The sequence below is a fragment of the Nocardia shimofusensis NBRC 100134 genome, from assembly GCF_001613125.1.
Classification (GTDB): domain Bacteria; phylum Actinomycetota; class Actinomycetes; order Mycobacteriales; family Mycobacteriaceae; genus Nocardia; species Nocardia shimofusensis.
This window is the reverse complement of record NZ_BDBT01000012.1, coordinates 1-115,343: the sequence shown is the minus strand read 5'-3', so window position 1 is coordinate 115,343 and position 115,343 is coordinate 1. Positions and strand designations below refer to the sequence as shown.

The window sequence follows — 115,343 nt, the reverse complement described above, 5'->3', positions numbered from 1 at the left end:
CTTCATCTCGAAAGGCGTACCGATGGCTCACAAACCCAGTGTGCTGTTCGTCTGTGTACACAACGCGGCCCGATCGCAGATGGCCGCCGGGTTTCTGGACGCACTCGCCGGTGACCGCCTGGAGGCGCGTTCGGCGGGCGTCGCCCCGGCCGACGCCCTCGACCCGACCGTCGTCGCCGTCATGGCCGAGGTCGGCATCGATCTGTCCGACCACACCCCGCGCAGGCTCACCGATGAGGCCGTCGGCATCTCCGATGTGGTCGTCACCATCGGCTGCGGTGACGCCTGCCCGTACTTCCCCGGCATCAGCTACCGCGACTGGATGCTGCCCGATCCACAGGGAGAGTCCATCGAGGTGGTCCGGGGCATCCGCGACCGCATCCGCATCCTCGGCGAGAACCTGATCGGCGAACTGCTCCCCTCGAACGCGCACTGACCACGCGGGGTCGCCGACCGTGTCCGAGGCTCGGCGTCCGATTCGTTCAAGACCGCGAGGGCGCACGCCTCCTACGGTGAGACCATGACCCCGCAACTGGACTTCCTCGGCATCATCACCTCCGATATGGCGGCCGCCCTGGCCTTCTACCGCAAACTCGGGCTCGCGTTCCCCGTGGGCGCCGAGGAGCAGCCCCACGTCGAAGCCGAACTGCCCGGCGGCTCACGGCTGGCTTTCGACACCGAGGACACCGTGCGCTCGTTCCATCCCGAGTGGCGCCCGCCCACCGGGGGCGGCCGGATCGGCCTGGCGTTCCGGTGCGCCGACGCCGCCGAGGTGGACTCCGTGTACGCGGAACTCGTCGACGCGGGATACACCGGTGAGCTGAAACCCTGGAACGCGGTCTGGGGCCAGCGCTACGCGACCGTCAACGATCCGGACGGCAACGGGGTCGACCTCTACGCGCCCTTGGAATGAGCGCCCGCGCCTCACCGTGCCGATCGAGTTCGGCGGCGGGGCGGCGGGCCGATCGACGGCACCGGATCACTCGGCGGGCGACGGCCCGCCGAGCAGCGCCCCGGGCGGGCTGCCCGCCAGCCGGGTCACCTCGCGGGTGAAGTGCGCCTGGTCGGCGTAGCCGGCGTGCGCGGCGGCGAGGGCGAGCGACATCCCGGCCCGGACCGCGGCCAGCGCGCGGCGCATGCGCAGGATGCGCGCCAGCGTCTTGGGCCCGTAACCGAACGCGGCGAGCGAACGCCGGTGCAGTGCACGGGCTCCTATCCCGGCGGCGTCGGCGGCGACAGCGACCGAAGCCCCCGATTCCAGCGCCGCGACGACCAGCCGTGGCAGGGGGTCGAGGGGGCCGAGATCGGCGGCGCGGCGCAGGGCGATGGCTTCCAGCCCGGCCGCCGGGTCTGATGCGGCGTTCGCCTCCGCGGTGAGAGCGCGCACCGTCGCGACGGGCCACAGGTCGGCCAGCTCGAGACGGCGGTCGCGCAATTCGTGCGCGGGCACGCCGAGCAGAGCCGGCGCGCTACCGGGCGGGAACCGTAAACCCGCGAACCTGGTACCCGGCGCGGCGTCGGGCCGATACGGGCCGGTGTCCGGTCCGGCCACCAGCAGAGTGCCCTCCCGCCACAGCAGGTCGATCGACCCGTCGGGCAGGACGGGCACGCTGTCGCCGGACTCGACAGTGCGGGTCCAGACCACGGCCCCGTCGAGCCCGGACGGCCGCTCCCGATATCCGCCCGTGCGTTCGACCACGACACGACCCTAGACCCGACTTCCGACAGCGCAATCGTTCACGCCGGCCGGGAAACGGTCCACGCAGCGAGCGTTGCGGCGGACAACAACCTGAGCCAGGTCGATCACAGGCCGGCTCGCGCCCGGCGCGGGCGAGGCGCCGGTGCCAGAATCGATGGAGTGACAGACGAATTGAGTTACGCAGACATCGATGCGGCCGCGGAGAGGATCGCCGGTCTCGTCCGCCCGATCACCCTCGCCCCTGCCGAGCCTGCGGGAGAGCTGTGGCTGGCACTCGAATTCCTGCAGCACACCGGCTCGTTCAAGGCCAGGGGGGCGGCGAATTTCGTGGAGGCACACCATGCCTCGGGCGCCCTGCCCGCGGCGGGGGTGACCATCGCCTCGGGTGGGAACGCGGGCTTGGCCTGCGCGTGGGCGGCGGCCCGCCGGAGTGTGCCCGCCACGGTATTCCTGCCCGCCACCGCACCTGCGGTCAAGATCGAGCGCCTGCGCAGTTACGGCGCGCGGGTGCGATTGGAATCGGACTATCCCGCCGCGGCCGCGGCAAGCCGGGCATTCGCCGCCGAGAGCGGCGCACTGATGTCGCACGCCTACGACCATCCACTGATCACCGCGGGCGCGGGCACACTGCTGACCGAGATCCATCAGGCGCTGCCCGACCTCGACACGATAGTGGTCGCGGCCGGTGGCGGCGGGCTCTTCGCCGGGATCGCCACGGCGGCCGCGAAACACGGAATCCGCACGGTCGCGGTCGAACCCGAGCATTGCCGGGCCCTGAACGCCGCGCTCGACGCCGGACACCCGGTGGATGTCGAGATCGATTCGATCGCCGCCGACTCGCTCGGCGGTCCCCGGGCCACCGAGATGGCGATCCGGGCGGCGCAACTCGGCGACACCGTGTCGGTGCTGGTCACCGACGAGCAGATCGTCGCCGCCCGGCGCGCGTTGTGGCAGGAGCGACGGATGGCGGTCGAACACGCCGCCGCCACCGCCCTGGCGGCGCTCCGGACGGGCGCTTACCGTCCGGCGGCCGATGAACGGGTCTGTGTCGTGTTGTGCGGAGCCAATACCGACCCCGCCGATCTCACCCCATGACAGCGTTCATGATGGTGCCCGCACTGGTGGCGACGGTGCCGCCGAGCATCGCGCCCGCCACCATCTTCGGCGACTGCAACGCACCGCCGGTCCACTTCTCCCAGGCGAATCGGCCACCGGCGAAGGTGATCGCGGTGACGCCGGACAGCAGCGTGAACCAGGTGAAATATCGGGTCATTTCGAGGATCTTGTCCGCCATCGGCGGCGCCTCCGGGGTCGGATTGCCGACCTGGGCGAGAACCGTGCCGTAGATGTCGTGCGCCGCAGAGAGAACCGTGCTCACAGCCGTACCCCTCTTCGAAGTCAGCATGCTCGAATACATACGGGATGAATGCCTACCGGATGTAACTGTTTCGCCGAGTACCACAGGCCGCGTTCCCGGCCCGGTCATCGAACGCCGGGCCGGAGATCGGAATCGATCATCGCGCGAACCGCCGTCGAGCATGCTACTAGCAAACTCGCAGGAATCTGAGGCACCACGACGAATCCGTGGCCGAGTAGTGATTTCGTGAGGAGTTCTCAGAGGACTCTCATGGTCACGAAGGCCGCTGTCTCAGGATCGCCGTGTTGACTCTTCGACGGCTGCCACGCTCGGCTCCCTCTTCACCGGGCGGTAGGCAGCGCCACCTTCCCACCTCGCGATCCCGCTCGGTGAGATCACGACGAGACCGGCTGCGGCTCCCGCTCCCGCTCGGTCGCGGGCTGTGCCGCGGCCAGGGCGGGGGTCGATCGCCGGGAGGCGAGCACGAACAGCACGACCAGCAACACGCTCAACCACACGTAGGTGTTGCCGACGAAATGCTGCGACCCCGTCCACTCCGATTCCCGATCCTCGCCGTTGGGCAGCCAGTTCTGCGGCCCGTAGACGAACACCGCGGCCGTCACCGCCGCGATCGCGCACGGCACGATCGCCCGCCGCCACGGCGTCCGCACCGCGTAGGCGACGACCGCGAACAAGGCGGGCGCGATCCACACCCAGTGATGCGACCAGGAGATCGGCGAGACCAGCAGGGTGAACACGGCGTTGATCGCCAGCGCGAGCGCGGGCAGCCCGGCCGCCCGGCGCATCGCCGTGATCACCAGCGCCAGCACCAGCGCACCCACCGCCAGCCAGATCACCGTGAACGCGGGCTCGGGCACCTGCAGGCGGGCCAGCACGGCCTGGATCGACTGGTTGGTGTGGAAGGCCGAACCGCTGAGGCCGTCGACGTTCATGCCGCCGAACCAGTAGGTCATCGAGGCGTCGGGCAGTATCGCGAAGCTCAGCGCGGTCGCCACGGCGCCGGTGATCGCGGCGGTGATCGCCGCTTTGTAGTCCTTGCGGATCAGGAAGTACAGCACGAACGCCGCGGGAGTCAGCTTGACCGCCGCGGCGATGCCGACCAGCATGCCGCGCCGCCATTTCGGCTTCTCGGTCAGGCAGTCGGCGGCCACCAGCGCCATCAGCAGCAGGTTCACCTGACCGAAGTCGAGGGTCGCGTGGGTCGGCTCGAGCAGCATCGCCAACGGCGCCGCGCAGGCCGTCGCGAACAGGGCGGTGCGCCGCTGCTCCTCGCCCGGCCATACCCGGCGCGCCACCAGGTACAGCGTCGACGCCAGCGCCGCCACGGAGGTCAGGAAGAAGGCGAAGGCGGCGATGTCCCAGGGCAGCAGCGCGAAGGGCGCGAGCACCAGCGCCGCGAACGGCGGATAGATGAACGGCAGCCCGATGCCTATGGTGGTCTGCGGTAGCTGGCCGTACATGTCGCCACCGTGCCGCAGGGCGTCGATGCCGAGCCGGTAGACCTGCAGATCGATGAAGCCGCCGGTGATCTCCTCGAACGGCCACAGCGGTCTGGTCAGGCACACGGTGGAGAACACGACGAGCAGCAATGGCGCCAGCCATGCCGAACGCCCCAAGCGGCGGTTCGACGGCCTGGGCGCACTCTCGCGTACAGAACTACTCATCCGCGCCGACTATACGGACCTGTTCGGCTCGCATCGGCAGCAGTCGCCGGATCCGCGCTGCTCCAGGCAATTGCCGCCGGATAACGGGCCGCCCCGGCGTCGGTACCCGCCGCGTGGGGGGCCGCGGCGGCACGGTCACAGCGGCCGCCATCGTGAAACCCGTCCGTGTCATCGGCATTCGTGATCCCCTCGGGCGTCTCCTCGGCCCGCCCGCACACGCGGACCCGCAGGTCACCGCGCACCACACCGAACAACACGCGTCGCCGCGACCGAGTGATTCGCGACGTAGGAGATGCAGGAGCGCTCCGCGCCGGGTAGCTTTTCGTTTCGGTCAGGTGACCTGACCAGGATTCGGAGTGGTGAGCAGTGCGGTCTGACGGAGTGCCGCGGCAGGTTCCGGCACGAGCGCGGACCGCGATGTCGCGGCGTGTTCGCTATGCGAACCTGTCGCGCGTATTGAGCGCCGCCGTGGAAGCCGACCCCGACAACATCCTGGTCACCCTCGGAGTCAACCGCCGCGAACTCGACAAGCGGTCGACACGGTGGGCGCGCATCCTGCTCGCGCGCGGGATCGGGGCGCGCGATCTGGTGATCGTCTCCGTGTCGTCGCCGGTGGACGCGGTGACGGCGATGTGGGCGGTGGCCAAGGCGGGGGCGGCGTTCGGCCCCGGTGTCCCGGAACTGCTCGCCCGCGCCCGCCTCGGCATCACCACCGCACGTGACCTCGCCCACGAATCCGCGGGATCGATCTCCTGGCTGCTCATGGACGATCCGCGCCTGCGCGCCGAAGCCGAGCGTCACCTCGGCGAGCCGATCGTGCAGGCCGAACGGGTCCGTCCGGTGACTTCCGAGGACCCGGCCTGGCTGTGCACCCGCACCGGCGCGAACGGCGTCGAGATCGTCACCGTGTGCCACGACGAGGTCGCGCACACCCTGCCCCCGCACGATGCCGTCCCGCCGGAACTCGACCTGTTCACACCGGCCGAACAGCAGGAGCACCCCGCCACCCGGCTGGTGCGACTGTTGTTGTCCTCCTGGCATTTCCGGCCCGCTCCGGCTGGGGTTCCCGACCCGCCGAAGACTCTGGCCGGGCTGTTCGACGCTGTGGTCGCCCGCCGGCCCGACGCGATCGCGCTCAGTTCCGACACCGGTCGCTGGACCTACGCCGAACTCGACGAACGCGCGAATCGGCTGGCGCGCAGGCTGATCGCCCACGGCGTCGGCCCCGAGACGATCACCGCCGTTCTGCTGCCGCGTGGCATGGACCTGGTGGTGGCCCTGCTGGCGGTCGTCAAAGCGGGTGGGGCGTATCTGCCGATCGATCCCGCCTACCCGGCCGAACGCATTGCGTATCTGCTCGACGACGCTCGTCCGGTGTGCGCGCTCACCGACGTCGCCGCGGATATCCCGGTCGACCTGCCGACCCTCACGATCCCCGGTGTCCACGCCGCATCCGAGGAGACCGCCCTCCCGGCCGACCCGATCACCGACGACGAACGCCGGGCGCCGCTACGTCCCGGCAATCTCGCCTACGTCATCTACACCTCCGGTTCCACCGGCCGGCCCAAGGGCGTGCAGATCCCGCACCGCAATGTGCTCGCCCTGTTCGACAGCACCCGCGCACTGTTCGATGTCGACCACACCGACGTGTGGACGATGTTCCACTCCTACGCCTTCGACTTCTCGGTGTGGGAGATGTGGGGCGCGCTGCTGCACGGTGGCCGCGTCCACGTGGTCGACCTCGACACCGCCCGCTCCCCCGCCCGGTTCCGCGCGCTGCTCGGCGCCGAACAGGTCACCGTGCTCAATCAGACCCCGTCGGCGTTCCACCAGCTCTGCGCCGCCGATCGCGACAGCGACGAGCCGCTGTCGTTGCGTCATGTCATCTTCGGTGGCGAAGCCCTGGACCAGCGCAGCCTCGCCGGATGGTTCGACCGCCACGGCGAGGACTCCCCGCGCCTGGTGAACATGTACGGCACCACCGAGACCACCGTGCACGCCACCTATCACGCACTGACCCGCTCCGGCCCCGGCGGCATCGGCACCGGCCTGCCCGGTCTGCGGGTCCTCGTCCTCGACCAGCGGCTGCACCCGGTTCCCTTCGGCGTCACCGGCGAGATCTACCTGGCGGGCGTTCAGGTCGCCCGCGGCTACCACCATCGCCCCGGCCTGACCGCGACCCGCTTCGTCGCCGACCCGCTGGGCGCGGGCGTCCGCCTCTACCGCACCGGCGACCTCGGCGCGTGGGGCCGCGACGGCACGCTGCGCTACCTCGGCCGCGCCGACGACCAGGTGCAGGTGCGCGGTTTCCGGGTGGAACTCGGCGAGGTCGAAGCCGCCGTGCTGACCGCGCCCGGCGTGCGGAGCGCGGCGGTGCTGGCCCGCGACGATGTCGGCGGCACCCGGCAACTGGTCGCGTATGTCACCGGCACCGACGACCACGCCGCCGTCCGCGAGGCCGTCGCCCGGCTCCTGCCCCACTACATGGTCCCCTCGCTGGTGGTCACTCTCGACGCGCTACCGCTGACCGCCCACGGCAAACTCGACCGCACCGCACTGCCCGCACCCGAGGCCACCACCGCCTACCGCGCCCCGCGCGACGAGGTGGAACAGGCTGTCGCCGCAGCCTTCACCGAGGTCCTCGACCTCCCTCGTGTCGGCCGCGACGACGATTTCTTCGCACTCGGCGGCACCTCGCTGCGCATGTTCGGCCTGCAACGTGCCCTCGCCACCCGCCTCGACGCCGACGTCCCGTTCACCACCCTGCTCGAAGCGAGCACCGTCGCCGAACTCGCCCGTCGTCTGCGCGAGAAGCCGGTGCCCTCCCGCGCCGAAGGCCCGCTCGCCGACACCGCCCTCGACCCCGAGATCACTCCCGCCGGCCTGCCCACACACCGCGGACCCGTCACCGACGTCCTGCTCACCGGCGCAACCGGTTTCCTCGGCGCCTACCTGCTGCGCGAACTCCTCGACCGCACCACCGCCCGCGTCTGGTGCCTGGTGCGCGCGGCAAGCGCCGAACACGGCATGGCCCGCATCCACACCACGCTCGAGAACTACCGACTGTGGGACCCCGGCTTCGCGACCAGGATCGTCGCGGTGCCGGGCGATCTCGCCGCCCCCGACCTCGGCCTGTCCGCCCCCGACCGCGCCCGCCTGGCAGGCCAGATCGATGCGATCTATCACAACGGCGCGCGCGTCAATCACCTCGAGCCGTATGCGCGACTGCGCCGAGCCAACGTCGAGGGCACCAGGGAGATCCTGCGCCTGGCCACCACCACTCGCGCCAAACCTGTCCACTTCGTCTCCACCACCGGCACCGTCGTCGCGGCAGGCGATACGGCCCCCCTCACCGAGGATCTCGCGCGCACCGCCGACGAACTCGTCGACAGCGGCTACATCACCAGCAAGTGGACCGCCGAACACCTGCTGTTCCAGGCCCGCGACCGCGGCCTGCCCGTCCGTGTCTACCGCCCCGGATTGATCTCCGGCGACCTGCAATTCGGCGCGCACAACCCCGACGACAGCTTCTGGAACATGATCCGCGCCGCCGCCCTCCTCGGCGCCGCCCCCGACGTAGCCGACGCCGCCGTCTCCCTCACCCCCGTCACCTACGTGGCCCGCGCCCTCGTCGAGATCTCCCTGCGCGCCCCCCGCGCCACCGCCTTCCACCTCGTCAACCGCACCCCCGTCCGCGTCGCCGCCGTCCTCGACGCCCTCCGCCGCAACGGCTTCGACATCACCACCGCCGACCCCGCCGAGATCAGCGCCCGCCTCCATCACGAAGCCCACCGCCGCGACGCCGCGGGCGACGACGCCCTCGTCCGCGCCGCCCTGCTCAGCACCGGCTACACCGACGGCATCACCGCCCTCGACTTCGATGACACCAACACCCGAACCACCCTCCGCGGCACCGGCATCGCCTGCCCCACCCTCACCCCCGCCGACCTCGACACCTACATCCGCGCCTTCCGCACCACCGGATTCCTCCCCGCCCCCGCCCCCTCCCGGCCGACCTTGTCGGGCTAGCGAACCGTTGAAGCGCCGGTTCCGTGTGATCGGAACGGAGAAGGCGGTGGGCGGCGGCGAAGCTGCGATCGGCAGAAGTCGGCATGGTCTCGGGTCGAGAACGACGTTCGATCGAATTGCGGGCTCACCCGTTCAGCGATATTCCGACGAGTATTGACTATTGCTCCGCCCGAAAATCTTTCCGAAATTAATTTTCCAGAGTTGACATTCAACTACGGATAATTACATTCCGCCCGCCACGGTTAGTGATTTCGGCCACAAAAGCATGCGAACCAGTTATATTTCAAACATCGACTGATGCGGTTCGACATTCCGCCGGATCGTTGCTCGACATTCCCTGGAGATAGCCATGAGTTCCACATCCACTCTTCTTCGCGCCGGCGTTCTCGTCCCGATCGCCGTCGCCACCGTTTTCAGTATGGCCGCACCCGCGAGTGCCGCCACCGTGAACGTGAACTGGAGCTGCCGGGGCACCGTCCTCGGCATCGGCCAGACCTCGAGCATGAGCACATCGGTCACCGGCACCGCGCCGAGTTCGGCGGCGTCGGGTTCCGCGGTGGCCATCACCCTCACCCCGGGCGCCTCGTCGGTTCCCAGTTCCGCGTCCGGCTTCACCGTGAACAACATCAGCAACCTGAAGATGACCTTCCCGACCCCGGCGAATTCCACACTGGTCTCGGCCACCGCCTCCGGCGGAAGCGTGGCAGGCACCGTCTCCACGTCGGGCGGGAATGTCGTCCTGACCGTACCGGGTCCGATCGCCGGCGGCACCAGCTTCACCCCGCCCGCGGTGACCATCAACGTCACCGCGGGCGCCGCCGGAACGCCCATCACCAGCAAGTACGCGGGGACGAGCTACAGCAACCCCGGCATGACCATGACGACCAACGTGTCCTTCGTCGGCAACGTCGCGACCTCGTGCTACCCGAACCCGTCGCCGACCCTCACCACCACGACCGTGAGCTGAGCCCGCGGACGGACGCCGACATCGCGACCGGTATCCGTACCGGAAGCGTGTGGTGAACACGCCTGGACCGGGTTGCGCCGGCAGCCCGGTCCAGGTATCACCCGAGCCGAGCAGGAGACCGCCATTCTCGACAGTGGTTGCCCCGTCTCGGTTTTGGTGTGATGACACCAATTCTCCGATGCGGAGTGTCGCATCGGCAGAGGTGTCGTACAGTGCATGTCCTACACCGCGCACGGCCGCTCCGACGGCCGGACCCTTGCACGCCTTCGTGATGCTCGGCAGCCGCGGTACGGGCTGTCGGCCAATCGATTGACAGGAGCCCACATGCCCGCTTCGATCATCCGGCGGCGAGTCCTGTCGCATACAGGGAAAACGACGGCGCGCACCCCTGATCGCTGACTTCTGCTGAGCACATCCATCTTTCATATGATCGAGGGGAAAGCCTGTGTGCCAGAGAACAAGCGAACCCGCCCGGATCTCGGTCGAGCTCGAGAGGGCCCTGGAGTTCTATCACGAAACCGGCGAGGATCTGATTCGCGAATTGATCAGAGTGCTGGGCCTGAACGAGACCGATCGGCGCGCACTGGAGATCGTCCTGCTCGAGGACGAGAAGTCTACGACGCCGGGAATGCTGGCCGAACGGCTCGGCCTCACCGCCGCCGGCGTCACGATCATGCTCAACCGACTGGAGAAGCAGGGCTACATCGTCCGCTCGCTGCACCCGACCGATCGTCGTCGCGTGATCGTGATGGCCACCGAATTGGCCACCCATCGCGTCCGGGAAATTGTCATCCCCATGATCGTCGAGCGCTACAAAATGTTGCTGAGATGGTACGACTCCGCCGAACGCGAAATAATCGCCGACTTCCTGACCCGCGCCGGTGAACTGCAACGAATGCACCGGCAGCGGCTGCGCGACGTGGCCCCCTACCCACGACCCTGAATAGGTTCTCGGGTTCGCGCTGTCCGCGTACTGCCATTCCGGTCGAACCGATCGGCATATCTCGAGGAGAAAGCAGTAGTCGGATGCGAACCATCGACAACAGCGAAGGACAATTGGCGGCACAGGACAACGATGCCGAGACCGCGCCTGGGATTCTGTGCTGGTGCGACCCACCGGCCGGTCGGTTCCGGCGACAGATGTCGCGGGCAGGTGTGGTGGCTGCGTTGGCGACCACGGCGATCGGGATAACGCTCCTGGTGCGGGCGGAGTGGACACCGCCGGTGCAGGCGCACGACCGGGAGTCGGTCTCGGGCCTGCTCACCATGCGGACTGTCGACTATCGCTCCGTCCGGAACCAGACCGGCGTGCCCGACACGACCACGACATCGGGCACGCCGAGCGAGGATTCCGTGCCGGGCTCCGCCTCGGGCACCGACCCGGCTACCGATGCCGGAGGCGCCCCACCGGCCCCCGATGCCGGCCATCCGGGGACCGGCACGGACACTGCGACGGAATCGCCGACAACCATGACGACGGATGTCTCGACGGATGCGTCGCTGAGCGCGAGTGTGTCCGTGTCGGCGAGCCTGTCGATCGAGTTCACGGCCGGCATCCAGATCCCGAGTACGGACACCTCCACCTCGGTATCCACGGTGACCGTCACCACGACTCCGTCGGTCACGGCGACGGCCGACCCGAGCACGGTGACGGTGACGCCGCGAAGCACCACGCCAACGACCACGGCGCATCCTTCGAGCACCACAACAGCAGCCACGACGACCACGACGACCGAGCCCCCGGAGCCGACGCGTCCGACGACTCCGACGGTCGCGCGCCCGCCGGTCGCATCGACACCGCCGACGACAGCCGAATAGACGTGCCGTCACCGGAGCGGTCCGCCGAACTCGACATCCTCCAGCCACGGCGGTACCGCGCGGGTGAGTAGGCACTGAAGTGCCGGGCAGAGATCGCGCGCGCACCCCGAAACGTGCACGATCGGATCCGGGTACGCAGGACACGAAAAAGCCCCTCACCTGGACTTCAGGTGAGGGGCCTCGAGTGGAGCTGCCGGGAATCGAACCCGGGTCCTCCGCCGCGTCTTCAGGGCTTCTCCGTGTGCAGTTCGCTGTGTCTCTGCTCGGATCTCTCGGTCACGCGAACAAGCCGAGATGACGATCCCAGTCGCTGTTGGTTGTCCCGTCCATCTCCGCGACCGAGGCGGACGGTGAGCCCTCTAGCTGATGCCGGCACCGGGACCGAGGGCTTATCCCGGGCCGACAGAGACGCTATCGCTTAGGCAGCGAGAGCGTACTCGCGCTGATGAGAATCGGCGCTTAATTGGTTGCAGCGACGCTTACGGTGGTCTCTTGCCTGCACCGACACGCTTCCCCTGAATCAACGTACGCAGTCGAAACCGTTCAGCCCCGTACGTGTCCACACCTTGCGGACTGCTTACTTTAACACCGCGCGCGTGCCGAATCATCCCGGTTTTCCGCCCGTGGGGGCGGTGTGCAGCGTCACAAGGGGTGGGCTCGGCGAACAGGTTCGTACGGCTGTGGATCACGAACCTGTCACGCCGCTTCCCCGGTTCGGCAACCGTTGGGTATCTTCTCGATCGGCCATGGGAGACAACCCAGGATCCCGATGGCAAGAGTAGGAAGTCATTGATGCGTATCTCCGGCGGTCGACGCCATCTTCTCCGCACCGCCGTAGCCGGGACGATCATCGGATCACTCCTGGTCAGCGGGTGCTCCGACCCTGCCGAGCAGGCAGGCCCCGGCGTGACGAGCGAACCGTGCCCGCAGGCGATCGACGAGACCAAGGGATGCGTGTATCTGGGGGTGCTCTCCGATCTTGCCGATGGACCGTTCAGTGCCCTCGGCAAATCCATCGACGACGGCCAGCAAGCATTCTGGCGGCAGGTCAACGAGTCCGGCGGGATCGGCGGATACGAGATCGACATCACCACCTATGCCAAGAACACCGGCTACGACCCGCAGCGGCATCGCGCGGAGTACAAGCGGATCGAACCGCACGTGCTGGCGCTGGCGATGAGCTTGGGCACCTCGCAGACGGTGTCGGTGCTGCCGGAGATGGAGGCCGACGGCGTGGTGACCGGCGCGGGCACGCTGTGGTCGGGCTGGCAGTACGGCGCGACCGACCGGAATCTGGTGATGGATTACGGCTACTCCTACTGCGAGGAGGCGATGCTGGGGCTGGACTGGTTCAGCAGCGAGCACTACCTGCCCAGCGGGATCGGCATCGTGGCCTTCCGCGGGCACTACGGCGGCGACTACGCCGCGGGCACGTTGCGGTGGGCCGCCGCCAATGGCATCCCGGTCACCACCCGGTTCGACACCGGGCCGAACAACGAGGTCGGCAACCAGGACGCGCCGGTCGCGGCGATCATGGCCACGCAGCCGGACGTGGTGGTGCTGGCCACCGGACCGAGCGAGACCGCGGAGATCATCGGCAAGCTGGTCGCGGCCGGCTACCAGGGCCGGTTCCTCGGCTCCACGCCGACCTGGAACCGGGCGTTGCTGCAGTCGGCCGTCGCGGAGCCGATCACCACGCTCTACAACTACACCTCGCCCTACGACGGGTGGGACGGCACCAGCCAGGGCGCGGCCAAGGCCCGTGCCGCCTCGCCGCAGGAGCCCTCCAACTGGGGCTACAACCTCGGCTGGGCCAGCTCGTATCCGGTGCAGGCGCTGCTCACGCGGGCCGCCGAGCAGGGCACGCTCAATCGGGCCGCGCTGCGGCGGGCGATGATCGGTCTGACCGCGAGCTCGGAGGGCATGGCGCCGGATCGGGAGTACGGGGTGGACCCGGACCCCAAGAACGAGCGCGCGGTGATCAGCGTGCCCGACCCGTCCGCGCCGCTGGGCTCACGCACGGTCGCCTCCTGGTATCGGGGCGGGACGCTGGAGCGGATCACCTTCGACGGTCCGTGCGCACGGCTGTGACCGCGCCTCGGGTGAGAGGCGTAGCTAGGACTTCATCCCCTTGATCCGGCGGCCGAGTTCACGGGTGACCTCGCGTTCGGCCGTGCGCCTGGCCAGATCCTGGCGCTTGTCGTAGTCCTGCTTACCGCGTGCGAGGGCGAGTTCGACCTTCACCTTGCCGTCGGAGAAGTACATCGACAGCGGCACCAGCGTCTGATTGCCCTCACGCGTCTTGCCGACGAGACGTTCGATCTCGCTCTTGTGCAGCAACAGCTTTCGCACCCGGCGAGGCGAGTGATTGGTCCAGGTGCCGTGACTGAACTCGGGGATGTGCAGGCCACGCAGCCACACCTCGCCGTTGTCGACCGTCGCGAAGGCGTCGACCAGCGAGGCCTTGCCCTCTCGCAGGCTCTTGACCTCGGTGCCGACCAGCGCGATCCCCGCCTCGTAGACATCGAGGATCGTGTAGTTGTGCCGCGCGCGGCGGTTGGTCGCGATGACCTTTCGCCCCTTCTCCTTCATAGCCCGTTCTCCTTCACAACGGTCAACTCTAAGTGACGCGGCAACCGGATTATTCCCGCCTCCTGCGCGGGAGCGAGCGACCGTGTTGGCCGTCAGCGGCCGGGGCCGACGATCAGGTAGAGCACGAGCAGACCGGTGAAGGCGGCGATCATGAGCACCGTGGTCAGCCTGGGCCTGCCGAGCGAGCGCGTCGGGCGCCTGCGACCGAGCCACACCGATTCCACGGCAGGGTCGCGCGAGCCGGGTCGCGTGGGTTCCGGGGGATCTGCGGCGGGTTCCGGGCCCGACCTTTCGTACCCTTGTTCGCCGGAGGACTCGTCACCGGGAGGCATACCTGCACGGTAGTGCCGCGACCGGCGACGCGCGCCCGCAGCGCACCGGGCGTTGCCATTCGGTGATGTCGCGTGGTGCGCAAACGAACTCGTCAGGCCAGCTTCCGGCGGAACTCCTCGGTGCCCGCGCCGGTGGCCGAATCGACGGTCACCACACGCAGATCCACGCCCGCGGCGCCGAATTCCATGACCATGAAACCGAGTTGATGGAAGGTCTGGAACAGCGCGGGGGTGTCGTCGCTCGCGTCGGGGGTCGACAAGCCGCCGGTCTTGCCCGCCGCGCCGGACACGAGCTGGCGGGTGCCCTTGGAAGCCGTCGTCGGTTCGAGCACCTGCAGGCAGTGGTCGTGGCCGGACAGGATGAACTGACACAGGCCGAGCACGTGATCGTCGAAGAAGCGGCGCACATGCACCCCGTTGACCGGCTCGATGTCGAGGTCCTCGTAGCGGCCCGCGTTGCCGTGGGAGCCGTTGCTCAGATACGGGTGGTGGGTGCAGACGACCTTCCAGCGCGCGGGCGACTCGGCGATCGCGCGATCGAGCCAGGCGCGCTGTTCGTTCATGTACTGGCCGTCGACCGCCCAGTACGGGGACAGGATCGGCGGGATGTAGGAGGCCAGCGGATTGAGATCGAGCACGAAGAACTCGACCTGGGGCTCGGGCTCGGGGACCCGCACCGAGTAGTAGCGGCTCGGCATCCACCAGCGCGGCGAGTGCGCGTGGTAGCCGACCTCGTGGTCGCCGCGCAGCAGCCAGCCGCCGTCGCCGGGGAAGATCGCGGTGTTGTCGTGATTGCCCAGGGTCATCAGCCAGGGGAAGTCCAGGCCGGTGTTGGGGTCCTCGAACTTGGCGCCGAACTGGATGTCGTCGTCGCTGCTGGGACCGGCCTCGTAGATGTTGTCGCCGAGGCCGAGGGCGAGATCGAAGGGCTCGCGGGCGTGGAAGGCCCTGGCCGCGTCGGCGACCGCCCACTGGGCGCGGGTTCCGGTGCCCGCGTCGCCGGTGACGAGAACTCGGACCGAGCCGCCTGCCGTGGGCAGCGGGAACTTGGTGACGCCCGCGTCCACCGGCACCGCCTGAGCAGGCGTCAGCCCGAGCAGGCCCGCACCCGCCGCCAGCACGCCCGCACCGGCCAGCAGTTGCCTGCGTCCGATGCCCGGTACGTCACTCATCCACCGACCTCCATCCACTTCCGGCACATTCCGCCACATCATCACCCATCGGCACGACTCGGGCCTGCCGATCCGGCTTTCCGGGAACTTCGGCGAGCACTCCCGACCACGGAGATCCGTGGCCGGTGGTCAGGCCGCCGTCAGCACCTCGAGTACCTGCTCGCCGTACTTGGCGAGCTTCGCCTCGCCCACGCCGCCGACACCGCCCAGCTCGGACAGGTTCGACGGCTTGCGCGCGGCGATCTCGCGCAAGGTGGCGTCGTGGAAGACCACATAGGCGGGAACACCCTGTTCTCTGGCCGCCGCGGCTCGCCAGGCGCGCAGCTTCTCGAAGACCTCGACATCGGCCGCGGGCAGGTCGGCGGCGACGGTGCGGGCCTTGGCGCCGCGCGCCTGCTTGACCGGTCGCTCGGGCTCACGGCGCAGCCGCACCTGACGACCGCCGAAGAGCACGTCCTCGCTGCCGGGCGTCAGGGTGAGCACCCCGTAGTCGCCGCGCACCGCGAGCAGTCCCTGGGCCAGCAACTGCCGCACCACCCCGCGCCACTCGGTGTCGCGCAGATCCGCGCCGACGCCGAAGACCTTCAGCTCGTTGTGCTCGTACTGCAGCACCTTCGGGCTCTGCTTGCCGAGCAGGATGTCGATGACGTGGCCTGCGCCGAAGCTCTGGCCGCGTTCGCGCTCCAGGCGCAGCACCGCCGAGAGCAGCTTCTGGGCAGCGACCGTGCCGTCCCAGGATTCGGGCGGGCTCAGGCAGGTGTCGCAGTTGCCGCAGCCGGTACCGGACTGGCCGAAATAGGCCAGCAGCTGGGTGCGGCGGCAGTCGACGGTCTCGCACAGCGCGAGCATGGCGTCCAGGTGCAACTGCAACTGCCTGCGGTGCGCCGCGTCGCCCTCGGAGCCGTCGATGAGTTTGCGTTGCTGGACCACGTCGTTGAGGCCGTAGACCATCCAGGCGGTCGAGGGCAGGCCGTCACGGCCCGCGCGGCCGGTCTCCTGGTAGTAGCCCTCCACCGATTTCGGCAAGTCGAGATGGGCGACGAAACGCACGTCGGGCTTGTCGATGCCCATGCCGAACGCGATGGTGGCGACCACGATCAGGCCGTCCTCGCGCAGGAAACGGGACTGGTTGGCGGCGCGGGTGCGGTTGTCCAAGCCCGCGTGATAGGGCACCGCGTCGATGCCGTTCTCGTTGAGGAAGGCCGCGGTCTTCTCCACCGAGTTGCGCGACAGGCAGTAGACGATGCCCGCGTCGCCGGCGTGCTCGGTGCGGATGAAGTCGAGCAGCTGACGTTCGGCGCGGTTCTTCGGCTCGATCCGGTACTGGATGTTGGGCCGGTCGAAGCTGGCGACGAAGCGCCTGGCCGAGCCGAGGTCGAGGCGGTGGATGATCTCGTCGCGGGTCTTCTCGGTGGCGGTCGCGGTCAGCGCGATGCGCGGCACGTCCGGCCAGCGCTCGTGCAGCACCGACAGCGCCAGATAGTCGGGGCGGAAGTCGTGACCCCACTGGGCGACGCAGTGCGCCTCGTCGATGGCGAACAGAGCGATCTCGCCGCGTTCGAGCAGCCGCGCGGTGGACTCCAGCCGCAGCCGCTCCGGCGCGAGATACAGCAGGTCGAGCTCACCGGCGAGGAACTGCGCTTCCACGGTCGCGCGCTCGTCGGGGAACTGGGTGGAATTGAGGAATCCGGCGCGCACGCCGAGCGCGCTGAGCGCGTCGACCTGGTCCTGCATGAGCGCGATCAGCGGCGAGACGACCACCCCGACGCCGCGCCGGACCAGCGAGGGCACCTGGTAGCACAGCGATTTGCCGCCGCCGGTGGGCATCAGCACCAGGGCGTCGCCGCCGGCGACGACGTGCTCGACGATGGCGGCCTGGTCGCCGCGGAAGTCGTCGTAGCCGAACACGCGACGCAGAACCTCTTGTGCCGCAGCGATTCCGGTGTGCGACACGCTCTCGGCCGGTGGCTGATCTTCGGGGTGGTCCACGCGGCTCATCCTACGAGCGGCGCCCGACAGCCGCGGCCCGGGCGAGCCCGGATCGCGGTCGACACGGCGCGGCTGTCCACATGTTGATCGACGATGTCGCGGACCTCATTCGCGCACGTAGTACCGCAGTGTCGCGTAGGCGGCGACCGCGGCCACCAGCACGCCGATGGGGCCGATCGTCAGCGCGACCACCGCGATGTCGTCCCCGGTGATACGCGGGAAGACATTGCTGTCGAACAGCGGGCCCAGCGCCCGGTCGATGACCAGCGGGCGGGCGATGAGCAGCCCGGCGATCGCCAGCAGCGAGCCGACCACGGCGGCCACCACTGCCTCGAGCAGGAAGGGCAGCTGGGTATACCAGCGGGTCGCGCCGACCAGGCGCATGATGCCGACTTCCGTGCGCCGGGTGAACGCCGCGATCTGCATCATGTTGGCGATGAGCAGCAGCGCGGCCAGCGCCATCACCACCGCCAGGCCGAAGGCCGCGTTGCGCAGTCCGTCGAACAGGCGCAACAGCCGGTCGACGAACTCGCTGTCGTTGGCCACCGTGCGCATGCCGTCGCGGTCGGCGAAGGTCTCGTAGATGTGCTCGTACTGACCGCCGTCGGTCATCTTCACCCGCATCGACGCGGGTAGCGGCGTCTCGGAGATGTACTGCACCATCTCCGGCTGGTCCTCGAAGAGTTTCTTGGCCTCCTCGAGGGCGGCGGCACGGTTGAGGAACTGCACGCTCTCCACACCCGAGGTGGTCTTCATGTCGGCCAGCAGCGAACTGCAGGGCTCGGCCGCGCAGTCCGGGTCGTTGTTCGAGATGTTCTCGTCGAGGTAGAAGCGCACCTCGAGACGGCCGGTGAAGTAGGCCTCGGTCTTGTCGGCCATCCGCACCGAGAGCAGGCCGCCGCCGAGCATGGCCAGCGAGACGGCGGTGGTCAGGATCATGGCGATGGTCATGGTCAGGTTGCGGCGCAGACCCGCGCCGACCTCGCCGAACAGGAAACTCGCGCGCATTATTTCTCTTCCCCTGTCATCGCCCCACCCCGTAGACGCCGGTCGCGTCGTCGCGCACCAGCCTTCCGTGATCGAGTTCGACGACTCTCTTGCGCATCGCGTCGACGATGTGGTTGTCGTGGGTGGCCATCAGCACCGTGGTGCCGGTGCGGTTGATCCGCTCCAGCAGCATCATGATGTCGCCGCTGGTGTCGGGGTCGAGATTGCCGGTCGGCTCGTCGGCCAGCAGTACCAGCGGACGGTTGACGAACGCGCGGGCGATCGCCACCCGCTGCTGTTCGCCGCCGGAGAGTTCACCGGGCAGCCGGTCGGCCTTGCCGCCGAGATTGACCATGTCGAGCACTTCGGGAACGGTCCGTTCGATGAACTGACGGCGCTTGCCGATCACCTCGAGCGCGAAGGCCACGTTCTCCTGCACCGTCTTCTGCTGCAGCAACCGGAAGTCCTGGAAGACGCAGCCGATGCGCTGACGCAGTTTGGGCACCTTGCGACCGGGCAGTTTGTCGACCCGGAAGTCGGCGACCCGGATCTCGCCGGAGGTCGGCGCCTCTTCCTTGAGCAGCAGGCGCATGAAGGTCGACTTGCCCGAACCGGACGGTCCGATGATGAAGACGAACTCGCCCTTGTCCACATCCACCGTGATGTTGTCCAGCGCGGGTCGCGTCGACGTCTTGTACGACTTGGTGACGTTCCGCATGGTGATCACGGGGAGCCAGTGTAGCCAGCGGGCCCGGCTGTACTGCCCGGGCCGGGCAGGCGCTTGCACTGCCCGGGCCGGGCAGCGCTAATTCGCCGGCTCGGCCTGCGCGGGCTCGCTCTGGGTGATCGAGGCGGGCAGCAGACCGCTCAGCGGCAGGATCGTGGTCCCGGCCTGCTGTTCGGGCTTGACGAACAGGTACAGCACGAAGATCCCGATCCAGACCATCGCCAGCACGGCCGTCGACCTGCGCGGCTTGGCGAAGATGAGGTCTCTCTTACGCAGTTTCACTCATACCCTCCCGGCGCAGCGCCGAGGCCACTCGCACTCGCAGCTCACGACCGACCTCGAACTGCTTGCCCGGCAGCGTGCGCGCGACCATGCGAATGCTCATCTTGTCCATCGCGAGATCCTCGACGCCCATCACGGTGGGCTGGTCGAGCAGCAGCGGTTCCAATCGCGGATCGGCGAAGGCCTCGGCGCCCACCTGATGCAGTATCTCGTTGACGCGGGTGAGGTCGGCGCCCGCGGCCACCGGGACGTCGATCGCGGCGCGCGCCCAATCCTTCGACAGGTTGGTCACTTTCACGATCTGTCCGTTCGGCACGATGATGACCTCGCCGTCGGAGTTGCGCAACGTGGTGATGCGCAGTGTGACGTCTTCGACAGTGCCCTCGGCCATTTCCGCGGACCCGGTCACCGAGATGCGCACCACATCGCCGAAGCCGTACTGGCGCTCGGTGATCAGGAAGAACCCGGCCAGGATGTCCTGCACGATGCGCTGGGCGCCGAAGCCGAGCGCGGCGCCGAGCACCGCGGCGGGGGCGACCAGGCCGGTCACCTGGAACCCGAGTCGCTGCAGCACTTCCACGCCGACGAGCACGTAGGCGATGGTGAGGATCACCCAGGTGAGCACTTGGGCGAGCGCGTGCCGGTGCTTGGCCGCCTCGGTGCGCACCAGCGCGTCGCCGCCGCGGAAGCTCGCGTCGATCTGGCTGGTGATCCGGTCGCGCACGAAGCTGACGAACCGGCCGAACAGCATCGCGCCGAGGATCAGCAGCACGATCTCGAGGCCGCTGGAACGCAACCACGCCGTGGTGCTCTCCCCCAGCGCGAACGATGTCACCGAGCCCATCGCCGAGCCGCTCTGCCTTCCGTAACCAACACGCCAGACAGGCTACCTTCGCCCGCGCACCGCCGATGTGCCTGTCGCGATCCGGCTACCGTCCCCCAGCCGAAAGCCGGGGCGGCACAGATCGATTCCGCTGGGCTCAACTGGCCTGGGTCTCACGCATGCGCCAGCGGATGCCCGACTCGATGAAGCCGTCGATGTCGCCGTCGAGTACCGCGCTGGGGTTGTTGACCTCGTAGTTGGTGCGCAGGTCCTTGACCATCTGGTACGGGTGCAGCACGTAGGAACGCATCTGGTTGCCCCAGGACGCGCCCTCGTTGGTCTTGAGCGCGTCCATCTGGGCGCGCTCCTCCTGGCGCTTGCGCTCGAGCAGCTTGGCCTGCAACACGCGCATGGCCGAGATCTTGTTCTGCAGCTGCGACTTCTCGTTCTGGCAGGTCACCACGATGCCGGTGGGGATGTGGGTGAGGCGCACCGCGGAGTCGGTGGTGTTGACCGACTGGCCGCCGGGGCCGGAGGAGCGGTAGACGTCGACGCGGATCTCGGTGTCGGGGATCTCGATGTGGTCGGTGGTCTCGACCACCGGCAGCACCTCGACCTCGGCGAAGGAGGTCTGGCGGCGGCCCTGGTTGTCGAACGGGCTGATGCGCACCAGCCGGTGCGTGCCCATCTCCACCGAGAGGGTGCCGTAGGCGTAGGGGGTCTTGACGGCGAAGGTGGCGCTCTTGATGCCCGCTTCTTCGGCGTAGGAGGTGTCGTAGATCTCCACCGGGTAGCCGTGCCGGTCGGCCCAGCGCACGTACATGCGCATCAGCTTCTCGGCCCAGTCGGCGGCATCCACGCCACCGGCGCCGGAGCGGATGTTGACCAGCGCCTCGCGCTTGTCGTACTCGCCCGACAGCAGCGTGCGGACTTCCATCGCTTCCACGTCGCCACGCAGCGCGGCGCGTTCGGCGTCGGCGTCGGCGAGCGCGGTGGCCATGGCCTCGCCCTCTTCCCCCTCGGCCAGCTCGTAGAGCACCGGCAGATCCTCGAGCCGCGAACGCAGTTCCTCGACGCGGCGCAGTTCGCCCTGGGCGTGGGAGAGCTCGCTGGTCACCTGCTGGGCATGGTCCTGGTCGTTCCACAGGTCCGGGTCGGCGGCCTGGTGTTCGAGCTCATCGATGCGGCGACGCAGTTCCTCGATGTCGAGGACCGACTCGACCGTCTTGAGAGTGGCGTCGAGTTCGGCGATGTCGGCGGAGACGTCAGGATGCACGATCTGCAAGGCTACCGGTCCCGCTCCGAGCAGGCGAAACCGCTCACCACGGGGAGCTCGTTCGCGGACCACGCGTGTTCATTCGGAGACCGCGCGCAGTCCGCCGGGGCGACGGCCCGCGAGCCGGTCCAGGGCGGTCGCGCTCGCCTCGTCGGCGGGCAGGTGCACGACCAGACGCTGCGCGTCGTCGGCGGACAGGTCCAGCGTCTCGTAGGCCAGTCGCAGCGGGCCGACCACCGGATGATTCATCCGGGCGATGCCGGAGGCGGCGGGCAGGCCGGGCACCGTGGCCACCCGCCGGGTGAATTCCACGCCCGCCACCACCGTCAGCTGCTCGGCCAGCCCGGCGACGGCCGGATCGGCGCGGAACGGGCCTTCCTTCAGAGTCGCCACCCACTGGTCGGCGATCTCGGACCAGTCCGGGTAGAGCTCGCGCGCCCGCGCGTCGGCGAACACATACCAGGCGAGGTGACCGCCGTTGTCCTCGTCGAACAGCCCGCTCGGCGCCATCAGGCGCCGGTAGCCGTCGGTGCAGGCCAGCACCTCGCCGGTCCGGTCGAACAGGGCCGCCGCGGCCGGGTCGAGGTGATCGAGAACGGACCGCACGAAAGGACGGACCGTCCGGACCCTCGGGGCCGAGCCCACGCAGGCGAATCCCGGATCGGCGGTTTTGGTGAGGCGGTAGAGATGGACGCGTTCGCTCGGGGTCAGCCGCAGCGCGTCGGCCAGCGCGGCCAGGATCTCCGGCGAGGGCCTGCGATCGCGGCCCTGTTCGAGGCGGGTGAGGTATTCCACGCTGACCCCGGCCAGCAACGCCAGCTCCGAACGCCGCAGTCCCGGGGCGCGCCTGCGGGCTCCCGCGGGCAGGCCGACGCTCGCCGGGGCGACCGCGTCGCGGCGGGAGCGCAGGAACAGGCCCAACTCGTTGTCGCGCACTTGTCGAACGTACAAGCGCGCGCGGCGGGAAGGGTGGCCCTCTCACTACCACCCTGATCGCGGTCTACTCGCCGGCCGCCGACGCGCCGCAGGCTCGTCATCGGCGGGTCGCTCCGGATCACCGGAGAACGAGCCCGCCTATTCCGAGGAGGAGATCGAGATGAAACTCGCGGTGATCATCGGCAGCGTCCGGGAAGGCCGTTTCGGTCCGACGGTGGCGGCGTGGTTCGCCGAGCGGGCGCTCGCGGACGGCCGCTTCGAGGTCGATGTGATCGACCTGGCCGAGGCCGAACTACCGAACGCGCTGCCCGCCATGCCGCCCGCGCTGGAGCCGGACCCGCCGCGACCGGCGGGCATGCGCGACCTGAGCGATCGACTGGACGCCGCCGACGCGTTCGTGATCGTCACACCGGACTACAACCGCAGCTACCCCGCCGCACTCAAGTCCGCCATCGACTGGCACTTCACGCAGTGGGACGCCAAGGCCGTCGGGTTCGTCGGCTACAGCGGCGCGACCGGCGGGCTGCCCGCCATCGAGCACCTGCGCGCGGTGTTCACCGAGCTGAACGCCCATCCGGTGCGCGACTACGTGACCTTCCCGCGCTACTACCTGCTCTTCGACGACCAGGGCGAGCTGCGCGAGCCCGAGGAACCCGCGGCCGCCGCGACGGCGATGCTCGACCAATTGCACTGGTGGGCCGGCGCGTTGGTGGCCGCCCGCTGCGGCACTCGGTGAGCCATCGGCGACCGGTCGTGATTGCGCGAGTCGAGGAAGGGGCGGGAGTGGTCGGCCGATAGGCTGGGTGACCGTGGCTGCTCACTCCTCCGATCTCGAACTCGCGTTGCGGCTCGCCGACGAGGCCGACGCCATCACCACGGCGCGCTTCGGCGCGCTCGATCTGAAGGTGGACGCGAAGCCGGATCTGACACCTGTCTCGGATGCTGATCTGGCCGTGGAGAAATCGATCCGGCGGCTGCTCGCGCACGCCCGGCCCGACGACGCGGTGCTCGGTGAGGAATTCGGCGGCGACGCGGAGTTCACCGGCAGGCAGTGGGTGATCGATCCGATCGACGGCACCAAGAACTTCGTGCGTGGCGTGCCGGTGTGGGCCAGCTTGATCGCGCTGCTCTCCGACGGTGTTCCGGTGGTCGGGGTGGTGAGCGCGCCCGCGCTGGCCCGGCGTTGGTGGGCGGCGAGCGGGTCGGGGGCGTGGACGAGTTTCCACCCCGGCGCGCCCAAGCCGATCACGGTGTCGCGGGTGGGCGAGCTGGCCTCGGCGAGTCTGGCGTTCTCCAGCCTGTCCGGCTGGCGCGATCGCGGCCTGCGGGAGAAGTTCGTCGACCTCACCGACGAGGTGTGGCGAGTGCGCGGCTACGGCGACTTCTTCAGCTACTGCCTGCTGGCCGAAGGGGCGCTCGACATCGCGACCGAGCCGGAGGTCTCGCTGTGGGATCTGGCGGCGCTGGACATCCTGGTCCGTGAGGCGGGCGGGCGGTTCACCTCGCTGAACGGAGTCGACGGTCCACACGGCGGCGACGCGATCGCCACGAATGGCCTGTTGCACGAGGAGACGCTCGCCCGGTTGCGCACGCCGTAGTCGGATTCGTCGCCGGGTGAGCCGATCGGGACCGGCAATCCCGGCCGAGGCGAGCCGCCCTCATCCGACAGCTCGCCAGGCACCCGGCATTCCACAACCGGGATCCGAACCGATGGTCGGAACCCGGCAGGGAATCAGCCCGCCGACCCGGTGGGCAGACCCGAGCCGGAGGCAGAGCCGGAGCCGCCGGAACCGGAGCCGGAACCCGAGTCGCCGGAGCCCGAGGACGAACCGGACGGCGGGAATTGCGCCTCACCCGATCCGAGGTCGGCGCCGACACCACCCTCACCGGAGCCCAGATCGAAGATCGGGCCGCCCGACCCGAAATCGACCTGCGGACCGCCCGGGTCGATATCGACTTCGATCGGCACCAGGGGCAGGCCGGGCGCCGCCTGCGCGGGCGCGCACACGAGGCCGGCCGCGAGCGCCATCCCCGCCACCGCCGCTATTCGTCTTCCTGCAGATACCACGCCAGTTCTCATGGACAAGACCTCCGTTTCGGGGGGGACGATGCCGCCACCGTAGCGGAATCGGACGATTTCTGAACCGCCTTTGTTTCAGAAACTTCACAACGATCCGCGTGCGGCCGCTCCGGGCGACTCGACGCCGTTCTTACTCTGAAGTAAGGTAGGTATTACTCAGGAGTAAGAACGACCGATCCTGACCTCACCCCACCCCAGCAGAAAACAGGTGATGATGAGCACCCGAGACAGCGCGACGAAGCGACGTCCCGCGAACGGACGCAGCGACGACTCCGCCGTCGGCCTGAACCAGCCCAAGCGGGACTGGATGGGCACGGCGATGCGGGTCATGACGACGATCACCGGCTCCGATCTCGTCGAGAAGTACAACCTGCGCAAGCCGATCGAGCGCGTCACCTACGAGAGCACCAAGAGCGGCTTCCGCACCCTCGGCGCGGCCACCAGGGCGTTCAAGAAGGTCTCGGGCGGCGGCGCGCCGCAGCGGCTGCCCGACAACGAGTCCAAGACCAAAGACTTCTTCGACCTCACCCCCACCGACGACCAGCAGATGATCGTCGAGACGGTGAAGGATTTCGCCGCCGAGATCATCCGCCCGGCCGCCGCCGCGGCCGACGCCGAGACCAAGGCGCCCGCCGACCTGGTCGCTCGCGCCGCCGAGCTCGGCATCACCGTCATCAATGTGCCCGAAGAACTCGACGGTGTGGCCACCGAACGCGGCGCGGTCACCAACGCGCTGGTCGCCGAGGCGCTCGCGCACGGCGACATGGGCCTGGCGCTGCCGATTCTTGCGCCCAGCGGCGTCGCGGTCGCGCTCTCGCAGTGGGGCACCGACGCCCAGCAACGCACCTACCTGCCCGCCTTCGCCGGCGAGAACGTGCCGCAGGCCTCGGTGGTCATCGCCGAGCCGCGCCCGCTGTTCGACCCGTTCGCGCTGCAGACCAAGGCCACCCGCTCCCCCAGCGGCTACCGCCTCAACGGCGTGAAGAGCCTGGTGCCCGCCGCCGCCGACGCCGAGCTGTTCCTGATCGCCGCCGAACTCGACGGCCGTCCGGCGCTGTTCATCGTCGAGTCCGAGGCCAAGGGCCTGGTGGTGGAGGCCGACCCGAGCATGGGCCTGCGCGCCGCGGGTCTCGGACGCCTGATCCTCGAGGACGTCGCGGTCTCCGCCGAGGCCGTGCTGGGCGATGCCGATCCGATCGCCCGCGCCGAGGAATACGCCGACGCGGTGCGACTGGCCCGACTGGGCTGGGCCTCGCTGGCGATCGGCACCGGTCAGGCCGTGCTCGACTACGTGATCCCCTACGTCAACGAGCGTGAGGCGTTCGGCGAGCCGATCTCGCACCGGCAGGCGGTGGCCTTCATGGTCGCCGACATCGCCATCGAACTCGACGGCCTGCGCCTGGTCACCCTGCGCGGCGCCGCCCGCGCCGAACAGGGCCGTTCCTTCGGCCGCGAGGCCGCGCTGGCCCGCAAGCTGGCCACCGACAAGGGCATGAAGATCGGCCTGGACGGCGTGCAGCTGCTGGGTGGGCACGGCTTCACCAAGGAGCACCCGGTCGAGCGCTGGTACCGCGATCTGCGCGCCATCGGCGTCGCCGAGGGCGTCGTCCTCATCTGACCGGCTCGACCAGTTCTTTCAGGAGACCCTCTCATGATCAATCTCGAACTCCCCAAGAAGCTGCGGGCCAGCGCCAACCAGGCGCATCAGGTGGCCGCGCACATCTTCCGCCCCATCTCGCGCAAGTACGACCTGGCCGAGCACGAGTACCCCAAGGAACTCGACACCATGGCCGCCATGGTCGAGGGCCTGTCGGACTCCGGCACCCAGAAGATCAGCGGCGCCACCGGCGGCCGCGCCGACGCCGCGGACAAGGGCGGAAACAGCAACGGCGGCAATATGTCCGCGCTGCTCAACGCCCTGGAGACGTCCTGGGGCGATGTCGGCCTGATGCTCTCGATCCCCTACCAGGGGCTGGGCAACGCGGCGATCGCGGCGGTGTCCACCGACGAGCAGCTGCAGCGCTTCGGCAAGGTGTGGGCCGCGATGGCGATCACCGAGCCGTCCTTCGGCTCCGACTCCGCGGCCGTGAGCACCACCGCCGTGCGCGACGGTGACGAGTGGGTGCTCAACGGCGAGAAGATCTTCGTGACCGCGGGCCAGCGCGCCACCCACATCGTCGTGTGGGCCACGGTCGACAAGAGCAAGGGCCGCGCGGCGATCAAGTCGTTCGTCGTGCCGCGCGACGCCCCCGGCCTGTCGGTCGCCCGCCTCGAGCACAAGCTCGGCATCCGCGCCTCCGACACCGCGGTGCTGCTGCTGCAGGACTGCCGGATCCCGGCCGACAACATCCTCGGCAGCCCGGAAGTCAACGTCGAGAAGGGCTTCGCGGGGGTCATGCAGACCTTCGACAACACCCGTCCGCTGGTGGCCGCGATGGCCATCGGCGTGGCTCGCGCCGCGCTCGAAGAACTGCGCCATCTGCTCGAGGGTGCGGGCGTCGAGGTCTCCTACGACACCCCGGCGATGAACCAGCACGCCGCGGCGGCCGAGTTCCTGCGGATGGAGGCCGATTACGAGGCCGCGTATCTGTTGGCGCTGCGCGCGGCATGGATGGCCGACAACAAGAAGCCGAACTCGCTGGAAGCCTCGATGTCGAAGGCCAAGGCGGGGCGCACCGGCACCGACGTCACCCTCAAGGCCGTCGAGCTGGCGGGCACTTTGGGCTACTCGGAGAACCTGTTGCTGGAGAAGTGGGGCCGCGACTCGAAGATCCTCGACATCTTCGAAGGCACCCAACAGATCCAGCAGCTCATCGTCGCCCGCCGGGTGCTGGGCAAGACGAGCGCCGAGCTCAAGTAGCAGGTCGGACGAACGGAAAACCGGTGCGGGTCGCTTCTTCGACTCGTGCCGGTTTTTCGGTTTTCTACCGGGTACGTTCCCCCCGGCTCGCCTGGACCTTCGTCCGCGATGCTCGACGCCGGAGTTGCCGTATGAGAGGTCAGTTCCCGCCGCCGGGCCGACCGTCCGGGCTCCACGGCACGGAGACGACCGGCGCCTCGATGATCATCATTCCTGGCTCGGTATGCCCCTCCCGCCAGAGAAAGTCGAAAAAGGCCAGCTCACCTGCTATCAGTGCGATTGTCACCGCAAGTCTCACCAGCAGCTTCGACAACCACCGCGGTCGAATCGACAGCTTCTTCACCCCGCGCTCCCATCCCTGCGACATCAGGTCAATCGCGCATGGGACGGCCAGGCATTACACGCGTGGCCCTCGGCCGCGTCGTCGAGGAATCGGCGCAGGGCCGGCAAAGCCCCTTGCCGGATTCCACGTTTTCGAAGCGGAGCAACGGGCTTCGCGCAGCACCCGAAATCTGTTTCGCGAGACCCGGGAAGAAGATCGGCTAATCTCGGAAAGGTCCGCATCGCGGTATCGCATCGGTGGGCTCGATGCACCCGTGAGGTTTGCGCGCCTGTCGGATGAGGTAATTCTGTTCGTAAGTTGTCCTATGCAACGACTTTCCACGACCCGGTTCAACCAACGACTCAGCTCGACCTACGATTCGCGCGAGGAGATCGGTTTATGCGTCGACCGAAGTTCACACGTCATCTCACCGCCGCTGTGGCCACAACAGCGATGTTCGGAGCGGTTCTCGCCGGACCGGTAGCCGCCGAGGAGAACCGAGTTCCCGCACCGGGTGATTCCGGTACCACGTCGTTCGACATGAACGACGCTTTGCGGCAGTTGCGTTCGACGGTCTCAGGCAACCCGGCGGCGGAGGCGGCCGTCGATCGCCTGCTGGCCGAACGACCGCAGGTTCCGGGCGCGGCCGAGGTCGCCCTGCCCGCGCAGGTCTTCCAGATCCCGGCGAACTCCGACATCGGTCGCACCGGCGCGTCACCGGGTGTGCACGGCTCCGGTGTCGCGCTGGGGATCAACGGCTTCCAGTTCGGCTACTTCGGCGGACCGGGCACGATCGCGCCCAACCAGGACGGCGCGAAGCTCGAGGTGGCCTGGCTGAACCTGTCCAACGGGCGCAGCGGCTTCGAAGTGCTGAACCAGCACTTGGACATTCCGGTCGACACCTCCATCCGCTCGCGGTCGTTCGACCCGGGTGGCGGCCTGATCGTGGCGGCGGCGTACGGCACGCTCTGGCACCGTTGGCCCGCACCGGTCGACGAGGCGCATCCGGACGGTTTCCACTACCAGCGCGCCACCATCGATTTTCCTTCGCTGGGCGCGGTATACAACTGAGAAAGCCGATCGAATCCGGCCGCCCGGTCCCGGCTCGGCGGCCGGATTCGATCAATCTTCACGGATCAGCCGCCAGGTGAACCATTTGGTCCATCCGACCTACCGGGAGGCTATTTCACAAGGTGGCCGCGCCCGCTTTGTCGCCTTTGTGTGTGACCGGCCACACCATCTGCTGCTACGGTAGCCGCACATGCCGTTCGATTTCGCTAGGTCAAGGGCCGACGCGACGGTTAGTGGAGGTGTAAGTGGTGAACCTGGCGCACACGCTGGAAACCATCAAGGCTGTGCGATTGCTGAGTTCGCGCGGAATCGCCGATCTCACCAATCCGAAGGAGACGGTGCAGAACCTTCGGGAAGTCCGCCAGATGGGCCCCCAGGCAGCCGCTGTCCGCCATTCCGCCCGGATCGCCCCGGATCGCCCGGCCTTGGTCGACGAGCGCGGTGAGCTGAGCTACCGCGAACTCGACGACCAGTCCACCGCCGTGGCGCGTGGCCTGCAGGCGGCAGGCATCACCGAGGGCACCGTCGTGGCCGTGCTGGCCCGCGACCACCGCGGTCTGCTCATGTCCAAGATCGCCGCGGGCAAGCTGGGCGCGCGCATCGCGCTGATGAACACCGGCTTCGCCAAGCCGCAGTTCGCCGAGGTCTGCGCGCGCGAGAAGGTGCAGGCGGTGCTGCACGACAGCGAGTTCCTCGACCTGCTCGACGCGCTGCCGCCGGAGCTGCCCCGCTACCTGACCTGGGTCGACGAGGGCACCGACATCCCGCAGGGCACCAAGACCTTCGACGATCTGATCGCGGAGAACTCCACCGAGGAACTGCCGCCTCCGAGCACGCCCGGCGGCTTCATCATCCTCACCAGCGGCACCACCGGCCTGCCCAAGGGCGCACCGCGCACCAAGGTCTCGCCGTTCGCCACGGCGCAGTTCCTCGACCGGATGCCGTTCAAGAAGTTCGACACGATGGTGATCGTCTCGCCGATCTTCCACAGCACCGGTCTGGGCACCTGGCTCATCGGCTCGATCCTGGCGAACAAGATCGTCGTGCGCCGCCGCTTCGACGCCGAGGCCACGCTGAAGATGGTCTCCGATCACAAGGCCGACATCCTGGTGGCCGTGCCCACCATGCTGCACCGGATGGTGGAGCTGCCCGAGGAGGTGCGCGCCAAGTACGACACCTCCTCGCTGAAGGCCATCATCCTCGCCGGCTCGGCGCTCTCCCCGGAGTTGTCGGTGCGTGCGGCCGAGGTGTTCGGCCCGGTGGTCCACAACCTGTACGGCTCCACCGAGGTCGCCATCGCCACCATCGCCAAGCCGGACGAGCTGGCGATCGCGCCGGGTACGGTCGGACGTCCGCCCATCACCTGTGACGTGCGGCTCTACGACGAGAACGATCAGCGGATCGAGGGCAACAACGTCACCGGTCGCATCTTCGTCCGCAGCGGCGCGCCCTTCGAGGGCTACACCGACGGCAGGCACAAGCAGATCATCGACGGCTACATGTCCACCGGCGACATGGGCCACTTCCAGGACCAGGGTCTGCTCATGGTCGACGGCCGCGACGACGACATGATCGTCTCCGGCGGCGAGAACGTCTACCCGCAGGAAGTCGAGAACCTGCTGCTCGAGCGTGACGACGTGTTCGACGCGGCGGTCGTCGGCGTCGACGACGTGGAGTTCGGCAAGCGCCTGCGCGCGTTCGTCGTGCCCGAGCCGGGCAAGCCGCAGCCCGACGCCGAGGAGCTCAAGGCCTACATCAAGAGCAACCTGGCCCGCTACAAGGTGCCGCGCGACGTCGTCTTCCTCGACGATCTGCCGCGCAACGCCACCGGCAAGCTGCTGCGCCGCACGCTGGTCGAGTACGACATCAACGCCTGATCACACAACACCTGATCTCGGCTCGCCCGAGTTCTCTGTTCGATTCGAGCGGAGCGGCCCTGAAAGCCGCTCCGCTCGGTCGTTTCCGCCGTAGTGCGCCGGCGAGAACCGGTCTGGTCGCAGCGCTCGAGCGGCTGTGGTGCCGTCCGCTATCATCAGCCGGTGCAGAGCAGCATCCACCGGTCGGCAGCGTGGCGTCGTGACGCCGTCGCTCGCCTGCGCGGTGGGTCGGCGGGCGCGGTCTCGGGCGCGGTGTCCATCGCCGCGCACGGCTGGGCCGCTGCCACCGCGGCGCCCGGAAGCTCCACTCTGGCGCTGCTCGCCGCCGCATCGGCCGTCGTCGGCGCGCTGGTCGCCGGCATCGGCCCGCTGCGCGACACCACCTCCGGTCTGGTCGCCGCGCTGATCGCCGGCCAGCTCCTCGGCCACGTCACCCTCGGCTTCGGCTCCGGACACCCCCAGCACGGCGCCGACCCGATGAGCTGGCAGATGCTGGTCGCGCACCTGCTCGCGGCCCTGTTCGCCGCCATCGTCATCCGCGGCGCGGAAGCGGCCTACCGCATCGGCACCACGGTGCTGGCGCGAGTGCTCCCGCTGCGCCGCGAACTCCCTGTGCACGTCGAACCCGTCCCGCTGCGCACCCGGTATCGAGACCGCGTCATCCTGCGCGTATTCGCTGCCCGGGCGCTGCGCACGCGCGCCCCGCCGCGCCCGGTCTTCGCCTGATTCCACTCCACCCGGTGCGCGTCCATCGGCCGCGCCCGTTCCTCGCACGCCGTCGCGGCGCCGATCCTCGCGGATCAGCGCGAGTCTCGTCCCCCGGTCCCGTGTTCACGACACCGGCACCGTGGACGAGTCGCGACCGCGCGGCCGCACCGCCGATCGCGCGGCCACACCGCTGAGCGCCCCCGCTCGTCTATGCGGCACGGCCGACGAGTCACACCGTGACCGAGCGCCATTCGTGTCCGGCGATGCGCCGTGCGCCCAACGCGCGAGGACACCGGGTAATCCCTCTTCAGAACGAGAAGACTGTGAAAACAACAGAATCTCTGGCGCCTGGCACCGGTCCTACACCGCCGCCAGGCACCAGTCCGCCGCCGCCTGGCGCCGGTCCCACACCGCCGGGCGCGGATCCCACAGCGCCGCAAGGCACCACATCGCCGTCGGACACCACACCCGCGATGTCCGACGAAGCGCACGCGCATCCCGCCACCGCGGCGACACCGGCCCGAGCATCGGTGACATCGTTCGAGGAGCAGACCCGCACCGCGTCGAGGCCCGGCCCGGATTCGACTCCAAAGCGGATTTCCACGACCGAGCCGCGCGCCGCGACGACGGCCGGCGCCGCCGACTCGAACCGGGAGAGCCGAGCCGAGCCGAGCCCGGGGCGACGTGGCGGCGTGCAGGCACTGGCCATGCGGCTGCACTTCTACGCCGGGGTCTTCGTGGCCCCGTTCATCCTGGTCGCCGCGGTCACCGGCGCGCTCTACGCGATCTCGCCGACCCTCGAGCAGTTCGTCTCCCGCGATCTGCTGACCGTGGACCAGAGCGGTGCGCCGCGGCCGCTGGCCCAGCAGATCGACGCCGCCACCGCGCTGCGCCCGGATCTCGCGCTGGTGGCGGTCTCCCCCGCGCCCGGCGCGACCGATACCACGCGGGTGATCTTCGCCGATCCCGCGCTCGGTGAGTCGGAGCGGCACGCGGTGTTCGTCGACCCGTACACCGCCGAACCCGTCGGCGAATCGGTCGTCTACGGCAGTTCCGGCGCGTTGCCCCTGCGCACCTGGATCGACCACCTGCACCGGGATCTGCACCTGGGCGAACCGGGCCGGCTCTACAGCGAACTGGCCGCCTCCTGGCTCTGGATCGTCGCACTGGCCGGTCTCGCCCTGTGGTGGCGGCGGGTCCGTTCCCGCCGGTCCCGGAACTCCGCGGCCTGGTTGTCGGCCCCCGACCGCAGCCGACCCGGCCGGCTGCGGAATATGAACTGGCACGGCGCGATCGGCGTGTGGATCCTGCCGCTGGCGGCGCTGCTGTCGGTGACCGGTATGACGTGGTCGGCCTATGCCGGCGCCAATATCGGCGATCTGCGCACCCAGCTCGACTGGACCACACCTGCGGTGAGCACCGCGCTCGGCGAGGGCGCGCCCGCGGCCGCTCCGGGCGGGAACCACCAGCATCACGGTGGCGTCCATGCGGTCGGCGACCCTGCCGACTCCGGCTCGCGCGCGCAGGAGATCGACCGCGCCTACGCGGCCGCGCAGGCGGCGGGCATCACCCAGGCCGTCGAGATCACCGTGCCCGCGAAAGCCGACCGGGCCTATGCCGTGAAGGAACGGCGGCTTCCCGGGATCTACACCGTCGACTCGGTCGCGGTGGACGGGCGCACCGGAGCGATCACCGATCGGCTCGACTACGCCGATTGGCCGCTGATGGCCAAGCTCACCAACTGGGGCATCCAGTTCCACATGGGCCTGATGTTCGGCCTGGCCAACCAACTGCTGCTGCTCGCCGCCATGATCGGCCTGATCGTGGTGATCGTGCTCGGTTACCGGATGTGGTGGCAGCGCAGGCCGACCAGGGACGCCGCGCGCTTCGCGTTCGGCCGGGCCCCGCGCCGTGGTGTGTTGCGAGCGAGTTCGCCGTGGCTGGTGCTCCCGTTGCTCGCCGCGGCCGTGGTCGTCGGCTGGTTCGTGCCGCTGGTCGGCCTGAGCCTGCTCGGCTTCCTCGTGATCGACACCCTCCTCGGTCTGCGACAGCGTTTCGCCACCGCCGGGTCCTGACACAACAGAGTTCTGACAACCCCCTGAACATCGCCGGGGTTCCGCCCCGGCACCCACCGACGGCAGCCGTTCCCGCACGGCCGTCGCGGCGCGCACTGTCGCGCCCGACGGCGGCCACGGACCGCGCCGTCCCCCAACGAAGGAGTTCGACTTCTCATGCGCTTCAACCGTTTTGCCGTCACCACCGCCGCCCTGCTCACCGCCATGGGGGTGACCGCGGGAACCGCCCTCGCCGCGCCCGCGCAGCAGGATCGTCCCGCCGACCCGCAGGCGGTCGGCTTCTCCGCCCATGCCACCGACACCGCCTCCGTCATCGAGATCGCAGGCGGCGCCCTGCGCGTCCAGGACGACAGCTTGCAGATCACCGCGGGCGACGGCACCGTCGTCGCGGCCACCCCGCTGCACTTCACCCTCGACGAGTTCACCTTCCCCATCGCCGCCGACATCACTGGTAATCGCGCCACGCTCACCCCGCAACTCGACCCGGCGAAGGCGGTCTACACCCCGGTCGCCCTGCCGTACGAGAACTCCGCGCCGTGGAAGACCGAGTACGAACGTGAGCAGGCCGCGTGGTCGCGCATGACCAGCACCCTCAGCATGGGTGCCAGCATCGGCACCCTGCTCGGCGGGCTCGGCGGCGGCGCGATCGGCTGCGTCCTCGGCGGCATCGCCGGGGCCACCGTCGCTTCGGCGACCATCGTGGGCTTGTTCGGGCCGTTCATCCCGGCCGCCGCCGTCGGCTGCGTGGGCGGCATCCTCGCCGTCGGCGCACTGGGCACCCTGGCCGGGCAGATCCTGGTCACCGCACCCGTAGCCATCGGGGCCGCGCTGCAGTACTTCACCACCATCAACCAGCCGTTCACGCCGCCCGCCAAGTGACCCGGCCGCCCGATCACGGGCGGAGCGACACACGAACCCCGGCGTCGGCGACGCCGGGGTTTGTCGTATGCGCGTCCGGGCACCTCGCCGAACACCTCGCACGAAAGGGCACCGTCATGGCAACGTTCGACTCCACTACCAGGACGAACCAGTGGTCACCGGTCCGTATCGCCGCACTCGTGGTCGGCGTGGTGTTCCTGCTGGTCGGCATTCTCGGGTTCATCCCCGGCATCACGACGAACTACGACACCTTGGAGTGGGCAGGTCATCATTCCGAGGCGAAGTTGCTCGGCGTGTTCGAAGTCTCGATCCTGCACAACCTGGTGCATCTGGCCTTCGGCGTCGCGGGCGTACTGGCCGCACGCGCGGCGCGAGCGGCCGCGGGCTACCTGGTCGTCGGCGGCATCATCTATCTGGCCCTGTGGCTGTACGGGCTGGTCATCGACCAGGACAGCTCGGCCAATTTCGTCCCGGTGAACACCGCGGACAACTGGCTGCACTTCGTTCTCGGACTGGGCATGGTCGCGCTGGGTGTGCTGTTGCCGAAGTGGGTCGCCGGTCGCCGACACACCGGATTGCTGAACTGATGGCCGCCGGAGCACCGTTTGCACGGTCGGCTCTCGGGTAGCCGACCTGATGACCCGTAATCGAGGAAAGGGGTTCGCATGAGCACGATGGCCGCCACCGTGGACGTCGAGGTTCCTGTCCGCACCGCCTACAACCAGTGGACGCAGTTCGAGTCCTTCCCGCAGTTCATGGAAGGCGTGGAGACCGTCCGTCAACTCGACGACCGGCACACCCACTGGCGCGTCCACGTCGGGCCGACCACGCGGGAATTCGACGCCACCATCACCGAACAGCATCCCGACGAGCGCGTCGCGTGGAAGTCCGACTCGGGGCCGAACCACGCGGGCGTGATCACCTTCCACCGTCTCGACGACACCCACACCAGGGTGACCGCGCAGATGGACGTCGACCCGGAAGGCTTCGTGGAGAACGCCGCCGACAAGCTCGGTCTGCTGAAGCACCGAGTGAACGGTGACCTGAAGCGCTTCAAGGAGTTCATCGAGAGCCAGGGGTACGAGACCGGTGGCTGGCGCGGCGACATCCCGCGCCCGGGCACACTGTAGGTCGGCGAACACCCCAAGCCGCGGCGCGATGCCGCGGCTTCGGCGCGTGTCCGTCGGGCGGATACGAGCCGAGCAGGCGCGCGGCTGCGAAATCCGCGCGGCTACGAAATCACCGTGACGGTAACGGGATTCGGATGGCCGGCCGCGGCGAGGCGCTGCCCGGCCGCGAGCGCGACAGCCGCCGAGCGGCCGCGGTCGACCAGAGCGATGACGCTGCCGCCGAAACCGCCACCCACCATCCTGGCTCCGTACGCGCCCGCCGCCAGGGCCGCGTCCACCACGTCGTCCGACGCGGGCGTGGAGACCTCGAAGTCGTCGCGCAGCGAGGTGTGTCCCGCGACGAGGATCGGCCCGATCTCCCGGGGATCGGCACCGCCGCACAAGCTCTCGGCGATCGTGAGCACTCTCGCGTTCTCGGTGACCACGTGCCTGGCCCGCCGTCGCAGCACGGGGTCGGCGATACGCCCCAGCTCGCCGAGCGCGGTGACGTCGCGCAGCGCGGGCACACCCAGTTCCCTTGCCGCGGAAACGCATTCCGCGCGCCGACGCGCGTACCCGCCGCCGGCGTTCTCGTGCGGCTCGCCGGTGTCCAGCACGAGCAGTTCCAGTCCGGAGGTCGCGAGGTCGAAAGGGATCTGCTGACAACCGTCGTTGTCGGCAGCGCCCACCGCGGTGAAACGCCGCACATCGAGCAGTAGCGCATGTCCGGGTGTGCACAGCAGCGCCGCCGACTGGTCGAGAATCCCGGTGGGGGCACCCGCGTACTCGTTCTCCGCCGTCGCGGCGATGTCGATCAGTTCACGGACGCCGAGGCCGGGTGCGCAGAGATCGCGCATCGCCTGCGCCACAGCGCATGTCAGGGCCGCCGAACTCGCCAGCCCGGCCCCGATCGGCACCGCGCCGTCGACTTCGATCTCGATGCCGGGCACCGCGTGCCCGCGGGTGCGGAACTCGCCGACCACGCCCAGGACGTAGCGTGCCCATCCCGGGATTCGCTCACGCGCCTCGGCGAGTTCGCCGATCGCGACCGCCACCGGCTCACCCGGGCGTTGCCGGGAAGCGACCCGAGCCGTCGCGTCGGCGGTGAGGCGGGCGGTGCACCGTGTCACCAGCGGCAGCGCGACGGGGAGCACGAATCCGTCGTTGTAGTCGGTGTGCTCGCCGATGATGTTGACCCTGCCGGGCGCGACCCAGGTGCTCACCCGAACCATTGTGCTCCAGGCAACCACCGGGCATCGCCAGCGGTGAACCGCGCCCTGGCATTCCAGGCAAACGATCCCGCCGTGGTCGGGGTCCGTGCGATTATCAGATCAGTTGTCCAGGTCCGTTCGACCTGTCCGCAGCGCTCGGCCGGGACGGCTTTTCACAGCACCACTTCCAGCTCGACAACGTCGTCGGGGCCTCGATGCCGAGCCGGTATCGAGAGATCGATGCCGCCGTGGAGGAGTCGCCGATCAGCCTGCCGCACGGATGACCGCGTCGTCAGGGGCCGAGGGGGGTTGATGACAATGATCGAAACAGCTCCGGGATTCCGCCTGGGCAGTCTCAGAACACCGGGTGTTCTCCGAACACGTTGCTGCGTAGTACTTCTCGGTGCCTGGTGCGTGGTGATCACGGTGCCGCTACTGATCGGCGGGCGCTCGCTGTCGCTGGTGACGACGCTGGTCGTCGTGACAGGCGCGCTGGTCATGATCGGCTGCGGGTTGCGCAGGCACCGGCCCGCGCAGCCGCTGCCCTGGTATCTGCTGTCGGGCTCGGCGGGGCTGTTCGCGGCGGGTTCGACCTTGCAGGACGTCGGCCGGCCCGCCGCGCATGGTGCCGAGATCTGTCTTCTCGCCGCATATTTCGTCATGGCGCTGGCCGTCGCCGCCTGGCTGCGTCCGCGCAGACGGCGTGGCGACTACGACCTGGCGCTGGACTCGACCCTCATCGGCCTCGCGGCCATGCTCGCCTCCTGGACGTTCCTGATCTCGCCCGCGGTGGGCTCCGCGACGCCGATGACCGCCCTGCTCGTCGTCGGCCACCCGCTGCTCGACGCGGTACTGCTGGCCTCCCTGGCGCATTCGGTGGCCACGGTGGGGCGCTCGGAAACCTCGCTTCGGCTGTTGCATCTCGGGTTGTCCGCGGTGCTCGTCGGCGACCTGATGCGCAACCTCGACCGCGCCGGTCTGGCGCGGGTCGACCTGGCCGACCAGCGCGCAGCCACGCTGGTGGCCTATGCGGCGATCGGGATCGCGGCCCTGCACCCGACCATGGCGGTGCTGGGCGGCCCGGGTCGTGTCCATCCGCACCGGTCCCGGCAGCGGGCGAGCCTGATCGCGGGGGCGCTGATCGTGGCGGCCCTGGTGCCGGTGCTCGGTTCCACCCTGGAGACTGCCGACCGCGTGGTGGTGTCGTCGCTGTTCGCGCTGCTGCTGATCGGGGTGCTGCTGCGCAGCGAACGGGCCATCCAGCGCAGCCTGCGCAGCGAGCGCCGCGCCCAGTACCAGGCCGATCACGACATGCTGACCGGTCTGCTGAATCGTTCGGCGCTGTTGCGCGCGCTCTCGCGCGAGCACACGCCTTCGCGGCCGGGACCACTCGGCCTGCTCTTCATCGATCTGGATGGGTTCAAGCGGGTCAACGACAGCTACGGCCACGCCGTCGGCGACGAGTTGATCGCCGACGCCGCTGCCCGCATCCGCCGGGTGGCGGGCCGCGATCCCGTGGTCGCCCGCTACGGCGGCGACGAATTCGTGGTGCTCACCCCGTGCCTCGTGCAGCAGGCGGCGGCCCTGGCCGAGCGCCTGCTCGACGCGTTCACCACGCCGTTCGCGCTCAGCGTCGGAGCAGTGCGGGTGACTGCGAGCATCGGCATCGCGAGCACGCAGAGCGGCAGGCACGGCGTGCCCGTCGACGATCTGATCCGTCACGCGGACGCGGCCATGTACCACGCGAAGGAACGCGCCCTCGGCTACGCGTTGCACCCGAGCACCGTCGTCGACGATCTCGACACCGATCGAGCGGGCACCGAGGCGCCCGCGGCCGGTCAGACCCACACCGGCCGTGCCGGAGTGCCCGTCGTCAGCCGCCCCCACCGCGCGGGGAGCACCCAGCCGGGACAGGCGAAGGCCGGAAACCGTTGCACGGACACGGGTTCGGCCACCGAAGCCACCTCCGCCGGCGCCACGCTCACCGCCTGGCTCCGGCGCACCGGAAGGCAGACCGCCGGGCGCGTGGGCTGAACACGCCGGGGCGCGGGATCAGGAGTCGAGGTCCTCGAGCGCGCGCTTGGCGGCTTCCAGCTCGGCCTGGAGCTGGGCGACCTTCGCCAGCTGCGCTTCCCTGGCGGCGTCGAGCACGCCGGCGACGACCTCGGCGACCTCCGGGTGCAGCAGCTTGGCGGCCTGGGCGACGGCGGCGCTGCTCACCGGCAGACCTCGCACCGAGCGCTTCTTGCCGGTGACGACCTCCACGGTCCATTCGCCGTCGGCGGTGCCCGCCAGGGTTACCGACACCTCCGGCGTCTTCACCTTGCGCGCGGGGGCCTTCGCGGCTTTGGCGGGTGCGGGCCTGCTCGACCCGGCCGGGTCCGGCGCGGGCGCAGCGGTTTTCGCGGGCTGGGGCTTCGCGGCGTCCTGGGCGGGACGCGTCGCGCTCTCCTTGGCCACGGGTGCGCTCGTCGGGCTCGGCGACTGGGTCACAGGGGTTTCCTTTCTCGGAGCGGGCTCGGCCCGCCCGGGGGCAGCGGCCGCCTTCTCGCGAGGCGGCTTGGTCACGGTCACTTCGACCGGGGAGAACGACAGCACGTCCCTGGAACCGGTAGGGCGCACCTGCAGGAAGTCGCCCTCGGCCGGATCACCGAGTGCCACAACCTTTCCCGACCGTCCCTCGGGTACGCCGACGGCGGCGGCGGTGAACCACACCATCGGTGGGCGGCCCGCCGCGATCTCCGCGGCGATGTGCTCTATCTCGCTGTCCGACAACGGTGTGGGCTTGTTTCGCGGTGAGGGCATGGGGACTCCGGACGATCATGGGACGGCTGCGTGCCCCAGATGATGCCGCACGGCACCGACAGCACGTACAGGCGGCGGGTGCGAGCGCCTCTTCCGGTCCCTGGCGCCACCCCGGCGAACACTGTTAACTTATTGCCCACGTCACAATCGGACGAGGACGATCATATTGATGCACGCACTTCAGGTGACCGGACCGGGCACCCTCGAGCTCCGCACGGTGCCGGTACCCGACATCGGCCCCGCGGAGGTGCTGTTGCGCGTGGGCGCGGCGGGCATCTGTCACTCCGATCTGCGCATCGTCGCGCTGACCGAGCCGCGGTGCGCCGAGCCGTTCACCCTCGGCCACGAGATCTCGGGCACCGTCGAGGCGGTCGGCGCCGAAGTCGCGACACCGGCGGTCGGCGCCCGCGGTGTGGTGTACCCGTGCTGGTCGTGCGGGGTGTGCCGGGAGTGCCTGCGCGGCAACGAGAACGTCTGTCTCGCGGCGGGTCGCGCCGCGATCCCGCCGTGCCCCGGACTGGACCGGGACGGCGGGATGGCGGAGTACGTGCGTATCCCGGCTCGCGCCTTCGTGTCGATCGGCGACCTCGATTTCCTGCAGGCCGCGCCGCTGGCCGATGCCGCGCTGACCAGCTATCACGCCGTCGCCGGAGCCAGGGAGCAGTTGCTGCCCGGGGCGACGGCCGTGGTGATCGGCGTCGGCGGTCTCGGGCACATGGCGGTGCAGATCCTTGCCGCCACCACGGCGGCGCGCGTCGTCGCGGTGGATCTCAGCGAGGACAAACTGGCCCTGGCGACGGCCAACGGCGCGGACGAGGGGCTGGTGATCGATGACGACACCGCCGCCAGGATCCTCGATCGCACCGGCGGACGCGGCGCGGAGGCGGTGTTCGATTTCGTCGGCGTCGACCAGACGGCCAGGCTGGCGGTGGAATCGGTGGCGCCCAACGGTGCGTACCGGATGATCGGACTCGGTGGCGGAGCCCCGGAGATCACCTCGGGGCCCGCGGGCAAGGCGGGCTGGCCGTGGGGCGCGTCGGTGCGCAAATCCTACGGCGGCACCCGCTCGGACCTGGTCGAATCCATCGCCTTGGCACAGTCGGGCAAATTGCGCGTGGAGGTCGAACCTTACGAGCTCACCGACGGCCGCGAAGCCCTGGACCGGCTCGAGCACGGCCTGGTACGCGGGCGGGCGGTGTTGGTGCCGTGACCACCATCGGAAGACGGAGCGAGCGCGAAGGGTGGCGCAATGCCGAACCCCACTGACCCGAACCCCGAACGCACGTCGCCGCACTCCCGCGCGGCCGATCCCGTGGTGACGGCATCCGCCGACCGGCAGGCGATGCGTGCCGCATCGGTGGCCCGGTTGACCAGCCGGGGAGAGCCGTTCGAGATCGCGACCGAGGAGGTCCTCGGCGTGCCGCTGCGGGTATTCCGGCACCGGCACCGCTCGCTCCGCGCGGTTCTCACCGAGTCGGCGAGGCTGGGTGAGCGCGACTATCTGGTGGACGGCGAGCGGCGTATCTCCTATGCCGGCCATCTCGCCGACGTCGCGGCGCTGGCTGTCGCGCTGCGGGACCGCTACGGCGTCGGCAAGGGCGACCGGGTCGCGATCCTGGCCGCCAACTGCCCCGAATGGGTCGAGGTGTTCTGGGCCTGCCAGTGCCTCGGCGCCGTCGCCGTCGGCTACAACGCCTGGTGGACGCCCAGGGAGATCGCCTTCGCCCTCGGCCACACCCGCCCCGCCCTGCTGGTCGCCGACGCGAAACGCGCCGAGCGTCTCGCCGAGATCGACCACGACGTACCGGTCCTGCGCGTCGAGCACGACGTGCCCGCGCTGTCGGCTGCCTTCGCCGGGGCCGGGCTTCCGGAAACCTCTGTGGCCGAGGATGATCCGGCCGTCATCCTCTACACCAGCGGCACCAGCGGCCGCCCGAAGGGCGCCACCCACTCACACCGCAATCTGATCGCGGTCATCGACCATCATCGGTTCAACGACGCGCTGGCGGCCGCGTTCGCCGGTCGCGTGCACGACGGCACACCCGCGGGCAGGCGTTTCCTGCTCACCTCCCCGCTGTTCCACATCGCCAGCCTGCACAACCTGGTGCTGCCCCGGCTGGCGACCGGCGACACCGCCGTCCTCTATCGCGGCGCGTTCGACGGCGAGCGAGTGGCAGACTTGATCGAACGCGAGCGCATCACCAACTGGGGCGCCATGCCGACGATGGTGCACCGGCTGCTCGCCGCGGAGGTCGAGCGCCACGATCTGTCCTCGCTGGCCTCGCTGTCGTTGAACTCCGCCCCCTCCCCTGCCGCCCTGCACCAGCAGTTGCGCGAACGGATCCCGGTCGCGCGCACGGCGCTGTCGACCAGCTACGGCATGACCGAATGCGCGACCGCGGCCACCCTCGCCACCCCGGCCGAGCTGGCCGAGTTCCCCGACACCGTCGGCAGGCCGATCATCGGGGTGGAACTCGACATCCGCGACGAGGCGGGCGAGCCCGCGGGCGAGGGCGTCGAGGGCGAGGTCTGGGTGCGCAGTCCCTACGTCATGCTCGGCTACTGGGAGGATCCGGCCGCCACCGCCACCGCGATCACCGCCGATCGGTGGCTGCGCACCGGTGACCTCGGTATCGTCGAGCACGGCATGCTCCGTTTGTCCGGCAGGCGCTCGGACCTGATCCTGCGCGGCGGGGAGAACGTCTACCCCACCGAGGTGGAGCACTGCCTCGACGAGCATCCCTCGGTCGCGGAGTGCGCGGTGCTCGGCCTGCCCGACGACGATCTCGGTCAGCAGGTCGCCGCGGTCGTCGTGGTGCGTCACGACATCGAGGCCGAGGGCACAACGGGCGAGTGCGCAACGGGCGAGTGCGAAACGGGCGAGGGCACAACGGTCGAAGCCGAAGAGCTGCGCGCGTTCGCCGCCGAGCGGCTGGCCTACTACAAGGTGCCCGCCCGGTGGCGGATCACCACCGTCCCGCTGCCGCGCAACGCGACCGGCAAGGTCGTGCGCGCGGGCCTGACCGACATATTCACCGCCCCCTGAGGATCGGATCACCATGTACGACACCATCATCGAGAACGCCCGCTGGTTCGACGGCACCGGTGCGCCCTCGGCGATCCGCCACCTCGGGCTGCGCGACGGCCGGGTCGCCGCGGTCTCGGCCGCGCCGCTGGACAAAACCGGCTGCCCGCGCATCATCGACGGCACCGGCAAATGGGTCCTGCCCGGCATGCTCGACATCCACACGCACTACGACGTCGAGATTCTCGGCTCGCCCGCACTGACCGAATCGCTGCGGCACGGGATCACGACCGTGTTGATCGGATCCTGTTCGATCTCCACGGTGCACGTGGGCGCCGAGACCGCGGGCGATCTGTTCGGCCGGGTGGAGGCGATTCCGCGCGGCAACGTCATCGACACGATCGACAGATTCAAGTCCTGGACCAGCGCGACCGAGTACGCCGAAGCGCTCGGGCAACTACCGCTCGGCCCGAACGTGGCGGCGTTCATCGGGCACTCCGACATGCGCGCGGCCGCGATGGGCCTGGACCGCGCCACTCGCTCGGACGTGCGCCCCAACGCCGCCGAACTGGACACCATGGCGCGCTGGCTCGAGGAAGCGCTCGACGCGGGCTTCGTCGGCATGTCCTCGCAGCAGTTGCGCTTCGACAAGCTCGACGGCGAGTTCTGCCGCTCGCGCACCCTGCCGTCGACGTTCGCGCCCGCCGGGGAGAAGCGCAAGCTGAACTCGATCCTGCGCAAGCGCGGCCGGGTCCTGCAAGGCGGACCGGACGCCTCGCGGCCGCACACCATCGGCGTGATGGCGGCGAGCAGCCTGGGACTGTGGCGCAGATCGTTGAAGGTCAGCCTGCTCTCGGCCGCCGATCTCAAGGCACTGCCGGTGATCCGGATCTTCGCGGTGATGTCGAAGGTGCTCAACGGACTCGGCGCGAACTTCCGCTGGCAACATCTGCCGGTGCCGTTCGAGGTCTACGCCGACGGCATCGACCTGGTCATCTTCGAGGAGTTCGGTTCCGGCGCGGCCGCCATGCACCTGTCCAACCAGGTCGAGCAGCGCCGCGAGATGCTCGCCGACCCGCAGTACCGGCGGCGCTTCCGCAAGGACTACGACAAGAAGTTCGGCCCCCGAGTCTGGCACCGCGACTTCTTCGACGCCGAGATCGTCGCCTGCCCCGATCCGGCGGTGGTCGGCAAGTCCTTCGGTCAGGTCGGTCTCGATCGCGGCGGGCTGCACCCGGTGGACGCCTTCCTCGACCTCGTCGTCGAGCACGGCGAGAAGCTGCGCTGGCGCACCACCATCTCCGGGCACCGGCCCGAGATGCTCGATCGTCTCGCCGCCGACCCCGGTGTGCAGATGGGCTTCTCCGACGCGGGCGCGCACCTGCGCAATATGGCCTTCTACAACTTCGGGCTGCGGTTCCTGCGGCGGATGCACGATGCCGAGCAGGCGGGCCGCCCGGTGCTGTCGATGGAGCGCGCCGTGCATCGGCTGACCGGCGAACTCGCCGAGTGGTACGGCATCGAGGCGGGCCGGCTGCGCGAAGGCGACCGCGCCGATCTGGTGCTGCTCGATCCGGCCCACCTCGATGCCGAGCTGGACGCCTACGCCGAGGCCCCGGTCGCGCAGTACGGCGGCCTCGAACGCATGGTCAACCGCAACGACGCCGCGGTCGAGGCCGTGTTCGTCGGCGGTGAGTACGTCTTCGGCAACGGCGTCGCGGCCGAGACGCTGGGTGTCCGGCGCACCGGACGGTTCCTGCGCGCGCAATGAGCCCCCGGCGACCTCGGTGTGTTTGACAGGGCCGGACCAGGGAACCCGCCCCGGGATAAACCACCGAGGAAGGGGTGACGTTCCATGTTGCTGCGCCGACTTGCCCGACCGCTGCTGGCGACCGCTTTCGTCTACGACGGGGTCGATACGCTGATGAATCCCGAGCCGCGCGCGAAAGCCGCGGCCGCGCTTCCCGAGAGCGTGGCGAGCAGGCTGCCCGCCGACCCGGATACCGTCATCAAGGTCAACGCCGTGGCGCAGGTCTCCGGCGGTGTGCTGCTGGCGCTCAACAAGGCACCGCGACTGGCCTCGATCGTGCTGGCCGCTTCCGTGCTGCCTTCGACGGTCACCCAGCAGAACTTCTGGGCCGAGCCGGATCCGGACAAGAAGCTCGCCAAACGCAACGCGTTCCTCAAGGACGTGAGCCTGCTCGGGGGCCTGCTCATCGCCGGCGCCGACACCGAGGGCAAGCCTTCCCTCGGCTGGCGCGGCAGGCGGGCCGCCCGCAGCGCCGCCGCCACCGTCTCCGCCGCCCTGCCCTTCGGGGCGAGCGCGAGCGAGGGTACCGGTGAGGCGCTGCAGCATTACGCCCATGACGCCGCCGAGCGGGCGAAGGGGTTCGGCACAGTGGCCGCGACCAAGGGCTCCGAGCTCGCCGGGACCGTCCAGACGCACGGCCCGGAGTGGGCCGCGGCGGCCAGGGAACGCGGCGCGGCGCTGGTCGGCGCGGCGAAGGAACGCGCGGTCCCGTTGGCCGAGACCGCCAAGGAACGCACCGCACCACTGGCGCTCACCGCCAAGGAACGCACCGCACCGCTGGCGCTCACCGCCAGGGAGCGCGGGGCCGAACTCGCCGAGGTCGCCAAGGAACGCGGTGCCGAACTCGCCGACGTCGCCAGGCACCGCGGCGCCGAACTCGCCGACGTCGCGAAACACCGCGGGGCCGAACTCGCCGACGTCGCGAAACACCGCGGCGCCGAACTCGCCGACGTCGCCAAGCACCGCAGCGCCGAACTCGCCGACGTGGCCAAGGAACGCGGTGCCGTACTCGGCGATCGGACCAAACACCGTGGCGCGAAACTCGGTGGCCGCACCAAGCGGCGGGGCAGCCTGTTCGGGCGTGGCTGAAAGCGGAACTCCGCCCCTCGAGGGCGCGGTCGGGGGCTAATCCGAGGCGGCAGGGCGAGCGCGCAGATGCGCGCGCTCGCCCTGTTTGCCGAACAAACTGAGAAATTCCACCGGGTGCTCGTCGGCGGCGCCGAACCAGTGCGGCACCCTGGTGTCGAACTCGGCGGCTTCGCCGGGGTCGAGAACCAGATCGTGCTCGCCGAGGACCATCCGCAGCCGCCCGTTGAGCACGTAGAGCCATTCGTAGCCCTCATGGGTCTTCGGCTCCGGCACGCGCCTGTCGCTGCCCGCGGGGATGATCAGCTTGTAGGCCTGGATGCCGCCGGCCCGCCTGGTCAGCGGCAGCATCGTCATCCCGAAGCGGGTGACCGGACGCAGGTGGATGCGCGGGTCGCCGGTGGGTGGTGCGCCGACCAGTTCGTCCAGGGTCACGCCGTGGGCCCTGGCGAGCGGGAGCAGCAGTTCCAGGGTGGGCCTGCGGGTGCCCGATTCCAGTCGCGACAGGGTGCTCACCGAGATCCCGGTGGCCGCCGACAGGTCGTTCAACGTGGTCTCGCGTTGCTTGCGCAGGGCACGTAGCCGCGGCCCCACCGCATCCAACGCGTGATCCAAATCCTCATCCACGGCATCCAGTTTGCCACATCAGCAAATTGAATTGCCGATTCGGTTCTCGATCCGGCACAGTCGACCACCGAGGAGGTGGTCGAGATGACCGAAAGTGGACGAGGACCGTCGCAGCAGGAGACGGCCGAATACGACGTGGTGGTGATCGGCGGGGCGGCCGCGGGACTGGGTGGCGCGCTGACCCTCGCGCGTGCCCGCCGATCGGTGCTGGTGCTGGACGCGGGCGCGCCGCGCAACCGGTTCGCCGACGGCGTGCACGCCCTGTTGGGGCTCGATGGGATCGCGCCCGCCGAACTGTTCGAGCGGGGGCGCGCGGATGTGCTGCGCTACGGCGGGCACATCGAGACCGGCGAGGTGGTGCGCGCCCGCCGGACCGAGGCGGGCTTCGAAGTGACCACGGCCGAGGGGCGGACTGCGCGCGCCCGCCGCCTGCTCGTGACGACCGGATTGGTCGACGAGTTGCCCGACATCCCGGGCGTGCGGGAGCGGTGGGGCCGCGATGTCGTGCACTGCCCGTACTGCCACGGCTGGGAGGTACGCGACCAACCCATCGGCGTGCTCGCGACCGGCGCGAACGCGATCCATCAGGCGCAACTGTTCCGCCAGTGGAGCGACGACATCGTGTTGTTCACCCACACCACCGAGCCCCCGGCCGGCGACAAGGCCGAAGAACTGGCTGCTCGCGGCGTTCGCCTCGTGCCGGGTGAGATCGCCGGGATCGTGGTGGAAGACGACCGGATCACCGGGGTGCGCCTGACCAGCGGCGAGGTCGTCGCCAGGACGACCGTCGTGGTCGCGCCCCGCATGATCGCCCGGGCAGGATTCCTGGCCGACCTCGGCCTGTACCCGGTCGAGCATCCCTCGGGCGCGGGAACCCACATCCCCGCCGACCCGGTGAGCGGCGCGACCGAGGTCGACGGCGTGTGGGTCGCGGGCAACATCACCGATCCCGCCGCGCAGGTGGGCCCGTCGGCGGCGGCGGGCGCGAACGCGGCGGCACGGATCAACGCCGATCTGGTCGCCGAGGACACCGCGGCGGCAGTCGCGGCGGCGCGGCGAGTCCGGCAGCCCGTCTGACCGTACCGATCCCGGTCGACGGCGGCGCCGAATGCCGGGTGGACACTCGCCCTGAACCCAGCCACGGCGGGGCGGGGGTCCGATTGGGGTGCGACGGCACCGCCGGAGCGAGGTTCCGCTCATGACCTCGCCCGGCGGTGCTCCGACCGGCCTACGGTATCCGGTGGCGCGGTTCTCGCGGGCTGTCGAGGATCGCGGACTCTCAGATCCGGCGGACCGAGGTCGCGAGATCGCACAACCGATGCGCGCGTGCCGCTTCGGCGGGCGTGAACGGCTCGTCGGCCCGGACGAACCGCAGCACCGAATCGCCTTGCGCCAGTTCCAGAGTCGTTTCCGGCAGGCCGGGCGCTCCGGGGTCCGCGCCGGGGGCGAGGTAGCGCGCGCCGAGCAACTCGGCCACCGCCAGCGGCAGTTCGGCGGGATCGGCGGCGACCCGCGCGGCGATCCCGAGCGCCTTGGTCTGCCCGTCGATCAGCGTCAGCGCCGAGGCCCGCCACACTCCCACCGCGCGCCCGCCCGCCTGGGTCAGCAGTGCTTCCAACGCGGGCCTGCCGAGTTCCTCCGGCGCCGACACCACGAGTTCGTCGAGCACATCGAATTCGAGCCGATGCACATGCACCGCCAGGATGTTGACTCGCCGGTGCGCCAGCTGGGCGGTCAACGCCTCCAACTGCCCCGGCCGATCCGCCAGGCGCACCCGGATCCGCCACAGCGCGGGCGCGGCATCGGCCGCCTCCCGAAACCGCAGTTCGCTCTTGTGCAGCCACCGGCCGAGCAACCGCATCGCGGAGGGCTCGACCACCCAGATCACCAGGATGGTGGTGGTGATCGTCAGCAGCAACACGGTCACCAGATACGGCGGATGCCACCGGATCACCGCCGCGTGCAGCAGTAGTTCCACCGGGAACACCGCGGCGAGTTTGGCGAGCGCCAGCCGGGTGCGCGGCGGGTGCGGCAACCGCCCGCACACATCGCAGGCGATCGAATGAAGTCGCAGTCGTGCTGAAGTCGGCCTCATGGGGCGAGACTCGCGACCGGTCGTTTCCTCGGCCGTACTCTCCGGTAACAACGCGATGAAGGACTCCGCACCATGCCCTGAACTGCGCGTTCGTATTCGTGAGTGGCGACACACCTCATGAGTCACAGTCCGCTGCAACACAACTGCGGCCGGGTAGACGAAATCGTGATAAAGGCGTGCGCCGATTCGAGGAGAACAAACCGCTTGCGCTGTTACGGTTGCCCCGCCGATCACGGCTCGGGCGCATTCGCGAAAGCAATGCGCGGCGCATCCCGATTCACCGTTCTTGGAGACATGTTCTTGACCGACCCATCGCCGCTATCCCCGGCAGAGACATCCGCGCAGGCAGCGGGCTGTCCCGTGCACCACGGTTCCCCGTTCGACACCGACGGGCCACGCACCCCGCTGTACACAGCGGAATTCGCCGCCGACCCACACCACTTCTATCGCGAAATGCGTCGCAGGCACGGCGCTCTCGCCCCGGTCGATATCGCGCCCGGGGTACCGGCCACGCTGGTGGTGGATTACGAGACCGCGGTGCGCGTTCTCAACGATCCCGACCATTTCCCGGCCGATCCCCGAATCTGGGAGCGCGGCATCCCGGAGGACTGCCCGGTCCGGCCGATGATGGCCTACCTGCCGAATGCCTTGCGCAGCAGCGGCGTGGCGCATCAGCGCTACCGGGAGGCCTACGTCGCCGCCCTCGAGGGGATCGACCTGCATACGCTGCACGCCACCGTCGAACACGTCGCGGTGCCCCTGATCAACGAGTTCTGCACCACCGGATCGGCCGATCTGGTCATGCAGTACGCCTTCCCGCTCGCTTTCGAAGCGCTCAATCAACTCCTCGGCTGCCCGACCGAACTCGGCAGGCGCCTGCCCGCGGGCATGGCGGCGCTGTTCGACACGGTGAACGCGGCCTGGGGCATGCAGACCCTCACCGAGGGCCTGCTGGAGTTGGTGCACCTGCGCCGCGCCGAACCCGGCGACGACCTCACCACCCGGCTGATCCAGCACCCGGCGAAACTCACCGACGAGGAACTGGTCGCGCAGATCATGGTCCTCTACGGCGCGGGCATCGAACCGATGCAGAACCTGATCACCAACACCCTGCTGCTCATGCTCACCGACGAACGCTTCGGCGGCAACATGCTCGGCGGCGCACTGTCGACCCGAGACGCTCTCGACGAAGTCCTCTTCGACGACCCGCCCCTCTCGAACTTCTGCACCAGCTACCCCCGCCAAGCCGTCCTGCTCGACGGCGCCTGGCTGCCCGCCCACCAACCGGTACTCATCAGTCTCTCCGCGGCCAACACCGACCCGGCCATCCGCGGCGGCGATCGCACCGGCAACCGCTCACACCTCGCCTGGGGCGCGGGTCCACATGCCTGCCCGGCCCGCTCGGTCGCCTACCTGCTGTGCCAGGACGCCATCGACCAACTGCTCGACGCTCTGCCCGAACTGCGCCTCGCCCGGCCGGCCGGAGAGTTGACCTGGCGCCCCGGTCCTTTCCATCGCGCCTTGGCCGCGCTGCCGGTCCAGTTCCCGCCGACTCCACGGCTACCCGGTGGCCACCACGGCGGGTCGGCGCATCCGCTTCGCGCGGACGCGGGTTGATGCCGCGCGAATGTTTCACCGATCAAGCGTTTCTCGCATGACTGCTACCGTGGGACTTCGCCGATTTCCAGGACGACCCCGCACGAGACCGATCCGCGGGTGACGCTCCTGGGCGGCAACGAGTATTGCCGCAAACCGAGCAGTTTGTTCCACCATGGGAGAAGTATTCTTGACCAACCCATCGATGTTCACCCCAGTCGCCGCGTCCTCGCAGCCCACGGGCTGCCCCGTGCAGCACGGTTCCCCGATCGACACCGACGGGCCCCGAGTACCGCTGCACACCCCTGATTTCGCCGCCGACCCGCATCGCTACTACCGCGAAATGCGGGAGCAGTACGGCTCTCTGGCCCCGATCGAGATCTCTCCCGGCATCCCGGCCACTCTCGTGGTCGGCTACGAGACCGCGGTGCGCGTCCTCAACGACCCCGAGCACTTCCCCGCCGACCCGCGAGTCTGGCAGCAGGGCATCCCCGAGGACAGCCCCATCCGGCCGATGATGGAGTGGTATCCGAACGCGTTGCGGAACTCCGGTTCCGCGCACCTGCGCTACCGGCACGCCTACACCGCGGCGATCGACGGAATCGACCTGCACTCGCTGCACAGCACCATCGAGCGGATCGCGATCCCGCTGATCAACGAGTTCTGCACCGTCGGGTCAGCGGATCTCGTGACGCAGTACGCCTTCCCTCTCGTCTTCGAGGTGCTCAACCGGATGGTCGGGTGCTCGGCCGAACTGGGCACCCGGGTCGCCACCGGCATGGCCGCGTTGTTCGACACGGTGAACGCGGCGTGGGGCATGCAAACCCTCAGCGAGGCGCTGATGGAGCTGATCCACATGCGCCGCGCCGAACCCGGCGACGACGTCACCTCCCGATTGGCCCATCACCCGGCCGAGCTCACCGACGAGGAGATGCTCGCGAACCTGATCAGTTTCTACGGGGCCGCCATCGAGCCGCAGCAGAACCTGATCACCAACACCCTGCTGCTCATGCTCACCGACGAACGCTTCGGCGGCAACATGCTCGGCGGCGCACTGTCCACCCGAGACGCACTCGACGAAGTCCTCTTCAACGACCCGCCGATCTCGAACTTCTGCACCAGCTACCCCCGCCAGCCGGTCCTGCTCGACGACGCCTGGCTGCCCGCCAACCAGCCGGTGCTCATCGGCCTGACCGCGGCCAACACCGATCCCGCCATTCGCGGCGGCAATCGCACGGGCAATCGCTCGCATCTGGCGTGGGGCGCGGGACCGCACGCCTGCCCGGCCCGCTCGGTCGCCTATCTGGTGTGCCAGGACGCCATCGATCAGTTGCTCGACGCGATTCCCGAGCTGCGCCTTGCCGTTCCCGCGAGCGAATTGACCTGGCGGCCCGGTCCTTTCCATCGCGCGATGTCCGCTCTTCCGGTTGAATTTCCTTCGTCACCCAGATTGCTTTTGAACGAAGGAGCTTCTCCCCGTGGCTGATACGACAGTCGAGCCGATCCCGCTGGATCTCACCGGCTCCGATATCCAGGGTGAATCCGCGCGTATCCGGGCCCGCGGTCCCGTCGCACTGGTCGCCCTGCCCGGCGGGGTGCCCGCCTGGTCGGCGACCGATGCCACCGTGCTCGAGAGCCTGCTCGCCGATCCGCGCGTGTCCAAGGACCCGCGGCAGCACTGGACCGCCTTCATCGACGGCGAGATCACCCAGGACTGGCCGATGTTCTCGTGGGTGGCGGTGGACAACATGTTCACCGCCTACGGCGCCGACCATCGCAGGCTGCGCAATCTCGTCGCGCCCGCGTTCACCCACCGGCGCACCACCGCGCTGCGCCCGCGCATCGAGGCGCTCACCGCCGGACTGCTCGACGCGCTCGAGGCGACCCCGGCCGGGGCCGTCGCCGACCTGCGGGAGAGTTACGCCTACCCGGTGCCCATCCAGGTCATCACCGAATTGCTCGGCGTCCCCGAGCATCTCGGTCCCGGCCTACGCAAATGCGTCGATACTTATTTCGACACCTCGACCGGCCCCGAAGCAGCCATGGCCAACTACGTCGAGATGTACGGCCTGGTCACCGAACTCGTCACCTACCGCACCGAGAATCCGGGCGACGACATCACCAGCGTGCTGATCACCACCCGCGACGAGGAGGGTTCCCAGCTCACGCAGAAGGAACTCGTCGACACCCTGATGCTGACGATCAATGCCGGTCACGAGACCACCGTGAACCTGCTCGATCAGGCGATCGTCGCGCTGCTCACCCATCCCGAGCAGCTCGCCGACGCGGTCGAAGGCCGGGTGAGCTGGGCGGAGGTGATCGAGGAGACGCTGCGCTACGAGGCTCCGGTCGCCCATCTGCCGCTGCGCTTCGCGGTGGAGGACATCCAGGTAGGTGATGTGACCATCGGCAAGGGCGAGGCGATCCTGGCGTCCTACGCCGGTGCGGGCCGCGACCCGAAGGTGCACGGCGAGACCGCCGACGAGTTCGATGTGCATCGGGAGAAGAAGGATCACGTCTCCTTCGGCCACGGCGCCCACCACTGCATCGGTGCGCCGCTGGCCCGGCTGGAGGCGTCGATCGCGCTGCCCGCGCTCTTCGCGCGGTTCCCGAAGCTGGCGTTCGCCCAGGACCCGGCCACGCTGAAGCCGATCGGCAGCTTCGTCTCCAACGGTCACCAGACCCTGCCGGTCCACCTGCACGGCGCGCCGCAGAGCTGACCGACACCCGCGAGGCGGCGGTGCTCAGGAGTCCTTCCCGCCACCGCCGCCGAACGGAAAATTAGAACCCGTTCTACGATGAGAGCACCCGGGACCGGCCCGGATCGCGATCACGGAGGACCGCCATGCCGCTGGAGCCGACCGCCGCCGACCTGCTGGCGGCCGCGCAGGCCTCCCCGCGCGCCGTCGCCGCCCACGACAAGGCCGCGTGGGTGGGCCTGTTCGCCCCGGACGCCGCCGTCAACGACCCGGTCGGCTCCGCCCCGCACCTCGGCCCGGCCGCCATCGGCCGCTTCTACGACACCTTCATCGCCCCGAACACCATCGCCTTCCACGTCGACCGCGACCTGATCGCCGGCCGCACCGTGGTCCGCGACCTGTCCATCGAGACGACCATGTCCACCGGCGCCACCGTCCTGGTCCCGATGCACCTGCGCTACGACCTCACCGCCACCGACGACGGCCTGCGGATCGCCCGACTGGCCGCCCACTGGGAACTGGCCCCCATGGTGCTGTGCCTGCTGCGCACCGGACTGCCCGGCCTCGGCGCTGTCGCCGTCCTCGGCCCGCGCCTGGTCCGCAATCAGGGCCTGGGCGGCGCACTCGGCATGACCAAGGCCCTCACCGGCGTCGGCCGCGCGGGCAAGTCCGTCGTCAGCCGCCTGTTCGCGGCCGCCGCCGACACCGACCTCGCCGGAGTCCGCGAACTGCTCAGCGATCGCGCCGAGGTCGAACTGCCCGCGGGCCACCGTGTCTCGGTCGAGGAATTCACCAATCGCGCCCGCAACATTCGCTGGGACAAAATGCTCGCGGCCGGGCGCTGGGTGACCGTCTCGATAGAGATCGGCTCCGCCCGCGGCGTCGCCATGGCCGAATTCGCCTCCGGCTCACCGCGCATCACCCGCCTCGAGATCTTCCTCGACCAACCCTGAGCGCCTCTCCTCGCACGCCAGGCGGCCGACAGCCTCGCCGAGCGATCGGGCGCAGAAAAAGACTCAGGTCGGAGAGTCTGAACTCTCCGACCTGAGTCGTTGTAGCGGGGACAGGATTTGAACCTGCGACCTCTGGGTTATGAGCCCAGCGAGCTACCGAGCTGCTCCACCCCGCGTCGGTAAATGCAACATTACACACAGCTGTCCACGGAAGGCAAATCGCTCCCCCGGGCGGGCATCCACGCAGGTCATGACGACACCGCCGAGGCATGCCCACGCGTCGACAGAACACCCCACACTGCCACAGATAGTGAAAATTTCGCATTTCACGCAGCTGCTCCAGCCTCGCACTTCACAAACGTGATCGGCGCCACTATTTCGAAGTGATCTCACACACATAACGTTTGGGTAACTCATGCGACATGCTCTCCGATTTACACCACATAGCCAGGAAAAACGGCAGTATTCGACCTGTTTGTTTCACGAATAACCCTGCGTTATCAAGACGTGATCCTCCGAGATTGATTCGTTACCGTCGCAGTGCGGCCCGGATCAACCGAGACGGGCCAGCCTCGGATCGTCGAACACCGGCAACCCTGCCCCACGACCCGAGGAACCCCGAACCTCCCGGGGGCAGGGACTCGGTGGCGACATGCCGGGCCGGCGGGCGCGGGGAGGGAAACTCACCATGACAAAGAACCGGAAGATCAGCACTCGCGCTCTCGGCTTCGTCGCCGCAACCGGCGCCTTTGCCGCCATCCCGTTCGGACTGTCCACCGCTTCCGCCTCCGCCGCGTCGCACAACTGGGACGGCGTCGCGCAGTGCGAGAGCGGCGGCAACTGGGGAATCAACACCGGTAACGGCTACTACGGTGGCCTGCAGTTCTCGCACAGCACCTGGGTCGCCAACGGCGGCACCGGCTACGCCCACAATGCCAGCAAGCAGGAGCAGATCCGGGTCGCCGAGAACGTCCTGAACACCCAAGGCGTGGGCGCCTGGCCGGTGTGTGGTCAGTACCTGACCAGCGCGCCGGAGCCCGCACCCGCGCCCGCACCGGCACCGGAGATCGCGCCGCTGCCCGACACCTTGCCCGCCGTCCCGGATCAGAGCCGTGCGGTCTTCGAGCAGGTCGAGCGAGCGGCGGGCGAGTTCGCCGCGCAGTACGGCGTGGAGGGCCAGTACCGTCAGTTGCTCGAGCAGCACGGCGGTCTGATCGCCGGCGCGCTGGGTCGCTGACACCTGTAGTCCTACGAACTCACCCGTCACACAACAGCAAGCGGCGCCGTCGTCAACGAAGACGACGGCGCCGCTTGTTGTCTCTGCCGCTTTACCGGCCGGCGTCCTGGTAGGCCTGCACCGCCGCCTCGAGTTCCTCCAGCGCCTTGCCGAAGTCCTCGAAGTTGCCGCTGCGCATGGCATTGCGGACGGCTTCGATCTTGCGATCGAGCTCGGCGGCCGCCGCCTCCTTACCCGTCGAACCGGTGGGCGGCGGGGTCGTCTGCGGCTGCGGCTCGCCACCGTCGGCAGGTGGCGCGACCTCGACCACCGGCGGCGCGGTGCCCGGACGCGGCCTGGTCGCCGGATCACCGCCCGGCGGGGTCGCGAGTGCGCCCGCACCGGGGATCACCTGATTCAGCGCCTCCGCCAGGGTCGAGGCATAGCCGACCTTGACGCTGCCCGCCTGGTCGCGGTAACTCACCAGCACGCGCAGCAACTGCGGGAAGGTAGCCGTGTTCGGGCCGGTGTTGCGCTCGTTGTAGAACGGCTCCACATAGAGGATGCCGCCGTCGGCGATCGGCAAGGTCAGCAGATTGCCGTATCTGATCTTGTTCGAGTTCGACAGCAGGGTCTTCTCCTGGGAGACCTGTGGCGCTGTCGTCATGGTGTTCTGTGTCTGCTGCGGACCCTGGGTCTGGGTGTCGGTCGGCAATCGCAGGATGGTGAACTTGCCGTAGTTCTCGGGATCGGAGCGCACCGAGATGTAGGCCGACAAGAACTGCCGGTTGTAGCCGACCATCGCGCTGGTCAGGTTGAAGACCGGCTCGTTGGTCTCCTTGTCGCCGAGCAGCACGTAGTACGGCGGCTGGTTGAAGCTGCCGCCCTCGATCGTGGGATCGGCGGGCACCGACCAGAACGCGTTGTTGGTGAAGAACTCACGCGGGTTGTCCACGTGGTACTTCGTCAGCATCTCGCGCTGGACCTTGAACAGATCCTCCGGGTAGCGGAAGTGCGCCCGCAGTTCCTCGCTGATCGCGCTCTCCGGCTGCACCGCGTCCGGGAACACCCCGCGCCATGCCTTCAGCACCGGGTCGCTGGAGTCGACCTCGTAGAGGGTCACGGTGCCGTCGTAGGCGTCGACGGTCGCCTTGACCGAGTTGCGGATGTAGCTGACTTCCTTGCGGGGCAGCAGACGACCGGTCTTCTTGTCGATGCTGTCCTCGACCGCGCCGTCCAGCGAGGTCTTCTGCGCGTACGGGTAGTTGTCGAGGGTGGTGTAGGCGTCGACGATCCAGACGATGCGTCCGTCGACCACCGCGGGGTAGGCATTGCCGTCGGCGGTCAGCCACGGCGCGACCTTCTGCACGCGGTCGCGCGGGCTGCGGTTGTAGATGATCTTGGAGTCCTCGCCGATGGCCTCCGAGAACAGGATGTTGCGCTCGGCGTACTTGGCGGCGAAGGCCAGCCGGTTGAACCAGTTGCCGATCGGCACCCCGCCCGCGCCGGTGTAGGTGTACTGGGCGGTGTCGGAGTCGTACTCGCGGGGCGCCTGGCTCTCCGTCGCGCCGACGATGGCGTAGTCCGGGTCGGACTGCGAGATCAGCTCGCCGTAGTAGACGCGCGGCTGATCGACCCCGATGACCTGATTGTCCTTCGGGGTGAACAGGTCGCTCACCATGAAGATCGGGTAGCCGGAGTCCGACGAGCCGCCGGTGACGCCCGCGTCCTCGGACTGCGGCTTGTTGACGCGGTTCGCGGGCGCGGCGACGAAGCCGTTGCCGTGGGTGTAGACGGTGTGCTTGTTGATCCAGTCCGTCTGGTTGCCGGTCAGCGCCGCGGGCGAGAGTTCGCGAGCGGCGACGATGAAGTCCTGGATCTGGCCGTTGATCTCATAGCGGTCGATGTCGAGCGACTCGGGGAAGCCGTAGAAGTTCTTCAGCTGACGCAGCTGGGTGAATGTCGGGGAGAGGATGTTCGGATCGAGCAGGCGGGCGTTGCCGATGGTGGCGGCGTCGACCGGGACCTGCAGCGGGTTCTTGGCGCTTTCCCCCTTGTAGTCCTGATACTCGATCCGGTCGGAGGTGATGTCGAAAGCCTGCCTGGTCGCCGCGATATTGCGCTCGATGTACTCCGATTCCTTGTCGGCGGCGTTCGGACGCACCGAGAACTGCTCGATGACCAGCGGATACACCGCGCCGACCAGGATCGAGGACAGCACCAGCAGCGCCGCGGCCATCGCGGGCACCCGCAGATCGCGCAACACCACGCCGGCGAAGAAGGCCAGCGCGCAGATCACCGCGATCGCCAGCAGGATCAGCTTGGCGGGCAGCACGGCGTTGATATCGGTGAACGAACCGCCGTAGAAGGTCGGTTCCTTGCGCGAGCTCGACAGCAGGTCGTAGCGGTCGAACCAGTAGGCGATGGCCTTGAGCAGGACGAACACGCCGGCGATGACGGCCAGCTGGATGCGCGCGGGGCGGGTGAGCAGGCCCTCGCGGCCGGTCAGGCGCAAGCCGCCGAAGATGTAGTGGGTCACCAGGTTCGCGAAGAACGCGATCACCACGGCGACGAACATCCAGTTCAGCACCATCCGGAAGAACGGCAGGTCGAAGGCGTAGAAGCCGACGTCCAAGCCGAACTGCGGGTCCTTCTGCCCGAAGTCGCCCCCGTTGAGGAACAGCTGCGTGGTCACCCAATTGGACTGCGCGACCAGACCGGACAGCACACCGAGCAGTACCGGGATACCGATACCGAAGGTCTTGAGCCTGCCCGTCACAGTGGCGCGGTAGCGCGCGATCGGGTCGTTGGGACCGGCAGGCGGCAGGAACATCGGCCGGGTGCGGTAGGCCACCAGCAACGCCAGCCACAGCGTCACGCCGACGAACAGCCCGGTCGCGAAGAACAGCGCGATGCGGGTGAACAGCACCGTGACGAACACGTCACGGAAGCCGACCTCACCGAACCACAGCCAGTTCGTATAGGTGTCGGTCAGCCGTGGGCCGAACAGCAACAGCGCAGCCAGGACGACAGCCGCCACCAGCAGCACACGGCTGCGTCGCGTCAGCGAAGGTAAGCCGGTTTGGGGCCGCATGCCCACGATGCCACTCTCCAGGTGTCCGGCGGCTTCCCGCACCTGTCCGGGGCGGGACGCCGCAGTCCGACGTTGCGGTCCGGTCCGCATGGACCGTTCGCGCCCACTCTACGGAAACGGACATTACAGCGCCGGACGGGTCGTGACCGGCGACTCCGGCGAGCCTTTTGCACCGGGTCTGCCGCGCGCGCCGCAGCCGGGTGAAAAGATGGCCGGGTGACCGCAGATCTGCACGCCGAACTCGTCCTGTCCCGCGCCGTCCGAGAGGTGGCGGAGTTCGCCGACGGCGAGGGCTGGGGTAGACCGCCGCAGATGTTCGCGCTGGTGCCGACCGCCGACCTGGTCGCCGCCGAACCCGGCCTGCTCGACGAGATCGACCAGGGCAACGAACTCACCCCGATCGCGCAGGAGCCGCTGCCGGAGGACATCACCGGCGGATCGATCGCCCTCGACGAATTCCTGGCGACCACCACCTGGCCGCCCGCCGTGCGCGGCTGCGTGCTGGTGCAGGAGATCGTGGTGCTGCCGCCGGACGCCGAGAGCACCCTCGACGACGCGCTCGGCCCGCTGCTGGCCGATCACGAGGCCGCCGACGCCGCCGGTCGCGCCGCCGCGCTGGAGCATCCGGAGCGCCGCTCGGCCCGGCTGTTCGCCGCGGTGCTGCGTGAAGGCGTGTCGCTGTCGCTGCTGCAACTTCGCCCCGACGACGACGCCGACGACTTCGGCGATCTGGACCTGCGGACCTACCCGAATCTGGCGTCCAATGTCATCGAGGCGCTGCACCACACGCTGACCGACTGAACCCGGCCAGGGCCGGCGCTCAGCCGCAGCTGGGCGCTTCTTCGCCCGCGTTGATCGCCGACAACGACCGCACCGCGCCGTCGAGGGTCTCCACCTTCACCAGCCGCAGGCCGTCGGGAACCCGCTGCTGTGCCTCGGTGCAGTTGGCGGCGGGTACCAGGAAGGTCTCCGCGCCCGCCTCGCTGGCCGCGATCATCTTGTACTGGATGCCGCCGATCGGGCCGACCTTGCCGTCGGTCTCGATGGTGCCGGTTCCCGCGACGAAGTCGCCGCCGCCGAGTTCACCAGGGCTGAGCTTGTCGATCAGCGCGAGACTGAACATCAGGCCCGCCGACGGACCGCCGATGTCGGCCAGGTTGAAGCTCACTTCGATGGGCGGCCGCGCACCGGTGCCGATGGTGACGCCGAGCGCCGCCTTGGTCGCGTCTTCCGGATTGGTTCCGAGCACGAACTCCGAGGTGCGTTCGACGCCGTCGCGGCGGTAGACCACGGTCAGCGGGGTGCCGGGCGCGCGGGAGGTGGTCTCGCGCACCACGTCGCCGGGCGTGTTCGCCGGGACACCGCCCACGCTGACGATCTCGTCGCCGGGTTCGAGCACGCCTCGCGCGGGGCTGCTCTCGCCGATATCGCGCACCAGCACGGCGGTCGGCAGCTTCAGGTAGTTCATCGCCGCGACCTCCGCGGCGCTCTCGGAGTTGCGGAACTCCTGCTGGTTGGACTGATCGATCTCATCGCGCGGCACCCCGGGTGGATACACTTCGGCGCGCGGGACGAGGCCGTGCTTGCCACTGGCCCAGAACCCGAAGGCCTCGTAGAGATTCAGCCCGTCGCGAACCGAGACGGTGGTCATGTTCAGATGTCCGGTCGTCTCGTCGAGTTCGGCGCCTTCGACCTCGACCACCGGCACACCGTCGTACTCACCGAGGGTGTCGAAGGTGGGTCCGGGCCCGAGCGCGACGAACGGCACGGTGAAAACGGTGCCGAGGACGCCGAGCACCGAAACCGGTACGAGGGCGGCCAGCAGGGTCAGGATCCGACGATTCACCCCGCCCACCCTAAAGGTTTCGCTGTCCGCGTAATGGCGCGGCACGTGCACCTATACCGGCGGTGTCCCATGTCGTGGGACCTGGCCGTCCGCGTAACGTGGTGGGTATGAGTGACTCCCCGTTCGGATTCTCGAACCGCGACGATGACGACGACGCGCGCAGGCGTGGCGAGGAGCCCTTCGGTCCGGGTGCGAACAATCCGTTCGGATTCGGGGTCGGCGGACCGGGTGGCGCGGGCTTCGATCCCGCCCAGCTGGGCCAGATGCTCACCTCGCTCGGCCAGATGCTCAGCGGCATGGGCTCCCCCGGTGGCGGGCAGTCCGGCCCGGTGAACTACGACGTCGCCAAGCGCCTGGCCCGCCAACAGCTGGGCAAGGATGTGGGCCCGGTCTCCCAGGGCGCGGTCGAGGCCGTGGCCGACGCCGCGCACCTGGCCGAACTATGGCTCGACGGCGCCACCACCCTGCCCGCGGGTGCGACCCGGACAGTGGCCTGGACACCGGTCGACTGGATCGAGAAGACCCTGCCGACCTGGCAGCGACTGTGCGATCCCGTGGCACAGCAGGTCTCCGGCATGTGGACCTCGCAACTGCCGCCCGAGGCGCGCGAACTCGCCGGACCGATGGTCGGCATGCTCGGCCAGATGGGCGGCCTGGCGTTCGGCTCGCAGCTCGGTCAGGCGCTCGGCCAGCTCGGCAAGGAGGTACTGACCTCCACCGACATCGGCCTGCCGCTGGGTCCCGCGGGCACGGCCGCGCTGCTGCCCGCAGCGATCGCGGAGTTCAGCGCCGGACTCGAACAGCCCGAGAGCGAGATCCTGGTCTTCCTCGCCGCCCGCGAGGCCGCCCATCAGCGCCTGTTCGCGCACGTGCCGTGGCTGCGCCAGCAGGTGCTCGGCGCCGTCGAGGACTACGCCCGCGGTATCACCATGGACTTCTCGGCGCTCGAGGAGGCCGCGCAGAGCATCGACCCGATGTCGCTGACCGACCCGTCCAAACTCGAAGAACTGCTGTCGCAGGGCACATTCGAGCCGCAGACCACCCCGGAGCAGAAGGCCGCGCTGGAACGGCTGGAAACGCTGCTCGCGCTCATCGAGGGCTGGGTGCAGATCGTGGTCGGCGAGGCGGTCGGCGACCGGCTGCCCGGTGCGGGAGCGCTGGCCGAGACGCTGCGCCGCCGCCGTGCGACCGGCGGTCCCGCGGAACAGACCTTCGCCACCCTGGTCGGCCTGGAACTTCGTCCGCGCAAGCTGCGCGAAGCCGCCGAACTGTGGCGCAGGCTCACCGTCGACGCGGGCATGGAAAAGCGCGACGGTGTCTGGGCGCACCCCGACCTGCTGCCGGATTCCGACGACCTCGACTCCCCCGCCGGCTTCATCGATTCGGTGATCGGCGGCGGCGCGGCCGCTTTCGACGATCCGCTCGCCCAGCTGGCCGAGACCGAGGCGCGCGAGCGAGCCGAGCGGGAAGCCAAGGGAGACAACGGCAAGGGAGACGCCACCGGGGAGTCGGAGGGCCGCGACGAGGGCGCCGCCGGGTCCTGATCGCCCGAGCCGCCCCCGGCGGGCCGCATGGACGCGGAACACCCGGGGCGGCAACGCAGCAACCCAGCAACGCAGCAACGCAGCAACGCAGCAAGATCTATGCCGACGCGGATCGAGCGGACGCCACCCCAGGACACACACGAGTCCTGCCGAATTGTCCTGTGCACAACCCGAAAAGCTGTGGATAACCACGCTTTTCGCGTCACGGGCACCGGCTCGGCCCGCGCATACTGTCGGGCATGACGACTTCGACCGCACGCCCGCGCGGCCCGCTGCTCAATCCACGGGTGACAGTGCTGGTGCGCCCCTCCGGGGTGGTCCAGCTGGGCTGGGATCCCGAGCGCGCCATGCTGCTCGATCCGCCGGGCCTCGACACCGCCGCCGTCCTGGGTTTCCTGCGGCTGCTCGACGGCATGCACAGCCGCTCGCAGATCTGCGCCGAGGCCGGCGGTCACGGCTTGACCGCCGAACGGGCCGGCGACCTGCTCGACGAGATCGAGGCGGCCGGGCTGTTGCAGCCGCCGCGCGAACCCCGCTACGAGATCACCGCCGTCCGGGTGCACGGCCTCGGACCGCTCTCCGATGCGATCACCGCGGGTCTGCGCGGTCTCGGTGTCCGTCCGACCCGCTCGCGTTCCTACCGCCCGGACGCGCCCGAACATCGCGAGCGGGTCGATCTGGTGGTGCTCACCGACACCGTGGTCGTCGATCCACGCCTGGTTGCCGACCTGGTCGTCAACCGCATTCCCCATCTGCAGGTCCGGGTCCGCGACGGTAAGGGCGTGATCGGCCCCTTCGTGCTGCCCGGCGAGACGAGCTGCCTGCGCTGCGCCGATCTCATCAAGGCCGACTACGACGCCGACTGGCCCCACCTGGCCGCCCAACTGCTCGACCGCGTGGGCCACGCCTCCCCCGCCGCGATCGGCGCCACGGCCGCGCTGGCTCTCACCGAGCTCGAGGCGATCATGGAGTGTTCGTCCCATCGCTGCCCGGCGACCCTGAACACCACCCTCGAGTTGGACCTCGATTCGCACCAGCTGCAGCACCGCTACTGGGAACCCCACCCGCGCTGCGGCTGCCGCCGCATCAACGCCGCCTACGCGACCTGAACCACCCGTTCCGCGCGCACAGCACCCCGGCACCACCGCCGCTACGGCGATCCCCACGAGTTGCCGCCGGATTCACAACGGACATGTGATCGATGTCTCGGCCGACCACGCCACCGGGGCCGGACGGGCGGCGCCGGGTGGGCGAGGTGACCAACCGGACAGTTCATTCGACCGGGCAATAGTCCGATACTCGTGGCACGGTCACGGGTCCGTCGGCCATGATGGGGGTGTGTCAGACATCGTGCGCCGTGGCTCGTCCCGCAACGCCAAGTTAGCCAAGATTCCGCTCGGCATCGCCGGGCGTGCCGCCGTGGGATTCGGCAGGAAGCTGGCCGGTGGCGACAAGTCCGAGATCAACGCCCAGCTCAACCAGAAGGCCGCCGAACAGTTGTTCACGGTGCTGGGGGAGCTCAAGGGCGGCGCGATGAAGTTCGGGCAGGCGCTGAGCGTGCTCGAGGCGGCGGTGCCCGAGGAGTTCGGGGAGCACTACCGCGAGGCGCTCACGAAGTTGCAGGCCGCCGCGCCGCCGATGCCCGCGGCCACGGTGCACCGCGTGCTCGATCAGCAACTGGGCACCCAGTGGCGGCAGCGGTTCCAGTCCTTCGACGACACTCCGGCCGCCTCGGCGAGCATCGGTCAGGTGCACAAGGCGGTGTGGTCGGATGGTCGCACCGTCGCGGTCAAGGTGCAGTACCCCGGCGCGGACGAGGCGCTGCGGGCCGATTTGAAGACGCTGACGCGCATGTCGGGGCTGTTCGCCTCGGTGATCCCCGGCGCCGACGTCAAGCCGATGCTGGCCGAGATCACCGAACGCACCGAGGAAGAACTCGACTACCGCACCGAGGCCGCCAATCAGCGCGCCTTCGCCAAGGCCTACGAGGGCCATCCCGAGGTCGTGATCCCGAAGGTGGTGGCCAGCGCGCCGAAGGTGATCGTCAGCGAATGGCTCGACGGCACACCGGTTTCCGCGATCATCAAGGCGGGTGCGAACGATCCGGAAGGCACCAAGGCACTGCGCAATCGGGTGGCGCTGCTGATGGGCCGGTTCCACTTCTCCTCGCCGGAGGCCGTGGGCCTGCTGCACGCCGACCCGCATCCCGGCAATTTCATGATGCTTCCCGACGGCAAGCTGGCCGTCATCGACTTCGGCGCGTGCGCGCCGCTGCCCGGCGGGTTCCCCGAGGTGCTCGGGCGGATGCTGGCGCTGGCGGTCGACGAGCAGTACGACGAGCTGACCGAGCTGATGTACGAGAACGGGTGGGTGTTGCCGGGCCGCAAGGTCACCCATCAGGAGATCGCCGATTACCTGCGGCCGTTCTCCGACCCGATCCGCACCGATTCCTTCCACTTCACCCGCCGCTGGATGCAGCGGGTGGCGGGCAAGGCGACCGATCTATCCAGCGCGGAGATGAAGACCGCGCGGGCGCTGCAACTGCCCGCCCAGTACGTGATGATCTTCCGGGTGCTCGGCGGTTCGGTGGGCATTCTCGCCCAACTCGACGCCGAGGTGCCGTTCATGGGTTTGGCCTACTCCTGGCTGCCCGGGCTGCGGGAGAACCGCTCGGCCAGCTGATCGTGCCCGCACGCTGAGAAAGGCTGCGCGACAACGCAAACCGGCCGCCCATCCGAAACCTCGGATGGGCGGCTGGTCCGCTTTCGCGTAGCTGGACCCGGTCGGCCGGGGACGGGACCGGGCCGCAGTGCACGGAGGGAGGGCGCCCACGGGCCCGGCTCACGCCGGGACCGCCACCTTGCGCGGACGGCCGCGTGGACGCTTGCGCGCGATCACGACTCCCTGGTCGAAGATCTCACCGCCCCACACGCCCCACGGCTCACGCCGGTCGATGGCAGCGCTCAGGCAGCCCTTGCGGATCGGGCAGGCCGCGCACAGCGCCTTGGCCTGCTCCAACTGGACGGGGTTCTCGGCGAACCAGAGGTCGGGATCCTCGACCCGGCACGGCAGCACGGTCGCGACGTCGCGGGCGGGGACGAACCCCGTCTCGGTCCGGCATGTCACGTCAGCAGGGACGGAGGTCAGTCGCTCTGCGGTGAACACGTCGTTCTCCTTCAGCTTGTTTGCGGCAGTCGTATTCGTCGATGCGAAACCGGTTGGCCGCCGGCTGAAGGGCCGGAACAGAAAAATGGCCACGGTTTCGCGTCGTGCGATCCGTGGCCGGGAGGACGGGGCCGAGGGCCCCTACCTGGGTCGACTTCGGTGTCGACTCCTGGTCACGGTCGCTGGGTGGGCATTGCGCAGGCGTGCTTGCGGCAGAATGCGCTGCGGCTCGGCTTCGCCGCCGTAGGCGACGAGGCCGAAGGCAGCGGCATCGGCTGCTGCGGAGGCGTCGGTTGCGACGCCGTCGTATGCGGAAACAACGACGGGCCGATGCCAGCCTGCGCGGGGCTTGTCCTGGCGGAGAACGCCGACGATCGCGCTCTCAGGGGACATACCGGTCCCCAGCGGCGTGAGACGCGGGGAGGCCGACACGAAGCCGAGGACAGGTGTGCCACCGGTGGTGAAATCGGTGCTGCCGTTCATTGGTCGTGCCTCCCTTCCATGCGTGAGTCGAATACAGTGCGTGATACCGGCGCGCCGGGATACCCTCCCGGTGCGTACAACAACCATAGGCAATGTCGGCGGAACCGACAACCTATTTTCTACCTGCGGTTTCGGCGCCCGAACCCCGTCCGCGCGACGGACTCCCCCCGGGCGGTCGGCTCCTTCGACCCGGCGGATTCGGATCGCGACGCGGCCTTCATCCGCGAGGACACGATCGCCAGCACGTCCGCCCCGTAGTCGACGATCTTCTTCGCACCGATGCCCGCGATGGCGCCGAGCGCGCGATCGTCGGCGGGCAGTTGCTCGGCGATCGCGGTGAGCGTGGTGTCGGTGAAGACGACGAACTCCCGCACCCCGATTTCGGCGGCCTTCTCCTCGCGCCACTGCTGGAGCGCGGCGAGCAGTTCGGCGTCGATCTCGGCCGGGCAGCGGCGGCAGCGACCGAGCATGGTGGCATAGGTGCCGATCAGCGGCTTGGCGCAGACCCGGCAGCGGGGGCGGTTGGTCTCCCGTTCGCCGGCGGGCGGTGCGGCGATGCGAGAAGCGGGCGAATCGTCGGGCACCAAGCCGTTGAGGAAGCGCGACCGCCTGCGGGTGCGCCTGCCGCCCGCGACGCGTGACAGCGACCAGGACAGCCGCAGATGTTCGCGGGCGCGCGTGACGCCCACGTAGAGCAGCCGGCGTTCCTCTTCCAACGCGGCCTGATCGGCGACCGAGCCGTCGTCGGCGAGCACGTGGGCGATGGGCAGCGTGCCGTCGGCGAGGCCGACGAGGAAGACCGCGTCCCACTCGAGGCCCTTGGCCGCGTGCAGAGAGGCCAGGGTCACGCCCTGCACGGTCGGTGGATGCCTGGCCTCGGCGCGGGCGGCCAGTTCGCGCAGGAGGCCGAAAAGGTCGAGGTCGGCGTCGTGGGCGAGCAGTTCCTCGGTCAAGGTCACCAGGGCGACCAGCGAGGACCAGCGTTCGCGGGCCTGCGCGCCCGCCGGTTCGGTCGCGGTGAGCCCGACCGGGGCGAGCGCGGCGCGCACCAGACGCACCAGGGCCGGACCGTGACCGGCCTCCTCGGGCAGATCCTCGCGGCTCGCCGCCTGACGCAGCACCGAGACGGCCTGCCTGACCTCGGGGCGTTGGAAGAACCCTTCCCCGCCGCGCACCTGATAGGGGATGCCGCGCGCGGTCAGGGCCTGCTCATAGGCCTCGGACTGGGCGTTGATGCGGTAGAGCACGGCGATCTCGGCGGCGGGCGTGCCCGCGGAGATCAGCTGTTCGATCGCCGCCGCCACCGACGCGGCCTCGGCGGGCGCGTCGTCGTATTCGGCGAAGGCCGGTTCCGGGCCGTCCGCGCGTTGGCCGATGAGTTGCAGACGGGTGCCCGCGATACGTCCGCGCGCCGCGCCGATGACCCGGTTGGCCAGCGAGACGATCTGCGGGGTGGAGCGGTAATCGCGTTCCAGGCGCACCACGGTCGCCTCGGGGAACCGCCGGGAGAAGTCGAGCAGATAGGACGGGGTGGCGCCGGTGAAGGAGTAGATGGTCTGGTTGGCGTCGCCGACGACGGTGAGATCGTCGCGTTCGCCGAGCCAAGCGTCGAGCACTCGCTGCTGCAGCGGGGTGACGTCCTGGTACTCGTCGACGACGAAGCTTCGGTAGCGGCCGCGGAACTCGTCGGCAACGGACGGAAAGTCCTCGAGGGCGGCGGCGGTGTGCAACAGCAGGTCGTCGAAGTCGAGCAGCAGGCCCTCAGGCGTGGTCTTGAGCGATTCGTAGGCCGTGTAGACCTCGGCGATGCGCGCCGCGTCGTGCGGCAGGTCGCGTCCGCGGGCCGTCGCCGCCGCCGGGTAGTCCTCGGGTGCGATCAGCTGGGATTTCGCCCATTCGATCTCAGTGAGCACGTCCCGCACGCTCTCGGTGGCGGTGGACAGTCCCGACCGGTGCGCGGCCTGCGCCACGACCGGGAACTTGGCCTCGAGCAGCTGCCACGGCACCTCACCGACCACCTGGGGCCAGAAGTACTTCAACTGCCGCAGCGCGGCGGCGTGGAAGGTGCGCGCCTGCACCTGGTTCGCCTCGCCGCCCAAGCCGAGGGCGCGCAGCCTGCCCCGCAACTCCCCGGCCGCGCGAGCGGTGAAGGTGACCGCGAGCACCTGATCGGCTTTGACGTGCCCGGCCGCCACCAGGTGCGCGATGCGGTAGGTGATGGTCCTGGTCTTGCCCGTGCCCGCGCCCGCGAGCACGCAGACCGGGCCGCGTGGCGCCCGGACGGCGGCGGCCTGCTCGGCGTCGAGGAGGTCCATATCGAGTGCGGGCACGGGGTCCATCATGGCAGCTGCGCCCGACACCGCTCCCAGGTCGTGATGTCCGCCTCCTGTGATCGAGCCGTGATGTGGAACAGGACCGGACCGCGGTGCGTTGCATCAGTCGTGACCGAAGTGAACCCTGCTGTGACGATGTACTCCACCACCTGGTGCGGCTACTGCCGCAGGCTCGAGAGGCAACTGGAGGAGAGCGGCATCAGCTACGCGAAGATCGACATCGAGCAGGACGAGGCCGCAGCCGAGTTCGTCGGCAGCGTGAACAACGGCAATCATGTCGTGCCGACCTTGAAGTTCGCCGACGGCTCGACGGCCACCAATCCGAGCCTGGCCGCCGTCAAGGAGAGGCTCGCCGCCCTGGCGTGATCAACGGCCGCCGGGCAGGTCTGGTGCCGGATCGCGGTGCACCACACCCCGGCGACGGGGTGCCGACCTCGATCGGCACCCGCCGTCGTGCACGGCGTGCTTCGGCGGCCGGTACCGCGCGGATTTCGGCGTCGCTCAGGATTCCAGGGCGGCCCAGGACTCGATGATCGTGCGCGCGATCGAGATCGATCCCGGCAGCAGCAGCCGCGCGCCCTCCTGCTTCGCGCCCCAGGAGCCGAGCTCGAGTGCCTGCCGCACCTCCGCGCGGGTGAACCAGTGCGCCTCGGCGATCTCACCGTCGGAGAAGACCAGTTCCTGCTCCGGGTCGCCGACCGCGCTGAAGCCGAGCATGAGCGAACGTGGGAACGGCCAGGGCTGACTGCCCAGGTAATTGATCTCGCGCACGTCGACGCCGACCTCTTCGCGGATCTCTCGTTCGACACAGCGTTCCAGTGATTCGCCGACTTCCACGAACCCGGCCAGCAGCGAGAACATGGTCACCGGCCAGGTGTGCTGGCGGGCCAGCAACACCCGGTCGCCGCCGTCGTGGACCAGGCAGATGACCGCCGGGTCGATGCGCGGGAACTCCTCGTGCCCGGAGTCGGTGACCCGCGACCAGCCACCCTTGGCCACGACGGTGCGTGAGCCGTCCTCCGCGCTGTGGTTCGCCTTGTCGTGCCAGTTCAGCAACGCGAGCGAGGTCGCGAGCACGCCCGCGGTGAAGTCGTCGAGTTCCATCGCGGCGACCCGCAGATCGGTCGACGGACCCTCCAGCTCCTCGGCGCGCACCGCCCACAGGTGCCTGCCCTCGGTGACGCCGAGGAACACCGCCGACGGGCTGGGCTCCGCGGAGTGTTCGATCGCGGCGTCCAACACCAGCGCACCTTCGGCGAAGCGGATCCGTCCGCGCTTGTCGACGCGCAACAGCAGAGCTTCGGCCCAGCCCTCTTTCAGGGCACGCTCGTCGGCGCGCAAGGTCTCGGCGCGGTCTCCGGCGAAACGGGACAGCAGCGGCACACCATGCAGTTGAAAGGACACGTCTAGAGACTACTTCCGTCCGGCACGAGACCACCCGCCTCCCGCGCAGGGCCTCCCGCCTCCCGCGCAGGGCCTCCCGCCTCCCGCTCGGGGAGCGGCGCGCTATTTGCCCGTGCGGCGGATGTAGAGCAACTTGTCGCCCGATTCGATGGCGTCGACCTGGGGTTCACCGACCCTGATCAGCTCGCCGCCGCGCACCACGCCCAGCACGATGTCACGTAGGTGCCGCGGCGATCCACCGATCTCGCTCGGCTCGACCTCGCGTTCGGCGACCGCGAAACCTGCCTCCGGCGTCAGCAGATCCTCCATCATCTCCACCACGGTGGGGGTGGTGGTGGCTATGCCGAGCAACCGGCCTGCGGTCTCCGAGGACACGACGACCGAGTCCGCGCCGGACTGGCGCAGCAGGTGGATGTTCTCGGACTCGCGAATCGCGACGACGATCTTGGCCTTCTTGTTCAACTCGCGGGCGGTCAACGTCACCATCACCGCGGTGTCGTCGCGATTGGCCGCCACGATCACCGAGGCCGCGTTCTGCACGCTCGCCAACCTCAGCACATCGGACTGGGTCGCCGAGCCGTACACGGTCACCAGACCCGCGTTGGCAGCCGATTCCAGCGCCCCTTGGTCGGTGTCGACGACCACGATGTCGGTCGGCGCCACGCCGTCGCCGAGCATCGCGTCGATCGCGGTTCTGCCCTTGGTGCCGTACCCGACGACCACCGTGTGATCACGCACGCCGCGCCTCCAACGCTGAATCTTGAACGCCTGCCTGGACCGCTCGGTGAGCACGCTGATGGTGGTACCGACGAGCACGATGAGGAAGAGGATCCGCAGCGGCGTGATGACGAGAATGTTGACCAGCCGCGCGTCGGGCGAGACCGGGGTGATGTCGCCGTAACCGGTCGTCGACAGCGAGACCGTGGCGTAGTAGAACGCGTCGAGGAACGACAGTTCCCCGCCCGAACTGTCGCGGTAGCCGTCGCGTTCGACGTAGACCAGCAGCGCCGCGGTGAACAGCAGCGCGATCGCGCCGATAATGCGCCTGGTGAGTGAGACCCAGGGGCTGAGCGCGCCTTCGGGGATGCGCAGGACACCGACCAGGGTGTGATCCGGACGCGACGTCAGGGCACCGCGGTTGGCACGCTCCACGAAATCACCCAGCATCGTGTACCCCCGGGCACCGCACCCTCGTCCGCGACCGGCGCGTCTGTCTCCCACTCACGGTGGCTGAGCCTACCGGGTCGCGTGGGCTCCGGGTCTCGACGCGACCGGCCCGCGATGGCAGGCTGAACGACCATGGCACCGACAACTCAGGCATCGGCACCTGATGCGACCCGCACACCCGCCCTCGCCCTGGCTGCGCTGCTGTTCGGCGCGGGCGTCCTGCATTTCGTGCGACCGGCGTTCTTCGACGCGATCGTGCCCCGGTCGCTGCCCGGGAAAGCCCGCGACTACACCTATGCCTCCGGTGTCGCCGAGATCGGCGTGGCCGCCGCCCTCGCCGTGCCGCGCACCCGGCGCTTGGGCGGGCGATCGGCGGCCCTGCTCTTCGCTGCGGTGTTCCCGGCGAATCTGCAGATGACGGTTGATGTGCTGGGCAATTCGAAGGCATCGACGGCGTTCAAGATCGGCACCCTCGCGCGGTTGCCGTTGCAGTATCCGATGATCGCCGCGGCGCGCAAGGTGGCCCGGGGCTGAGTCCGCGCCGCCGCGAGCGGTTTCAGCCCTCGACGGCGCGTGGCGGAGCGGAGGCGCTGATGAGCTCGGCCAATTCGTCGGGACCCGGGAGATCGCCGGGGGCGATGGTGCGGCCGGTGCGGATGTAGTGGAAGGCGGCTCCGACCCGGTCGAGCATCACCCGCTCGCTCTCGCCGTGGCGGGCGGCCATGAGACGGGCCCAGGCCAGCCGATAGATGGCCAGCTGCATGGCCACCGCCGACTCGTCGCCCGCGTCGGGTTCCGCGCCGGTCTTCCAGTCCACCACCACCCAGCGACCGCCGGGCTCGGCGAACACCGCGTCCATGCGGCCGCGGATCACCACGCCGGCGATCGAGGTCTCGAACGGCACCTCCACATCGATCGGGCTGCGATGCGCCCAAGCCGAATTCAGGAACGCGTCCTGCATCCGGGTGAGTTCGGCGTCGGCGGCCCCCTCCTCCGATTCGGTTCCCGCGCCGGGCAGCTCGTCGAGACCGAGCAGTCGCGTGCCGGAGAACCAGCGCTGCACCCAGGCGTGGAACGCGGTGCCGCGGCGCGCCAGCGGATTCGGTGGATAGGGCAGCGGTCGGCGCAACCTGCGGGCGAGCCGGGACGGGTCGGCGCGCATCTCCACCAGCGCGGTCGCCGGGATCTGGCCCGGCAGTTCGACTTCTCGCTCCACCGCCAGGGTGGCCTCGCGTTCGGCCAGCAACGCGTCCACGTCCGCCGCCCAGCCCTCGGGATCGTCGGGGTCGTCGGCGGGTTCGGCGCTCACTGTTTCCGGCTCGGCACCGAGTTCCCGGCCGCCGGGATGGATCGCGGCGTCTTCGGGTCGGTCGAGATTCCCGGCGAGACGTCGGCGCTCTTCCGGCGGGAGGAATGCGTCGGGTAGAGGGCCGAAGTCGTCCGGCGGCGGCAGGGCGGCCGACGCAGGGGCGAAGTCGTCCGGCGGCAGGGCGAGGTCGTCCGGCGGCAGGGCGAAGTCGTCCGGCGGCAGGACGAGATCATCCGGCGGCAGGACGAAGTCATCCGGCGGCAGGACGAGATCATCCGGCGGCAGGACGAAGTCATCCGGCGGGGGGCCGATGTCATCCGACGGCAGGACGAGATAGTCCTGGTCCGCCGGAACGGCTTCCGACCACGGTGACGACGTTTGCAGGCCCGGGACGGGTACGAGATCGGCGTCGTGGGCGACAGCGGGACGTTGTGCGCGCGTGCGGGATTCACCGGCGCCGCGGCCGGTCGACCGGTGCTCGGATGCGCCGGAGATGTCGGTGGGTCGCGGTAGCTTCGGGGTGTGACGGGGCGGCGACGGCGGGCGCGAGCGCAGATCGGCCAGGGCGGCGCGCACGAGGGCGGCGCCCTGTTCGACCGGGTCGCGGCGGGCGCCGAGGGGGTCGCGTGGCCATTCGGCGGTGGCGGGGTTGTCGGTGAAAGGGTTGGCGGCATCGATGTCGGGGGGATCGTCCCAGCGGGCGATCCGCGCGGCGGCGAAGGCCGGGGAGCCGGGGGATTCGACGGCGTTCTTCAGTTCCAGCAGGAAGTCGGAGGGGCCCTTGGGCTCGTTGCCGGTCTCGGCCCAGTGGTGTGCCGAAACCAGCAGCACCCGTTCGGTTCTGGTGAGGGCGACGTAGAACAGGCGGCGTTCTTCGTCGAGGCGGCGGCGATCCAGTGCCTTCTTGTGGTCGGCGATGGCGCGTTCGAGTTCGGCGCGGTCGGCGAGGTCGGACAGGTCGAGCACCGGCACGCCCTCGGCGGCGTCGGCGGCGATGCGGTCGCCGCGCAGGGAGGTGGGGAGTTCGGCGAGCGCGCCGAGCCAGGTGCCTGCGGCGGCACCGGAGGGGAACACTGCGCGCACGATGTGCGGGACGGCGACGATCTCCCACTCCAGGCCCTTGGCGGCGTGCACGGTGAGTACCTGCACGCGGTCCTTGGCGACCTCGATCTCGCCGGGCTCCAGGCCGTTCTCCACCGATTCGGCGGCGGCGAGGAAGGCCAGCAGCCCGCCGAGCGAGGCGCGCGGGTCGGCGGCGTAGCCGGCGATCACCTCGGCGAAGGCGTCGAGATGCTCGCGGCCCGCGCCTGCGCCGAGCATGACGCGTCTGGCCTGGGTCTCCACGCCGACGCCCAGGGTGCGTTCCACGTCGGCGACCAGCTCGGTCAGCGGCTGGCCGCTGCGTTCGCGCAGGGCGGCCAGTTCCCGCGCGAGGGCTTCGATGCGGGCGTAGCCGGCGCGCGAATAGTTCTCGGCCGGACCGGGATCGGCGATCGCGTCGGCGAGCCCGGCCTGCTCGACCGGTTCGGGAGCGACCTCGCGCAGGGCCTCCCGCAGCGCTGCCCCGTCGGTGATCTGCGCACTCGCGTCGCCGCCGTGACGAGAGACCGACAGGTCCCTGGCGCGGCGCGACAACGCCGCGAGATCGGCGACCCCGATCCGCCAGCGCGCCCCGGTCAGCACCCGCACCGCCGCGCTGCCCGAAGAGGGATCGGCGATCAAGCGCAGCGTCGCCACGATATCGGCGACTTCGGGAGTCGCGAGCAGACCGCCGAGACCGACGATCTCCACCGGCAGCCCACGTTCTCGCAGTGCTTCCGACAGCGCAGCGGCATCGGCATTGCGGCGCACCAGCACCGCCGAGGTGGGCGGCTCCGCGCCGGCCTCGTGCCTGGCGCGCCATTGCTCGGCGATCCGCTCGGCCACCCACTCCCGTTCGTCCACCACGGTGGTGGTCAGCGCGAGCGCGACCACACCGGGTTCGGCGCCGGGCTTGGCGCGCAACGCGTCGACGGTGGCCCCGCCCGCGCCTTGTGCCGCACCGCGCAGCGGATCGGCGACCAGGTTCGCCAGCGCGAGCGCTTCGGGTGGGTTGCGCCAGCTCGTCAGCAGCGGCAGGGTCGGCGCGGGAACACCGGGCGCACTGGGGAAATCGGTGGCGAACCGGGGCAGGTTGGCCGCCGACGCGCCGCGCCAGCCGTAGATCGACTGCATCGGGTCGCCCACCGCCGTCACGGCGGGCCTGGCCGGACCGTCGATGCCGCCGAACAGGGCCGAGAGGAGCACACGCTGGGCGTGGCCGGTGTCCTGGTACTCGTCGAGCAGCACCAGTCGGAACCGCTCGCGTTCGGCGTCCGCGACCTCGGGATGTTCGGCGGCCAGCCGGGCGGCCAGGGACATCTGCGCGCCGAAATCCAATGCGCCGCGACGGCGCAGCGCCTCGTCCAGTGCACGGACCAGCGGTAGCAGCGCCACCCGTTCGCGTTGGGCGCGTAGGACATTGCGCAGCGCCTGGCTCGGTCCGCCGCGCTGGCGCGGCCCCGCGGGCAGGGTGGTGATCAGCTTCTCCAGTTCGGTGTGCGCCTCGGCCAGCTGATCGGGGTCGACCAGGTGCTCGGCCAGCTGCCCCGACAGTGCCAGCACCGCTTCGGTCACCGAGACCGGAGTGCGTTCGGTGTCGAGATCGCCGTCCCAGGTGCGCACCACCTGGTGGGCCAGCTGCCACAGCTGGGTCTCGGTGAGCAGGGTCGCCGAGGGTTCCACCGGCAGCAGCAGACCGTGTTCGCCCAGCAGCCTGCCCGCGTAGGAGTGATATGTGCTGATCTCGGGTTCGGCCGCGGCCAGCTGAGCGCGTACCGTGCCGCCGGAGTCCAGTTCGCGCAGCAGCGGGGAACCGGCCAGCCTGGCCAGCCGGGTGCGGATGCGGGCGGTCAGCTGCTGGGCGGCCTTACGGGTGAAGGTCAGACCCAGCACCTGTTCGGGCAACACCAGGCCGTTGACCACCATCCACACCACGCGCGCGGCCATCGTCTCGGTCTTGCCCGCCCCTGCCCCCGCGACCACCAACGTGGGGCCGGGCGGGGCGGCGATCACCGCTGCCTGTTCGTCGGTGGGCGGCGGCAGCCCGAGCGATTCGGCGATGCGCTGCGGGGAGACGCTCACTCGTCGGTCACCTGCCTGCCCGCGTCCTGCACGGGGCAGCTGCCCGCGACCGAGCAGTGCCTGCAACCGTCGTTGCGCATCGCCAGGTAGCTCGGGCCTTTCGTCGCGGCGGCCGCGTCGTGGATGGTGGCGCGCCAGTCCCGCAGCGATTTCTCGTCGAGTGGGTCCTGCAGGCGCTGGGTGGCGCCTTCGGTCTTGTGCGACTTCGCCACGTAGACCAGGCGGGCGCCGCCGGGCTCGCCCGGAGTGCGCGCGGCGTCGGCCTCGCCGGTGACCTCACCGTCGAGCGCGCCGGAGGCGGCGGCGACCTGGTAGGTCGCCAGCTGGGCATGGTCGGCGGCGGCCTGCTTGCTGATCGGGTTCTTACCGGTCTTGACGTCGATGATGACGTAGCGGCCCTGCTCGTCGCGCTCGAGGCGGTCCACCCGGCCGCGGATGCGCACCGGCCGTTCGTCGGGTGAGCGGGCAGGCAGCACGCAGTCCACCGGGACCTCGACGCCTGCCTGGGTGAGTTCGCCGCGCGTGTTGTGCACCCAGGCCATGAAGGTCTCCAGCATGGCCTCGGTGCGGCGGCGTTCCTGACGCGAATGCCAGCCGTCACCGGGATCGACTGCGCGCCAGGTCTTGTCGAGGGCGGCGCGCACCTCGTCCGCCGGTACGCGACCGGCCAGTGCCTGCACGAGCGTGTGTACCAGGCTGCCCTTGACCGCGTGCGGATTGTTGCCGTCGGTGCCGCCGTGACGTTCCAGCGCCCAGCGCAGCGGACAGGTGCGCAGCAGCTCGACGGTGGAGGGTGAGAGCGCGACCGCCGCCTCGTCATCGTCCCACAGCGGATCGGTCGAGCTGAGTTCGGCGGTGCCGTACCACTCGTCGGGCGCGGTGCCCGGAACACCCGCGTCGGCGAGGCGGGCCAGCTGATGCGCGGCGCGTCGCCTGCGGGTGGGTTCGGCGTCCGGATCACACACCACACCGCGCAATTCGGCCACCAAGGAGTGCATCACCAGGGCGCGGCCGGGATCGACGACGGGGAGCACACCGGGTTCGGAGTCCTCGGTGCGGCCGAGCAGTTCGGCGAGGAAGCGGGACGGGACCAGATCACGATCGCCGGTCACCGATTCCACCGCGGTCACCAGCAGGGATCGACGGGCCCGCCCACACGCGACCAGCAGCAGCCTGCGTTCCTCGGCCAGGATCGGCGCCGAGCGGCTGACGTACTCGCCCGCGCCGCCGACACCGGCCAGCAGATCCACCAGTTCCTCGGAGTGCAGCAGCGTGCCGCGCGGACGGGTGTTGGGCCAGATGCCCTCCTGCACACCGGCGACCGCCACCACATCCCATTCCCGGCCCGCCGCCGCATGCGCGCTCAGCAGCGCGACCTCCTCGGCAGGCGGGGTCAGCGGCCTGCTGTCGTGCGGAATCTCCTGCTGGGAAATGTAATCCACGAAACCTTCGATACCCGCGCGCGGCAGCCGGTCGACATAGGCGGCCGCCGCGTCGAACAACCCGACGGCCGCGTCCAGATCCCGATCGGCCTGCATCCCGACCGCCCCGCCCCGCTCGGACTGCGCCACCCAGCGCCGCTCCAGCCTCGACGCGGTCCACAACGCCCACAACACGTCTTCGAGGCTCGCGCCACGCTCCCGCGCCGCCCGCGCCCGATCCAACGCGTGCAGCACCCGCCGCAACGGCGCCGCCTCCACCTCGGTCAGCCCGTCCAGCAGCGCGCGATCCCCGCCGCCCACGAGCAGACCGCGCAACACCTCGGCCGAAGACTGGTCCAACAGCGGCGGTTGCTCCACCTCGGCTTCGACGCTCGACCCCGCGCCGGCCGCCGTCGACGCGACAGCGGCGGGCGATCGTTCCGGCGCCCGCGGGTCCACCGGCTCGAGCGATGTCGGCCGAGGGCCGGTTCCGCGCGCCGAGTCGTCGGCGGTCTCGTCGACTTCCAGCCCCCAGTAGGCGTCGACCACACGCCACTCCGCATCCTCGGTCAGCGGAATCCGTTGGTTCGCTTCGGGATCGTCCCCCTCCGGGTCCGACGGCGCGGACCAGGTCGCCCCGTCGGCTGTCTCCCCTGCATCGGCATCGGCTCGCACGGCGAGGGCCGCGGGGGCACCGAAACCATCGGGCGCGCCGACGGTTTCATGGAGGTCGACACTGTCGACGTCGGCCCTGGCATCGGCGTCGGCGGCAACGGCGAGGCCGGACCCGGCCGCGACGCCGGATCCGGCGACACGATCGGCGAATTCACCGTCGCCATAGGCGGATTCGGGAACTCGCCGCAGTGTGGGCAGCGTGCGGCGGATGCCTCGGCGCAGACGACGCAAGGTGATCTGGTCGGCTCCGCCGAGCGGTCCGGCGAGCAGATCGAGAGCGTCTTCGGCGGAGAAAACGGCGGCCGACTGCGCGCCGGGACGGTCGGAGGCCAGCAAGGCGCGCAGGGCCAGCAGCATCCAGGCCGCGCCGCGCCGCCGGGCCAGCGGCGCGTCCAGCGTGGGCTGACGCACCGGCACTCCGGCGGCCAGCAGCGCCCGGCGCAAGGGCGCGAGCGAGAGCGGCACGGAGCGCACGATGACCGCCATGCGCGACCACGGCACGCCTCCGGTGAGGTGGGCGCGCCGCAGGTGGTCGGCGATGAGGGCCGCTTCCTTGGCGGGGGTGGCCAGTACTCGGACGCGGACCGCGCCGTTGTCGCCGGGGGCGGTGGGCTCGGGGGCCGCGCGCTGCGGTGCGCTGCCGGGCAGAGTGGCGGCGATCCGTTGGGTCACCACGCGGATTCCCGGTGCGCTGCGATGGTTGTCGCGCAGGATGATTCGGCGGTTCTCGGGGGCGCCCGGGTCGGCGGCGAAGCGGCTGTCGGCGCCGCGGAAGGTGAACACGGCCTGATCGGGGTCGCCGGCGACCACGACGGTGTGCGCGGCGGCGCCGACGACGCGGATGAGCAGGGCGGCCTGGGGGTCCAGGTGCTGGGCGTCGTCGACGAAGAGATAGCGCAGCCGGGCGCGTTCCCCGGCGAGCAGGTCGGCGTCGGTGGCCAGGGCATCCAGGCAGGCGCCGACCAGTTCGGCGGCGTCGAGGGCGGGGGCGGTGGCCTCGGGCGCTTCCACGCCGACCGACCAGCGCAGCAGCAGCGACTCCTCGTAGCGCCGCAGGAACCGGCCCGCGGCGATCCATTCCTCGCGGTCGTGGTCGCGGCCGAGCCGTTCCAGGTCCTCGGGGCCGAGGCCGCGCTCGGTGGCGCGCAGCATGAGATCGCGGAGTTGCTGGGCGAACCCGTCCAGACCGAGAGCCGGGTGCAGGCGTTGCGGCCACAGTCCCCGCGCACCGGCGGCGATGTCGGTGAGATCGCCGCGCAGCATTTCGCGCAGCACGGCATCCTGCTCGGCACCGGTCAGCAAACGCGGCGGCGGGTTGCCGTGGGCGGTGGCGTGCCTGCGCAGCACCGCGAAGGCGTACGAATGCACGGTGCGCACCAATGGTTCACGGCTGGCGCCCGGCACGCCGCCCGCGGTGGGGTCGCCGCCGGACAGCCGGGTGGTCACGGCGTCACGGACCGCGGCGGCGGCGTTCTTGGCATGGGTGAGGACCAGTACCGATTCCGGGTCGGCGCCCGCGGCGATGCGACCCGCCGCCAGGTCGACCAGCAGGGAGGTCTTGCCGGTGCCCGGGCCGCCGAGCACCTGCCACGGCTGCCATCGCGGGCGGGCGGCGGGCGGCCCGGCGACGGCCTCGAACAGCGGGCGCAGTTCGGCGCCCCAGAGCCGGGCCCCGGGTGGCGTTACTGTCCGGCGAACCAGTCGCACCGCGCTATCCGATCGCACCACGTGGGCTATTGCAACAGACCGGGCCGACACGATCGGCCGGTACGGCACCGTGGAGTCGATTGCGTCACCACGTGGTGACCGGTGGTGAGGCGCCCGACACAATGGTCCGGGTGTCGACCATTCATCTACACCGCTTCGGTCCCGCGGACGCGCCGGTGGTGCTGGCCCTGCACGGGCTGACCGGACACGGCGCACGCTGGGCGTCGCTGGCTCGCGAACTGCCCGAGGTCCGGATCCTCGCCCCGGATCTGCGCGGCCACGGCCGGTCCACGAACCTGCCGCCCTGGGATTTCGACACCGTGGTGGCCGACCTGGCCGAGCTGGTGCGCACCGAGACCGCCGGCCCGGTCGTGGTGACCGGGCATTCCTTCGGCGGCGCGACCGCCGTGCACCTGGCCGCCCGGCATCCGGAACTGGTCCGTGCCCTGGTGCTGCTCGACCCGGCGATCGCGATCGATCCGACGACGCTGGCCGACGTCGCCCAGCGCACCCTCGATCACCCCGACTACGCCGATCGCGAGGAGGCCCGCGGCGACAAGCTCGCCAGCGCCTGGCACGACGTGCCCGCCGATCTGCTCGAGATCGAATTGGACGAGCACCTGGTTCCGGGGCCGGACGGACGGGTCGGCTGGCGGCTGAGCCTGCCCGCCGTCACCTCCTACTGGGGACAGCTGGCCCGCCCGTTCGTGCTGCCGCCTGCGGGGCTGCCGACCGTGCTGGTGCAGGCGATGCTCGTGCAGCCGCCGTTCGTCACCCCGGCCTTCCGCGCGGCGCTGACCGAGCACCTGGGTTCCGCTCTGACGATCCACGAGTTCGACTGCGATCACATGGTGCCGCTGGCCCGGGCCACCGAGACGGCGGAGCTGATCCGCGGGGTGCTCTGAATGGCCACCTCCGAGGCGCAGATCGAACACGTCCGCGCACTGATCGCGGGCATCCCGCCGGGACGCGTCGTCACCTACGGCGACCTCGCCGCCGCGGCCGGGCTGTCGACGCCGCGGACGGTCGGCTGGATCATGCGCACCGACTCCGCCGATTTGCCGTGGCACCGGGTGGTCGGCGCGGGCGGCAGGCTCGCCACCGGGAAACCCGAGCGGCAGGCGCGGCTGCTGGCCGAGGAGGGTGTGCCGGTGCGCGACGGTCGCGTCGACCTGGCCGCCACACGGTTCCCGCTTTCCTGAACTCGGCGTCCGGACAGCGCGCGCGGGCTACCGTGGGTCCATGTCCACCCACCTGGCGTGTGTCGTCTTCGACGCGGATCAGCCGCGCGGGCTGGCCGGATTCTGGGCCGAATTGCTCGGCTGGACAGTGCTGTTGGACACCGCCGAGCGCGTGGATGTGGCCGCCTCGGACGCGGCGGGCTGCGAGGTCGGGCTGAGTTTCCGGCCCGCCGGCGCGGCGAAGGCCGGAAAGAACCGGCTGCACCTCGATGTGTGCAGCCGTACCGCGCGTCATCAACGCGAGCAGGTGGAGCGTGCGCTGGCCCTCGGTGCGCGCCGCATCGATCTGGGGCAGGGCGCGGTGCCGTGGACGGTGCTGGCGGATCCGGAGGGCAATGAGTTCTGCGTGCTCGAACCTCGCGAACAGTACGCGGGTACGGGCGCGCTGGCGGCGATCGTCGTCGATGCCGTCGACCCCCCTCGACTGTCGGAATTCTGGTCTCGCGCCGTCGGATGGCCGGTGGCGCATCGCGACCCGGCCCTGGTGGGGCTGCGCTCGGCGACCGACCTCGGTTCCTGGCTGGAGTTCGTGCGCAGCGACGACGCGAGCGGCCGGCGCGGCAGGCTGCACCTCGATCTGGAGGTGTGGTCAGGCTGTGCCGAGGAACTCACCCGGCTGCGCTCGGCGGGCGCGACTCCGGTCGATGGCGCAGATCCCGCGGCGGTCGTGCTCGCCGACCCGGAGGCCAACGAATTCCGCGTGCTGCGACCGGCCGCCGACCACCTCGGCGCCTGACCGGGCGTCTTTCCACCGCATCGGCCACTAGCATTTGGTCCATGCCGACCTTCGCGATGCCGTTTCCTGCGTTCGAGCACGCGCGGGGGCTCGGCCGATGACCACCGCCGATGCCATCGTGCTGGCGGGTGGTCGTGCGAGCCGGATGGGCGGTGTCGACAAGCCCGGCTTGGTGATCGGCGGGCGCTCGATGCTCGATGCCGCGCTCGCGGCTGTCGCGGACTGCGCCAGGACGGTGGTGGTCGGCCCGCCTCGGCCGAATCTGGCGGCCGACATCCGGCAGGTCCGGGAAACGCCCGCGGGCACCGGGCCGGTAGCCGCCATCGACGCCGGGCTGGGTGAGCTGGGCGAGTCCGGCGCGGCGCTGGTGGCCGTGCTCGCGGCGGACATGCCGTTCCTCACCGCCGAGGCGGTCGACGAATTGCGCGGACGCGCTGTCGCATCCGATGTGGACGCGGTGTTCGCCGCCGATGCCGACGGGCGGCCGCAGTATCTGGTGGGAGTGTGGCGGCGAAGCGCCTTGCGGGCGGCGCTCGACGGTCTGGATTCGGTGGTCAACCAGCCGATGAAGGCGATCGTCCCGGCGCGGACCGAGATCGTCGAGCTGTCCGGGGCCGCGTCGGCAGGCATCGCCGACTGCGATACCGACGACCAGATCCGCCGGGCCAGGGCACTCGCGGGCGAGCCCCTGCACCTGGCCCATGCCCGCGACGCGCTGCGCGCCGACCTCACCCCGCTGCCGATCCACACCGCCGACCTGCGGACCGTCCGAGGTGCGGCGCTGGCCGCGCCGCTCACGGCGGCCGAGGCGCTGCCGCGGTTCGACGTCTCGGCCATGGACGGCTACGCGGTGAGCGGTGACGGACCGTGGCGGTTGCGCCGCGACATCGGTTTCGCGGGCGGGCAGCGTCCGGAGGGACTGCTGCCCGGCGAGGCCGTGCGCATCGCCACCGGCGCGCATGTGCCCGACGGCGCCACTCTGGTGCTGCGCGACGAGTTCGCCGACATCTCCACCGATCGCGTCCTGCACCGCCTGCCCGACAGCCCGGTGCGCGAGGACATCCGCCGCCGCGGCGAGGACCGGCACGCGGGCGATCCGGTCGCCCCGCAGGGCGCCCCGGTCACCGCCGCCCTGATCTCCGCCGCCGCCAGCGTCGAAGTGACCGCCGCGCCGGTGCGCGGACCCGTGCGCGCCCGCGTGGTGATGACCGGCGACGAGATCCGCAGCGACGGCCCCCTGCGCGCGGGCCAGACCCGCGACTCCATCGGCCCGATCCTGCCCGACCTGCTCGGCTGGTGCGGTGTGGTCACCGCCGACCGGGTGCACCTGCGCGACACCCCGAACGGTTTCGACGAGGTGCTCGCCGCCGCGACCGATTGCGATCTCCTGGTCGTCGTCGGAGCGACCGGCGGCGGGGCGGCCGACCAATTGCGCGCCGCGCTCGGCAGAGCCTCGGCCACCGTCGTGGTCCCGCGCCTGCGACTGCGCCCGGGCGGTTCCACAATCGTCGCCGAACTTCCCTGTCGGACAACAGTTCTCGGACTCCCCGGCAATCCGTTCGCGGCCGTGGCCACCGCACTGGCGTTGACTCCCGCCATCGTCGATGGCCGCACAGGCGCGAACCCGGCACGCCCGTCGCGTGCTCCGCTGCGCAATGCGGCGGCGATCACCGCACCGGTGCCGCGCATCGTCCCCGCCCGCCGCGACGACGAAGGCGGCTTGATCGGCGACCACTCTGTCCGCACCGCCCACCTCGGCGGGCTGATCGACCGTGACGTACTGGTCGTCGTGCCCGCCGACGCTCGCGACGGCGATCTCGTCGAGTTCATCCCGTTGCGCTGGTAGGCGCTCTCCGGGGGCATTCCCCGGCCTGCTCCGTTCGCCCTCGGTGAGCGCTTCGACCGGTCCACGTCTCGCGCTGTCCCGACCAAGGATCACCCTGAGTCCGAGTGTGGCGCGACGGGAGCGAGCCGATATCGTTTCCGGCGCCGGATTCTCTCTCGACGAAGGACGCCTCGCGATGAACGACAGTTCCCTGATCTGGGACGACGGTGCCTTGGTCACCATCGACCAGCGTGGACTGCCGCACGAGGTGCGCCGGATGCGACTGGGCACGGTCGAGCAGATCATCGACGCCATCGCGACTCTCGCGATCCGCGGCGCGCCCGCCATCGGCATCGCGGGCGCGTTCGGCGTCGTCATCGCGACCGCCGCGCACACCCGTGACGGTGTGGTGGATGTCGAGGCGGTGCACGCCGAGGCCGACCGGATCGTGGCCACCCGCCCCACCGCCGTGAACCTGGCGTGGGCGGTCGCGCGGGTGCGCCCCCGGATCGCCGGCGGCGCCGAGGCGGTACTCGCCGAGACCCTCGACATGCTCGCCGAGGACGGCCGGGTCAACCGGGCGGCCGCCACCCACGCCGCCGACCTCGTGCAGCGGCTGTGCGGAGGGCGCAAGCTACGGATGCTCACACACTGCAACACCGGCAGACTCGCGACCAGCGCGTTCGGCACCGCCATCGGTGCGCTGCGGGTGCTGGCCGAGCGCGACGCCATCGAGGACGTGATCGTCGACGAGACCCGCCCACTGCTGCAGGGCGCCCGGCTGACCGCCTGGGAACTGGCCGAAGCCGGTATCCCGCACCGGCTCACCATCGACTCCGCGGCCGCCTGGGCGATGGCCACCGGCCAGGTCGACTGCGTGCTCGTCGGCGCCGACCGGGTGACCGCCGCGGGCGATGTCGCCAACAAGATCGGCACCTACGCCGTCGCGCTGGCCGCGCACCGGCACGGCCTGCCGTTCATCGTGGTCGCCCCCGAATCCACCCGCGATCCGGCGACCGCGACCTGGCGCGAGATCGTGGTGGAGGAACGCGGCGCGACCGAGGTCACCGCCTTCGCGGGCACGCCGACCGCGCCCGCGGGCACCGCCGTGTTCAACCCGGCCTTCGACGTCACGCCTGCCGATCTGATCACCGCCGTGGTCACGGAGAACGGCATCGTGCACGGGACCGTCCTCGAGACCGCCCCGGCGCCGGGCGCGCTCATCGCCGCCACTGCACGCGAGCTCCATGCGCGCGGCTGGATGCCGGGCACCGCGGGCAACCTCTCGGTGCGCACCGGCGACACCGCCGTGGTCACCGCGAGCGGCCTGGCCAAGGGCGAGCTGACCGCGCAGGACATGGTCACCGTGCGGATCGCCGACTCGGTCCCGCTCCCCGGCCGGACCAGGACACCCTCGGCGGAGACCACGATTCACACCGCCGTCTACCGCGCCACCGACGCCGCCGCCGTGGTGCACGTGCACTCACCCTTCGCCACGGCCCTGGCCACCCGCGCCGGGGCCACCGATACGCCCGGCACCGTCAGGATCACCGGCCTCGAATTGATCAAAGGCCTCGGCGGCACCGATCCGGAGGCCGTGGACCTGCCGGTGTTCCCGAACTGGCGCACCGTCCCGCGGATCGGCGAGGACATCGAACGCTGGCTCACCGAGCACCCCGGCGCGCCGCCGGTGCTGTGTATCTCCGGGCACGGGATCACCACCTGGGGGCAGACTCTCGCGCAAGCGCGCGACCGCGCCGAGTGCCTGGAAGCCCTGTGCGAACTGGTGCTCCGCACCGGCGGCGACACCGTGCTCCGCACCGACAGCGACACCGTGCTCCGCACCGGGCCCCGATCCGCACCGCAGCGCACGGAACCCGGCTCGCCGCCGCGCACGCGGGACCAGTCGCTGCCCGCGAGCCGATAGCGCGCACCACGCACACCGTTCTCCAGATGGGACCTCTCTCATGACCCTGCTCCAGGTGATGGCCGCCGACGACGCCGACCGGGTGCGGCTGCGCACCGCCGACGAGGCCGTGATCTCCGCCGAATTGGCCGCTCACGGCATCGCTTTCGACCGCTGGCCCGCGCACGACGACGCCGCGACCCTGTCGTCGGACGACCTGCTCGCCCGCTACGCCGATCACGTCGCCGAGCTCAACGCCGACGGTCGCTACCGCCACATCGACATCGCCCGCATCCACCCGGATGATTCCGATCCGTCCTGGCCCGAGACAGCCGAGGGCGCGCGCGCCAAGTTCCTCGACGAGCACCGCCACGCCGAGGACGAGGTGCGCTACTTCGCCTCCGGGCGCGGCTGCTTCTACCTGCACCTGGGCGAGGAAGTGCTGGCCGTGGTCTGCGAGGCAGGCGACCTGCTGTCGGTGCCCGCGGGCACCCTGCACTGGTTCGACATGGGCGAGCGTCCCGACTTCATCGCCGTGCGGTTCTTCGAGGAGGCCGACGGCTGGATCGGTGATTTCACCGGTGACCGGATCAGCTCCGGCTTCCCCACCCTCGACGAACTGCTGGCCGCGTCGTGACCGGTGTGTCGGTGGTCGTCCTCGACATCGAGGGCACCACGAGCCCGACCAGCTCGGTCCGCGAGGATCTCTACGGCTACACCCGCAAGCGGCTGCCCGGCTGGCTGGCCGAACACGCCGACACCACGGCCGCCGGGATTCTGGCCGAGACCAGGGAACTGGCCGGGCGGCCCGAGGCGAGCACCGACGAGGTCGCCGAGATCCTGCGGGACTGGCTGGGCAACGACGTCAAGGCCGCGCCGTTGAAGTCGGCCCAGGGGCTGATCTGCCACGAAGGCTTCGTCACCGGCGCGCTGCACGGCGAGTTCTTTCCCGACGTGCCCGCGGTCCTGCGGTCCTGGCACGCGGCCGGCCTGCGGCTGGCGGTGTATTCCTCGGGGTCGGAGCGCAACCAGCGGGACTGGTTCGCCCACGCGCGCGGCGGCGAACTCGGATCGCTGATCGGCGAGCATTTCGACCTGTCGAGCGCCGGACCCAAACGGGATGCTGCCTCGTATCGGCGCATCGCGGAGGTTCTCGGCGTCGCGGCGGAACAGATCCTGTTCCTGTCCGATCACCCCGACGAGCTGGACGCGGCGGTGGCGGCCGGCTGGTCGGCGATCGGGGTCCATCGTGCGGGTGAGCCCCATCGGCCGCGCCCCCCGCATCGATGGATCGCCTCGTTCACCGAGCTGGACGAACTCGCCTGACCCGAGGCGCGTGAACGGCTAGGCGCCGAAGACGTGGGCGGGTTGCGGCGGGACCGCACCGAGGCGGCCCTGCGGCACCGCCGAGAATATGCGCCTGGCCTGCACCGCCGCCGGGTTGGTCGACCACGGCGCCAGGGCGGTGGTGAACATCAGTTCGCACCAGGACAGCGCGGGCACCTCGCCGGCGGCCAGGGTGGCGATGAGCGACATCTCGGTGTCGTGTCCTGCCCAGGCCGCGATCAGCCACGCGGCGTCGAGGCGGCCGAGGAATTCCTCGGCGTCGTCCGGACGGCCGTGCGGGGTGTCCACGGCCAGATGCACGGTGGCCGAGATGGCATGCCGCATCGTGGCGTCGATGCCCGCGGCGTCGTGCAGCAGCAGCGCTTCGAGGGCCGAGCGCAGCTCCATGCCCGCGTCCTCGACCGGTCCGGCATCCTCACCTGGGTTGCGGATCATGGGAAACGCCTCCTTCGGTTCATCGTTCACATACGGGAAGGTGTGCACCGCCCGCAGGTGCCTGCCCAATCGGCCCTCCGGTTCGTCCTGGTCGACCAGACTGACCAGGGCGCCGGGGTTCCAGTCGAGGCTGCCGAAGACCTGGCACCAGTCGAGCGCCGGGTTGTCCTCGGAGATCACCAGGTCCAGAATCAAGCCCGACATGGACGCCGCGCAGGCCAGCGTCACGGTGTCCACATCGCTGTCGCTGAGCACGAGGTGCAGCGTCGCCTCGGTGTGGCCCGCGTCGGAGCGTGCCCGCCCGGCCAGCCAGATCGCGCGCGCGGCGGCGGCCATGGTGCCCGCGAAGCTGTCCCCGTGCGGGTTGTCGGCGTCACTGTCCAGGAAGGGGCCGTACCAGAGCGCACGGCCCTCGTCGCCGCAGACCGCGAACGTGCCGTTGGAGCAGTTCGCCGCCGCCGCGAGCGAAATGTGGGGTACCAATCCGATGTCGTCGACCATGTAGCACTCACTCCCCGCAATGTTCGCGCAATTGTTGTCCCCGGCACCCGGCCACCCCGTGTCCATCCTCCGCAGCCACCCGATTCCCGGTCCGGTGATTAACGCATCGAATACGTATGTTCGACCGATGTCCAGTTGATCCAGTCGTTCTCGCGCATACCGGGGAAGACCCACACCGGCCGGTGCACCCACCGCCGGAGCGGGGTGCGTATCCGGCTCCGCATTTCTCCGGCAACGCATTTCGCCACCATATCCGCCACGCCTGCGCCACATCGTGACATTCGCGCGATCCACACCCTGTTTCCCGTGACTTCGACCAAAAACGGCCTCTGTGCTGCGGGATTGCCGAGTAACGAATAGGTCTCGGAATGGTCGCGTATCGACTTCACCGCACCGAACCGAACGAATGCGCCTCGCGAACGCGACACGCACCGATGTGCGGCGCACCCGGCGCCCGGCCGCAGGTTTACCGCCCGCTACCCATTCCCACCGGAACTACCGTCGCCTGCCACCCCTTTCGAGCTCGCGGACATCTCTCGAAGCACCCCCGCGACGACAGTTGCCCGACCGGCCGGCGCGACCGGGCGAGCACACCGGCGGCACACCCCGATCGAACATCCGATCGATTCGACCGCTCCGGACACAACAGCGATATTCCGACCGCGACCCACGTCTCCACCCGAAAACGAGCCCCACACCCGGTATCGAAGTTTTTACTCGTGTCGATTTCTGAATTATTCCAATCGAATTCGGCGAGCACCGCAAATATCCGGCGACTGTACATGTCGACCCGAAGAGCGGTCGGCAGCTACCGAAGAATAAATACCGCACGGTCTGCGCGAGCCGGCGCCTCGACGCCGACGACCACGCCACGATCGACGCCCCCCGCGCGCCGTCGCCATACCGCGAAGGCCGCGAGACCGATATCCGACCCGCCGGTCTGATGCCAGAGTTCATGACGTAGACCACATTCGCGCTGCACAACGCACTGCCGCATTGTGTTAACGATTGTAAAGCGCCCGAGAAGTCCGCGTTTCCAAAGCTTCACCACCTCACCCGCGAGAGCCCGCCGAGACCGGGCCGCCGAGCACCGTTCGCAGGTCGCGGCCACCCCGGCGGCCGGAACGCGCACCTGCCCGGTGACCGGGACATTGCGGCGATCTCACACCTCACCGAAAGCGGTCGAGCGATGTGAGAGAACCGTTTGGTGGCGCCTGTCCGGCTCCTTACAGTCGGTGCAACAGCCCGATTTCACAGCTCGAAGGGGGCGTCGTGGTTCTTTCGCGCACTTCAGATTCGGCTTCCGCCAACCCGGTGGGACCGCGATCCGCGGACGCCGGAGACGCCCTGCTCGCGCTGGGCAAGTACTTCCAGCGCGGCGAGATCTCCGCCGATCAGCGATCGCTGCACAAGGTCGGCGGCCGCAACGCCGACGAGTTCTATCGCGACCGCTGGGCGCACGACAAGGTGGTGCGCTCGACCCACGGCGTGAACTGCACCGGCTCGTGCTCCTGGAAGATCTACGTCAAGGACGGCGTGATCACCTGGGAATCCCAGCAGACCGACTATCCCTCGGTCGGTGCGGACAAGCCGGAGTACGAGCCCCGCGGCTGCCCCCGCGGCGCCTCGTTCTCCTGGTACACGTATTCGCCTGCCCGCGTGCGGTATCCCTATGTGCGCGGCACGTTGCTCGAGTTCTATCGCGAGGCCAAGGCGCGGCTGAAGGATCCGGTGCTGGCCTGGGCCGACGTGGTCGAGGATCCGGTGAAGTCCAAGGCGTACAAGGCCGCGCGCGGCAAGGGCGGTTTCGTGCGGGCGGAATGGTGGGAGGCCGCCGAGATCGCCGCGGCCGCGCACGTGCACACCATCAAGACCTACGGCCCGGACCGGGTGGCGGGCTTCTCCCCCATCCCGGCGATGTCGATGGTCAGTCACGCGGTGGGCGCGCGGTTCATCTCGCTGCTGGGCGGCTCGATGCTGTCGTTCTACGACTGGTACGCCGATCTTCCTGTCGCCTCGCCGCAGGTGTTCGGCGATCAGACCGACGTACCGGAATCGGCCGACTGGTTCGACGCGGGCTACCTGATCATGTGGGGCTCCAATGTCCCGGTGACCCGCACGCCCGACGCGCACTACATGACCGAGGCGCGCTACCGCGGCCAGAAGGTCGTCGTGGTCTCCCCCGACTACGCCGACAACACCAAGTTCGCCGACGAGTGGGTGCCCGCGCGCCCGGGAACCGATGCGGCGCTGGCCATGTCGATGGGCCACGTGGTGCTCAAGGAGTTCTTCGTCGAGCGGCAGACGCCGCGCTTCCTGGAGTACGTCAAGCGCTACACCGACCTACCGTACCTGGTGTGCGTGGACGACCCGAAGGGCTGGGACGCCGAGGGCATCTACCACCACGACGGCGCGACCGCGGGCAAATTCCTCACCGCCGCCGATCTGGGGCGCGGCGACGAGAACGCCGAGCACAAGCCGGTGCTGCTCGACGCCGCCGGTGATCCGGTCGTGCCCAACGGCGCGCTGGGTCATCGGTTCAACGAGTCCGACGCGGGCAAGTGGAACCTCGATCTCGAGGGCGTCGACCCGCTGCTGACCCTCTACGGGCGCGAGGACGCGGAATCGATCGCGGTGCGCCTGCCGCGCTACGACGGCGACCAGCCGGGCGTGGTGCTGCGCGGCGTCCCGACCGTCACCGTCGCGGGCAGGCGGGTGACCACGGTGTTCGACCTGCTGCTCGCCCAGTACGGCGTCGGCCGCGACGGACTGCCCGGCGAGTGGGCGAGCGGCTACGACGACGCCTCCTCCCCCTACACTCCGGCCTGGCAGGAGACCATCACCGGCGTCCCGGCCGTGCAGGCCGAGCGGATCGCGCGCGAATTCGCCGACAACGCCGAGCGTTCCGGCGGACGCTCGATGATCCTGATGGGCGCGGGCACCAACCACTGGTTCCATTCCGATCAGATCTATCGCGCCTTCTTCACCCTCACCCTGCTCACCGGCTGCCAGGGCGTGAACGGCGGCGGCTGGGCCCACTACGTCGGCCAGGAGAAATGCCGTCCGGTGACCGGGTGGGCCACGCTCGCCTTCGGCCTGGACTGGCAGCGCCCGCCGCGCCAGATGCAGGGCACGGTGTTCTGGTACCTGACCAACGACCAGTGGCGCTACGACCCGTTCACCGCCGACTCGTTCTCCTCCCCGCTGGGCAAGGGCGCGTTCGCCGGGCGCACCGCCGCCGACAATATCGCCCTGGCCAGCAGGCTCGGCTGGATGCCCAGCTACCCCACCTTCGACCGCAACCCGCTCGACCTCGCCGACGAAGCCGAGGCCGCGGGGGTGAGCGCCGCCGATCACGTGGTGTCCCAGCTGAAGTCCGAGGAACTGCGCTTCGCCTGCGAGGACCCCGACGCCCCGGAGAACTTCCCGCGCTGTCTGACGGTGTGGCGGGCCAACCTGCTCGGCTCCTCGGGCAAGGGCAACGAGTACTTCCACCGCCACCTGCTCGGCGCGGACTCCAATCTGCAGACCACCGACGACACCGGGGTGCGCCCGCAGGAACTGGTGTGGCGGGACGAGGCGCCCACCGGCAAGCTGGATCTGCTGCTGAGCCTGGACTTCCGCATGACCAGCACCACGCTGTTCTCCGACATCGTGCTGCCCGCGGCCACCTGGTACGAGAAGCACGATCTGTCCTCGACCGACATGCACCCGTTCGTGCACGCCTTCTCCCCCGCCATCTCCCCGCCGTGGGAGGCCAAGACCGACTTCGACGCCTTCCACCGCATCGCGCGCGGCTTCTCCTGGATGGCCGAGAAGCACCTGGGCGTGCGCAAGGACATCGTCGCGGTGCCGCTGCAGCACGACTCGCCCGACGCGCTGGCCCAGGCGGGCGGCCGGGTGCTGGACTGGAAAGCCGGCGAGTGCGAGCCGATTCCGGGCAAGACCATGCCGAAGCTGGTGGTCGTCGAACGCGATTATCCGAAGGTCGCCGAGAAGATGGCCGCCCTCGGTCCGCTGGTGGAGACGCTCGGTCTGACCACCAAGGGCGTCACCACGCTGCCCGACGCCGAGGTCGAATACCTGGCGGGCAAGAACGGCAAGGTGGTCTCCGGCATCGCGCAGGGCAGGTCGTCGCTGGCCAAGGACACCCATGCCGCCGAGGCGATCCTGGCGCTGTCGGGCACCACCAACGGCAGGCTCGCCGTCGAGGGTTTCCACGCGCTCGAGCGCCGCACCGGCACCGAACTGGCCGATCTCGCGCTGGAAGCCGAGGGCAAGCGGATCACCTTCGCCGACACCCAGGCCCGTCCCGTCCCGGTCATCACCTCGCCGGAATGGTCGGGCAGCGAGACCGGCGGGCGCAGGTACTCGCCGTTCACCATCAACACCGAACGGCTCAAGCCCTGGCACACCCTCACCGGCCGCCAGCACTTCTACCTCGACCACGACTGGATGATCGAGCTCGGCGAACAGCTGCCGATCTTCCGGCCGCCGCTGGACATGACCGCGCTGTTCCGCGAACCGGGCGTCGGCGATGTCACCGAGCGCGGCGTGACCGTGCGCTATCTGACCCCGCACTCCAAGTGGTCCATCCACTCCGCCTACCAGGACAACCTGCACATGCTGACGCTCTCGCGCGGCGGTCAGTCGATCTGGATGTCGGACAAGGACGCCGCCAAGATCGGGGTCGCCGACAACGACTGGATCGAGGCGGTCAACCGCAACGGCGTCGTGGTGGCCCGCGCCATCGTCTCGCACCGCATGCCCGAGGGCACCGTGTTCATGTACCACGCCCAGGACCGCGCGGTGGATGTCCCGCGCATCGAAGGCACCGACCCGAGCGGCTTCGACTGGCCCAAGCCGGGCCTGCAGCCCGGCGAGCAACCCGGCAAGGGCAAGCGCGGCGGCATCCACAACGCGCTGACCCGGATCATGATCAAGCCCTCCCATCTCATCGGCGGCTACGCCCAGCAGTCCTTCGCGCTGAACTACCACGGCCCCACCGGCAATCAGCGCGACGAGGTCACCACCATCCGCCGCCGGTCCCAGGAAGTGGAGTACTGACATGCGCGTCATGGCACAGATGGCGATGGTGATGAACCTCGACAAGTGCATCGGCTGCCACACCTGTTCGGTCACCTGCAAGCAGGCCTGGACCAACCGCGGCGGCACCGAGTACGTCTGGTTCAACAATGTCGAGACCAGGCCGGGTCAGGGCTATCCGCGGCAGTACCAGGATCAGGAGAAGTGGAAGGGCGGCTGGACGCTCACCAAGCGCGGCAAGCTGACCCTGAAGTCCGGCTCGCGGTTGAAGCGGCTGCTCAACATCTTCGCCAACCCGGACCTGCCCACGGTGTCGGACTACTACGACCCGTGGAGCTACGACTACGACAACCTGCTGTCCTCCCCCGCCACCGACACCACCCCGGTGGCGCGGCCCAAGTCGCTGATCACCGGCGAGGACACCAAGGTCACCTGGGGCGCGAACTGGGACGACGATCTGGGCTCGGGCCCCGAGCAGGTGGGCAAGGACCCGCTGCTGAACCGGCTGTCGGAGCAGGTGAAACTGGAGTTCGAACAGACCTTCATGTTCTACCTGCCGCGCATCTGCGAGCACTGCCTCAATCCCTCGTGCGCGGCCTCGTGCCCGTCCGGCGCGATCTACAAGCGCGCCGAGGACGGCATCGTGCTCGTCGATCAGGACAAGTGCCGCGGCTGGCGCCAGTGCATCACCGGCTGCCCGTACAAGAAGATCTACTTCAACCACAAGACGGGCAAGGCGGAGAAGTGCACTTTCTGCTACCCGCGCGTGGAGGTCGGCATCCCGACCGTGTGCTCGGAGACCTGCGTCGGACGGCTGCGCTACATCGGCGTGATGCTCTACGACGCCGACAAGGTGCTCGAAGCCGCGTCGGTGACCGACACCGCCGACCTGTACCCCTCGCAACTCGGCGTATTCCTCAACCCGCACGACCCGCGGGTGATCGCCGAGGCCGAGCGGGCGGGCATCTCGCCGGAATGGATTCAGGCCGCGCAGGATTCGCCGGTCTACAAGCTGATCGTGGATTACCAGATCGCGCTGCCGTTGCATCCGGAGTACCGCACCATGCCGATGGTCTGGTACGTGCCGCCGCTGTCCCCGGTGGTCGACGTGCTGTCGGAGACCGGGCACGACGGGGAGAGCGCCCGCAACCTGTTCGGCGCCATCGACGCGCTGCGCATTCCGGTCGAATATCTGGCCGAACTGTTCACCGCGGGCGAGATCGGCCCGGTGCGGGCCGCCCTGCAACGGCTCGCGGGAATGCGCTCGTTCATGCGCTCGGTGAACCTCGGCGAGGAGCCCGATCCGTCGATCGCGCCGTCGGTGCGGCTGGAGCCGGAGGAGATCGAGGCGCTCTACCGCCTGCTGGCGATCGCCAAGTACGAGGACCGCTACGTGATCCCGCAGGGCGCGACTTCGCAAGCCCACGAACTGGATTCGCTGGCGACCGGGTGCAGCCTGGACACCGACGGCGGACCCGGTATGACGGCCTTCGATCAGATGGTCGAGAAGTTCCACCTGACCGACACCTCGCTCTCCGACACCAACGCGGCCGCGCCGGAAGCCAAGTCGAACCGGATCAACCTGTTGAACTGGGACGGCAAGAGCACCGCGGGGCTGGTGCCGGTGGGAGCGAACAGCGACGGCGCAGCCGATACCGGGAGCTCCGGCGATGCGACAGCCGGCATCGGCGCGAACGGCACCGGCGGTAACGGGGCACCCGGAAACGGCGCGAACGGCAACGGCGCGACCGCGAAGGGCTCCGGCACCAACGGTGCGGCCGGGAACGGCAGCGGGGCGACCGGCAACGGCGCCGGCTCCGCTGCCACCCCGGATGTGACGGGAGCACCGCGATGAGCCTGCTGAAAGTGCGGCGCAGGCCCGAGCCGGTGGTGCGCATGTCCGAGCGCGACCGTCGCCTGGTGTGGCGGCTGGCGGCGCTGGTCCTGGACTACCCGGGACAGCCGCTGCTCGCCATGCTCGACGAATTGTCCGGTGCGGCCGCGGAGTTGCCCGACGAGGTGCGCCTCCCGCTCGAGCCGCTGCTCACCCACCTGCGGGTGACCCCGCCGCTGACGCTGGCAGCCGACTACGTGGCCACCTTCGATCTGCGCAAGCGGGCCAGCATGCACCTGACCTTCTACGCCTACGGCGATACCCGCAAACGCGGTATGGCGCTGCTGCGGTTCAAACACGCCTACCGGCACGCGGGCGTGGAACTCGGCGACGAGGAGCTGCCCGACCACCTGCCGGTGCTGCTGGAGTTCGCCGCCACGGTCGATCCGATCGGCGGCGAACGCCTGCTCGGCGAGCATCTGCCGGTGATCGAGTTGCTGCGGCTGTCGCTGGCCGACAACGCATCGCCTTACGCGGGCGCGCTGGCCGCCGTGGTCGCCACCCTGCCGCCGCTGACCACCGCCGATCGGCGTCGCATCGCCGAACTCGCCGCCGAGGGCCCACCGGAGGAAGAGGTCGGTCTCGACCCGTTCGCCCTGGACCCCTCGCTGTTCACCGACTCGGAAGGGCGCCGATGAACGCCAGCCTGAATCTGCCCGCCGAACTGTGGATGATCCTGCCCTACATCGCCTTCACCTCGTTCGTGCTCGGCCACATCTGGCGCTACCGCAACGACCAGTTCGGCTGGACCACCCGGTCCTCGCAGGTCTACGAGAGCCGCCTGCTGCGCCTGGGCAGCCCGCTGTTCCACTTCGGCATGCTCGGGGTGTTCGGCGGGCACGTGCTCGGCGTGCTGATCCCCGAATCGTGGACCCACGCGGTGGGCATCTCCGAGCACGCCTACCACGTGATCGCCGTCGGCGCGGGCTCGGTCGCGGGCCTCGCCGTGCTGGCCGGCGTCGCCATCCTGCTGTACCGCAGGGTCACCGTGCCTGCGGTACGCAAGGCCACCACCGGCAACGACAAGGTGATGTACACGCTGCTCGCCGCCGCGCTGGCGACCGGCCTGCTCAACACCTGGGGCAGCAATCTGCTGTGGGGCACCTACAACTACCGCGAAACCGTCTCCCCCTGGTTCCGCAGCTTGTTCACCCTCGCACCGCAGCCCGAGCTGATGGTCGGCACCCCGTGGACCTTTCAGCTGCACGGCCTCGCCGTCCTCGTTCTGGTCGCCCTGTGGCCCTACACCCGCCTGGTCCACATGTTCAGCGCCCCGCTCGGCTATCTCACCCGCCCCTACATCGTCTACCGCGCCAAAGAGACCAACGCCGCCGACACTCGCCGCTACGCGCGGGCGTGGGATTCTCCGGTGACCCCGGAACGCTGGCGCTGAGAACGTCGTTGTGCCCGCCGAGACCCGGCGGGCACAACGCTGTTCGCGACCACGGCGCTGTTCGCGACGATTCAGCCCCCGGCGGCCAGACGCAACACGGCGACCCCGGCGATGATCGCGCCGAACGAGACCACCTTGGGGACGGTGATCCGCTCCTTGTAGATCAGCGCGCCGAGCACCACCGCGCCGATCGCGCCCAACCCGGTCCACACGGTGTAGCCGACGCCGACATCCAGCGTGCGCAACGCCAAGCTCAACGTATAGATGCCGCCCGCGGCGGCGAGCAGTGTGAACACCGAGGGCCACAGTCGCGTGAACCCCTTGGTGGCATTGGTGCCGAGCGCGAACGCGATCTCGAACACCACGGCGATGAGCAGATAGATCCAAGCCATGACAGCACTCCTGACGAACAGATCGATGGGATCGCGCGCGGCGGCGCTCAGGCGGGCACTTCGGATCGCCCTGCGGGCACGTGACCGGCCGAGTTCTCGGCGAGCTTGTCCGCCAGCCGCAGGCCGAGCACTCCGCTGATGATCAGTACGAAGGCCACGATCTTCGGCGCGGTCATCGCCTCGCCGAAGACCACGGTCCCGAGCACCACCGTGCCGACGGACCCGATGCCGGTCCAGACCGTGTAGCCGACCCCGACGTCCAGGGATCGCAAGGCCAGGCTCAGGAAGAAGATCCCGCCCGCCGCCGCGGCCGCGGTCAGCACGGACGGTCCCAGCACGGTGAATCCGTTCGTGGCGTTCGTGGCGAGCGCGAACACGACTTCGAAGACGGAGGCGATGAGCAGATAGACCCAGGGCACGGGCACTCCTTCGGTGGTATTTGTATGTATATGCAACTTTCTACTGCCGGAGATAAGAATGCATGTACATGTAAACTCGTGTCAAGACTCGGGCGCCCGACCCGCGGTCCCCGCCCGTCCATTGGAACAGTGCCGCGCCGAGGAGGTCAGCGCCATGACCGCGACAGCCGACGTCGAGCTGTGGAATCGCCTGCTGCGACTGCATTCTCAGGTGGAGAACCGCCTCGCCACGACCATGCAGCGACGCCACGGGCTCGGCCTGTCGGAGTATCGCGCGCTCGGGCTGCTGGACGGCGCATCGCGCCACGAGTTGCGCATGCAGGAACTCGCCGACGGCCTCGGTCTCAACCAGAGCTCGGTCACCCGGCTCGTCGGCAGGCTCAACGCGGTGGGCTACACCGTCCGCGATCTGTGCCCGGACGACAAGCGCGGCGCCTACACCGTGCTCACCGACGCCGGGCGCGCCCGCTTCCGCGAAGCCCGCACGACCTACGCCGAAACGCTCGTCGGGGCACTCGGCGATATCGCCGCGGACGACCCGCGGATCGCGGCCGTTCTGACCGCGGCCCGAGAAGCCGTATAACGCGAACACATTCCGGCCACCGGCGAGATCGCCGCTGCCGCCGGGACGCCGGCCGCGTCTATTTCACCGGCAGTGTCCGGGCGTAGGCGACGCCACGATGCACCCAGTCGCGAAGACGGGCCGCCGGAACGACGGCTTCGGCAGCCACTTTCAGCCAGCCCGACATCTCCCGGCCGCGCATGACCATCGGCCTGACCCGGTCGTCGTCCACCAGCCGGTCGCCGTCCTCGGGATCGACGCGCACCAGCAGGCCGCCGTCGTGACTGGCGGCCACGGCCATGTTTCCGCCGATCAGGAAAGCGAGGCCGCCGAACATGTGTTTTTCGGAGACATCGGCAGCGGTCGCCAGGAGTTCGCGCACACGCTCGGCGAGTTCGGTGTCATAGGCCACGGATGTCTCCTCCTACGCGCGGCGGCGAACGCTCACGCGCTGATCGCGGCGGCGAACGCCGCCAGGAATCGTGCGGATTGTCGTGTCGGCACGACCGAGCGTGATCGCGCGCCGGATTCCGCCGATGCCGGTGCGTTCACCGGTCAGGAACGGTGCGGGTGTTCGGCCGAATCGAGGATGGCGCGACGCAACTGCGCGGGATCGACCGACAGCGGATCCAGCGGCAGCGGATCGAGGCGGGCGGCTTCGGCGAAGACGCGGTCGAGTCGTTCGCAGACCGGATCCGCGTGCGGCACGGCGTAGCGCGAGGACCCCTGAGCGGGGCGGGAGGAACGCCGGGAGGGCAGCGCGCCCAAGGGCCTGCCACCGACGGTGATCTCACATGCCGCGCCCGCCGCGACCCGTCGGGAGACGGTTCGCGCGTGATCGAGCAGTGACTGCTCTGATACCCGCTCGCGCTTGGACATACCTACGAGCCTAGACCTACCGGCGGTGTGAGCAACGCCGCGCAGGTAACAACTCAGCGTACGTGAACGGCGGTCGATTGCGCTGCGGCGCTGCGATAGCGGTCGGCGAGCAGGCGAACGACCGCGGGATGCACGCCGATCGGCTCGGCCACGCCGTCGGCGCCCGCCTCGTGCAGCCGCTGCTGGAACAGGCCCTGCGCCAGCAGATAGGAGGCGATGACCACCCGGCGCGCGCCCGAATCACGAAGTTCGGCAACGACTTCCGGCACACGAGGTGCGCCGGTGGCGACGTAGGCGATACGCACCGGAGCGTCCAACTGCTCGGTGAGCAGTGCCGCCGCGCGGCGCACATCGGCGCGGGCGCGGGCGTCCGAGGAGCCTGCCGCGGCGAAAACCACCGCGTCGCCGCGCCGCATGCCCGCCGCGCGCAGGCGCATGGTCATGATCCGGGCCAGCGCCGGATCAGGGCCCATCGCCGGAGTCACCGTCACCGTCGGATGCCCGCTCTCGCCGACTTCGCGCGGAACATCCTGATACACGTGGTAACCGGAGGCCAGGAAGGCCGGGATCACCACGGCGGGCATGTCCGGCGCGGTGGCGCGCAGATCACGCAGCACCTCGGACGGAGAAGGACCGAGCACATCGACGAAGGCGGTGCGCACGACCGGCGCGCGGAGTCCGGGCGCGACGGTTTCGGACAGTTCCCGGGTGACCGCCTCGGCGAGCGCGGCGATCATCTCCACTCCCCTGGTGCTCCTGGTGCCGTGCGCCACCAGGACCAGGGCCGGGCCGTTCACCACGCCCCGATCGTCGGCGCGTAGCGCGGCGCACGGGCGGGGGTTCCGATGGACGGGCGCACGACCGGCGCGTTGTCGTCGGCGCATTCGGCGGCGTCGAGCGCCAGCCGATAGCCGCGCTTGACCACGGTCTGAATCGCCTTGGGCGCGCCCAGACCGGCGCGAAGGCGGGCGATCGCGGTCTCCACCGCATGGGTGTCCTCACCGCCGCCGGGCAGCGCGGCCAGCAGGTCCTCACGTGAGACCACCCGGCCGGGCTGGCGGGCCAGCGAACGCATCAAGGCCATCGGCGCGGGCGCCAGCTGACGCACCTCGCCGTCGACGACGACGCACCCGCCGCGCACGCTGACGATGTGCCCGGCCGCGTGGATCCGGTTGGCCCGCCGGGGCAGTTCCTCGGCGACATGCCTGGCCAGCGCACCGAGGCGGGCGCGGGCGGGCATGGAACACGGCACGCCGAGCTCTTCCAGCGGCGCCGCGGTGATCGGGCCGACGCACGCGGGCAGCACCCGGGTCCGCATCGCGTGCAACAGGCCCTCCAGCAGGCCGGTCTCCTTGGCGCGCATGAGCATCGAGGCCACCGCAGGCGCGCTGGTGAAGGTCACGCAGTCCAGCCCCGCGGTGACGATGGATTCGATCAGCTGGTCCATCGGCCCCTGATCCGCAGGCGGGATCCAGCGATACACCGGCACCGGCACCACATCGGCGCCCGCGCAGCGCAGTACCTCGCAGAAGTCGGGGACCGGCTCCCATTCGGTGGTGGCGCCGTGCAACTGCACCGCGATGCGCACGCCCTCCACGCCCTCGGCCAGCAGGTGATCGAGTACCTCCGCCGAGGACTCCGAGGCCGGTGACCACTCCTCGCGCAGTTCCGCGGCGCGGATCGCGCCCTTGGCTTTCGGACCGCGCGCCAGCATCCTGGTCCCGGCCAGGGTGTCGCGCAGTTGTTCGGCCAGCCCCCAGCCCTCGGCCGCTTCCATCCAGCCGCGGAACCCGATACCGGTGGTGGCGACGGCCAATTGCGGCGGCTCGGCGATCAGGGTGCGGGTGACCCGTTCGAGTTCGGTGTCGTCGGCCAGCGGAATGATCCGGATGGCCGGCACCGAAACGATCGACGCCCCCCGCCGGGTCAGCAGCTTGGCGAACTCGTCGGCGCGGCGTGCCGCGGTGATTCCGACAGTGAATCCGGCTAGGCCGTCGCCCGCGTCAATGGTGTTCATAGATAGCTCATCCGTCCGAGGATTCGACCGTGACCGGCTCGTTGGAAATCGAAACGATGCCGTCGTCGACGCGCACCGCGTATACCGGCAACGCCGCCGATTCGTCGTCGAGGCAGTGTCCGTCGATCAGCGAGAACGCCTGCTTGAGCAGGGGCGACGCCACGACGGGAACGCCGCCCCGGTCCCCGACGATGCCGCGCGACATGACCGCCGCCCGGCCGAACGGATCGATGTTGCCGACCGCGGACAAGGTGCCGTCGGTCATCAGGAACAGGGCCGCCTGCCTCCCGCCTCTCAACAGTACCGCCACGCCACGGCCCGGAATCAGAAAGTCCAAGCGGCAGGCCTGCGTCCAGCCGGTCACGGTGGACGGGGCAATGCTGGGTGTATCGATTACGGTCATCGGTTCCTCCTCCGGAAGCCTGTCCCAATTGTTCAGGCGTCCTGTTTCCGCCTGGTTAAGCCGTCATTGCGCCTGACCGGCAGTAGCTCATTTCACGGTGCCCGCGGTGGCGCGCGTCACTTCCGGCATCCCCAGCAGGACCGGGACCTTGCGCTCGCCGCTGTCGTCGAAGGAGATGGTCGGGTCCGACTCCTCCGGAGCGTTGACGAAGGACACGAAGCGCGAGAGCTTGTTCTCGTCCTCGAGCACTGCGGCCCACTCGTCCTGGTAGCCCTCGACATGCTTGGCCATCGCGGCTTCCAACTCCTCGGCGATGCCGAGGCTGTCGTCGCAGACAACGCTCTTCAGGTAGTCCATGCCGCCTTCGAGCGCCTCCTGCCACGGCGCGGTGCGCTGCAAGCGGTCGGCGGTGCGGATGTAGAACATCAGGTAACGGTCGATGTACTTGACCAGCGTCTCGTCGTCGAGTTCGCCTGCCAGCAGCACCGCGTGCTTGGGGGTCAGGCCGCCGTTGCCGCCGACGTAGAGATTCCAGCCGTTCTCGGTGGCGATGACGCCGACGTCCTTGCCGCGGGCCTCGGCGCACTCGCGGGCGCAACCGGAAACGCCCAGCTTGATCTTGTGCGGGGAACGCAGGCCGCGGTAACGCTTCTCCAGCAGCACCGCCATGCCGACCGAGTCCTGCTGGCCGTAGCGGCACCAGGTCGAACCGACGCAGCTCTTCACCGTGCGCAGCGACTTGCCGTAGGCGTGGCCGGATTCCATGCCCGCGTCCACCAGCCGCTTCCAGATCAACGGCAACTGCTCGACGCGGGCGCCGAACAGGTCGATGCGCTGACCGCCGGTGACCTTGACGTAGAGGCCGAATTCCTTGGCGACCTCGCCGATGGTGATCAGCTGATCGGCGGTGACCTCGCCGCCGGGCATCCGCGGCACCACCGAGTAGGTGCCGTTCTTCTGCAGGTTGGCCAGGAAGTGATCGTTGGTGTCCTGCAGCGCGGCGGTCTCGCCGTCGAGGATGTGATCGCTCGAGGTGGAGGCCAGGATGGAGGCCACTGTCGGCTTGCAGATGTCGCAGCCGGAACCCTTGCCGTACTTGGCGATCAGGCCGGAGAAGGTGCGGATGCCGGTGACCTGCACGATTTGGAACAACTCGGCGCGCGACTGCTCGAAGTGCTCGCACAGCGCCTTGGACATCTCGACGCCGGACTGCTCGAGCAGCTTCTTGAGCATCGGCACACAACCGCCGCACGAGGTGCCCGCGGTGGTGCAGCCCTTGACTGCGGCGATGTCGCAGGCGCCTTCGGCGATGGCGCCACAGATGGAGCCCTTGGACACGTTGTTGCAGGAACAGATCTGCGCATCGTCGGGCAGCGCGTCGGCGCCCAGTTCGGCGCCGGCCGGGGAGATGAGCGCGGCCGGATCGGCGGGCAGCGGACGGCCGACCAGCGGGCGCAGCGCCGCGTACTGGCTCGCGTCGCCGACCAGGATGCCCCCGAGCAGGATCTTCGCGTCGTCGGAGACGACCAGCTTGGCGTAGGTGCCCTTGGCGGCGTCGTGCAGCACGACCGACAGCGCGCCCTCGGTGGTGCCGTGCGCGTCGCCGAAGCTGGCCACGTCCACGCCCATCAGCTTGAGCTTGGTCGACATGTCGGCGCCGGGGAATTCGCCCGCGCCGCCGAGCAGCCGGTCGGCGACGATCTCGGCGGTGGTGTAGCCGGGGGCGACCAGGCCGTAGCAGGTGCCCTCGACCGCGGCGCACTCGCCGACCGCCCAGATGTTCGGGTCCGAGGCCTGCATGCCCAGGTCGGTGATGATGCCGCCGCGCGGGCCGACCTCCAGACCCGCGTCGCGGGCGATCTGGTCGTTGGGGCGGATGCCCGCGGAGAACACGACCAGCGCGGCGTCGATGGTCGACTCGTCGGAGAGGGTCAAGCGCAGGCCGGTCTCGGTCTGCTCGATCGAGGAGGTGCCGACGCCGGTGTGCACGTTCAGGCCGAGGTCGGTGACCAGGCGCTCGAGGACCGCGCCGCCGCCTTCGTCGACCTGGGCGGGCATCAGGCGGTTGTTGTACTCGATGACGTGCGGCGTCATGCCGAGCAGCTTGAGCGCGTTGGCCGCCTCCAGGCCGAGCAGGCCGCCGCCGATGACCACACCGTGCGCGCCCGGGCCCGCCGCTTCGGCGGTGGCGCGGATGCCGTCGAGATCGTCGAGGGTGCGGTAGACGAAGCAGCCGGGCAGGTCGTGGCCGGGCACCGGCGGCACGAAGGCGTAGGAGCCGGTGGCCAGCACCAGCGCGTCGTAGCCGATGATCTCGCCCTGGGAGGTGGTGACCTTGCGTGCCTCGCGGTCGATGGACTCGGCGCGACGGCCCAGCTTCAGCTCGACCAGATCGTCACCGGCGTACTCGTTGCCCGGCAGCGCGAGCGCGGCCGGATCCCAAGCCCCGACGTAGGAGGACAGCCCCACGCGGTCGTAGGCGGGCAACTGCTCCTCACCGAGGACGACGACCTGCCAGCGGCCCTCCTCGTCGCGGGAGCGCAGCGCCTCGACGAAGCGATGCCCGACCATGCCGTGGCCGGCCACGACCACTGTCTTGCGTGTGGTGGTTTCGGGGTTCATGAGAGACCTCCCAGGTGGGGATCGGGCGTCAGGCGCCGGCGGACACGACGGACGGGGTGGCGGGAGCGGATTCGACGACCGCGTCGCCGGCGGGCGAGCGCAGGCTCGGCCTGCGCAGGAAGACCATCCAGGTGACCGCGGCGCAGGCGATGTAGAAGGCCAGGAAGACCCAGAACGCGGTGGTCGCGGAGTTGGTGGAGGCGTAGGAGGAGCGCAGCACCAGGTTGATGCCCACGCCGCCGAGCGCGCCGATGGCGCCGACGAAGCCGATGAGCGCGCCGGAGGTGTTCTGCGACCAGGCCGAACGAGCCGCCGGGCTCACGTCCAGGCTCTTGGACTTGGCTTCGAAGACCGACGGGATGATCTTGGTGACCGCGCCGTTGCCGATGCCGGAGAGCACGAACAGGGCGACGAAGCCGATGACCAGCACAGCCATCACGCCACCGGTCGCGACGCCGGCGTTGCCGTCGGCCACCGTGCTCGCGCCGATGACCAGCACGGTGGCGGCCATCATCGCGGCGAAGGTGGCCAGCGAGACCTTGCTACCGCCGAGGCGGTCGGCCAGCTTGCCGCCGTAGGGGCGGGCCAGCGAACCGAGCAGCGGTCCGATGAAGGCGATCTGCGCGGCGTGCAGGGCGGCCTGAGCGGCGGTGTCGCCGCCCGCCTTGAAGCTGATCTGCAAGATCTGGCCGAAGGCGAAGCTGTAGCCGATGAACGAGCCGAAGGTGCCGATGTAGAGGAAGGCGATCGCCCAGGACTGCGGGACCTTCAGCGACTCGATCATGAAGGACAGGTCGGCCTTCTGATTACGCAGGTTGTCCATGTACAGCGCCGCGCCGATGCCCGCCACCGCGATGGCGACCAGGTAGATCGCGCAGATGAGGGTGGCGTACTCGTTGCCGAGGGTGGCAATGACCAGCAGGCCGATCAGCTGGATCACCGGCACGCCGATATTGCCGCCGCCCGCGTTCAACCCCAGCGCCCAGCCTTTGAGCCGCTGCGGGTAGAAGGCGTTGATATTGGTCATCGAGGAGGCGAAGTTGCCGCCGCCGATGCCAGCGAAGGCCGCCACCACCAGGAACGTGGTGTACGAGGTGCCGGGCTGGTTGATGAAGTACAGCGTCAGCAGCGCCGGGATCAGCAGCAGCATCGCGGAGAACACCGTCCAGTTGCGCCCGCCGAATCGGGCGGTGGCCACGGTGTAGGGGATCCGCAGCAGCGCGCCGACCAGGGTCGGCACCGCCATCAGGAAGAACTTGCCCGCGGCGTCGATGCCGTACTTCTCGGTCGGCATGAACAGCACCATGACCGACCAGATGGACCAGATCGAGAAACCGACGTGCTCGGCGAACACCGACCAGATCAGATTGCGCCGGGCGATGTCCTTACCGCCGGCCTCCCAGGCAACGACGTCTTCGGCATCCCAATGCTCGATGTTGTGGTTACGCGTCAGCGTGCTCAACAAGGGCCTCCCAAAATCGGTTGGCCCCAACGGTAGGGAGCGGGTATTGCCGAAATGCTGCCGCGCGTGACGGGTCGATCAACGGTTGCTCACCTGTTCCGGCACGCCGAGGTGAGTTCCGTACTTATGTTTCGCGCATGTGACACAGCGGTTTTCGGCAGGTCACGAAGTGACACGGCCCACCCGAAGGCGGGTGTGAGTGTGACGCGCACAGCATGCGCCCACCGCGCGAGCCTCGCAACCGGAACGTCGAACCGATTCCTCCGACGCGGCTTCCGGCGTTCAATTTTCATCGGATGATCCGATGAAAACAGCTCGCCGAGCCGATCGGCGGTACCCTGTTGTGCGTGCAACCCGTCCGGCGCACCAGCCTCATCGCCCAGGTAACCGAACAACTGCGCGCCGAGGTCCGCTCCGGCCGATGGCCGATCGGCTCCCGCATTCCCACCGAGCCCGAGCTCACCGAATTGACCGGCACCGGGCGCAATACCGTCCGCGAAGCCGTGCAGGCCCTCGTGCACGCGGGCATGCTGCAACGCCGCCAGGGCTCGGGCACCTATGTGGTGGCGGGTTCGGAGGTCGGCGGCACCCTCGGCAAGTACTTCGCCGATGCCCGCGACCGTGACGTGATCGAACTGCGCCTGGCCCTGGACACCACCGCCGCCGCGCTGGCCGCGCGCCGCCGCGACGACGCCGACATCGCCGAACTGCGCCGGCTGCTCGCGGCGCGCGTCGCCCAGGACTGGCGCCTGGACCCCGACTCGATGGCCACCGACGCGGCGCTGCACCGAGCGATCGTGGCCGCCAGTCACAACGCCGTCTACCTCGAGTTCTACGACTCGCTGTTGCCTCGGATCGAAGAGGTCAACCGCGCGCACGCCGCCAAGACCGACGAGTCCTATACCGACGAGCACACCGAGCTCGTCCAGGCGATCATCGACGGTGATCCCGAGCGGGCCGCCGGGACCGCGCGTTGCCTACTGAACACGGTCCTGGCCGCCTATCCCGACCCCGACCTCAGGTGACCGACCGTACGTAACCAAATGTGCACCACGCGCGGTCTCGCGATGTGAGACGGATTTGCCGGGAACGTCACTCGCGCTCATGGCGCCGCAACAACTGGCTTCTACGTTCGACACGACCGAATTACGAGGCGTCGAGAGGAAGCCGATGACCGCCACAGCCGCTGCCGCCGGCCAGCATTCCGAAGCGCCGGCGTTCACGCATCGCAAGCGTGGACGCTGGCTCGATCACTGGGATCCCGACAACACCGCCTTCTGGAAATCCGGCGGAAAGCTCACCGCCAGAAAGAATCTGGGCTTCTCGGTCTTCGCGGAAAACCTCGGATTCAGTGTCTGGGTCATCTGGGGCACCGTCGTCACCAGCATGGGCGCCGCCGGCTTCCCGTTCCTCGAAGGACTCGGCAAGGGCAACCCGGTCGCGGTGAGCAACGCGCTGCTGCTGACCTCCACCCCGACCCTGGTGGGTGCGGCGCTGCGCATTCCGTACACCTTCGCCATCCCCCGCTTCGGCGGGCGCGCGTTCACCGCGTTCAGCGCCGCGATGCTGCTGATCCCCACTCTCGGCCTGGCGTGGTTCGTCAACCAGCCCGGCACCCCGATGTGGGTGTTCATGCTGCTGGCCGCGCTCGCCGGTTTCGGCGGCGGCAACTTCTCCTCGTCGATGGCCAACATCTCGTTCTTCTTCCCCGAGGGCAAGAAGGGCGCCGCGCTGGGCATCAACGCCGCGGGCGGCAACCTCGGTGTCGCGCAGACCCAGCTGGTACTGCCGCTGTTGATCACCCTCGGCACCCATCTGACCGCGAAAGACGCGGCGGGGTACCGGTTCGGCATCACGCTCTCGGTCCTGGTCTGGGTGCCGTTCATCCTGGTGGCCACCTTCGGGGCACTGCGCTACATGGACTCCATCACCACCGCCAAATCCGACGGCAAGTCCTACAAGCTGGCCCTCACCAATCGCCACACCTGGGTGATGTCGTTCCTCTACATCGGCACCTTCGGCTCGTTCATCGGCTTCTCCTTCGCCTTCCCGACCCTGATCAAGGCCAACTTCCCCGATCTGGCGAAGATCGGCTGGATCACCACCCTGGGCAATCTGGCCTTCCTCGGCGCGCTCGTCGGCTCGTTCAGCCGTCCGTTCGGCGGCTGGATCTCCGACAAGATGGGCGGGGCGAAGATCACCGTGGCGGTCTTCACCGGCATGGCGCTGGCGGTGGCCGCGATCGTGGCGGCGCTGGAACTCGACAGCTTCCCGCTCTACCTGATCGCGTTCCTGGTGCTGTTCGTGCTCACCGGCATCGGCAACGGCTCGACCTACCGGATGATCCCGTCGATCTTCAGCGCGGAATCCAAGAAGTACGCCGCCGAGCACGGCCTCGACCTCACCGAAGCCGCGGCCTCGGCCAAGCGGCAGGCCGGTGCGGCAATCGGCGTCATCGGCGCGATCGGCGCCTCCGGCGGCTACCTGCTACAGCAGGCGCTTCGGTTGTCCAACATCAACTTCGGCAGCATGAACCCGGCCTTCTGGGCCTACGCCGGAGCCTTCCTGGTGATGGCCGGTGTCACCTGGTTCTTCTACCTGCGTTCCTCGTTCGCGGTCGGGCGGGTGCCCTCGCTGGCCTACGCCCAGGTGTGATGTCTCCCAACCGGTTCTGAACCGAAGAGTCCTCTCTGTCGACCGATGCCGCGCCGGTCTCCCGGCGCGGCATTCTCGCGCGCTCTGCCGGATCGGACGATCCGCACCTGCCGCGCAGGCCGGTTCGCCCGCCTCAGAGCAGAAAGCGGACCATGTCCGCGGTGCGCGCCAATCCCGGGAACGCCTCGGGCGTCGAACGCGGGTGCAGCGCGTGCACCGCGAGCCGAAACATGACCGCGCGCAACAACATCTGCGGCCATTCGGGCAGATCGGACCAGCGCTCGAGCAGGCCGTCGTCGGCGCCGCCCCACGACAGCGCGTCGACCACCGCGACGCCTGCCGCCCAAGGGGCGGGACGCCAGTACGGGACGATGTCGGACAGGCCGGGCACCTCGGCGCCCTGGAACAGCACGGTGCCGAACAGGTCGCCGTGCACCAGTTGGGGCGGTGTCCGCACCTGCTTGCGCAGCGTGGCCAGCTGACCGATCAGTTCCAGGCTGCGATGGCCGTCGGGCGTGCTGGGCGTGGCGATGCCGCCCGCGCGCAAGCTGCGCAGCGGCACCTGTTCCCAGGCGGCGCGGTCGGCCGCGACGAAGATGTCCACCTCGACCCAGGGCGCGACGGGCGGTTGTGCCAGGAACCGGGGGCGCTCGAGGCCCGCGGTGGCCTGATGCAGCCGCAGCGACACCGAGACGACTTCGTCGTGACGTGGTTGCGGGGTGCCGGGCAGATAGGTGTCGGCGCGCCAGCCCGACACCACGTACCTGCCGTCGGTGGCGCGCACCGGACGCGCCAGCCGCAGACCGTCCACCCGCAGCGTCTCCCGGACCCGCGCGGACCATGCGGCTCTCGCGTGGTCGGCGACCGGCGTCAGCACCACGTCGCCACAGCGCCAGCCACCCTCCCAGTCGCCGAGACAGACCGGCGCGAACCCACGCAGACCGAACGTGGACCGCACGTGCTCGGGTGGTTCCGTGCTGTCGGGGGTGGTCACGACTCGTACGTTAACGCCGTGACGGCGCCCGATTCAGCGCGGCGCGCCGTGGGTGCAGCGTCCGTGATCTGCCGAGGTCCGGGGTGGTGCGGGAGCTGTCAGTAAACCGGCAGCGACGGGTCGATCTGGGTGGCCCAGGCCACGATGCCGCCCTGCATATGGGTGGCGTCGGCGAACCCGGCGCTCTTGAGCACGGCCAGCGCTTCCGCCGAGCGGATACCGGTCTTGCAATACAGCACGATCGGCCGGTTCTGCGGCAGTTCGGAGAGCGCTTCGCCGGAGAGGATGCGATCCTTCGGGATCAGCGTGGCGCCCTCGATGTGCACGATGTCCCACTCGACCGGCTCACGCACGTCGATCAGCTCGATGCCCTTGCCCGAGTCGATCAGGTCCTCGAGTTCCTTCGCGGTGATCGTGGACCCGGCGGAGGCGGCCTGGCCTTCCTCGGACACCACACCGCAGAACGCCTCGTAGTCGATCAGCTCTGTGATCGGCTGACGTTCCGGATCGCGACGCAGCTTGATGGTCCGGTAGGTCATGTCCAGTGCGTCGTAGACCATCAGCCTGCCCAGCAGCGGTTCGCCGATGCCGGTGATCAGCTTGATCGCCTCGGTGACCATGATCGAGCCGATCGAGGCGCACAGCACGCCGAGCACGCCGCCTTCGGCGCAGGAGGGGACCATGCCGGGCGGCGGCGCCTCGGGGTAGAGGTCGCGGTAGTTGATGCCGCGGCCGTCCGGGGCGTCCTCCCAGAACACCGAGGCCTGGCCCTCGAACCGGTAGATCGAACCCCAGACATACGGCTTGCCCGCCAGCACGGCGGCATCGTTGACCAGGTAACGAGTGGCGAAATTGTCGGTGCCGTCCAGGATCAGGTCGTACTGGGCGAACAGCTCCACGGCATTGTCGGGTTCCAGGCGGAACTGGTGCAGCCGCACGTCCACGTCCGAGTTGATCTCGAGAATGGAATCGCGGGCGCTCTCGGCTTTGGGCCTGCCGATGTCGGACTGACCGTGGATGACCTGACGCTGCAGATTCGACGCGTCCACCTCGTCGAATTCCACGATGCCGAGCGTGCCGACACCGGCGGCGGCCAGGTACAGCAGGGCGGGTGACCCGAGTCCGCCCGCGCCGATCACCAGCACCTTGGCGTTCTTCAACCGCTTCTGCCCGTCCACGCCCACATCGGGAATGATCAGGTGACGGCTGTAGCGGGCGATCTCGTCCTTGCTCAGATCCGCGGCCGGCTCGACCAGCGGCGGCAGGGACTTCGAAAGTGACACGTCCAGGACTCCTCGAATCGTGGGGGCCGAATCCCGAAGTACAACGTCGGGGGCTGCGCTGTTCTTCCCGGTAACCGCCCGGCTGTTCTTCCATTGTCCGCCTCGCGGCGACCCGGCTGGTCAGCCGCGCGGATAGGGCCAGGGATTGAACCGGCAACTCTTGCTGTCCATCGGCACCACCCCACCCGGATCGAGAGCGGCGATGGCGTCGTTGTCGGTGCCGAAGGTCTGCTGCATCATGATCGGCGCCAGCCCGCCGTCGGTCTCGCACGGCTGATGCTGGTGATAGCCGATGGCATGGCCGACCTCGTGATTGACCAGATACTGGCGGTAGGACCCGATGTCGCCGTCGAAGGCCAGGGCGCCGCGCACCCAGCGCGCCTCCGAGAGCAGCACCCGGTCCAGACCGGCGTTGTAGCAGGAGGAATCGATCGGGATCTCGAATCCGCAGGCCTCCCGGATGGTCCGGCGCGAGGTGAGGGAGACACGGAAGTCGGGAGTACCCGAATCGACGCGCCGGAAGGCGAATTTCGGATCGTGGACCCAGCTCTTGGGATTGGCCAGGGTGCTGTCGATCATCGTCGCCACCGAGGCGTCGCCGCCGAAACCCGAGGTGTCCACACCGTTCTCGATCTCGACGGTGTAGGAGAAGTGGTATTCGGTTCCCGCGCCCACCTCGGGGCTCGCGCCGGGGACCACCCGCCACTGTCCCGCGCCTGCCTCGGTGAAGGGACCGCCGTCGGGCAGGGCGCCGGTCGGCAGGTCGGCGGGGAAGGAGCCGTCACCGGGCGGAGCGCCGATCACACCGCCCTCGGTCAGCGCGCTCAGTGTGCCGAATCCGGGTTCCTCGCCGTCGGCGGTCAGGCCGGCCCCGCTGCGCATCGCGTCGGCCAGTACCAGCGCGGTCACGGCCAGCAGCACCGGCAGGGCGTAGGCGCGCCAGCCGTAGGTGGACACGAAGCGGCCGAGCGCGCTCTGCTTCTTGACCGGGCGATCAGGACGGGGAGCGCGGCGGTTGTTGTCGGTGGCGGCAGTCGGGTCCCAGCGGGCGCGCAGCGGTTGACGGGAACGGTCGGGGCGCGCCCAGGGTTCGGTCGCGGTCCCCGGGGAGCGGCCGTTGCCTGCGGGTGCGTCCGGCCGCGATGCCACTCCCGAGGTCACATCGTGCCCGCCGCCGGACGGTCTTTCCGTTCGGTCGGTCACGGACACCAGGTTCTCACAGTGCGCGATCGAGGCCACCGGCCGTATACCGCACGCGCCGGCAGGCTGCGAAAAATCTCACCGGCGGGCGATCTCATCGCGCACCCGGGTCGGCTGAGGACACCCGAGCGAGTATCGTGCAGGAAATACCCGGTGTACAACCCCTTTCTTGCCCCGGGGAATCGACTGGGAGAGCGAACATATGACCGACCTCGTGGACCGGATGGCAGCGCGCAGACTGTCCTCCGACGCCCCGCAGCCGCCCAAACGCGGCACCCGGCTGCCGCGCGACGAACGGCGGCAGCAGCTACTCCACGCCGCGAGCGAGGTCTTCGTGCTACGCGGCTACCACGCGGCGGGCATGGACGAGATCTCCCAGGTCGCCGGCGTCAGCAAACCGGTGCTGTACCAGCACTTCACCAGCAAGCTCGAGCTCTACATCGCGGTACTGCAGAACTATGTCGACATGCTGGTGTCGAGCGTGCGCCAGGCGCTGCGCTCCACCACCGACAACAAGCAGCGCGTCCGCGCGGCCGTGCAGGCCTACTTCGATTTCGTGGACAACGAGATGCAGGGCTTCCGGCTGGTCTTCGAATCGGACCTGACCAGCGAGCCGCAGGTGCAGCGCCGTGTCGAGCAGGCGACCGAGGCGTGCGTGGACGCGGTCTTCGACCTGGTGGCCCACGATTCCGGTCTCGACCCCTACCGCGCCCGCATCCTGGCCGTCGGCCTGGTCGGCGCCAGCCAGTTCACCGCGCGCTACTGGCTCGAGGCGGACCGGCCGATCCCGAAGGAAGAGGCCGTCGACACCACCGTCGCGCTGGCCTGGGGCGGTCTGTCGCACGTCCCGCTGCACAACGAGGAGCGCCGGGTCTGACCCGCCGCTCGACCGACCAGACGAACCGAGCCCTCGACGTTCCTTCCGGAACATCGAGGGCTCGGTGTTTTCGGCCCAGGGCTCAGACGGCGGCGAAGCCGACCCGGCCCGCGGTGGAGGTGCCGATCTCGACGTAGGCCACCTTGGCGGCCTGGACCAGGAAGGTGCGGCCCTTGTCGTCGGTCAGCTTCACGATGCCCTCGGCCCCTTTCAGCGCCTCGGACACCAGCGCCTCGACCTCATCCGGCGTCTGTGTGCTGGTGATGACCAACTCGCGGGGGCTATCCGAAATACCGATCTTGACCTCCACGGCCAACCTCCGAACCTAGAGTTCTGTGCTGTCCGAACCAGGCTAGTGCAGTCGCGGGCCCCCGGAGCACACGGAGTGCTGTGCTCTCAGCGAACCCGGGGCGGGCCAACGAACCAGGGCGGTCAGCGAACCGTCAGATGCCCAGCACGGCCATGCGCTCGGCGTGGCTGGCCTGCATGCGCTCGAACAGCGCGCCGATCCCGTTGAGATCGCCGGTCACGGCGAGCACCAGGTCGGTCAGCTCGTCGCGCTGGGCCATCACGTACTGCGCCTGGGTGATCGCCTCCCCGAGCAGCCGCCTGCCCCACAGGGTCAGCCGGTCGCGCTCGGAGCGGTTGTCGCGCACCGCCCGGCGCACCTCTTCCACGACGAACTCCGAGTGGCTGGTCTCGGCGAGCACGTCACGCACGATCGCGGTCACCTCGGGGGTGAGCGCGCCCGCGATCTCGGTGTAGAAGTCCGCCGCGATGCCGTCGCCGACGTAGAACTTCACCATCGACTCGAGCCAGGTCGAGGGGTCGGTGGAGGCGTGATAGGCGCTCAGTGGCCGCACGTAGGGCGCCATGGCGTCGAACACGTCGACGCCGCGCTCGCTCAGCGCGGCGCGCAGGGTCCGGAAGTGGGCCATCTCCGAAGCCGCCATCTCGGCCACCGCGACTTTCCCGCGCAGCGACGGGGAGAGTTCGGCTTCCTCGGCGAGACGGTAGAACGCGGAGATCTCACCGTAGGCCAGCACCGCGAACAGTTCGGTGACGCCGGGATGGTCGGCGGCGATCGGCGGATTCGCCTGACTCCGCGAGGACGAGACAGACTGCGAACTCGAGTCGGATGACGAGACACCGACCGCTGCGGATGACTGTGCTCCCATGCCGCCCAGCGTAGCCCCCGCGGGACGGACGATAGCTCCCGTGTCGCCCGCGGGGCGCCGGTGTCGCTCAGGACACTTCGGCGAGGAACTTCTCCAGCTGGGCCCAGGTGGTCTCGCGTGCGGTTTCGCCGGTGAGAATGCCGAGATGACCGCCGGGCACCGTGTCGTAGCGGACGAACGGGGCGCCGGTCAGCAACCGTGCGCCCGCCGCCACGGCCTTCGCCGGGGTGATCACGTCGGTGGTGCCGCCGATCAGCAAAACCGGCGCGTTCACCTCCGACAGCGCGATCCGCCTGCCGCGCAGTCTCAGTCCGCCGCGGCCGATGTCATTGGCCAGCACCAGCCGTTCCCACAACTGCGCGTAGAACCGGCCGGGGTAGCCGGGCATCGCGGCCATGAACCGGTCGATGGACTCCATCTTGGCCAGCGATTCGGTGCGCGCGATATTGCTGGCGACGAACCAGGGCCGGGTCAGTTCCCGGTTCCACGCCGTGGCCCGATAGGCGGCGCGGGTCAGCGGCGCGGGCACGCCGGTGGCGCGCACGGCGGTCGAGACAGTGCGCCCGCCGTCGATCCTGGCGACCGTGCGCACCGAACCCATGCCCGGCATCTTGTCGTAGTCCAGTGGCGAACCGACCGCGGTGATGGATCGGATCGGCAGGTGCGCGTGCGCGGCGGCGGCGAGCAGGGACAGCGTGCCGCCGATCGACCAGCCGACCAGATCGACGGGCGCTCCGCCGACATCGGCGCTGGTCCGCAGAACGGCATCGGGCAGGATGTCGTCGATCCAGTCCTCGAAGCCCATGCGCCGGTCGGCATAGCCGATCTCGCCGTAGTCGACCAGGTACGGAGTGCGCCCGGTGCCGAGCAGGAAGCGGGCCAGGCTCTGATCCGGTCGCAGGTCGAAGCAGCTCGCGGGCGCGGCCAGCGGGGGCACCAGCAGCACGGGCGGCTGCGCGGCCGCGGCGCCGTCGCGGGCCTCGTCGCGCTCGAATCGGCGTAGCTGCCGATGCGGTTGATCCCAGAGCACCGTCGACGCGGTGGGCTCGGGCGCTTCGACGCCGGGACCGAAGGTCAGTGCCCAGGCATTGCGGGCGGCGAGGGTGACGGTGTCTGCGATGCTCACGCCCAAGAATGTCTCACAGACTGTCGCAGACAGACGCGGGCCACCGTCGCGGACAGTGACAGGCCACAGGGGCGGACAGGCGCGTTCCCCGGCCGTGCCGAGGCCCGCCCGCGCAGCCCGGGTCCCTCCGAATTCACCTGTCGCGCACGGTGAATCCGTTCCGCATAGCGCGTCGGTGATCATTTGCCGAAAATCGACCGGCCCGGAAATTCGGGGGCTGCACATTATCACGCTACAATCAAGGCGGACTGCGGAGAATTTCGTTCCCGAGTCCACCTCGAAGTCACGCCGAACAGCGGTCCGTACACCGATGACCGCGGCGGTGACACCAGGTGGACAGGATGCGTTTCGCAGTCCGGAAATGTGCGCGCACCAGATCCGCATCACCCTCGCGCCGCGCCGATTGCTCCGGGCCGAAAGCGCCCACCGCCCGCCGTCGATCACGACGGGCCAGCGACATCCGGCAGCGGCCACGGTGAACATCACAGGCGGATACGTGGTCGTCGCGGACCGGCCGGTCCGCCCCACGCCTCGTGCGCGCGTGACGCGATGACGAGGAAAGGCACGATCCTGAGCAAGATCACTGTCGAGCAGGAACCAGGTCTGACGGACACCCTGGTGACGGCCGAACTGGACACCACGCATACCGCCCCGACTTTCGCCGAATTGGGAGTGCGCGAGGAAATCGTCCGCGCGCTCGACGAGCGGGGTATCGAACGTACATTCGCAATTCAGGAACTCACCCTTCCGCTGGCGCTGGCCGGTGAGGATCTCATCGGTCAGGCCCGCACCGGTATGGGCAAGACCTTCGGATTCGGCGTCCCGCTGCTGCATCGCGTGGCCACCGCCGATTCGGGCACCACGCCGTTGGACGGCACCCCGCGCGCGCTGGTCATCGTGCCCACCCGCGAGCTGTGCATCCAGGTCACCGAGGATCTCGAGCGCGCGGCCAAGTACCTGCGCAACCACAAGGGCGCCCTGAAGGTCTCCGCGATCTACGGCGGCCGCCCCTACGACTCCCAGATCGCCGCGCTGCGCGACGGCGTCGACGTGGTCGTCGGCACCCCCGGCCGGCTGATGGATCTGGCCAAGCAGAACCACCTGATCCTCGGCAAGATCGGCGTGCTCGTCCTCGACGAGGCCGACGAGATGCTCGATCTGGGCTTCCTGCCCGATATCGAGCGCATCCTCACCATGGTCCCCGCGCAGCGCCAGACGATGCTGTTCTCGGCCACCATGCCCGGCCCGATCATCACCCTGGCCCGCACCTTCCTCACCCGGCCCACCCACATCAGGGCCGAGGAGCCGCACGATTCCGCGGTGCACGACCGCACCGCCCAGTTCGTCTACCGCGCGCACGCGCTGGACAAGGCCGAACTGGTGGCGCGGGTGCTGCAGGCCGACAGCCGCGGCGCCACCATGATCTTCACCCGCACCAAGCGCACCGCTCAGAAGGTTGCCGACGACCTGGCCGAACGCGGATTCGCGGTCGGCGCGGTGCACGGCGACCTCAACCAGGTGCAGCGCGAGAAGGCGCTGGACAAGTTCCGCAAGGGCGCCATCGACGTGCTGGTCGCGACCGACGTGGCCGCGCGCGGCATCGACATCGACGACGTCACCCACGTCATCAATTACCAGTGCCCCGAGGACGAGAAGACCTACGTCCACCGTATCGGCCGGACCGGTCGCGCGGGCCGCACCGGCGTCGCGATCACGCTGATCGACTGGGACGAACTCAACCGCTGGGCAAGCATCGACACCGCCCTCGGCCTCGGCATCCCCGAGCCGGTGGAGACGTACTCACGCTCGCCGCACCTGTTCGCCGACCTCGGTATTCCCGAGGGCATCACCGGCACCGTGCGCAAGGCCCCGCGCGTCCGCGAAGCCGAGGCCGTGGTGGAGGAGCGCCCCGCCCGCGCACCGCGCAAGCGCAACCGCAAGCGGACCCTGCGCGGCAAGCCGCTCGACGAGTCGCAGACCACCGAGAACAGCCGGACCTCGGCAGCCGACACCGCCGAACGCGTCTCCGCCGACACTCCGGCCGCCGATAGCTCGGTCGCGGAAGCGCGCACCGAAGGCGATCGGACGGACACCGGCGAAGCTCCGGCTCGCCGCAGGCGCAGGCGCCGTCGCGGCGGCTCCGGTACGAATACCCATGGTACGCAGGGTGATTCGGCGGTCGCGAACGATTCGACATCGGCCGACGCCGGTGCGCGGGCCGCTACCGTGTCCCAGACCGACGCCGTGACGTCGAGCGAGGCAGTGCCCCGGAGTGAAACCTCGGCTTCCGACGGCGCCGCTCCGCGTGCCGACGCCCCGGCGAGCGATGCGGATGTAGCGAATCTCGCGGTGGCACAAGCCGAGTCGTTCGACGAGGGCGTCGATTCCGCTGCTGTGGCGACCGTCTCGGACGCCGCGACGACCGTGGACGACTCGGTCCGGGCAACGGATGCGGCGGGCGCATCGGAGGTCGAGGCGCCCCGTCGCCGGACTCGTCGTCGTACGGGTGCCACCAAGGCGGCCGACACCGCGACCACCGACACCGCGACCACCGACACGGCGACTGTCACTGCGGCCGCAGATTCCGCTGCGACCGTCGACACCGCTGCGACCGCTCCGGCGGCCGCGGCCACGCCGGCCGAGGCGGAATCGGCGGACGCCGAGGTCGCGCAGGCCCTCGCCGAGCCGGTCGAACGTGCGCCGCGCAAGCGCACCGCCCGTGCCGCCGAGGCAAGCGCAGCGGACGGGCCGACCACTCCCCGCCGTCGCACCCGCAAGGTCGCGACCACCGAACCCGCCGAGGCCGCGACCGCCCGAACCACCGAGGCGGCGACCGCGAAAGCGACCGAGGGCGACAAACCCGCA

95 protein-coding genes, 1 tRNA gene, 1 other RNA gene and 1 pseudogene are annotated in these 115,343 nt (G+C 69.6%); 51 read left to right on the top strand and 47 right to left on the bottom strand.

From position 1 onward, the window contains the following. Positions 1–22 precede the first annotated feature (22 nt). Together NS3_RS15555 and NS3_RS15550 are read left to right on the top strand one after the other, a co-directional pair. Positions 23–436: an arsenate reductase ArsC gene (locus NS3_RS15555; RefSeq protein ID WP_067860201.1), complete on the top strand. Its 414-nt coding sequence runs from the start codon at positions 23–25 to the stop codon at positions 434–436. Between the two features lie 84 nt (positions 437–520). Further along, positions 521–913 (top strand): VOC family protein, encoded by a 393-nt coding sequence (locus tag NS3_RS15550; RefSeq protein ID WP_067860199.1) that lies wholly within the window; start codon positions 521–523, stop codon positions 911–913. Between the two features lie 66 nt (positions 914–979). Here NS3_RS15550 and NS3_RS15545 read toward each other — a convergent pair whose 3' ends face one another. Beyond that, complete coding sequence (locus tag NS3_RS15545) at positions 980–1,699, bottom strand: helix-turn-helix domain-containing protein (RefSeq protein WP_067860197.1); 720 nt, start codon at positions 1,697–1,699, stop codon at positions 980–982. Positions 1,700–1,858: 159 nt separating this feature from the next. Here NS3_RS15545 and NS3_RS15540 point away from each other — a divergent pair, with 159 nt between their 5' ends. After that, positions 1,859–2,794: a serine/threonine dehydratase gene (locus tag NS3_RS15540; protein ID WP_067860195.1), complete on the top strand. Its 936-nt coding sequence runs from the start codon at positions 1,859–1,861 to the stop codon at positions 2,792–2,794. Here NS3_RS15540 and NS3_RS15535 read toward each other — a convergent pair. Together NS3_RS15535 and NS3_RS15530 are read right to left on the bottom strand one after the other, a co-directional pair. Further along, on the bottom strand, positions 2,784–3,077 hold the full coding sequence (locus NS3_RS15535; protein WP_067860194.1) for a hypothetical protein: 294 nt from the start codon (positions 3,075–3,077) through the stop codon (positions 2,784–2,786). The two genes, NS3_RS15540 and NS3_RS15535, sit on opposite strands and share 11 nt — an antisense overlap. A gap of 374 nt (positions 3,078–3,451) precedes the next feature. Then, on the bottom strand, positions 3,452–4,741 hold the full coding sequence (locus NS3_RS15530; protein ID WP_067860192.1) for a glycosyltransferase 87 family protein: 1,290 nt from the start codon (positions 4,739–4,741) through the stop codon (positions 3,452–3,454). A 417-nt stretch (positions 4,742–5,158) separates the two neighbouring features. Here NS3_RS15530 and NS3_RS15525 point away from each other — a divergent pair, with 417 nt between their 5' ends. From NS3_RS15525 to NS3_RS15515, 3 genes are all read left to right on the top strand, one after another. Beyond that, positions 5,159–8,770, top strand: a complete 3,612-nt coding sequence (locus tag NS3_RS15525; protein WP_084495583.1) for an amino acid adenylation domain-containing protein — start codon at positions 5,159–5,161, stop codon at positions 8,768–8,770. A 349-nt stretch (positions 8,771–9,119) separates the two neighbouring features. After that, positions 9,120–9,737, top strand: a complete 618-nt coding sequence (locus tag NS3_RS30085; RefSeq protein WP_245649636.1) for a hypothetical protein — start codon at positions 9,120–9,122, stop codon at positions 9,735–9,737. A 445-nt stretch (positions 9,738–10,182) separates the two neighbouring features. Beyond that, positions 10,183–10,680, top strand: a complete 498-nt coding sequence (locus NS3_RS15515) for a MarR family winged helix-turn-helix transcriptional regulator (protein ID WP_067860188.1) — start codon at positions 10,183–10,185, stop codon at positions 10,678–10,680. Positions 10,681–11,017: 337 nt separating this feature from the next. Here NS3_RS15515 and NS3_RS15510 read toward each other — a convergent pair whose 3' ends face one another. Both NS3_RS15510 and ssrA read right to left on the bottom strand, forming a co-directional pair. Continuing rightward, on the bottom strand, positions 11,018–11,422 hold the full coding sequence (locus NS3_RS15510; RefSeq protein WP_157101365.1) for a hypothetical protein: 405 nt from the start codon (positions 11,420–11,422) through the stop codon (positions 11,018–11,020). Between the two features lie 315 nt (positions 11,423–11,737). After that, positions 11,738–12,106, bottom strand: a transfer-messenger RNA (tmRNA) gene (gene ssrA, locus NS3_RS15505). Between the two features lie 355 nt (positions 12,107–12,461). On the opposite strand from ssrA, the gene NS3_RS15500 reads away from it, so the two are divergent. Continuing rightward, positions 12,462–13,646, top strand: a complete 1,185-nt coding sequence (locus NS3_RS15500) for an ABC transporter substrate-binding protein (protein WP_245649635.1) — start codon at positions 12,462–12,464, stop codon at positions 13,644–13,646. A gap of 24 nt (positions 13,647–13,670) precedes the next feature. Here NS3_RS15500 and smpB read toward each other — a convergent pair whose 3' ends face one another. The 10 genes from smpB to NS3_RS15460 form a co-directional block, all read right to left on the bottom strand. After that, a complete protein-coding gene (gene smpB / locus NS3_RS15495) occupies positions 13,671–14,147 on the bottom strand; it encodes an SsrA-binding protein SmpB (protein ID WP_067860183.1) in 477 nt (158 codons plus the stop codon). Positions 14,148–14,239: 92 nt separating this feature from the next. Further along, positions 14,240–14,479 (bottom strand): WLR motif membrane protein, encoded by a 240-nt coding sequence (locus NS3_RS29135; protein ID WP_157101364.1) that lies wholly within the window; start codon positions 14,477–14,479, stop codon positions 14,240–14,242. 92 nt (positions 14,480–14,571) lie between these two features. After that, positions 14,572–15,651, bottom strand: coding sequence for a metallophosphoesterase (locus tag NS3_RS15490; protein ID WP_067860181.1), 1,080 nt, complete (start codon positions 15,649–15,651; stop codon positions 14,572–14,574). A 129-nt stretch (positions 15,652–15,780) separates the two neighbouring features. Then, complete coding sequence (gene recQ / locus NS3_RS15485) at positions 15,781–17,649, bottom strand: DNA helicase RecQ (RefSeq protein WP_245649634.1); 1,869 nt, start codon at positions 17,647–17,649, stop codon at positions 15,781–15,783. A 96-nt stretch (positions 17,650–17,745) separates the two neighbouring features. Then, positions 17,746–18,648: a permease-like cell division protein FtsX gene (gene ftsX / locus NS3_RS15480; RefSeq protein ID WP_067860177.1), complete on the bottom strand. Its 903-nt coding sequence runs from the start codon at positions 18,646–18,648 to the stop codon at positions 17,746–17,748. Between the two features lie 16 nt (positions 18,649–18,664). Continuing rightward, entirely contained in the window at positions 18,665–19,354 is a 690-nt protein-coding gene (gene ftsE, locus NS3_RS15475; RefSeq protein ID WP_067860175.1) for a cell division ATP-binding protein FtsE, read from the bottom strand. Positions 19,355–19,432: 78 nt separating this feature from the next. Then, a complete protein-coding gene (locus NS3_RS29130; RefSeq protein ID WP_157101363.1) occupies positions 19,433–19,636 on the bottom strand; it encodes an Rv3103c transmembrane domain-containing protein in 204 nt (67 codons plus the stop codon). Beyond that, entirely contained in the window at positions 19,623–20,480 is an 858-nt protein-coding gene (locus NS3_RS15470; RefSeq protein WP_067860173.1) for a mechanosensitive ion channel family protein, read from the bottom strand. Before NS3_RS15470 ends, NS3_RS29130 begins: the two co-directional genes overlap by 14 nt. 136 nt (positions 20,481–20,616) lie before the next feature. Further along, complete coding sequence (prfB, locus tag NS3_RS15465) at positions 20,617–21,735, bottom strand: peptide chain release factor 2 (protein ID WP_067860368.1); 1,119 nt, start codon at positions 21,733–21,735, stop codon at positions 20,617–20,619. Between the two features lie 78 nt (positions 21,736–21,813). After that, positions 21,814–22,671: a helix-turn-helix domain-containing protein gene (locus NS3_RS15460; protein WP_067860171.1), complete on the bottom strand. Its 858-nt coding sequence runs from the start codon at positions 22,669–22,671 to the stop codon at positions 21,814–21,816. A gap of 160 nt (positions 22,672–22,831) precedes the next feature. On the opposite strand from NS3_RS15460, the gene NS3_RS15455 reads away from it, so the two are divergent. Together NS3_RS15455 and hisN are read left to right on the top strand one after the other, a co-directional pair. After that, positions 22,832–23,407 (top strand): NADPH-dependent FMN reductase, encoded by a 576-nt coding sequence (locus NS3_RS15455; protein ID WP_067860169.1) that lies wholly within the window; start codon positions 22,832–22,834, stop codon positions 23,405–23,407. 73 nt (positions 23,408–23,480) lie between these two features. Continuing rightward, the gene (gene hisN, locus NS3_RS15450) at positions 23,481–24,269 is read left to right on the top strand and encodes a histidinol-phosphatase (RefSeq protein ID WP_067860366.1); all 789 of its coding nucleotides are present in this window, start codon (positions 23,481–23,483) and stop codon (positions 24,267–24,269) included. A 134-nt stretch (positions 24,270–24,403) separates the two neighbouring features. Here the strand turns inward: hisN and NS3_RS15445 are convergent, their stop codons facing one another. Continuing rightward, positions 24,404–24,700, bottom strand: a complete 297-nt coding sequence (locus NS3_RS15445) for a hypothetical protein (protein ID WP_067860167.1) — start codon at positions 24,698–24,700, stop codon at positions 24,404–24,406. 259 nt (positions 24,701–24,959) lie between these two features. Here NS3_RS15445 and NS3_RS15440 point away from each other — a divergent pair, with 259 nt between their 5' ends. Both NS3_RS15440 and NS3_RS15435 read left to right on the top strand, forming a co-directional pair. Continuing rightward, positions 24,960–26,369, top strand: coding sequence for an acyl-CoA dehydrogenase family protein (locus tag NS3_RS15440; RefSeq protein ID WP_174550475.1), 1,410 nt, complete (start codon positions 24,960–24,962; stop codon positions 26,367–26,369). A 33-nt stretch (positions 26,370–26,402) separates the two neighbouring features. After that, the gene (locus tag NS3_RS15435) at positions 26,403–27,611 is read left to right on the top strand and encodes an acyl-CoA dehydrogenase family protein (protein WP_067860162.1); all 1,209 of its coding nucleotides are present in this window, start codon (positions 26,403–26,405) and stop codon (positions 27,609–27,611) included. Positions 27,612–27,750: 139 nt separating this feature from the next. Here the strand turns inward: NS3_RS15435 and NS3_RS15430 are convergent, their stop codons facing one another. Continuing rightward, a complete protein-coding gene (locus NS3_RS15430; protein WP_157101362.1) occupies positions 27,751–27,954 on the bottom strand; it encodes a hypothetical protein in 204 nt (67 codons plus the stop codon). A 378-nt stretch (positions 27,955–28,332) separates the two neighbouring features. Between NS3_RS15430 and NS3_RS15425 the strand changes: the two genes are divergently transcribed. The 7 genes from NS3_RS15425 (at position 28,333) to NS3_RS15395 (ending at position 35,673) form a co-directional block, all read left to right on the top strand. Then, a complete protein-coding gene (locus NS3_RS15425; RefSeq protein WP_067860158.1) occupies positions 28,333–29,004 on the top strand; it encodes a hypothetical protein in 672 nt (223 codons plus the stop codon). Between the two features lie 248 nt (positions 29,005–29,252). After that, positions 29,253–30,881 (top strand): acyl-CoA synthetase, encoded by a 1,629-nt coding sequence (locus NS3_RS15420; RefSeq protein WP_067860364.1) that lies wholly within the window; start codon positions 29,253–29,255, stop codon positions 30,879–30,881. A 162-nt stretch (positions 30,882–31,043) separates the two neighbouring features. Next, positions 31,044–31,607, top strand: a complete 564-nt coding sequence (locus NS3_RS15415) for a hypothetical protein (protein WP_067860362.1) — start codon at positions 31,044–31,046, stop codon at positions 31,605–31,607. 578 nt (positions 31,608–32,185) lie between these two features. Then, positions 32,186–33,664: a PepSY-associated TM helix domain-containing protein gene (locus tag NS3_RS15410; protein WP_373865314.1), complete on the top strand. Its 1,479-nt coding sequence runs from the start codon at positions 32,186–32,188 to the stop codon at positions 33,662–33,664. Between the two features lie 156 nt (positions 33,665–33,820). After that, the gene (locus NS3_RS15405; protein WP_067860156.1) at positions 33,821–34,543 is read left to right on the top strand and encodes a DUF8020 domain-containing protein; all 723 of its coding nucleotides are present in this window, start codon (positions 33,821–33,823) and stop codon (positions 34,541–34,543) included. 116 nt (positions 34,544–34,659) lie between these two features. Beyond that, entirely contained in the window at positions 34,660–35,130 is a 471-nt protein-coding gene (locus tag NS3_RS15400; protein ID WP_067860154.1) for a DUF4383 domain-containing protein, read from the top strand. Positions 35,131–35,208: 78 nt separating this feature from the next. Continuing rightward, positions 35,209–35,673, top strand: coding sequence for an SRPBCC family protein (locus tag NS3_RS15395; protein ID WP_067860152.1), 465 nt, complete (start codon positions 35,209–35,211; stop codon positions 35,671–35,673). A 101-nt stretch (positions 35,674–35,774) separates the two neighbouring features. Here NS3_RS15395 and galK read toward each other — a convergent pair whose 3' ends face one another. Further along, positions 35,775–36,875 (bottom strand): galactokinase, encoded by a 1,101-nt coding sequence (gene galK / locus NS3_RS15390; RefSeq protein ID WP_067860358.1) that lies wholly within the window; start codon positions 36,873–36,875, stop codon positions 35,775–35,777. 402 nt (positions 36,876–37,277) lie between these two features. Here galK and NS3_RS15385 point away from each other — a divergent pair, with 402 nt between their 5' ends. Then, positions 37,278–38,897: a diguanylate cyclase domain-containing protein gene (locus NS3_RS15385; protein ID WP_067860150.1), complete on the top strand. Its 1,620-nt coding sequence runs from the start codon at positions 37,278–37,280 to the stop codon at positions 38,895–38,897. A gap of 18 nt (positions 38,898–38,915) precedes the next feature. Here NS3_RS15385 and NS3_RS15380 read toward each other — a convergent pair whose 3' ends face one another. Continuing rightward, positions 38,916–39,668, bottom strand: a complete 753-nt coding sequence (locus NS3_RS15380) for a DUF6319 family protein (RefSeq protein ID WP_067860148.1) — start codon at positions 39,666–39,668, stop codon at positions 38,916–38,918. 169 nt (positions 39,669–39,837) lie between these two features. Between NS3_RS15380 and NS3_RS15375 the strand changes: the two genes are divergently transcribed. The 4 genes from NS3_RS15375 (at position 39,838) to NS3_RS15360 (ending at position 45,592) form a co-directional block, all read left to right on the top strand. Further along, complete coding sequence (locus NS3_RS15375) at positions 39,838–40,878, top strand: NAD(P)-dependent alcohol dehydrogenase (RefSeq protein ID WP_067860146.1); 1,041 nt, start codon at positions 39,838–39,840, stop codon at positions 40,876–40,878. Positions 40,879–40,983: 105 nt separating this feature from the next. Further along, complete coding sequence (gene casG, locus NS3_RS15370; protein ID WP_067860356.1) at positions 40,984–42,714, top strand: steroid-24-oyl-CoA synthetase; 1,731 nt, start codon at positions 40,984–40,986, stop codon at positions 42,712–42,714. A 13-nt stretch (positions 42,715–42,727) separates the two neighbouring features. Next, a complete protein-coding gene (locus NS3_RS15365; RefSeq protein WP_067860144.1) occupies positions 42,728–44,464 on the top strand; it encodes an N-acyl-D-amino-acid deacylase family protein in 1,737 nt (578 codons plus the stop codon). Between the two features lie 84 nt (positions 44,465–44,548). Then, a complete protein-coding gene (locus NS3_RS15360; RefSeq protein WP_067860142.1) occupies positions 44,549–45,592 on the top strand; it encodes a DoxX family protein in 1,044 nt (347 codons plus the stop codon). A gap of 36 nt (positions 45,593–45,628) precedes the next feature. Here NS3_RS15360 and NS3_RS15355 read toward each other — a convergent pair whose 3' ends face one another. After that, the gene (locus NS3_RS15355) at positions 45,629–46,225 is read right to left on the bottom strand and encodes a helix-turn-helix domain-containing protein (RefSeq protein WP_218018245.1); all 597 of its coding nucleotides are present in this window, start codon (positions 46,223–46,225) and stop codon (positions 45,629–45,631) included. Between the two features lie 75 nt (positions 46,226–46,300). On the opposite strand from NS3_RS15355, the gene NS3_RS15350 reads away from it, so the two are divergent. Beyond that, complete coding sequence (locus NS3_RS15350; RefSeq protein WP_067860354.1) at positions 46,301–47,293, top strand: NAD(P)/FAD-dependent oxidoreductase; 993 nt, start codon at positions 46,301–46,303, stop codon at positions 47,291–47,293. Positions 47,294–47,495: 202 nt separating this feature from the next. Here NS3_RS15350 and NS3_RS15345 read toward each other — a convergent pair whose 3' ends face one another. After that, on the bottom strand, positions 47,496–48,311 hold the full coding sequence (locus NS3_RS15345) for an ACT domain-containing protein (protein ID WP_067860138.1): 816 nt from the start codon (positions 48,309–48,311) through the stop codon (positions 47,496–47,498). 294 nt (positions 48,312–48,605) lie between these two features. On the opposite strand from NS3_RS15345, the gene NS3_RS15340 reads away from it, so the two are divergent. The 4 genes from NS3_RS15340 (at position 48,606) to NS3_RS15325 (ending at position 53,559) form a co-directional block, all read left to right on the top strand. After that, positions 48,606–49,928 carry a cytochrome P450 family protein gene (locus NS3_RS15340; protein ID WP_067860136.1) on the top strand — a complete coding sequence of 441 codons (1,323 nt, stop codon included), beginning with the start codon at positions 48,606–48,608 and terminating at the stop codon, positions 49,926–49,928. A 184-nt stretch (positions 49,929–50,112) separates the two neighbouring features. Then, positions 50,113–51,393, top strand: a complete 1,281-nt coding sequence (locus NS3_RS15335) for a cytochrome P450 family protein (RefSeq protein WP_067860352.1) — start codon at positions 50,113–50,115, stop codon at positions 51,391–51,393. Then, entirely contained in the window at positions 51,386–52,627 is a 1,242-nt protein-coding gene (locus NS3_RS15330; protein WP_067860134.1) for a cytochrome P450 family protein, read from the top strand. The genes NS3_RS15335 and NS3_RS15330 overlap by 8 nt, the downstream gene beginning before the upstream one ends. 125 nt (positions 52,628–52,752) lie before the next feature. Next, on the top strand, positions 52,753–53,559 hold the full coding sequence (locus tag NS3_RS15325) for a nuclear transport factor 2 family protein (RefSeq protein ID WP_067860132.1): 807 nt from the start codon (positions 52,753–52,755) through the stop codon (positions 53,557–53,559). A 102-nt stretch (positions 53,560–53,661) separates the two neighbouring features. On the opposite strand, the gene NS3_RS15320 is transcribed toward NS3_RS15325, so the two are convergent. Beyond that, a tRNA-Met gene (locus NS3_RS15320) sits at positions 53,662–53,735 on the bottom strand. Positions 53,736–54,247: 512 nt separating this feature from the next. Between NS3_RS15320 and NS3_RS15315 the strand changes: the two genes are divergently transcribed. Beyond that, a complete protein-coding gene (locus NS3_RS15315) occupies positions 54,248–54,796 on the top strand; it encodes a transglycosylase family protein (RefSeq protein ID WP_067860130.1) in 549 nt (182 codons plus the stop codon). Positions 54,797–54,887: 91 nt separating this feature from the next. Here NS3_RS15315 and NS3_RS15310 read toward each other — a convergent pair whose 3' ends face one another. After that, complete coding sequence (locus NS3_RS15310; protein ID WP_067860350.1) at positions 54,888–57,875, bottom strand: UPF0182 family protein; 2,988 nt, start codon at positions 57,873–57,875, stop codon at positions 54,888–54,890. 210 nt (positions 57,876–58,085) lie between these two features. Here NS3_RS15310 and NS3_RS15305 point away from each other — a divergent pair, with 210 nt between their 5' ends. After that, positions 58,086–58,670, top strand: a complete 585-nt coding sequence (locus NS3_RS15305; protein ID WP_067860128.1) for a PPA1309 family protein — start codon at positions 58,086–58,088, stop codon at positions 58,668–58,670. 19 nt (positions 58,671–58,689) lie between these two features. Here the strand turns inward: NS3_RS15305 and NS3_RS15300 are convergent, their stop codons facing one another. Then, the gene (locus NS3_RS15300) at positions 58,690–59,715 is read right to left on the bottom strand and encodes a YlbL family protein (RefSeq protein WP_067860126.1); all 1,026 of its coding nucleotides are present in this window, start codon (positions 59,713–59,715) and stop codon (positions 58,690–58,692) included. A 107-nt stretch (positions 59,716–59,822) separates the two neighbouring features. Between NS3_RS15300 and NS3_RS15295 the strand changes: the two genes are divergently transcribed. The 3 genes from NS3_RS15295 to NS3_RS15285 all read left to right on the top strand — a co-directional run bounded on the left by NS3_RS15295 (position 59,823) and on the right by NS3_RS15285 (position 63,941). Beyond that, positions 59,823–61,259, top strand: coding sequence for a zinc-dependent metalloprotease (locus NS3_RS15295; protein WP_067860124.1), 1,437 nt, complete (start codon positions 59,823–59,825; stop codon positions 61,257–61,259). Positions 61,260–61,498: 239 nt separating this feature from the next. Continuing rightward, on the top strand, positions 61,499–62,368 hold the full coding sequence (locus tag NS3_RS15290) for a hypothetical protein (protein WP_067860122.1): 870 nt from the start codon (positions 61,499–61,501) through the stop codon (positions 62,366–62,368). 229 nt (positions 62,369–62,597) lie between these two features. Further along, on the top strand, positions 62,598–63,941 hold the full coding sequence (locus NS3_RS15285; RefSeq protein WP_067860120.1) for an ABC1 kinase family protein: 1,344 nt from the start codon (positions 62,598–62,600) through the stop codon (positions 63,939–63,941). Between the two features lie 159 nt (positions 63,942–64,100). On the opposite strand, the gene NS3_RS15280 is transcribed toward NS3_RS15285, so the two are convergent. The 3 genes from NS3_RS15280 to NS3_RS15270 all read right to left on the bottom strand — a co-directional run bounded on the left by NS3_RS15280 (position 64,101) and on the right by NS3_RS15270 (position 67,249). Then, positions 64,101–64,385 (bottom strand): WhiB family transcriptional regulator, encoded by a 285-nt coding sequence (locus NS3_RS15280; RefSeq protein WP_174550478.1) that lies wholly within the window; start codon positions 64,383–64,385, stop codon positions 64,101–64,103. Between the two features lie 180 nt (positions 64,386–64,565). Beyond that, entirely contained in the window at positions 64,566–64,907 is a 342-nt protein-coding gene (locus tag NS3_RS15275; RefSeq protein ID WP_067860117.1) for a hypothetical protein, read from the bottom strand. Positions 64,908–65,026: 119 nt separating this feature from the next. Beyond that, complete coding sequence (locus tag NS3_RS15270; protein ID WP_174550477.1) at positions 65,027–67,249, bottom strand: ATP-dependent DNA helicase UvrD2; 2,223 nt, start codon at positions 67,247–67,249, stop codon at positions 65,027–65,029. Between the two features lie 126 nt (positions 67,250–67,375). On the opposite strand from NS3_RS15270, the gene NS3_RS15265 reads away from it, so the two are divergent. After that, entirely contained in the window at positions 67,376–67,606 is a 231-nt protein-coding gene (locus tag NS3_RS15265) for a mycoredoxin (protein ID WP_245649644.1), read from the top strand. A gap of 135 nt (positions 67,607–67,741) precedes the next feature. On the opposite strand, the gene nudC is transcribed toward NS3_RS15265, so the two are convergent. Both nudC and NS3_RS15255 read right to left on the bottom strand, forming a co-directional pair. Next, entirely contained in the window at positions 67,742–68,644 is a 903-nt protein-coding gene (gene nudC, locus NS3_RS15260) for an NAD(+) diphosphatase (protein ID WP_067860115.1), read from the bottom strand. Between the two features lie 102 nt (positions 68,645–68,746). Continuing rightward, a complete protein-coding gene (locus NS3_RS15255) occupies positions 68,747–69,811 on the bottom strand; it encodes a potassium channel family protein (protein ID WP_067860113.1) in 1,065 nt (354 codons plus the stop codon). Between the two features lie 132 nt (positions 69,812–69,943). Between NS3_RS15255 and NS3_RS15250 the strand changes: the two genes are divergently transcribed. Continuing rightward, entirely contained in the window at positions 69,944–70,345 is a 402-nt protein-coding gene (locus tag NS3_RS15250; protein ID WP_067860111.1) for a DoxX family protein, read from the top strand. A gap of 22 nt (positions 70,346–70,367) precedes the next feature. Here NS3_RS15250 and NS3_RS15245 read toward each other — a convergent pair whose 3' ends face one another. Beyond that, positions 70,368–74,282 (bottom strand): ATP-dependent DNA helicase, encoded by a 3,915-nt coding sequence (locus NS3_RS15245; RefSeq protein ID WP_067860109.1) that lies wholly within the window; start codon positions 74,280–74,282, stop codon positions 70,368–70,370. Then, on the bottom strand, positions 74,279–78,103 hold the full coding sequence (locus NS3_RS15240; RefSeq protein ID WP_067860346.1) for an ATP-dependent helicase: 3,825 nt from the start codon (positions 78,101–78,103) through the stop codon (positions 74,279–74,281). Before NS3_RS15240 ends, NS3_RS15245 begins: the two co-directional genes overlap by 4 nt. 104 nt (positions 78,104–78,207) lie before the next feature. Here NS3_RS15240 and NS3_RS15235 point away from each other — a divergent pair, with 104 nt between their 5' ends. The 7 genes from NS3_RS15235 (at position 78,208) to mtnC (ending at position 85,119) form a co-directional block, all read left to right on the top strand. Further along, positions 78,208–78,990, top strand: a complete 783-nt coding sequence (locus NS3_RS15235) for an alpha/beta hydrolase (RefSeq protein WP_067860344.1) — start codon at positions 78,208–78,210, stop codon at positions 78,988–78,990. Further along, positions 78,991–79,287 (top strand): MGMT family protein, encoded by a 297-nt coding sequence (locus NS3_RS15230; RefSeq protein ID WP_067860107.1) that lies wholly within the window; start codon positions 78,991–78,993, stop codon positions 79,285–79,287. 40 nt (positions 79,288–79,327) lie between these two features. Then, on the top strand, positions 79,328–80,062 hold the full coding sequence (locus NS3_RS15225; protein ID WP_067860105.1) for a VOC family protein: 735 nt from the start codon (positions 79,328–79,330) through the stop codon (positions 80,060–80,062). Positions 80,063–80,159: 97 nt separating this feature from the next. Further along, positions 80,160–81,908: an NTP transferase domain-containing protein gene (locus tag NS3_RS15220; RefSeq protein ID WP_067860102.1), complete on the top strand. Its 1,749-nt coding sequence runs from the start codon at positions 80,160–80,162 to the stop codon at positions 81,906–81,908. Positions 81,909–82,083: 175 nt separating this feature from the next. Beyond that, the gene (mtnA, locus tag NS3_RS15215; protein WP_084495571.1) at positions 82,084–83,814 is read left to right on the top strand and encodes an S-methyl-5-thioribose-1-phosphate isomerase; all 1,731 of its coding nucleotides are present in this window, start codon (positions 82,084–82,086) and stop codon (positions 83,812–83,814) included. A 40-nt stretch (positions 83,815–83,854) separates the two neighbouring features. Beyond that, on the top strand, positions 83,855–84,430 hold the full coding sequence (locus tag NS3_RS15210; protein ID WP_067860100.1) for a 1,2-dihydroxy-3-keto-5-methylthiopentene dioxygenase: 576 nt from the start codon (positions 83,855–83,857) through the stop codon (positions 84,428–84,430). Continuing rightward, positions 84,427–85,119, top strand: a complete 693-nt coding sequence (gene mtnC / locus NS3_RS15205) for an acireductone synthase (RefSeq protein ID WP_245649633.1) — start codon at positions 84,427–84,429, stop codon at positions 85,117–85,119. Before NS3_RS15210 ends, mtnC begins: the two co-directional genes overlap by 4 nt. 18 nt (positions 85,120–85,137) lie before the next feature. Here the strand turns inward: mtnC and NS3_RS15200 are convergent, their stop codons facing one another. Next, entirely contained in the window at positions 85,138–86,076 is a 939-nt protein-coding gene (locus NS3_RS15200; RefSeq protein WP_067860098.1) for a hypothetical protein, read from the bottom strand. Positions 86,077–87,390: 1,314 nt separating this feature from the next. Between NS3_RS15200 and NS3_RS15195 the strand changes: the two genes are divergently transcribed. The 4 genes from NS3_RS15195 to narI are packed head-to-tail and all read left to right on the top strand — an operon-like array spanning position 87,391 to position 94,409. Next, positions 87,391–91,143 (top strand): nitrate reductase subunit alpha, encoded by a 3,753-nt coding sequence (locus NS3_RS15195; RefSeq protein WP_067860097.1) that lies wholly within the window; start codon positions 87,391–87,393, stop codon positions 91,141–91,143. Positions 91,144–91,153: 10 nt separating this feature from the next. Next, the gene (gene narH / locus NS3_RS15190) at positions 91,154–92,977 is read left to right on the top strand and encodes a nitrate reductase subunit beta (protein WP_245649643.1); all 1,824 of its coding nucleotides are present in this window, start codon (positions 91,154–91,156) and stop codon (positions 92,975–92,977) included. After that, positions 92,974–93,654 (top strand): nitrate reductase molybdenum cofactor assembly chaperone, encoded by a 681-nt coding sequence (narJ, locus tag NS3_RS15185; protein ID WP_067860093.1) that lies wholly within the window; start codon positions 92,974–92,976, stop codon positions 93,652–93,654. Before narH ends, narJ begins: the two co-directional genes overlap by 4 nt. Then, entirely contained in the window at positions 93,651–94,409 is a 759-nt protein-coding gene (gene narI / locus NS3_RS15180; protein ID WP_067860091.1) for a respiratory nitrate reductase subunit gamma, read from the top strand. Before narJ ends, narI begins: the two co-directional genes overlap by 4 nt. 71 nt (positions 94,410–94,480) lie before the next feature. Here the strand turns inward: narI and NS3_RS15175 are convergent, their stop codons facing one another. After that, positions 94,481–94,801, bottom strand: coding sequence for a DMT family transporter (locus NS3_RS15175; RefSeq protein WP_067860090.1), 321 nt, complete (start codon positions 94,799–94,801; stop codon positions 94,481–94,483). A gap of 47 nt (positions 94,802–94,848) precedes the next feature. Then, positions 94,849–95,220 (bottom strand): DMT family transporter, encoded by a 372-nt coding sequence (locus tag NS3_RS15170; RefSeq protein WP_067860339.1) that lies wholly within the window; start codon positions 95,218–95,220, stop codon positions 94,849–94,851. A 154-nt stretch (positions 95,221–95,374) separates the two neighbouring features. Here NS3_RS15170 and NS3_RS15165 point away from each other — a divergent pair, with 154 nt between their 5' ends. After that, positions 95,375–95,803 (top strand): MarR family winged helix-turn-helix transcriptional regulator, encoded by a 429-nt coding sequence (locus NS3_RS15165; RefSeq protein WP_067860337.1) that lies wholly within the window; start codon positions 95,375–95,377, stop codon positions 95,801–95,803. Between the two features lie 58 nt (positions 95,804–95,861). Here the strand turns inward: NS3_RS15165 and NS3_RS15160 are convergent, their stop codons facing one another. The 7 genes from NS3_RS15160 to NS3_RS15130 all read right to left on the bottom strand — a co-directional run bounded on the left by NS3_RS15160 (position 95,862) and on the right by NS3_RS15130 (position 103,168). Continuing rightward, complete coding sequence (locus tag NS3_RS15160) at positions 95,862–96,194, bottom strand: TfoX/Sxy family protein (RefSeq protein WP_067860088.1); 333 nt, start codon at positions 96,192–96,194, stop codon at positions 95,862–95,864. A gap of 143 nt (positions 96,195–96,337) precedes the next feature. Further along, positions 96,338–96,661, bottom strand: coding sequence for a hypothetical protein (locus NS3_RS15155; protein ID WP_067860086.1), 324 nt, complete (start codon positions 96,659–96,661; stop codon positions 96,338–96,340). A gap of 53 nt (positions 96,662–96,714) precedes the next feature. Further along, positions 96,715–97,458: a sirohydrochlorin chelatase gene (locus tag NS3_RS15150; RefSeq protein ID WP_067860335.1), complete on the bottom strand. Its 744-nt coding sequence runs from the start codon at positions 97,456–97,458 to the stop codon at positions 96,715–96,717. Beyond that, positions 97,455–98,678, bottom strand: a complete 1,224-nt coding sequence (locus NS3_RS15145; protein ID WP_067860084.1) for a uroporphyrinogen-III synthase — start codon at positions 98,676–98,678, stop codon at positions 97,455–97,457. The genes NS3_RS15150 and NS3_RS15145 overlap by 4 nt, the downstream gene beginning before the upstream one ends. 7 nt (positions 98,679–98,685) lie before the next feature. Beyond that, on the bottom strand, positions 98,686–99,081 hold the full coding sequence (nirD, locus tag NS3_RS15140) for a nitrite reductase small subunit NirD (RefSeq protein WP_067860082.1): 396 nt from the start codon (positions 99,079–99,081) through the stop codon (positions 98,686–98,688). An 87-nt stretch (positions 99,082–99,168) separates the two neighbouring features. After that, a complete protein-coding gene (nirB, locus tag NS3_RS15135; RefSeq protein WP_067860080.1) occupies positions 99,169–101,703 on the bottom strand; it encodes a nitrite reductase large subunit NirB in 2,535 nt (844 codons plus the stop codon). A 28-nt stretch (positions 101,704–101,731) separates the two neighbouring features. Beyond that, the gene (locus tag NS3_RS15130; protein ID WP_157101361.1) at positions 101,732–103,168 is read right to left on the bottom strand and encodes an MFS transporter; all 1,437 of its coding nucleotides are present in this window, start codon (positions 103,166–103,168) and stop codon (positions 101,732–101,734) included. A gap of 344 nt (positions 103,169–103,512) precedes the next feature. Here NS3_RS15130 and NS3_RS15125 point away from each other — a divergent pair, with 344 nt between their 5' ends. Both NS3_RS15125 and NS3_RS15120 read left to right on the top strand, forming a co-directional pair. Continuing rightward, on the top strand, positions 103,513–104,190 hold the full coding sequence (locus NS3_RS15125) for a FadR/GntR family transcriptional regulator (protein WP_067860076.1): 678 nt from the start codon (positions 103,513–103,515) through the stop codon (positions 104,188–104,190). Positions 104,191–104,335: 145 nt separating this feature from the next. Next, the gene (locus NS3_RS15120) at positions 104,336–105,820 is read left to right on the top strand and encodes an MFS transporter (RefSeq protein ID WP_067860074.1); all 1,485 of its coding nucleotides are present in this window, start codon (positions 104,336–104,338) and stop codon (positions 105,818–105,820) included. A 133-nt stretch (positions 105,821–105,953) separates the two neighbouring features. Here NS3_RS15120 and NS3_RS15115 read toward each other — a convergent pair whose 3' ends face one another. From NS3_RS15115 to NS3_RS15105, 3 genes are all read right to left on the bottom strand, one after another. Next, entirely contained in the window at positions 105,954–106,814 is an 861-nt protein-coding gene (locus tag NS3_RS15115) for a TIGR02569 family protein (RefSeq protein WP_067860072.1), read from the bottom strand. Between the two features lie 98 nt (positions 106,815–106,912). Then, complete coding sequence (gene moeZ, locus NS3_RS15110; RefSeq protein ID WP_067860070.1) at positions 106,913–108,097, bottom strand: adenylyltransferase/sulfurtransferase MoeZ; 1,185 nt, start codon at positions 108,095–108,097, stop codon at positions 106,913–106,915. Positions 108,098–108,217: 120 nt separating this feature from the next. After that, on the bottom strand, positions 108,218–109,300 hold the full coding sequence (locus NS3_RS15105; protein WP_373865312.1) for a DUF3152 domain-containing protein: 1,083 nt from the start codon (positions 109,298–109,300) through the stop codon (positions 108,218–108,220). A 199-nt stretch (positions 109,301–109,499) separates the two neighbouring features. Here NS3_RS15105 and fasR point away from each other — a divergent pair, with 199 nt between their 5' ends. Then, positions 109,500–110,174, top strand: coding sequence for an HTH-type transcriptional activator FasR (gene fasR, locus NS3_RS15100; protein ID WP_067860068.1), 675 nt, complete (start codon positions 109,500–109,502; stop codon positions 110,172–110,174). 82 nt (positions 110,175–110,256) lie between these two features. Here fasR and NS3_RS15095 read toward each other — a convergent pair whose 3' ends face one another. From NS3_RS15095 to NS3_RS15085, 3 genes are all read right to left on the bottom strand, one after another. Beyond that, the gene (locus tag NS3_RS15095; protein WP_067860067.1) at positions 110,257–110,484 is read right to left on the bottom strand and encodes a DUF3107 domain-containing protein; all 228 of its coding nucleotides are present in this window, start codon (positions 110,482–110,484) and stop codon (positions 110,257–110,259) included. A 133-nt stretch (positions 110,485–110,617) separates the two neighbouring features. Then, complete coding sequence (locus tag NS3_RS15090; protein ID WP_218018243.1) at positions 110,618–111,352, bottom strand: ferritin-like fold-containing protein; 735 nt, start codon at positions 111,350–111,352, stop codon at positions 110,618–110,620. Between the two features lie 67 nt (positions 111,353–111,419). Beyond that, positions 111,420–112,478 (bottom strand): alpha/beta fold hydrolase, encoded by a 1,059-nt coding sequence (locus NS3_RS15085; RefSeq protein WP_067860065.1) that lies wholly within the window; start codon positions 112,476–112,478, stop codon positions 111,420–111,422. A 549-nt stretch (positions 112,479–113,027) separates the two neighbouring features. Between NS3_RS15085 and NS3_RS15080 the strand changes: the two are divergent. Next, positions 113,028–114,695 (top strand): annotated as a pseudogene (locus NS3_RS15080) (DEAD/DEAH box helicase); the annotation flags it as partial. Positions 114,696–115,343: the final 648 nt, after the last annotated feature.

Bases quoted from the DNA above. Each gene is read 5' to 3' on its own strand.
- narJ (WP_067860093.1), top strand. From the start codon at position 92,974: ATGAGCCTGCTGAAAGTGCGGCGCAGGCCCGAGCCGGTGGTGCGCATG.
- NS3_RS15530 (WP_067860192.1), bottom strand. From the start codon at position 4,741: ATGAGTAGTTCTGTACGCGAGAGTGCGCCCAGGCCGTCGAACCGCCGC.
- recQ (WP_245649634.1), bottom strand. From the start codon at position 17,649: ATGAGCCGCGTGGACCACCCCGAAGATCAGCCACCGGCCGAGAGCGTG.
- NS3_RS15290 (WP_067860122.1), top strand. From the start codon at position 61,499: ATGACGACTTCGACCGCACGCCCGCGCGGCCCGCTGCTCAATCCACGG.
- NS3_RS15255 (WP_067860113.1), bottom strand. From the start codon at position 69,811: ATGCTGGGTGATTTCGTGGAGCGTGCCAACCGCGGTGCCCTGACGTCG.
- NS3_RS15550 (WP_067860199.1), top strand. From the start codon at position 521: ATGACCCCGCAACTGGACTTCCTCGGCATCATCACCTCCGATATGGCG.
- NS3_RS15265 (WP_245649644.1), top strand. From the start codon at position 67,376: ATGTACTCCACCACCTGGTGCGGCTACTGCCGCAGGCTCGAGAGGCAA.
- NS3_RS15155 (WP_067860086.1), bottom strand. From the start codon at position 96,661: ATGTCCAAGCGCGAGCGGGTATCAGAGCAGTCACTGCTCGATCACGCG.
- NS3_RS15445 (WP_067860167.1), bottom strand. From the start codon at position 24,700: ATGGCGCTCGCGGCCGGCCTCGTGTGCGCGCCCGCGCAGGCGGCGCCC.
- NS3_RS15365 (WP_067860144.1), top strand. From the start codon at position 42,728: ATGTACGACACCATCATCGAGAACGCCCGCTGGTTCGACGGCACCGGT.
- NS3_RS15210 (WP_067860100.1), top strand. From the start codon at position 83,855: ATGACCCTGCTCCAGGTGATGGCCGCCGACGACGCCGACCGGGTGCGG.
- NS3_RS15120 (WP_067860074.1), top strand. From the start codon at position 104,336: ATGACCGCCACAGCCGCTGCCGCCGGCCAGCATTCCGAAGCGCCGGCG.
- NS3_RS15090 (WP_218018243.1), bottom strand. From the start codon at position 111,352: ATGGGAGCACAGTCATCCGCAGCGGTCGGTGTCTCGTCATCCGACTCG.
- NS3_RS15220 (WP_067860102.1), top strand. From the start codon at position 80,160: ATGACCACCGCCGATGCCATCGTGCTGGCGGGTGGTCGTGCGAGCCGG.
- NS3_RS15350 (WP_067860354.1), top strand. From the start codon at position 46,301: ATGACCGAAAGTGGACGAGGACCGTCGCAGCAGGAGACGGCCGAATAC.
- nirD (WP_067860082.1), bottom strand. From the start codon at position 99,081: ATGACCGTAATCGATACACCCAGCATTGCCCCGTCCACCGTGACCGGC.
- NS3_RS15250 (WP_067860111.1), top strand. From the start codon at position 69,944: ATGGCACCGACAACTCAGGCATCGGCACCTGATGCGACCCGCACACCC.
- NS3_RS15455 (WP_067860169.1), top strand. From the start codon at position 22,832: ATGAAACTCGCGGTGATCATCGGCAGCGTCCGGGAAGGCCGTTTCGGT.
- NS3_RS15230 (WP_067860107.1), top strand. From the start codon at position 78,991: ATGGCCACCTCCGAGGCGCAGATCGAACACGTCCGCGCACTGATCGCG.
- NS3_RS15375 (WP_067860146.1), top strand. From the start codon at position 39,838: ATGCACGCACTTCAGGTGACCGGACCGGGCACCCTCGAGCTCCGCACG.
- narI (WP_067860091.1), top strand. From the start codon at position 93,651: ATGAACGCCAGCCTGAATCTGCCCGCCGAACTGTGGATGATCCTGCCC.
- NS3_RS15315 (WP_067860130.1), top strand. From the start codon at position 54,248: ATGACAAAGAACCGGAAGATCAGCACTCGCGCTCTCGGCTTCGTCGCC.
- NS3_RS15345 (WP_067860138.1), bottom strand. From the start codon at position 48,311: ATGAGGCCGACTTCAGCACGACTGCGACTTCATTCGATCGCCTGCGAT.
- NS3_RS15435 (WP_067860162.1), top strand. From the start codon at position 26,403: ATGATCAATCTCGAACTCCCCAAGAAGCTGCGGGCCAGCGCCAACCAG.
- NS3_RS15225 (WP_067860105.1), top strand. From the start codon at position 79,328: ATGTCCACCCACCTGGCGTGTGTCGTCTTCGACGCGGATCAGCCGCGC.
- NS3_RS15395 (WP_067860152.1), top strand. From the start codon at position 35,209: ATGAGCACGATGGCCGCCACCGTGGACGTCGAGGTTCCTGTCCGCACC.
- narH (WP_245649643.1), top strand. From the start codon at position 91,154: ATGGCACAGATGGCGATGGTGATGAACCTCGACAAGTGCATCGGCTGC.
- nirB (WP_067860080.1), bottom strand. From the start codon at position 101,703: ATGAACCCCGAAACCACCACACGCAAGACAGTGGTCGTGGCCGGCCAC.
- NS3_RS29135 (WP_157101364.1), bottom strand. From the start codon at position 14,479: ATGCCTCCCGGTGACGAGTCCTCCGGCGAACAAGGGTACGAAAGGTCG.
- smpB (WP_067860183.1), bottom strand. From the start codon at position 14,147: ATGAAGGAGAAGGGGCGAAAGGTCATCGCGACCAACCGCCGCGCGCGG.
- NS3_RS15400 (WP_067860154.1), top strand. From the start codon at position 34,660: ATGGCAACGTTCGACTCCACTACCAGGACGAACCAGTGGTCACCGGTC.
- NS3_RS15470 (WP_067860173.1), bottom strand. From the start codon at position 20,480: ATGGGCTCGGTGACATCGTTCGCGCTGGGGGAGAGCACCACGGCGTGG.
- NS3_RS30085 (WP_245649636.1), top strand. From the start codon at position 9,120: ATGAGTTCCACATCCACTCTTCTTCGCGCCGGCGTTCTCGTCCCGATC.
- NS3_RS15275 (WP_067860117.1), bottom strand. From the start codon at position 64,907: ATGAACGGCAGCACCGATTTCACCACCGGTGGCACACCTGTCCTCGGC.
- NS3_RS15325 (WP_067860132.1), top strand. From the start codon at position 52,753: ATGCCGCTGGAGCCGACCGCCGCCGACCTGCTGGCGGCCGCGCAGGCC.
- NS3_RS15295 (WP_067860124.1), top strand. From the start codon at position 59,823: ATGAGTGACTCCCCGTTCGGATTCTCGAACCGCGACGATGACGACGAC.
- NS3_RS15235 (WP_067860344.1), top strand. From the start codon at position 78,208: ATGGTCCGGGTGTCGACCATTCATCTACACCGCTTCGGTCCCGCGGAC.
- NS3_RS15165 (WP_067860337.1), top strand. From the start codon at position 95,375: ATGACCGCGACAGCCGACGTCGAGCTGTGGAATCGCCTGCTGCGACTG.
- NS3_RS15145 (WP_067860084.1), bottom strand. From the start codon at position 98,678: ATGAACACCATTGACGCGGGCGACGGCCTAGCCGGATTCACTGTCGGA.
- NS3_RS15335 (WP_067860352.1), top strand. From the start codon at position 50,113: ATGTTCACCCCAGTCGCCGCGTCCTCGCAGCCCACGGGCTGCCCCGTG.
- NS3_RS15360 (WP_067860142.1), top strand. From the start codon at position 44,549: ATGTTGCTGCGCCGACTTGCCCGACCGCTGCTGGCGACCGCTTTCGTC.
- NS3_RS15270 (WP_174550477.1), bottom strand. From the start codon at position 67,249: ATGATGGACCCCGTGCCCGCACTCGATATGGACCTCCTCGACGCCGAG.
- NS3_RS15405 (WP_067860156.1), top strand. From the start codon at position 33,821: ATGCGCTTCAACCGTTTTGCCGTCACCACCGCCGCCCTGCTCACCGCC.
- NS3_RS15340 (WP_067860136.1), top strand. From the start codon at position 48,606: ATGTTCTTGACCGACCCATCGCCGCTATCCCCGGCAGAGACATCCGCG.
- NS3_RS15555 (WP_067860201.1), top strand. From the start codon at position 23: ATGGCTCACAAACCCAGTGTGCTGTTCGTCTGTGTACACAACGCGGCC.
- NS3_RS15200 (WP_067860098.1), bottom strand. From the start codon at position 86,076: ATGGTCGACGACATCGGATTGGTACCCCACATTTCGCTCGCGGCGGCG.
- mtnA (WP_084495571.1), top strand. From the start codon at position 82,084: ATGAACGACAGTTCCCTGATCTGGGACGACGGTGCCTTGGTCACCATC.
- NS3_RS15490 (WP_067860181.1), bottom strand. From the start codon at position 15,651: ATGAGTGACGTACCGGGCATCGGACGCAGGCAACTGCTGGCCGGTGCG.
- NS3_RS15175 (WP_067860090.1), bottom strand. From the start codon at position 94,801: ATGGCTTGGATCTATCTGCTCATCGCCGTGGTGTTCGAGATCGCGTTC.
- NS3_RS15380 (WP_067860148.1), bottom strand. From the start codon at position 39,668: ATGCCCTCACCGCGAAACAAGCCCACACCGTTGTCGGACAGCGAGATA.
- NS3_RS15525 (WP_084495583.1), top strand. From the start codon at position 5,159: ATGTCGCGGCGTGTTCGCTATGCGAACCTGTCGCGCGTATTGAGCGCC.
- fasR (WP_067860068.1), top strand. From the start codon at position 109,500: ATGACCGACCTCGTGGACCGGATGGCAGCGCGCAGACTGTCCTCCGAC.
- NS3_RS15425 (WP_067860158.1), top strand. From the start codon at position 28,333: ATGCGTCGACCGAAGTTCACACGTCATCTCACCGCCGCTGTGGCCACA.
- ftsX (WP_067860177.1), bottom strand. From the start codon at position 18,648: ATGCGCGCGAGTTTCCTGTTCGGCGAGGTCGGCGCGGGTCTGCGCCGC.